General features: G+C 69.4%; 111 protein-coding genes and 1 pseudogene (2 of these 112 cut by a window edge). 52 read left to right on the plus strand and 60 right to left on the minus strand.

Features of this window, described 5'->3' with window-relative positions:
- A protein-coding gene (metC, locus tag ACF8LI_RS23505; RefSeq protein WP_392414363.1) for a cystathionine beta-lyase crosses the window boundary here: on the plus strand, nt 1-62 show its 3' end. 1162 nt of this gene lie to the left of the window's left edge; the window shows 62 of its 1224 coding nt (coding positions 1163-1224); the start codon falls outside the window, past its left edge; it ends in the stop codon at nt 60-62.
- A 779-nt stretch (nt 63-841) separates the two neighbouring features.
- On the opposite strand, the gene ACF8LI_RS23510 is transcribed toward metC, so the two are convergent.
- Entirely contained in the window at nt 842-3052 is a 2211-nt protein-coding gene (locus tag ACF8LI_RS23510; protein WP_392414364.1) for a rhodanese-like domain-containing protein, read from the minus strand.
- A gap of 234 nt (nt 3053-3286) precedes the next feature.
- On the opposite strand from ACF8LI_RS23510, the gene ACF8LI_RS23515 reads away from it, so the two are divergent.
- On the plus strand, nt 3287-4276 hold the full coding sequence (locus ACF8LI_RS23515) for a tripartite tricarboxylate transporter substrate binding protein (RefSeq protein ID WP_013800577.1): 990 nt from the start codon (nt 3287-3289) through the stop codon (nt 4274-4276).
- Nucleotides 4277-4290: 14 nt separating this feature from the next.
- On the opposite strand, the gene ACF8LI_RS23520 is transcribed toward ACF8LI_RS23515, so the two are convergent.
- Together ACF8LI_RS23520 and ACF8LI_RS23525 are read right to left on the minus strand one after the other, a co-directional pair.
- Entirely contained in the window at nt 4291-4707 is a 417-nt protein-coding gene (locus ACF8LI_RS23520) for a tautomerase family protein (protein WP_013800576.1), read from the minus strand.
- A 60-nt stretch (nt 4708-4767) separates the two neighbouring features.
- Complete coding sequence (locus ACF8LI_RS23525; RefSeq protein WP_392414365.1) at nt 4768-5574, minus strand: SDR family NAD(P)-dependent oxidoreductase; 807 nt, start codon at nt 5572-5574, stop codon at nt 4768-4770.
- Nucleotides 5575-5736: 162 nt separating this feature from the next.
- Between ACF8LI_RS23525 and ACF8LI_RS23530 the strand changes: the two genes are divergently transcribed.
- Nucleotides 5737-6303, plus strand: a complete 567-nt coding sequence (locus ACF8LI_RS23530) for a helix-turn-helix domain-containing protein (protein WP_016452655.1) — start codon at nt 5737-5739, stop codon at nt 6301-6303.
- 41 nt (nt 6304-6344) lie between these two features.
- Here the strand turns inward: ACF8LI_RS23530 and ACF8LI_RS23535 are convergent, their stop codons facing one another.
- Nucleotides 6345-6908, minus strand: coding sequence for a fasciclin domain-containing protein (locus ACF8LI_RS23535; RefSeq protein WP_013800571.1), 564 nt, complete (start codon nt 6906-6908; stop codon nt 6345-6347).
- Nucleotides 6909-7219: 311 nt separating this feature from the next.
- Here ACF8LI_RS23535 and ACF8LI_RS23540 point away from each other — a divergent pair, with 311 nt between their 5' ends.
- The 8 genes and pseudogenes from ACF8LI_RS23540 to ACF8LI_RS23575 all read left to right on the plus strand — a co-directional run bounded on the left by ACF8LI_RS23540 (nt 7220) and on the right by ACF8LI_RS23575 (nt 13559).
- Nucleotides 7220-8191 carry a ferritin-like domain-containing protein gene (locus ACF8LI_RS23540; RefSeq protein WP_016450780.1) on the plus strand — a complete coding sequence of 324 codons (972 nt, stop codon included), beginning with the start codon at nt 7220-7222 and terminating at the stop codon, nt 8189-8191.
- 91 nt (nt 8192-8282) lie between these two features.
- Nucleotides 8283-8525 (plus strand): hypothetical protein, encoded by a 243-nt coding sequence (locus tag ACF8LI_RS23545; RefSeq protein ID WP_133073889.1) that lies wholly within the window; start codon nt 8283-8285, stop codon nt 8523-8525.
- A gap of 46 nt (nt 8526-8571) precedes the next feature.
- On the plus strand, nt 8572-9942 hold the full coding sequence (locus ACF8LI_RS23550; RefSeq protein WP_310041812.1) for an Nramp family divalent metal transporter: 1371 nt from the start codon (nt 8572-8574) through the stop codon (nt 9940-9942).
- 149 nt (nt 9943-10091) lie between these two features.
- The gene (locus tag ACF8LI_RS23555) at nt 10092-10571 is read left to right on the plus strand and encodes a rhodanese-like domain-containing protein (RefSeq protein WP_392414366.1); all 480 of its coding nucleotides are present in this window, start codon (nt 10092-10094) and stop codon (nt 10569-10571) included.
- A gap of 12 nt (nt 10572-10583) precedes the next feature.
- Complete coding sequence (gene epsC / locus ACF8LI_RS23560; protein ID WP_012207586.1) at nt 10584-11498, plus strand: serine O-acetyltransferase EpsC; 915 nt, start codon at nt 10584-10586, stop codon at nt 11496-11498.
- Nucleotides 11495-11767, plus strand: a complete 273-nt coding sequence (locus tag ACF8LI_RS23565) for a helix-turn-helix transcriptional regulator (protein WP_012207587.1) — start codon at nt 11495-11497, stop codon at nt 11765-11767. The genes epsC and ACF8LI_RS23565 overlap by 4 nt, the downstream gene beginning before the upstream one ends.
- A gap of 98 nt (nt 11768-11865) precedes the next feature.
- Nucleotides 11866-12252 (plus strand): annotated as a pseudogene (locus tag ACF8LI_RS23570) (hypothetical protein); the annotation flags it as partial.
- Between the two features lie 302 nt (nt 12253-12554).
- Complete coding sequence (locus ACF8LI_RS23575; RefSeq protein WP_392414367.1) at nt 12555-13559, plus strand: fimbrial protein; 1005 nt, start codon at nt 12555-12557, stop codon at nt 13557-13559.
- Between the two features lie 88 nt (nt 13560-13647).
- On the opposite strand, the gene ACF8LI_RS23580 is transcribed toward ACF8LI_RS23575, so the two are convergent.
- The 5 genes from ACF8LI_RS23580 to ACF8LI_RS23600 form a co-directional block, all read right to left on the minus strand.
- Nucleotides 13648-14604 (minus strand): Bug family tripartite tricarboxylate transporter substrate binding protein, encoded by a 957-nt coding sequence (locus tag ACF8LI_RS23580; RefSeq protein WP_392414368.1) that lies wholly within the window; start codon nt 14602-14604, stop codon nt 13648-13650.
- Nucleotides 14605-14648: 44 nt separating this feature from the next.
- Nucleotides 14649-15650 (minus strand): tripartite tricarboxylate transporter substrate binding protein, encoded by a 1002-nt coding sequence (locus ACF8LI_RS23585; protein WP_016450801.1) that lies wholly within the window; start codon nt 15648-15650, stop codon nt 14649-14651.
- Nucleotides 15651-15715: 65 nt separating this feature from the next.
- On the minus strand, nt 15716-16768 hold the full coding sequence (locus ACF8LI_RS23590) for a hydroxyacid dehydrogenase (RefSeq protein ID WP_392414369.1): 1053 nt from the start codon (nt 16766-16768) through the stop codon (nt 15716-15718).
- Nucleotides 16768-17445 (minus strand): RraA family protein, encoded by a 678-nt coding sequence (locus ACF8LI_RS23595; RefSeq protein ID WP_392414370.1) that lies wholly within the window; start codon nt 17443-17445, stop codon nt 16768-16770. Before ACF8LI_RS23595 ends, ACF8LI_RS23590 begins: the two co-directional genes overlap by 1 nt.
- 65 nt (nt 17446-17510) lie before the next feature.
- The gene (locus ACF8LI_RS23600) at nt 17511-18728 is read right to left on the minus strand and encodes an alpha-hydroxy acid oxidase (protein ID WP_392414371.1); all 1218 of its coding nucleotides are present in this window, start codon (nt 18726-18728) and stop codon (nt 17511-17513) included.
- Between the two features lie 83 nt (nt 18729-18811).
- Here ACF8LI_RS23600 and ACF8LI_RS23605 point away from each other — a divergent pair, with 83 nt between their 5' ends.
- The 7 genes from ACF8LI_RS23605 to ACF8LI_RS23635 all read left to right on the plus strand — a co-directional run bounded on the left by ACF8LI_RS23605 (nt 18812) and on the right by ACF8LI_RS23635 (nt 27070).
- Entirely contained in the window at nt 18812-19732 is a 921-nt protein-coding gene (locus ACF8LI_RS23605) for a LysR family transcriptional regulator (RefSeq protein WP_070080863.1), read from the plus strand.
- A gap of 291 nt (nt 19733-20023) precedes the next feature.
- Nucleotides 20024-20866, plus strand: a complete 843-nt coding sequence (locus ACF8LI_RS23610) for an N-acetyltransferase (RefSeq protein WP_047327859.1) — start codon at nt 20024-20026, stop codon at nt 20864-20866.
- Nucleotides 20863-21384, plus strand: coding sequence for a phage tail protein (locus ACF8LI_RS23615; RefSeq protein ID WP_017406229.1), 522 nt, complete (start codon nt 20863-20865; stop codon nt 21382-21384). The genes ACF8LI_RS23610 and ACF8LI_RS23615 overlap by 4 nt, the downstream gene beginning before the upstream one ends.
- 18 nt (nt 21385-21402) lie before the next feature.
- Nucleotides 21403-21903, plus strand: coding sequence for a phage tail protein (locus ACF8LI_RS23620; RefSeq protein WP_017406228.1), 501 nt, complete (start codon nt 21403-21405; stop codon nt 21901-21903).
- Nucleotides 21904-21931: 28 nt separating this feature from the next.
- On the plus strand, nt 21932-22474 hold the full coding sequence (locus ACF8LI_RS23625) for a phage tail protein (RefSeq protein ID WP_017406227.1): 543 nt from the start codon (nt 21932-21934) through the stop codon (nt 22472-22474).
- A 29-nt stretch (nt 22475-22503) separates the two neighbouring features.
- A complete protein-coding gene (locus ACF8LI_RS23630) occupies nt 22504-26763 on the plus strand; it encodes an IPTL-CTERM sorting domain-containing protein (RefSeq protein WP_392414372.1) in 4260 nt (1419 codons plus the stop codon).
- A 97-nt stretch (nt 26764-26860) separates the two neighbouring features.
- Complete coding sequence (locus tag ACF8LI_RS23635) at nt 26861-27070, plus strand: oxidoreductase-like domain-containing protein (protein ID WP_012207602.1); 210 nt, start codon at nt 26861-26863, stop codon at nt 27068-27070.
- Between the two features lie 23 nt (nt 27071-27093).
- Here the strand turns inward: ACF8LI_RS23635 and ACF8LI_RS23640 are convergent, their stop codons facing one another.
- The 4 genes from ACF8LI_RS23640 to ACF8LI_RS23655 all read right to left on the minus strand — a co-directional run bounded on the left by ACF8LI_RS23640 (nt 27094) and on the right by ACF8LI_RS23655 (nt 30281).
- Entirely contained in the window at nt 27094-27564 is a 471-nt protein-coding gene (locus ACF8LI_RS23640; RefSeq protein ID WP_012207603.1) for a RidA family protein, read from the minus strand.
- Between the two features lie 189 nt (nt 27565-27753).
- A complete protein-coding gene (locus ACF8LI_RS23645) occupies nt 27754-28569 on the minus strand; it encodes an ABC transporter permease (protein ID WP_392414373.1) in 816 nt (271 codons plus the stop codon).
- Between the two features lie 5 nt (nt 28570-28574).
- Nucleotides 28575-29414, minus strand: a complete 840-nt coding sequence (locus ACF8LI_RS23650; RefSeq protein ID WP_278536254.1) for an ABC transporter permease — start codon at nt 29412-29414, stop codon at nt 28575-28577.
- Nucleotides 29415-29420: 6 nt separating this feature from the next.
- Nucleotides 29421-30281, minus strand: coding sequence for an ATP-binding cassette domain-containing protein (locus ACF8LI_RS23655; protein WP_392414374.1), 861 nt, complete (start codon nt 30279-30281; stop codon nt 29421-29423).
- Between the two features lie 175 nt (nt 30282-30456).
- Here ACF8LI_RS23655 and ACF8LI_RS23660 point away from each other — a divergent pair, with 175 nt between their 5' ends.
- A complete protein-coding gene (locus ACF8LI_RS23660; RefSeq protein ID WP_277848999.1) occupies nt 30457-32241 on the plus strand; it encodes a monovalent cation:proton antiporter-2 (CPA2) family protein in 1785 nt (594 codons plus the stop codon).
- Nucleotides 32242-32265: 24 nt separating this feature from the next.
- On the opposite strand, the gene ACF8LI_RS23665 is transcribed toward ACF8LI_RS23660, so the two are convergent.
- From ACF8LI_RS23665 to ACF8LI_RS23685, 5 genes are all read right to left on the minus strand, one after another.
- Complete coding sequence (locus ACF8LI_RS23665) at nt 32266-32655, minus strand: VOC family protein (protein WP_012207608.1); 390 nt, start codon at nt 32653-32655, stop codon at nt 32266-32268.
- Between the two features lie 66 nt (nt 32656-32721).
- Complete coding sequence (locus tag ACF8LI_RS23670) at nt 32722-33075, minus strand: energy transducer TonB (RefSeq protein WP_392414375.1); 354 nt, start codon at nt 33073-33075, stop codon at nt 32722-32724.
- A gap of 68 nt (nt 33076-33143) precedes the next feature.
- Nucleotides 33144-35516, minus strand: coding sequence for a helicase C-terminal domain-containing protein (locus ACF8LI_RS23675; protein WP_392414376.1), 2373 nt, complete (start codon nt 35514-35516; stop codon nt 33144-33146).
- Nucleotides 35513-37186, minus strand: coding sequence for a VRR-NUC domain-containing protein (locus ACF8LI_RS23680; RefSeq protein WP_392414377.1), 1674 nt, complete (start codon nt 37184-37186; stop codon nt 35513-35515). Before ACF8LI_RS23680 ends, ACF8LI_RS23675 begins: the two co-directional genes overlap by 4 nt.
- A 109-nt stretch (nt 37187-37295) precedes the next feature.
- On the minus strand, nt 37296-38108 hold the full coding sequence (locus ACF8LI_RS23685; protein WP_392414378.1) for an SDR family NAD(P)-dependent oxidoreductase: 813 nt from the start codon (nt 38106-38108) through the stop codon (nt 37296-37298).
- Nucleotides 38109-38258: 150 nt separating this feature from the next.
- Between ACF8LI_RS23685 and ACF8LI_RS23690 the strand changes: the two genes are divergently transcribed.
- Both ACF8LI_RS23690 and ACF8LI_RS23695 read left to right on the plus strand, forming a co-directional pair.
- Nucleotides 38259-38462 (plus strand): type II toxin-antitoxin system VapB family antitoxin, encoded by a 204-nt coding sequence (locus ACF8LI_RS23690; protein ID WP_016448366.1) that lies wholly within the window; start codon nt 38259-38261, stop codon nt 38460-38462.
- On the plus strand, nt 38459-38839 hold the full coding sequence (locus ACF8LI_RS23695) for a type II toxin-antitoxin system VapC family toxin (RefSeq protein WP_392414379.1): 381 nt from the start codon (nt 38459-38461) through the stop codon (nt 38837-38839). The genes ACF8LI_RS23690 and ACF8LI_RS23695 overlap by 4 nt, the downstream gene beginning before the upstream one ends.
- 80 nt (nt 38840-38919) lie before the next feature.
- On the opposite strand, the gene ACF8LI_RS23700 is transcribed toward ACF8LI_RS23695, so the two are convergent.
- Nucleotides 38920-39672 (minus strand): helix-turn-helix transcriptional regulator, encoded by a 753-nt coding sequence (locus ACF8LI_RS23700; RefSeq protein WP_043790986.1) that lies wholly within the window; start codon nt 39670-39672, stop codon nt 38920-38922.
- A gap of 229 nt (nt 39673-39901) precedes the next feature.
- Here ACF8LI_RS23700 and ACF8LI_RS23705 point away from each other — a divergent pair, with 229 nt between their 5' ends.
- Complete coding sequence (locus ACF8LI_RS23705) at nt 39902-41482, plus strand: Ig-like domain repeat protein (protein ID WP_392414380.1); 1581 nt, start codon at nt 39902-39904, stop codon at nt 41480-41482.
- 34 nt (nt 41483-41516) lie between these two features.
- On the opposite strand, the gene ACF8LI_RS23710 is transcribed toward ACF8LI_RS23705, so the two are convergent.
- The 7 genes from ACF8LI_RS23710 to ACF8LI_RS23740 form a co-directional block, all read right to left on the minus strand.
- Nucleotides 41517-42275: an ABC transporter permease gene (locus ACF8LI_RS23710; protein ID WP_016448370.1), complete on the minus strand. Its 759-nt coding sequence runs from the start codon at nt 42273-42275 to the stop codon at nt 41517-41519.
- Nucleotides 42272-43513, minus strand: a complete 1242-nt coding sequence (locus ACF8LI_RS23715) for an ABC transporter substrate-binding protein (protein WP_016448371.1) — start codon at nt 43511-43513, stop codon at nt 42272-42274. Before ACF8LI_RS23715 ends, ACF8LI_RS23710 begins: the two co-directional genes overlap by 4 nt.
- Nucleotides 43514-43602: 89 nt before the next feature.
- Entirely contained in the window at nt 43603-44418 is an 816-nt protein-coding gene (locus ACF8LI_RS23720) for an ABC transporter ATP-binding protein (protein WP_016452685.1), read from the minus strand.
- Nucleotides 44415-45512 (minus strand): acyl-CoA dehydrogenase family protein, encoded by a 1098-nt coding sequence (locus ACF8LI_RS23725; protein ID WP_392414381.1) that lies wholly within the window; start codon nt 45510-45512, stop codon nt 44415-44417. The genes ACF8LI_RS23720 and ACF8LI_RS23725 overlap by 4 nt, the downstream gene beginning before the upstream one ends.
- Nucleotides 45502-46086 (minus strand): carboxymuconolactone decarboxylase family protein, encoded by a 585-nt coding sequence (locus tag ACF8LI_RS23730; RefSeq protein WP_016448373.1) that lies wholly within the window; start codon nt 46084-46086, stop codon nt 45502-45504. The genes ACF8LI_RS23725 and ACF8LI_RS23730 overlap by 11 nt, the downstream gene beginning before the upstream one ends.
- Before the next feature lie 130 nt (nt 46087-46216).
- Complete coding sequence (locus ACF8LI_RS23735) at nt 46217-47158, minus strand: AraC family transcriptional regulator (protein WP_016448374.1); 942 nt, start codon at nt 47156-47158, stop codon at nt 46217-46219.
- A 154-nt stretch (nt 47159-47312) separates the two neighbouring features.
- On the minus strand, nt 47313-48086 hold the full coding sequence (locus ACF8LI_RS23740) for a helix-turn-helix domain-containing protein (RefSeq protein ID WP_013800531.1): 774 nt from the start codon (nt 48084-48086) through the stop codon (nt 47313-47315).
- Nucleotides 48087-48267: 181 nt separating this feature from the next.
- On the opposite strand from ACF8LI_RS23740, the gene ACF8LI_RS23745 reads away from it, so the two are divergent.
- Nucleotides 48268-49536 (plus strand): MFS transporter, encoded by a 1269-nt coding sequence (locus ACF8LI_RS23745; RefSeq protein WP_392414382.1) that lies wholly within the window; start codon nt 48268-48270, stop codon nt 49534-49536.
- A gap of 9 nt (nt 49537-49545) precedes the next feature.
- On the opposite strand, the gene ACF8LI_RS23750 is transcribed toward ACF8LI_RS23745, so the two are convergent.
- Nucleotides 49546-50574, minus strand: a complete 1029-nt coding sequence (locus tag ACF8LI_RS23750) for a Bug family tripartite tricarboxylate transporter substrate binding protein (protein ID WP_392414384.1) — start codon at nt 50572-50574, stop codon at nt 49546-49548.
- 203 nt (nt 50575-50777) lie between these two features.
- Between ACF8LI_RS23750 and ACF8LI_RS23755 the strand changes: the two genes are divergently transcribed.
- Both ACF8LI_RS23755 and ACF8LI_RS23760 read left to right on the plus strand, forming a co-directional pair.
- On the plus strand, nt 50778-52556 hold the full coding sequence (locus ACF8LI_RS23755) for an IlvD/Edd family dehydratase (RefSeq protein ID WP_392414385.1): 1779 nt from the start codon (nt 50778-50780) through the stop codon (nt 52554-52556).
- 57 nt (nt 52557-52613) lie between these two features.
- Complete coding sequence (locus ACF8LI_RS23760; protein WP_392414386.1) at nt 52614-53306, plus strand: GntR family transcriptional regulator; 693 nt, start codon at nt 52614-52616, stop codon at nt 53304-53306.
- A 31-nt stretch (nt 53307-53337) separates the two neighbouring features.
- Here ACF8LI_RS23760 and ACF8LI_RS23765 read toward each other — a convergent pair whose 3' ends face one another.
- Together ACF8LI_RS23765 and ACF8LI_RS23770 are read right to left on the minus strand one after the other, a co-directional pair.
- Nucleotides 53338-53613, minus strand: a complete 276-nt coding sequence (locus ACF8LI_RS23765; RefSeq protein ID WP_047327871.1) for a type II toxin-antitoxin system ParD family antitoxin — start codon at nt 53611-53613, stop codon at nt 53338-53340.
- 66 nt (nt 53614-53679) lie between these two features.
- On the minus strand, nt 53680-54513 hold the full coding sequence (locus ACF8LI_RS23770; protein WP_392414387.1) for an AraC family transcriptional regulator: 834 nt from the start codon (nt 54511-54513) through the stop codon (nt 53680-53682).
- A 70-nt stretch (nt 54514-54583) separates the two neighbouring features.
- On the opposite strand from ACF8LI_RS23770, the gene ACF8LI_RS23775 reads away from it, so the two are divergent.
- Together ACF8LI_RS23775 and ACF8LI_RS23780 are read left to right on the plus strand one after the other, a co-directional pair.
- Nucleotides 54584-55246 carry an MSMEG_1061 family FMN-dependent PPOX-type flavoprotein gene (locus ACF8LI_RS23775; protein WP_392414388.1) on the plus strand — a complete coding sequence of 221 codons (663 nt, stop codon included), beginning with the start codon at nt 54584-54586 and terminating at the stop codon, nt 55244-55246.
- A 27-nt stretch (nt 55247-55273) separates the two neighbouring features.
- On the plus strand, nt 55274-55669 hold the full coding sequence (locus tag ACF8LI_RS23780) for a hypothetical protein (RefSeq protein WP_392414389.1): 396 nt from the start codon (nt 55274-55276) through the stop codon (nt 55667-55669).
- A gap of 52 nt (nt 55670-55721) precedes the next feature.
- Here ACF8LI_RS23780 and ACF8LI_RS23785 read toward each other — a convergent pair whose 3' ends face one another.
- Nucleotides 55722-56075, minus strand: coding sequence for a hypothetical protein (locus tag ACF8LI_RS23785; protein ID WP_392414390.1), 354 nt, complete (start codon nt 56073-56075; stop codon nt 55722-55724).
- Between the two features lie 408 nt (nt 56076-56483).
- Here ACF8LI_RS23785 and ACF8LI_RS23790 point away from each other — a divergent pair, with 408 nt between their 5' ends.
- The 3 genes from ACF8LI_RS23790 to ACF8LI_RS23800 all read left to right on the plus strand — a co-directional run bounded on the left by ACF8LI_RS23790 (nt 56484) and on the right by ACF8LI_RS23800 (nt 59638).
- The gene (locus ACF8LI_RS23790) at nt 56484-58724 is read left to right on the plus strand and encodes a TonB-dependent receptor (protein ID WP_392414391.1); all 2241 of its coding nucleotides are present in this window, start codon (nt 56484-56486) and stop codon (nt 58722-58724) included.
- 96 nt (nt 58725-58820) lie between these two features.
- On the plus strand, nt 58821-59150 hold the full coding sequence (locus tag ACF8LI_RS23795; protein ID WP_043790977.1) for a type II toxin-antitoxin system PrlF family antitoxin: 330 nt from the start codon (nt 58821-58823) through the stop codon (nt 59148-59150).
- A complete protein-coding gene (locus tag ACF8LI_RS23800) occupies nt 59147-59638 on the plus strand; it encodes a type II toxin-antitoxin system YhaV family toxin (RefSeq protein ID WP_047219182.1) in 492 nt (163 codons plus the stop codon). The genes ACF8LI_RS23795 and ACF8LI_RS23800 overlap by 4 nt, the downstream gene beginning before the upstream one ends.
- A gap of 14 nt (nt 59639-59652) precedes the next feature.
- Here ACF8LI_RS23800 and ACF8LI_RS23805 read toward each other — a convergent pair whose 3' ends face one another.
- From ACF8LI_RS23805 to cbiE, 7 genes are all read right to left on the minus strand, one after another.
- The gene (locus ACF8LI_RS23805; protein ID WP_016448386.1) at nt 59653-60165 is read right to left on the minus strand and encodes an MgtC/SapB family protein; all 513 of its coding nucleotides are present in this window, start codon (nt 60163-60165) and stop codon (nt 59653-59655) included.
- A gap of 114 nt (nt 60166-60279) precedes the next feature.
- Nucleotides 60280-61683, minus strand: a complete 1404-nt coding sequence (locus tag ACF8LI_RS23810) for a chloride channel protein (RefSeq protein WP_047219181.1) — start codon at nt 61681-61683, stop codon at nt 60280-60282.
- A gap of 274 nt (nt 61684-61957) precedes the next feature.
- Nucleotides 61958-62287, minus strand: a complete 330-nt coding sequence (locus ACF8LI_RS23815) for a DHCW motif cupin fold protein (RefSeq protein ID WP_013800515.1) — start codon at nt 62285-62287, stop codon at nt 61958-61960.
- Nucleotides 62288-62350: 63 nt separating this feature from the next.
- Nucleotides 62351-63148 (minus strand): precorrin-6A synthase (deacetylating), encoded by a 798-nt coding sequence (cobF, locus tag ACF8LI_RS23820; RefSeq protein ID WP_392414392.1) that lies wholly within the window; start codon nt 63146-63148, stop codon nt 62351-62353.
- Nucleotides 63145-63999: a precorrin-4 C(11)-methyltransferase gene (gene cobM / locus ACF8LI_RS23825; protein ID WP_392414393.1), complete on the minus strand. Its 855-nt coding sequence runs from the start codon at nt 63997-63999 to the stop codon at nt 63145-63147. Before cobM ends, cobF begins: the two co-directional genes overlap by 4 nt.
- Nucleotides 63996-64481: a cobalamin biosynthesis protein gene (locus tag ACF8LI_RS23830; RefSeq protein ID WP_392414394.1), complete on the minus strand. Its 486-nt coding sequence runs from the start codon at nt 64479-64481 to the stop codon at nt 63996-63998. Before ACF8LI_RS23830 ends, cobM begins: the two co-directional genes overlap by 4 nt.
- Nucleotides 64478-65680, minus strand: coding sequence for a precorrin-6y C5,15-methyltransferase (decarboxylating) subunit CbiE (cbiE, locus tag ACF8LI_RS23835; RefSeq protein WP_392414395.1), 1203 nt, complete (start codon nt 65678-65680; stop codon nt 64478-64480). The genes ACF8LI_RS23830 and cbiE overlap by 4 nt, the downstream gene beginning before the upstream one ends.
- Here cbiE and ACF8LI_RS23840 point away from each other — a divergent pair.
- Nucleotides 65679-66464: a cobalt-precorrin-6A reductase gene (locus ACF8LI_RS23840; protein WP_392414396.1), complete on the plus strand. Its 786-nt coding sequence runs from the start codon at nt 65679-65681 to the stop codon at nt 66462-66464. The genes cbiE and ACF8LI_RS23840 overlap by 2 nt on opposite strands.
- On the opposite strand, the gene cobJ is transcribed toward ACF8LI_RS23840, so the two are convergent.
- Genes cobJ through cobG form a run of 4 tightly spaced genes read right to left on the minus strand, consistent with a single transcriptional unit; the run spans nt 66407 to nt 69858 of the window.
- Entirely contained in the window at nt 66407-67231 is an 825-nt protein-coding gene (cobJ, locus tag ACF8LI_RS23845; protein ID WP_252653018.1) for a precorrin-3B C(17)-methyltransferase, read from the minus strand. The genes ACF8LI_RS23840 and cobJ overlap by 58 nt on opposite strands.
- Nucleotides 67225-67995: a precorrin-2 C(20)-methyltransferase gene (cobI, locus tag ACF8LI_RS23850; protein ID WP_013800508.1), complete on the minus strand. Its 771-nt coding sequence runs from the start codon at nt 67993-67995 to the stop codon at nt 67225-67227. Before cobI ends, cobJ begins: the two co-directional genes overlap by 7 nt.
- Entirely contained in the window at nt 67985-68614 is a 630-nt protein-coding gene (locus ACF8LI_RS23855) for a precorrin-8X methylmutase (protein ID WP_012207647.1), read from the minus strand. The genes cobI and ACF8LI_RS23855 overlap by 11 nt, the downstream gene beginning before the upstream one ends.
- On the minus strand, nt 68614-69858 hold the full coding sequence (cobG, locus tag ACF8LI_RS23860; protein ID WP_392414397.1) for a precorrin-3B synthase: 1245 nt from the start codon (nt 69856-69858) through the stop codon (nt 68614-68616). Before cobG ends, ACF8LI_RS23855 begins: the two co-directional genes overlap by 1 nt.
- A 245-nt stretch (nt 69859-70103) precedes the next feature.
- On the opposite strand from cobG, the gene ACF8LI_RS23865 reads away from it, so the two are divergent.
- Together ACF8LI_RS23865 and ACF8LI_RS23870 are read left to right on the plus strand one after the other, a co-directional pair.
- Nucleotides 70104-71867: a methyl-accepting chemotaxis protein gene (locus ACF8LI_RS23865; protein ID WP_392414398.1), complete on the plus strand. Its 1764-nt coding sequence runs from the start codon at nt 70104-70106 to the stop codon at nt 71865-71867.
- A gap of 18 nt (nt 71868-71885) precedes the next feature.
- The gene (locus tag ACF8LI_RS23870) at nt 71886-72398 is read left to right on the plus strand and encodes a FecR/PupR family sigma factor regulator (protein WP_392414399.1); all 513 of its coding nucleotides are present in this window, start codon (nt 71886-71888) and stop codon (nt 72396-72398) included.
- 39 nt (nt 72399-72437) lie between these two features.
- On the opposite strand, the gene ACF8LI_RS23875 is transcribed toward ACF8LI_RS23870, so the two are convergent.
- Nucleotides 72438-73148 (minus strand): LexA family protein, encoded by a 711-nt coding sequence (locus ACF8LI_RS23875; RefSeq protein WP_392414400.1) that lies wholly within the window; start codon nt 73146-73148, stop codon nt 72438-72440.
- A gap of 70 nt (nt 73149-73218) precedes the next feature.
- Between ACF8LI_RS23875 and ACF8LI_RS23880 the strand changes: the two genes are divergently transcribed.
- The 3 genes from ACF8LI_RS23880 to ACF8LI_RS23890 all read left to right on the plus strand — a co-directional run bounded on the left by ACF8LI_RS23880 (nt 73219) and on the right by ACF8LI_RS23890 (nt 75450).
- Nucleotides 73219-73923 carry a hypothetical protein gene (locus ACF8LI_RS23880; RefSeq protein ID WP_392414401.1) on the plus strand — a complete coding sequence of 235 codons (705 nt, stop codon included), beginning with the start codon at nt 73219-73221 and terminating at the stop codon, nt 73921-73923.
- Between the two features lie 164 nt (nt 73924-74087).
- Nucleotides 74088-74714, plus strand: coding sequence for a thiol:disulfide interchange protein DsbG (gene dsbG, locus ACF8LI_RS23885; protein ID WP_392414402.1), 627 nt, complete (start codon nt 74088-74090; stop codon nt 74712-74714).
- A 58-nt stretch (nt 74715-74772) separates the two neighbouring features.
- Nucleotides 74773-75450 carry a glutathione S-transferase family protein gene (locus ACF8LI_RS23890; RefSeq protein WP_225971012.1) on the plus strand — a complete coding sequence of 226 codons (678 nt, stop codon included), beginning with the start codon at nt 74773-74775 and terminating at the stop codon, nt 75448-75450.
- 24 nt (nt 75451-75474) lie between these two features.
- Here the strand turns inward: ACF8LI_RS23890 and ACF8LI_RS23895 are convergent, their stop codons facing one another.
- Genes ACF8LI_RS23895 through ACF8LI_RS23905 form a run of 3 tightly spaced genes read right to left on the minus strand, consistent with a single transcriptional unit; the run spans nt 75475 to nt 81376 of the window.
- Nucleotides 75475-76965, minus strand: coding sequence for an efflux transporter outer membrane subunit (locus ACF8LI_RS23895; protein WP_392414403.1), 1491 nt, complete (start codon nt 76963-76965; stop codon nt 75475-75477).
- A gap of 5 nt (nt 76966-76970) precedes the next feature.
- Nucleotides 76971-80120 (minus strand): multidrug efflux RND transporter permease subunit, encoded by a 3150-nt coding sequence (locus tag ACF8LI_RS23900; RefSeq protein WP_392414404.1) that lies wholly within the window; start codon nt 80118-80120, stop codon nt 76971-76973.
- 26 nt (nt 80121-80146) lie between these two features.
- Nucleotides 80147-81376, minus strand: coding sequence for an efflux RND transporter periplasmic adaptor subunit (locus ACF8LI_RS23905; protein ID WP_392414405.1), 1230 nt, complete (start codon nt 81374-81376; stop codon nt 80147-80149).
- 137 nt (nt 81377-81513) lie between these two features.
- Here ACF8LI_RS23905 and ACF8LI_RS23910 point away from each other — a divergent pair, with 137 nt between their 5' ends.
- A complete protein-coding gene (locus ACF8LI_RS23910) occupies nt 81514-82080 on the plus strand; it encodes a TetR/AcrR family transcriptional regulator (protein ID WP_154833445.1) in 567 nt (188 codons plus the stop codon).
- Between the two features lie 142 nt (nt 82081-82222).
- Complete coding sequence (locus ACF8LI_RS23915; protein ID WP_016452712.1) at nt 82223-83137, plus strand: LysR family transcriptional regulator; 915 nt, start codon at nt 82223-82225, stop codon at nt 83135-83137.
- Here ACF8LI_RS23915 and acnD read toward each other — a convergent pair.
- From acnD to ACF8LI_RS23930, 3 genes are read right to left on the minus strand one after another with little or no spacing between them, the layout of a single operon-like run.
- Nucleotides 83125-85752, minus strand: a complete 2628-nt coding sequence (gene acnD, locus ACF8LI_RS23920) for a Fe/S-dependent 2-methylisocitrate dehydratase AcnD (RefSeq protein ID WP_392414406.1) — start codon at nt 85750-85752, stop codon at nt 83125-83127. The genes ACF8LI_RS23915 and acnD overlap by 13 nt on opposite strands.
- A 60-nt stretch (nt 85753-85812) precedes the next feature.
- Nucleotides 85813-86982 (minus strand): 2-methylcitrate synthase, encoded by a 1170-nt coding sequence (gene prpC, locus ACF8LI_RS23925; RefSeq protein ID WP_133073241.1) that lies wholly within the window; start codon nt 86980-86982, stop codon nt 85813-85815.
- Nucleotides 86979-87377 (minus strand): acyl-CoA thioesterase, encoded by a 399-nt coding sequence (locus ACF8LI_RS23930; RefSeq protein WP_392414407.1) that lies wholly within the window; start codon nt 87375-87377, stop codon nt 86979-86981. Before ACF8LI_RS23930 ends, prpC begins: the two co-directional genes overlap by 4 nt.
- A 117-nt stretch (nt 87378-87494) precedes the next feature.
- On the opposite strand from ACF8LI_RS23930, the gene ACF8LI_RS23935 reads away from it, so the two are divergent.
- The gene (locus ACF8LI_RS23935; protein WP_016448409.1) at nt 87495-88907 is read left to right on the plus strand and encodes a short-chain fatty acyl-CoA regulator family protein; all 1413 of its coding nucleotides are present in this window, start codon (nt 87495-87497) and stop codon (nt 88905-88907) included.
- A 25-nt stretch (nt 88908-88932) separates the two neighbouring features.
- Here ACF8LI_RS23935 and ACF8LI_RS23940 read toward each other — a convergent pair whose 3' ends face one another.
- Nucleotides 88933-89898, minus strand: coding sequence for a PA2169 family four-helix-bundle protein (locus tag ACF8LI_RS23940; RefSeq protein WP_392414408.1), 966 nt, complete (start codon nt 89896-89898; stop codon nt 88933-88935).
- Between the two features lie 307 nt (nt 89899-90205).
- Between ACF8LI_RS23940 and ACF8LI_RS23945 the strand changes: the two genes are divergently transcribed.
- From ACF8LI_RS23945 to ACF8LI_RS23980, 8 genes are all read left to right on the plus strand, one after another.
- Nucleotides 90206-90529, plus strand: a complete 324-nt coding sequence (locus tag ACF8LI_RS23945; protein WP_392414409.1) for a hypothetical protein — start codon at nt 90206-90208, stop codon at nt 90527-90529.
- A gap of 251 nt (nt 90530-90780) precedes the next feature.
- Entirely contained in the window at nt 90781-91014 is a 234-nt protein-coding gene (locus tag ACF8LI_RS23950) for a hypothetical protein (protein ID WP_016452716.1), read from the plus strand.
- 7 nt (nt 91015-91021) lie between these two features.
- Entirely contained in the window at nt 91022-91840 is an 819-nt protein-coding gene (gene otsB / locus ACF8LI_RS23955; RefSeq protein WP_392414410.1) for a trehalose-phosphatase, read from the plus strand.
- Nucleotides 91837-93363, plus strand: coding sequence for a trehalose-6-phosphate synthase (locus ACF8LI_RS23960; RefSeq protein WP_279494164.1), 1527 nt, complete (start codon nt 91837-91839; stop codon nt 93361-93363). Before otsB ends, ACF8LI_RS23960 begins: the two co-directional genes overlap by 4 nt.
- 111 nt (nt 93364-93474) lie before the next feature.
- Complete coding sequence (locus ACF8LI_RS23965) at nt 93475-94563, plus strand: acyl-CoA dehydrogenase (RefSeq protein WP_392414411.1); 1089 nt, start codon at nt 93475-93477, stop codon at nt 94561-94563.
- Nucleotides 94551-95309 carry a PIG-L deacetylase family protein gene (locus ACF8LI_RS23970; RefSeq protein ID WP_374006657.1) on the plus strand — a complete coding sequence of 253 codons (759 nt, stop codon included), beginning with the start codon at nt 94551-94553 and terminating at the stop codon, nt 95307-95309. The genes ACF8LI_RS23965 and ACF8LI_RS23970 overlap by 13 nt, the downstream gene beginning before the upstream one ends.
- On the plus strand, nt 95306-95914 hold the full coding sequence (locus tag ACF8LI_RS23975) for a class I SAM-dependent methyltransferase (protein WP_071956938.1): 609 nt from the start codon (nt 95306-95308) through the stop codon (nt 95912-95914). The genes ACF8LI_RS23970 and ACF8LI_RS23975 overlap by 4 nt, the downstream gene beginning before the upstream one ends.
- Complete coding sequence (locus ACF8LI_RS23980) at nt 95911-96669, plus strand: glycosyltransferase family 2 protein (protein WP_154833425.1); 759 nt, start codon at nt 95911-95913, stop codon at nt 96667-96669. The genes ACF8LI_RS23975 and ACF8LI_RS23980 overlap by 4 nt, the downstream gene beginning before the upstream one ends.
- Here the strand turns inward: ACF8LI_RS23980 and ACF8LI_RS23985 are convergent.
- The 3 genes from ACF8LI_RS23985 to ACF8LI_RS23995 all read right to left on the minus strand — a co-directional run bounded on the left by ACF8LI_RS23985 (nt 96639) and on the right by ACF8LI_RS23995 (nt 98547).
- On the minus strand, nt 96639-97199 hold the full coding sequence (locus ACF8LI_RS23985; protein WP_392414412.1) for a DinB family protein: 561 nt from the start codon (nt 97197-97199) through the stop codon (nt 96639-96641). The genes ACF8LI_RS23980 and ACF8LI_RS23985 overlap by 31 nt on opposite strands.
- 22 nt (nt 97200-97221) lie before the next feature.
- The gene (locus tag ACF8LI_RS23990) at nt 97222-98079 is read right to left on the minus strand and encodes a PhzF family phenazine biosynthesis protein (RefSeq protein WP_034363277.1); all 858 of its coding nucleotides are present in this window, start codon (nt 98077-98079) and stop codon (nt 97222-97224) included.
- Between the two features lie 63 nt (nt 98080-98142).
- The gene (locus tag ACF8LI_RS23995; protein WP_151020752.1) at nt 98143-98547 is read right to left on the minus strand and encodes a VOC family protein; all 405 of its coding nucleotides are present in this window, start codon (nt 98545-98547) and stop codon (nt 98143-98145) included.
- 69 nt (nt 98548-98616) lie between these two features.
- Between ACF8LI_RS23995 and ACF8LI_RS24000 the strand changes: the two genes are divergently transcribed.
- Nucleotides 98617-99984, plus strand: a complete 1368-nt coding sequence (locus ACF8LI_RS24000) for a PLP-dependent aminotransferase family protein (RefSeq protein ID WP_016452725.1) — start codon at nt 98617-98619, stop codon at nt 99982-99984.
- Here ACF8LI_RS24000 and ACF8LI_RS24005 read toward each other — a convergent pair.
- From ACF8LI_RS24005 to ACF8LI_RS24040, 8 genes are read right to left on the minus strand one after another with little or no spacing between them, the layout of a single operon-like run.
- On the minus strand, nt 99968-100408 hold the full coding sequence (locus tag ACF8LI_RS24005; protein WP_016448423.1) for a nuclear transport factor 2 family protein: 441 nt from the start codon (nt 100406-100408) through the stop codon (nt 99968-99970). The two genes, ACF8LI_RS24000 and ACF8LI_RS24005, sit on opposite strands and share 17 nt — an antisense overlap.
- A 5-nt stretch (nt 100409-100413) precedes the next feature.
- Nucleotides 100414-101205, minus strand: coding sequence for an SDR family oxidoreductase (locus ACF8LI_RS24010; protein WP_016448424.1), 792 nt, complete (start codon nt 101203-101205; stop codon nt 100414-100416).
- A 5-nt stretch (nt 101206-101210) separates the two neighbouring features.
- A complete protein-coding gene (locus tag ACF8LI_RS24015) occupies nt 101211-101771 on the minus strand; it encodes a DUF3833 domain-containing protein (RefSeq protein WP_016448425.1) in 561 nt (186 codons plus the stop codon).
- Complete coding sequence (locus tag ACF8LI_RS24020) at nt 101768-103048, minus strand: MFS transporter (protein ID WP_016448426.1); 1281 nt, start codon at nt 103046-103048, stop codon at nt 101768-101770. Before ACF8LI_RS24020 ends, ACF8LI_RS24015 begins: the two co-directional genes overlap by 4 nt.
- A 17-nt stretch (nt 103049-103065) precedes the next feature.
- Nucleotides 103066-103635 carry a chalcone isomerase family protein gene (locus ACF8LI_RS24025; protein WP_016448427.1) on the minus strand — a complete coding sequence of 190 codons (570 nt, stop codon included), beginning with the start codon at nt 103633-103635 and terminating at the stop codon, nt 103066-103068.
- Between the two features lie 17 nt (nt 103636-103652).
- Complete coding sequence (locus ACF8LI_RS24030) at nt 103653-104921, minus strand: class I SAM-dependent methyltransferase (RefSeq protein WP_392414413.1); 1269 nt, start codon at nt 104919-104921, stop codon at nt 103653-103655.
- On the minus strand, nt 104918-105670 hold the full coding sequence (locus ACF8LI_RS24035) for a DUF1365 domain-containing protein (protein WP_392414414.1): 753 nt from the start codon (nt 105668-105670) through the stop codon (nt 104918-104920). Before ACF8LI_RS24035 ends, ACF8LI_RS24030 begins: the two co-directional genes overlap by 4 nt.
- Nucleotides 105667-107013, minus strand: coding sequence for an NAD(P)/FAD-dependent oxidoreductase (locus ACF8LI_RS24040; protein ID WP_392414415.1), 1347 nt, complete (start codon nt 107011-107013; stop codon nt 105667-105669). Before ACF8LI_RS24040 ends, ACF8LI_RS24035 begins: the two co-directional genes overlap by 4 nt.
- 140 nt (nt 107014-107153) lie before the next feature.
- Between ACF8LI_RS24040 and ACF8LI_RS24045 the strand changes: the two genes are divergently transcribed.
- The 4 genes from ACF8LI_RS24045 to ACF8LI_RS24060 all read left to right on the plus strand — a co-directional run.
- A complete protein-coding gene (locus ACF8LI_RS24045) occupies nt 107154-107792 on the plus strand; it encodes a TetR/AcrR family transcriptional regulator (protein WP_071956946.1) in 639 nt (212 codons plus the stop codon).
- A 147-nt stretch (nt 107793-107939) separates the two neighbouring features.
- Nucleotides 107940-108419 carry a sigma-70 family RNA polymerase sigma factor gene (locus ACF8LI_RS24050; RefSeq protein WP_392414441.1) on the plus strand — a complete coding sequence of 160 codons (480 nt, stop codon included), beginning with the start codon at nt 107940-107942 and terminating at the stop codon, nt 108417-108419.
- Between the two features lie 2 nt (nt 108420-108421).
- Complete coding sequence (locus tag ACF8LI_RS24055) at nt 108422-109375, plus strand: FecR domain-containing protein (protein WP_046986841.1); 954 nt, start codon at nt 108422-108424, stop codon at nt 109373-109375.
- A 96-nt stretch (nt 109376-109471) separates the two neighbouring features.
- On the plus strand, nt 109472-109609 hold the start of the coding sequence (locus ACF8LI_RS24060) for a TonB-dependent siderophore receptor (protein WP_392414416.1). The gene runs 2388 nt beyond the window's last position; 138 of the gene's 2526 nt are visible here — the first part of the coding sequence; its start codon is at nt 109472-109474; the stop codon falls past the right edge of the window.

Consider the following 109609-nt stretch of genomic DNA (forward strand, 5'->3'; position numbering starts at 1 on the left):
TGATTGCGGATCTGGAGAGGGGGTTTGGGGTGGTGGTGGAGCGGTTCAGGTTGGCTGCCTGAGATTTTTGGGCGCTGCTGCGTTTGCTGCGTGCGCTGCGTTTGCTGCGCTTGCTGGTTCTGGCCCTGCCGGGGGGTTTCTTTTCGAGGCCGGGTCTCGGCCCGGCGGCCGACCTACTTTCCTTTGTTTCGCCAAAGGAAAGTAGGCAAAGCAAAGGCGACCCGGATGTCCGCGACCCTCCGCTTCGCTGCGGGCAACCTGCGTCGTGGCGGTTGCGGGGTTCGCCGTGAAACTCTCTTCGCGCTGCGCGCTACGTTCAAACATCACGGCGAGTCAGATGACGAAGCAGTCCTGTCCTTCGGCAGGACTGCAACCCCGCAACCACCACGCCGCAGGCGCTGACATACGGGGAGTTTGCCCGGGCCTTCGCTTCGCTCGGCCCCTGGTTTGAAGCCGAACGCAGTGATGGCGCCGGCTGTTGGCTGTTGGCTGTTGGCTGTTGGCTGTTGGCTGTTGGCTGTTGGCTGTTCCACAGCCTCCCCCCCTTCTGCCCACGCCTGCGTTGGGCGGGATGCGGGGTGGCAAGCCTGCCGAAGGACAGGCTTGCTTCGTTGTCTAGCTCGCCGTGATGTTTGAGTGAAGCGCGCAGCGCGCAACGAGTTTCACGGCGCACCCCGCATCCCGCCCAACGCAGGTCGCCCGCAGCGAAGCGAAGGGTCGTGGGCAGTGCGGGGCGCGCTTCTTTGCTTCCTTTCTTATCGCGCGATAAGAAAGGGAGTCGGCTGCCGGGCCGAGACCCGGCCTCGAAAAACAACCACCCGGCAGGGACAAAAAAAGCAACTCAGACAGGCACCAGCCGAATCTCAGCAGCCCACCCATCCCGCTCCAACTGCCCCACCAACCCCAACTCCCAATCCAGATAAGCCCGAAACCCCGCATCCCTCAACCCCAGATCCCGATGCGCATAAGGGCTGTACCACTGGTCATCATCCCCCGTCAGCACATCCGCATCCCCCTGCCCCAGCGGCAGCCCGGCAGCAGCCCAGGCAGAAGTGCCGCCAACGACGGAGCGCACATCGCGCCCCGTGCGCGCCGCCAGTTCGGCCGCCACGCTGCGCGCCAGCACGCCGTCCGGCGAGGTGAGCACCACGACCTGGGCCGGCGGCAGGGCCTGCACGAAGGAGGGCAGACGGTCAGGCACGGCAAAGCGCGCACCGGCGATGTGCTGCTTCTCGAAGGCGGGCCGGCTGTCCACGTCGAAGACGATGGCACGGCCTTCGCCCAGCAGCTCCTGCGCCTGCTGCACGGACAGCTGGGGCGCAGGCGCGTGGGAGGCGAGCACGCGCACGGGTTCGGCGCCGGTTTCCAGGGTGGCCAGCGTGGGCGGAACGTAGGTGAAGACTTCCCAGCCCAGCTGGGCCAGCCAGGCGCCGGTGGTGAGGGCGCGCACGCCGTCCCAGTCGGCCAGCACGATGCGTGCGCCGCGCGTGGCCGCGTATTCGTCGGTGGCCTGCACGAGCTGGCCGCCCGGCGCCCAGCGCCAGCCGGGCAGGTGGCCGGCCTGGTATTCCTCGCGGGTGCGCACGTCGAAGCGGTAGAGCGTGCGTTCGGTGGCTTCGGACTCGAAGCGGGCCAGTTCGGCCGCATCAATGGATTGCACGCCCGCGCGCTGCGCCACGCTGGCTGCGCGCTCGCGGGCGGTGGCCAGGGCGACGGCGCCGGGCTCGGGCAGCGGGGTGCGGCGGCCATGGGCCAGCCTGCGGCCGGTGAGCAGCCAGTCCATGGTGCCGTTGCGCAGCGAGACGACAGGGTTGGGGATGCCGGCATCGATCAGGGTCTGCGCGCCCACGATGGAGCGCGTGCGGCCCGCGCAGTTGACGACGACCAGGGTTTGCGGGTCCGGGGCGATTTCGCCGATGCGGTAGACCAGTTCGGCCCCCGGCACGCTCAGGGCAAAGGGCAGGCTGAAGGCCGCGAATTCCTCGGGCGTGCGGCTGTCGACGACGACGATGTTGTCGCCGCGCTGCACGCGCGCGCCCAGCTCGTCCGAGGTGATCCAGGGCGTGTGCTTTTCATGCTCGATGACTTCGCCGAAGGCCTTGCTGGGCACGTTGGTGCCGCTGAAGATTTCCAGCCCCTCGGCCGCCCAGCCTTCGGTGCCGCCTTCCAGCACGGAGACATTGGGCCAGCCCAGGCGCACGAGCTTGGCCGCAGCCTCATGGGCCAGCGTGCCGTCGCCATCCACCAGCACGATGCGCGTGCCCCGGCGCGGCACCAGGCGGTCGATGAGCTGCTCCAGCCGCCAGGCCGGGGCCGGCGCCGCGAACAGGATGTGGCGGTGCGCGAAGACACCGGCCTCGCGCACGTCGAGCACGGCGATTTCCTCGCCATCGGCCAGGGCCTGCCGGAGCGCGGCGGGCGTGACCAGCGCATGGCGAATCGACTTGGGCGGGCCGAAGGTGCGGAAGCTGCCGCCCTCCAGGCTCTCGAAGACCACGCGCTCGGGCATGCGCTCCAGGCCGCGCCCGTAGAAGTGCAGGTGCAGGCCGGGTTCCTCGCCGATCAGCTCGATGGTGTGCACGTCGGTGGGCGTGAGCACCACCGAGGTTCCGCTGCCCACATCGACGCTGCGGCCCACCGCCAGGGTGTCGCGCAGCGGGTCGTCGGTCTTGCCGCGCGTGAAGAACACGTTGCGCTCCACGCCTTCGACGCCCGCGATGATGGCCCAGGTGGTGTGGTCATGCGGCGGCTGGGACTTGCCCGGCAGGCCGGTGGACAGGTACAGCGCATAGCGCCCGCCCAGGTCTTCGCTGAGGCGGTAGACCTGGGCCGGGTTGCTGGCCGAGACGGGGAAGTGCGCGTGCGGGAACAGTTCGCGCTGCAGGCCCAGCGCCTCCAGCTCGCGGGCCACGGCCTGCAATTGCTCGGGCGTGGCCCGTTCGGGATCGGGGAGCAGGCGCCGGGCCGTGGCGATGAAGCCGGTGATGGCGGCCGCGCGGCGGCTGGCCACGTCGCTGCCGCTGAAGTCGATGGAGAGATGGGTCTGTGTCATGGGAGTGCCTGGGGGGACGTTCGCGGGAGGACACGAAGTTAGGCCTCTCCCGCCCCGGCGCCAACGACGCATTGCAGATATGGATATGAGCTTTGGGCACTGCGCGCGCATGCGTGGCGCAAGCGTGACGCACGTTGTGCGGCAGCCGCATATGCATAGCCGCAATGCTTAGTTCACGCCGCGCCAGGAGCCTCCCAGACTGCGGGCATCGACTCTCTGCACTCCGGCACTCCCATGATCCGCACCCCGTCTGCGCTGCGCGCACTGCTGCTTCCCCTGTTCTCCGCCCTGGCCCTGCACGCGCCTGCGGCCCTGGCCTCGGCCGACAGCTTTCCGAACAAGCCGGTGCGCATCATCGTGCCCGTGGCGCCCGGGGGCAGCGCCGACAAGCTCACGCGCACGCTGGCCGACAAGCTGGCCGCGCTGTGGGGCCAGTCGGTGGTGGTGGAGAACGTGGCCGGGGCCAGCGGCACCATCGGCGCGGCCAAGGTGGCCAAGGCCGCGCCCGATGGCTACACGCTGCTGCAGCAGGGCGAGGGCCTCACGCTCAACGGCCTGCTGTTTGCCCAGCTGCCCTACGACACGCAAAAGGCCTTCACGCCCATCATCAAGGCCGTGGTCAATCCGCAGGTGCTGGTGGTCAACCCCGGCACGGGCCTGAACACGCTGGGCGACTACCTGGCGCGCGCCAAGGCCAAGCCGCAAAGCATCAGCCTGGGCCTGCCCGGCAATGGCGGCATTGCCCATGTGGCGCATGAAATCCTCACGCAGGAGACGGGCGCCAAGGTCAACTACATCCCCTACCCGGGCGGTGGCCCCGCCTCGCTGGACGTGCTGGGCGGCCACACCGACGCCACGCTGATCACGCTGGCCGCCGTGACCGAGTACGTGCGCGCCGGCAAGCTGCGCGCCCTGGCCGTGACCACGCCCTACCGCTCCGACGCCCTGCCCCAGGTACCCACCATGGCCGAGGCCGGCGTGCCCGGCTTCTCGGTGGAGAGCTGGCAGGGCTACTTCGCGCCGGCCGGCACGCCTGCGCCCATCGTCGCCAAGATCAACCGCGACCTGCAGACCGTGCTGCAGGCCCCCGATGTGCGCGCCCAGCTGGAGCACATGGGCTTCAAGGTGGCGGGCGGCTCCCCTGCCGACCTGGGCCAGAGCCTGCAAAGCGAGCGCCCGCGCTACGCCCGCGCGATCCAGTCGGCGGGGCTGTCGCTGCGCTGAGTGCAGGCAGGTCCTCAGAGGGGAGAGGGCCGATTGTCCAGGCGCCACTTCTCCCCCTCGGGCGTGCCCGGCACGGGCGGGCGCAGGCCCTGGATGCTCCACAGGCTGAAGGGCGTCTCGTCCACATGCATCTCCCAGCGCAGGCCCCGGTCGGCGATGAAGGGGGACAGCTGCCGCCGCACGCCTTCGAGGAACCGTGTCTTGGTCTCCTCGTCGCGTATCTGCCGCGCGATGTGGTCCACGGAGATGCGCACGAAATCATCCGCAGGCTCGCCGCCGATGAAGAACGAGGTGCGCGCCACGGCCTCGAACACCACGCCCACGTAAAAGCGCGGCAGGTCGCCGTAGACGGCCGTGATGCGCTGGGCGATGGCCTGTTTGTCTTCATCGCTGAAGGCGTTTTCGGGGTGGTAGATCTTCCACAGGGGCATGGCTTTCTCCGGGGCAAAAAGAGGAGTACGGGAATCCGGGGTGGCGACGCAGCGCGGCCGTCAGGCCGGCTGGCCTGCATCCGCAGCCTGGTAGCGCGCCGCCGGCACGCCGCTGAGCGTCAACGCCTTGACGAGATCGGCGCGCGATTGGTCAAAGTCCAGCCAGGCGGTCGTGCTGCCCAGCGTGGGAAAGCAGATGGCCTCGCCCTGGTCCAGCGCCGCCAGGGCCGTGTCCACCAGGGTCTCGGGCGACATGAACAGGTGCTCGGGAAAAGGAGAAGGCTTGCCCCCGAAGAACTCCGAGCGCACCAGGCTTGGCATCACGGCCTGCACCATGACGCCGCTGGAAGCGAGCTCGGCCTGCAGCGAGCGCGTGAAGTTCAGCACATAGGCCTTGGAGGCGCCGTAGCTGGAGGCGCCCGGCAAGGGCATCAGGGCCAGGATGGAGCCGATGTTGATCAGCGTGCCCCGGCCGCGCGTGGCGAACAGCCGCGCTGCCGCCAGCGACAGCCGCGTCAGCGCATGGATGTTGACCATGACCAGGCGGTCGACTTCGCGCGCATCCACCTGGGCCGCCGGACCCAGGGCGCCCAGGCCGGCGCAGTTGACCAGCATGGCTATGTCGCGCTGCCCATCGAACAGGGCCTCCACGCGCTGCAGGCCGGCGGCGTCGGCCAGGTCGGCCGCCACCACCTCGACCTGGCGGCCATGGTCGTCGCGCAGGCGCTGTGCCAGCGCCTGCAGCCGGTCCAGGCGGCGCGCGACCAGGATCAGGTCATGGCCGCGTGCGGCCAGGCGATCGGCATAGACGGCGCCGATGCCGGAGGAGGCGCCAGTGACGACGGCGGTGCCTTGATGCGTGCTCATGGGAGAAGTCCTTGCTTGGGTCAAGCGGTGGTTGAAAGTGGCTTCAACTATAAACTTCAATCATTAGAGCTACAAGCACGCAATCCACCTTTGCGGGCCGGGCTTGCGTTTTGCTGAGACACTCCAGGCCTGCGACAACGCGAACAGACAACGAGGAATTCCATGCGATCCAAGAGCTTCGAGGGCATGGCCTGCTCGATCGCCACCACGCTGGAGGCCGTAGGCGACCGCTGGGCCATGCTGGTGCTGCGCGACCTGATGCTGGGCCTGAGCCGCTATGACGACCTGAGAAAGTCCACGGACATCACCAACGCCACGCTGACCGACCGCCTGCGCCAGCTGGAGCAGTCCGGCCTGGTCGAGCGCCGCCTCTACCAAAGCGGCCCGGACCGCTACGAGTACCTGCTCACGCCCAAGGGCCGCGACCTGTCCCTGGTGATCCAGGCGCTGGCCCAGGTCGGCGACCGGTGGCGCCTGCAGCAAGAAGCGCAGCCGCCCATGCGCTTTGTGCGTGCGCAGTCGGGCACGCCCCTGCGGCTGGCGCTGGTGGAGGAGGAATCGGGCCGCAGCGTGCCTTTTTCCGAGCTGCGCGTGGAGGCCGGCCCCGGCGCGGACGACCTGACGCGCTGGCGGCTGTCCAAGCTGGCCGCGCAGGCCGGGACGCCGGCAGCGGCTTGCGGCGTTGCGCCCGCAAGGCGCATGGCGAAGGCACAAGGCTCCGGCCACTGACCACGGCGGTCAGTGGCCGGCCCGCTCGCTGCCTGTGCCGCTCACTTGGGCAGCAGCACCTTGTCGATCACGTGGATCACGCCGTTGGACTGGTAGACGTCGGGAATCGTCACCGTGGCCGTGCCGCCCTTTTCATCGGTCAGCATGATCTTGGAGCCGCTGGACTTGGCCACCAGCGTGCCGCCGCTGACGGTCTTGATGCTGGCCATGCCCTTGCCGTCCTTGATCATCTTGGACAGCGCCGCCGCATCCCACTTGCCGGCCACCACGTGGTAGGTCAGCACGGTGGTCAGCGTGCCCTTGTTCTCGGGCTTGAGCAGGGTGTCCACCGTGCCTGCGGGCAGGGCCTCGAAGGCGGCATTGGTGGGCGCGAACACGGTGAACGGACCCGGGCCCTTGAGCGTATCGACCAGGCCCGCCGCCTTGACGGCTGCGACCAGGGTGGTGTGGTCCTTGGAGTTGACGGCGTTGTCGATGATGTCCTTGGACGGCAGCATGGGTGCGCCGCCCACCATCACATCGGCCATGGCAGCCACGGAGGCAGCCGACATCACGATGGCCAGGCCGAACGAGGCCAGCTTGCGGGTGTTTTGAATCGAGACCATGGAATGCTCCTAGCGGGTTGATGACAAGCCGAACGATTCCGGCTGATCTGGATACGCAGCGCAGCGGGGTCTGGATTCAAAAAAAACGGCAATCGACGTCGAACACAAAAAGTTACAACCACTTTCAATTGCGGCACATCCAGACCTGCGCGGCCTGCGTACTGCCGGATAGCGGGGACGCATCCCATTCCCCTGGAGCAGGTGGCCACCTCTTCAGTGGAACGCGCTTTCGCCACACCCGTGTGCTTTCGGCCGGAGGCGCATTCTTCACGTTGACCGTTCGCGCCTGCCGCGAACCGAGAGGAACCATCATGTCTGACGAATCAGTGTTGATCGGGGTTTTGCAAAAACGTGCCAAGAAGCTGGAGGACAGGCGCCAGTTCTTCCGCAAGACCAGCGGCGTGGCCGTGGGCATGGCGGGCGGGGTGATCCTGTCCGCCTGCGGCGGTGGCGGGGGCGATGCGAATGCGCAGGCCAACGGGCCCACGGATGCGGAGATCCTGAACTTCGCCCTCAACCTGGAGTATCTGGAGTCGCAGTTCTATCACTACGCGGTGTTCGGCACCGGCCTGCCCGCCAACCTGCAGTCGGGCGTGGGCACGCAGGGCGCCATCACGGGCGGCCGTGCCGTGGCCTTCAAGGACCCCGTGGTGGCGCAGTACGCCAAGGAGATCGCCCAGGACGAGATCGCCCACGTGGCCTTCCTGCGCGCGGCGCTGGGCTCGGCCGCGGTGGCGCAGCCGCAGATCGACATCGGCGGAACCGACCCGAACGGCGCCTTCTCGGTGGCCGCGCGAGCGGCCGGCCTGGTGGGCGCGGGCACGGCCTTCGATCCCTATGCGAGTGACGAGAACTTCCTGCTGGGGGCCTTCATCTTCGAGGACGTGGGCGTCACCGCCTACAAGGGCGCATCGCCGCTGATCACCAACAAGACCTATCTGGAGGCAGCCGCCGGCATCCTGGCCGCCGAGGCCTACCACGCAGGCCTGGTGCGCACGGTGCTGTACGCCAAGGGACTGGCCACGCCCGCGCTGCGCACGGCGGCCGGCGCCATCTCGGATGCGCGCGACAGCCTGGACGGCTCCACCGACGTGGACCAGGGCATCACGGGGGATGCCACCACGTCCAACATCGTGCCGCTGGATGCCAACGGCATCGCCTACAGCCGCTCGCCGGGCGACGTGCTGAACATCGTGTACCTGACCAAGGACACGGCGACCAAGGGCGGGTTCTTCCCGTCCGGCGTGAACGGCTCGCTGGTGATGAGCAGCGCCTACGCCTGACGCGGACCGCCCGCCTGCCCCGCACCGGCCGGGGCAGGCGGGCTTCCCCGGGGCTGGCCCGAGACAAGCGTTCCCCTGCCAAGGAGTTGCCATGATGTCCCTTCTGCCTTCCTCATCCGCCCCCCGCACGCCGGCCAGCACGCCGGGCCGCACGCCACGGCGCCTGAAACCTTCCACCGTGGCGCGCCGCTGCGTGGGCAGCCTGATTGTGCTGGCCGGCGCGGTCATCGTGACCGGAGATCTCGTGGCGCTGTGGCGCGGCGCAGGCACCGATGCCGCACCCGCCGCCGCAGCCATGGCACCCGCCAGCGGCCTGGTGCCGACGGCCCGATAGGCATCCCACCCTGCAACCGCGTGCCCCCGCCGGCGGAAAGGCCCCCATGAACGACACCGTGCTTGCGGCTGAACAGGGCCGCTTCGGCGCCATCGAACCGGACCACGGCCACGCGGGCACGCCCAGCCTGCCGCAGGTGCATCGCAGCATTGCCGTGCCGCGCGGCGACAGCCGCTCGGACAACGCGCGCCGCGTGCTGGCGTTTGCCGGGCCCGGCTACATGGTGGCCGTGGGCTACATGGACCCGGGCAACTGGGCCACCTCCATCGCGGGCGGCTCGCAGTTCGGCTACTCGCTGCTGGCGGTGATCTTTGCCTCCAACCTGATGGCCATGCTGTTCCAGGCGGCGGCCGTGCGCCTGGGCCTGGCCAGCGGGCGGGACCTGGCCCAGGCCTGCCGCGCGCAGTTTTCACCGCGCATCAACCTGGTGCTGTGGTTCTTCTGCGAGATCGCCATCGTGGCCTGCAACCTGGCCGAGGTGCTGGGCATGGCCATCGGCCTGAACCTGCTGTTCGGCCTGCCGCTGCTGGCCGGCGTGTGCATCACGGTGGTGGATGTGATGCTGATCCTGGCGCTGCAAAGCCGGGGCTTTCGCTGCCTGGAATCGGTGGTGATCGCCCTGGTGGCATTGATCGGCCTGTGCTTTGCCGCCCAGCTGGTGTGGCTGCAGCCGCCCGTGGCGGCCGTGCTGCGCGGGCTGCTGCCGGGCATGGAGATCGTGGCCGATCCGCAGATGCTGTACCTGGCCGTGGGCATCGTGGGGGCCACGGTGATGCCGCACAACCTCTACCTGCATTCGTCCATCGTGCAGACACGCCGGCATGACACCACGCTCCAGGGCACGCGCCAGGCCATCCGCCTGGCCACGCTGGACTCCACGGTGGCGCTGGGGCTGGCGCTGTTCGTGAACGCCGCCATCCTGGTGGTGGCGGCCGGCGCGTTCAACCGGCCCGGCCAGGCGCCGGTGACCGAGCTGTCGGACGCCTACCACCTGCTGTCGCCGCTGCTGGGCGTGGGCATCGCCAGCGCGGTGTTCGGCGTGGCGCTGCTGGCCTCGGGGCTGAGTTCTTCGGTCACGGGCACGCTGGCCGGGCAGATCGTGATGGAAGGCTTCTTGCAGATCCGCCTGTCGCCCGCGCTGCGCGCCCTGCTGACGCGCTGCATCGCCATCGTGCCCGCCGTGGTGGCCACCGCCTGGTTCGGCAGCACCGGCGCCAGCGCCCTGCTGGTGTTCAGCCAGGTGGTGCTGAGCCTGCAATTGCCGTTTGCCATCGTGCCGCTGCTGCTGTTCACCACGCGGCGCAAGACGCTGGGGGAGCTGGCCTTTGGCCCCAGGATGGCGGCAGTGCTGTGGGGCTGCGCGGCCCTGGTGGTGTCGCTGAACCTGTGGATGCTGCAGCGGGTGCTGACGGCCTGATCGCCCGAACCGGGCATGGCGCCGCGCGGCGCCTTCATAGACGTTTTGCTTCTATCAAACGCCGCTCTTGTTCGTTGGTGGCTTGCCGCGAAGTTCTTAGATTGGTGCCCATAGCCACCAACCCGCGAACTCTCCGCAAGGACGACGACATGACAGCCCTCACTTTGGAAACCGCCTTGCCCCGGGCGCTGCAGGAGGCACAGGACCACGCCCGCGCACAGGGGCTGGGCCACGCAGGCGGCGTGCGCCCGCCCGTGGCCTGGGCGCTGGTGCAGGCCGGCCAGGCCGTGCTGGTCGATGTGCGCACGGCCGAGGAACGCAAGTTCGTCGGCCAGGTGCCCGGCACCCTGCACGTGCCCTGGGCCACGGGCACGGCGCTGACGCGCAACCCGCGCTTTGCCCGCGAGCTGGAAGCGCGCCTGGCCCCGCACGGCGGCAAGGAGGCCGTGGCCCTGCTGCTGTGCCGCAGCGGCAAGCGCTCGGTGCTGGCGGCCCAGGTGGCGGCCCAGGCCGGGTTCGCCCATGTGTTCAACGTGCTCGAAGGCTTCGAGGGCGAGATCGACGCGCGCCAGCAGCGCGGCAAAAGCGACGGCTGGCGCTTCCACGGCCTGCCCTGGATTCAAGACTGAAGGAGCCCGCAGATGGCCAGTTTCGACATTGCCGGACTCACCCAGAACCTGCATGCGGCGCGCCGCGAATGGCGCGAGGCGCACGGCCGCACCCAGGAGCCCGGGGCGCGCGAGTTTCCCTCGCGCGACGCGCTTTCCACCCTCATCGACCAGCTCAAGGCAGCCCTGTTTCCCATGCGCCTGGGCCCGCACGACCTGCGCCAGGAAAGCGAGGACATCTTCGTGGCCCACCAGCTGGACTCGGCCCTGCATGCGCTGCTGGGCCAGATACGGCTGGAGCTGCGGCTGTCCGCGCCCCACACGGCAGCGGGCGCCGACGCCATGGCGCTGGACATCGCACGCGCCTTTGCCGAGTCCCTGCCCCAGATCCGCCGCCTGCTCGACAGCGACGTGCTGGCCGCCTTCCACGGAGATCCCGCCGCGCGCAGCGTGGACGAGGTGCTGCTGTGCTATCCGGGCGTGCTGGCCATGATCCACCACCGCCTGGCCCACCAGCTGTACCTGCTGGAGCAGCCGCTGCTGGCGCGCATCGTGGCCGAGCTGTCGCATGCGCAGACGGGCATCGACATCCACCCGGGCGCGAAGATCGGGCGGGGCTTTTTCATGGACCACGGCACGGGCGTGGTGATCGGCGAGACCGCGGTGATCGGCGAGCGCGTGCGGCTGTACCAGGCCGTCACCCTGGGCGCCAAGCGCTTTCCCACCGATGAGCACGGCCACCTGCGCAAGGGCCTGGCGCGCCATCCGGTGGTGGAGGACGACGTGGTCATCTACGCGGGCGCCACCATCCTGGGCCGCGTCACGCTGGGGCGCGGCGCCGTCATCGGCGGCAATGTCTGGGTGACCGAGGACGTTCCGCCCGGCGCCCACGTCACCCAGGCCCATGCGCGCGAGCACGCGCAGCAGCCCCGGGAGGTGGCCCTATGAGCACCCGGCTTGTCACCAGCTTCGGCATTGCCGTGCGCCAGGCGCGCGAGGCCCATGGCTGGTCGCAGGAGCGGCTGGCCGAGCACTCGGACCTGAACCGCTCCTACGTGGGCGAGATAGAGCGCGGCCGCGTCATCGCCTCGCTGCTGACCGTGGAGAAGCTGGCCGTCTCGCTGGGCGTGCAGCCCTCGGCCCTGGTCATGCGCGGCGAGACCGTGGCCCACGACCAGCTGGTGCGCGGCCTGCGCTTGGCGGCTATAGCATGTTGAAGACATGTGCGCGGGCCGGGACACTGGCCCTGTTTCCCCTCCTTCCCCTTCCCTTTTTCCTGAACTGATCACGGAGTCTGCACATGTCGGCAACAGTGCTGGCCCAGGTCACGGACGAGCAGCGCATCTTCCCGCTGACCGGCGCGCCCACGCCCGACGACCTGGACGAGCTGCTGACCAAGGTCTGGAAGGAGCCCGCCTTCTTCCTGACCCATCCGCTGGCCATTGCCGCCTTCGGCCGCGAGGCCACGCGCCGCGGCACGCCGCCACCCACGGTCAGCCTGTTCGGCTCGCAGTTCATCACCCGGCGCGGCATTCCGCTGGTCCCCTCGGACAAGGTGCCCGTGGCCGATGGCAAGAGCAAGATCCTGCTGCTGCGCGTGGGCGATAAGCGCCAGGGCGTGGTCGGCCTGTACCAGCCCGGCCTGCCGGGCGAGCAGAGCCCGGGCCTGTCGGTGCGCTTCATGGGCATCAACAACCATGCCACGCAGGCGGGGTTGAGCCACCGGCTCAGCCCAGGCGTCTTGCAAAGGCGTCGCCCGTGGCGGCCATGCCCAGGCGACCGTGCCCAGGCGGCCGCCACGTCGTTGGCGCCGCTTGCGCCAGGTGTGCCGCATGCCGGCCCCGGTGGCCATGCCGCGCCACGGCAGCGGACGGAACACGGCATTGGAGTCATGAAAAAGGCATTGCCAAAATCAGAATGATCCTATGGATTTTCATAAATCATAGGAATAGACTTTGGAGCACGCCCATCAAACTCTCCTGCATCGTTTCCGGTTTCATTCATATGAAAAAAATCAGATATTTTCTCATTCCGGCAACGCTTTGCTTTTCTGTAAGCTCCATTCATGGAGGCATGTTTACCCCGGCAGCATCCATCATCCAATTACCGGAAATCATCAACGTTCCCGCAGGAAATATCATGAATGGATCAGTGCTATGGGAATCGCCCATGGTCAAATCCACCCTCGACACCATTTCCTACAGTGTGCTTTCGGGGCCATCTTCAGAAATATGGCCCCAAATCATGAACCCCACTACGCTGGACGGCGATATCTACTCCACATCTTTGCGCGGAATAGGAGTCCGTTGGCGTGCCATATGGAAAGCCAGGAATTTCCCCAATGGCAAAACCATGTCCATCACCACTACGTCCAACAATTCAGGAGCCACGGGATGGCAAAAGGATGATGTACATGAGCAAACCATATGGATGCAACTCATCAAGACAGGCGCCGTTCAATCGGGCACTTTCAGCGTCAGCAGCTATGCAACCGCCCGGTTTGACTGCAATAGCCTTTGCAATATCTGGTCCGTGATGGCGGCCGGCAGCACCGTGGTGCGCACAGGCGCCAGTTGCCGGGTGAAGACGAGCAACATCGCCGTGAACCTGCAGCGAATCAACAGGTCACAGTTCAACGGGATAGGCGCTACCTCCGCGCCCCAGCCATTCGATCTGGAACTGATCTGCACCGGGGGCGATGCCAATTCCACCCTGCGCCCGTTCGTCACGCTCACGGATGCCAACGATGCCGCCAACCGCTCCGATGTGCTGACGGTGACCGGAGGGGCTGCCGGCATCGGCATCCAGATCCGCAGCAGCGACAAGGTCATCAGCTACGGCGAGGACTCCGCCAACTTCGGCAATCCCAACCAGTGGCAGGCGGGCATCATCACCCCAAACACCAGCAACCACGTGATTCCATTGACGGCGCGCTATGTCCAGACCCAGCCCTCCGTCACCACAGGCCTGGCCAACGGACGGGCCACCTTCACGCTCAACTACCAGTGACCTACCAGTGACCTGCCAGTGACACGCTGGCTGCATTGCGGCTATGCAGGCGCCCGCGCCGATCCTGCACTGCCGCACCCGGCTGCGCTCACTCGGCTCTGGCCCCCGACACCCGCACCTGCTCGGCCGCCACGGGCATCTGTTCGCGCACGAAGCGCCAGAACGCGTCCACGCCCATGGGCTTGACGGGCAGCGAGCCCTGTTCGATGAACTGCTTTTGCACCTCGGGATTGCGCAGCGCCGTGGCCAGTGCGCCGTTCAGGCGCTCCAGCGCCGCACGCGGCGTGCCGGCCGGGGCAACCAGCCCGTACCAGGAGTCGGTGTAGAAGCCCTTGACGCCTGCTTCCTCGAAGGTGGGCACATCGGGCAGGGCCGGCAGGCGCTGGCGTGAGGCCACGGCCAGGGCGCGCAGCTTGCCTGAGCGGATGAAGGGGATGGCGCCCGTGGTGAGTACGAAGTCCACGCGGCCCGCCATCAGGTCGGTCATGGCCGGGGCCGTGCCCTTGTAGGGGATGTGGGTGACATCCACGCCCGTGAGCTGCTTGAAGCTGGCGCCTGCCAGGTGCTGGCTGGAGCCCACGCCGCCCGAGCCGTAGTTGAGCTGGCCCGGCCTGGCGCGCGCCGCCTCCAGCAGATCGTTGACCGAGCGCAGCGGCGAGGCCACGGGCACCAGCAGCACGCTGGGCGAGGTGGTGATCATGCCGATGGGCGCGAAGTCCTTGAGCGGGTCGTGGTTGAGCTTGGCGTAGAGCGCGGAGTTCAGGCCGTGCGAGGCCACGGTGGCCAGCATGATGGTGTTGCCATCGGGCCTTGCGCGGGCCGCCGCGTCGCTGCCCAGGTTGCCGCCCGCACCGGCCCGGTTGTCGATGGTGATGGGCTGGCCCAGGGCCTCGCTCATGCGCGTGGCCGCCAGCCGCGCCACGTTGTCGGAGGGGCCGCCCGCAGGCCAGCCCACGATGAGGGTGATGGGGCCTTGCGCCAGGGCCGGCAGGGCCAGGGCGCACAGGGCCAGCGCAGCCAGGCTGCGGCGCGACAGAGGGGTCATGGCAGTCGTCCTTGTCCATTCAAAGGTTTGCATGGCCAGGGCCTTCAGGGCTTGCCGTCCTGCCAGGGCATCTCGGTCCAGAGCTTGCGAAAGCCGGCCTCGGTGCGCTCCAGCTCGGCCGCGTAGGCGGGCGGTGCCAGGTAGCGCAGCGGCGCGTACATGGCCTCGGCCTGCTGCCTGAACTGCGGGTCGGCCGCGATGGCGGCCACGGCATCGACCAGCTTTTTGCGCACGCCTTCGGGCAAGCCCTTGGGCGCTGCCAGGCCGCGCAGGGAGGCCAGCTCGATATCGATGCCCTGCTCCTTGAACGTAGGCACCTGGGGCGCCAGCGAGCTGCGCGCGGCCGACATCTGGCCCAGCAGGCGGATGGGAGTGCCGCCCTTCTGGTAGGCCAGCACCTCGCCCACGTTGATGGCGCCAATGGTGATCTGCTGGCCCGTGGCGGCGGCGCGCACCTCGCCCGCGCCCTTGTAGGGCACATGGGTGAGCTGCGTGCCCGTGGCCTTGGCGAACAGCAGCATGGCCAGGTGGTCGTCCGAGCCCGTGCCCGTGGTGCCCACGGTCACGGCGCCGGGGTTGGCCCGGGCGTAGGCGGCCAGGCCGGCCAGCGTGGTGATGGCGTTGCTGTTGTGGATGGCAAAGCCGCCTGGGTCGTCCACCAGGTTGCCCAGCAGGTCGTACTGGCTCCAGTGGAAGCTGCTCTTGCGCTCGATGGGAATGGTCAGCACGTTGGGCGTGTTGATGAAGCCGATGGTGTAGCCGTCCGGCTTGGCCCGCGCCAGTTCGCCAAAGCCGATGCCGCCGCCCGCGCCGGGGCGGTTGAGCACGACCACGCTGCCGCCCAGCTTCTTTTCCAGATGGCGGGCCAGCAGCCGCGCCACCAGGTCGGTGCCGCCGCCGGGTCCGTAGGCCACGATCATCTCGATGTTGCGCGAGGGATAGGGGGCCTCGCCCTGAGTCTGGGTCTGAGCCTGAGCCAGGGCCGGCAGCGCCATGCAGGCGGCGGCCAGGCCTGCGCACAATGCGCGCCTTGCTTGCTGTGTCATCTTTGTCTCCTGGGTCGCCTCTTGCAGTGGTCTGAGAGGCTTTGTAGTCATGGTGAAGGAAGCGGCTAACGGGACGGGGAACGGGACGGGTCCAAGGCCCGGGCGATGCGCTCGCGCGCATGCGGCCAGACCTCGGGATTGACCAGGCGCGCGGGCCGCTGGCCGTCGGCCAGCAACTGCACGATCTGGGTGGCGGCCAGCTCGGCGTTGTTGCGCCGGGCCTCGTGCGTGACACCGGCGGTGTGGAAGGTGGCCACCACCTGGGGCAGGGCCAGCAGCGGATGGGAGGCGGGCGGCGGCTCCTGGTCCCAGACATCGAGCCCGGCGCCGGCCAGGTGGCCGCTGGCCAGAGCGGCGTGCAGGGCGGCCTCGTCATGGATACCGCCGCGCGCCGTGCTCACGAAGATGGCGCCCGGCTTCATGGCCGCAAAGGCAGCGGCGTTCATGAGCCCCAGCGTGGAGGCATCGCGCGGGCAGTGCAGGGAGACGATGTCCGCGCGCTGCAGCAGCTCGTCGAAGCCGACGGCCTCGGCCCCGCGCGCTGCCAGGCCGGCCGCGTCGTAGGCCGGGTCGCAGCCGATCACCTGCATGCCGAAGGCCCGGCCCAGGGCCGCGACGCGGCTGCCGGCCTCGCCCACGCCCACCAGGCCCAGGGTGCGGCCGCGCAGCTCGTGGCCCATCACGTCCTCGCGGCTGAAGCCCCGGGCAGGGGCGCGCAGCAGGCGGTCGGATTCGTTGATGCGGCGCAGCACGGACAGCATCAGCCCGATGGCCATCTCGGCCACCGAATCCGCGTTGCCGCCCGACTGGTTCATCACGGCCACGCCGGCGCGCGTGCAGGCCTCAATGTCGATGGTGTCGCAGCCCGACCCGCTGGAGGACACGGCCAGCAGATCGGGGCAGCGCGCCAGCAGGTCCGCCGTGGCGAACCAGTGGCGCGGCAGCTCGTCCTTGGCTGCCGTGATCTGGTAGACCTGTGCGCCGGCCAGGGCCTGCCAGGCGGCGGCATCGTCGCCCTCGCGCCGGCAGGTGATCAGCTGCACGCCAGGCGCGGCCGAGACGATGCGGTCGAAGGCCGCATCCAGCCAGTAGTCGAAACGGACAACGCGGCGGTCCATCACAGCACCCCCTTGGCGGCCAGCGTGCGCACCACCCAGGAGCGGTCGGCGCGGCCTGCGGCAATGGCGGCGAGCACGTCGGCCTCATCGCGCTGTATGGCCTCCACGCGGTCGGCAATGGCGGCGGCCTCGGCGGCGGGCACGGCCAGCAGGCCGTCGCCGTCGCCCAGCACCAGGTCGCCCGGGTGGACGACCATGCCGTCGATGCTGACGGGCACATGCAGCTCGCCGGGGCCGTCCTTGTAGGGGCCGCGGTGCGAGACGCCGCGCGCATACACGGGCAGCTCATGCTGGCCGATGGTGTCGCTGTCGCGGATCAGCCCGTCGATGACGATGCCGGCCGCGCCGCGCGCCATCATCAGCGCCAGCATGATCTCGCCAATGATGGCGTTGGGCCCGGCGCCGCCCGCGTCCACCACGATCACGTCGCCGGGGCCGCAGATGTCGATGGCCTGGTGCACCATGAGGTTGTCGCCGGGCCGCGTGCGCACGGTCAGCGCACGGCCCACCAGCGGCCCCTGGCGGCGGTGAAAGGGCTGCAGCGCCGAGGTGCCCGTGGTGCGGCTCATGGCGTCGCTGACATTGGCGACCGGAAAGCCGCGATAGCGCTGCAGCAGCGCATCGCCAAGGGCGGCCTCGGGCCGGGCGTGGATATGGAATCCGGGAATCTTGCTCACTGCTGTGTCTCCGTCTGTGTCCGTGTCTGTGTCTGTTGTCTGTGTCGATACCGCTGTCTTGCCGCTCAGAACGCATCCCAGGCCTGCGCATGGCGCACGCAGGCCGGCGTGACCTGGTCCAGGCGCGTGGCGCCCAGCATGGCCATGTCGCGCAGCACCTCCTCGCGCAGCAGGGCCATGGCATGGGCCACGCCCGCCGGCCCGGCCACCGAGGCCGCGTAGTTGAAGGGCCGGCCCACGAACACGCAGCGCGCGCCCAGGGCCAGGGCCTTGAGCACATCGGTGCCCCGGCGCACGCCGCTGTCCAGCATCACCGGCAGGCCGGGCACGGCGCGCACGATGCCGGGCAGCACGCGCAGCGGTGCCACGGCGCCGTCGAGCTGGCGCCCGCCGTGGTTGGAGACGATGAGGCCGTCGGCCCCGTGGTCGCGCGCCAGCACGGCGTCTGCGGCCGAAAGAATGCCCTTGACCACCAGTTGCCCCTGCCAGCGCTGGCGGATGGCGGCCAGATGCGGCCAGGCCAGATGGGAGCGGTCCGAGAAATCGCGCATCACGCTGGCCGACAGGATGGGCGCGCCCCGGTGCGCATAGTTGTTCTCGAAATGCGGCATGCCGTGGCGCCACAGGGTCTTGAGAAAGCTGCCGAACAGCCAGCGCGGATGGCTGATGCCCTGCCAGGCCAGGCCCGGCCCGGGCCGCAGCGGCGTGGAGAAACCGGCGCGCACATTGTTCTCGCGGTTGGCGGCCACGGGCGTGTCCACGGTGATCACCAGGGTCTGCACGCCGGCGGCGGCCACGCGGTCCAGCAGCGCATCGATCTGGCCCTGGTCGCCCGGCAGGTAGGCCTGGAACCAGGTGTGGGGCGCGGCCGCCATCACCTCCTCCAGCCGGATCAGCGAGGAGCCGCTCATGATGGCCGGCACGCCCGCCTGCTGTGCGGCCTGGGCCAGCACCAGGTCGCCCCGGTAGGCCGACAGCGCGGCAATGCCCATGGGCGCCACGCCGAACGGCGCTCCGTAGCGGCGCCCGAACAGCTCGAAGGAGGGGTCGCGCTGTGCCACGCCCACCAGCGCGCGCGGCACGAAGGCCAGCTCGGCAAAGGCGCGGCGGTTGTCCGCCAGCGAGGCGTTGTCCTCCACCGCCCCGCTGATGTAGGCATGGATGGGGCGCGGCAGGTGGCGCCGCGCCAGCCGCTCGAAATCGTCAAGCGACAGCACGCCGCGCAGGCGGCGCGGTGGCGTGGCGGAAGCGGCAGGGACGGCAGGGACGGCAGGCGTAGGCATTGCCAGCCAATGTAGGAGGGCACAATTCCAAAGAAAAGCGAAATAAATAGGAATCAATGTTTCGCTTTTGTGAAAATATCGCCATGACCCTCAAACAGCTCGAAGCCTTCTACTGGGCCGCCACCTGCCTGAACTTCAGCGTGGCCGCCGACCGCGTGCACCTGTCGGTCTCATCGCTGTCCAAGCGCATTGCGGAGCTGGAGGCCTCACTGGGCGTGCAGTTGTTCGACCGCAGCGGCCGCGCCGCCGAACTCACGCCCCAGGGCGAGCAGCTGCTGCCGCGCATCCGCGAGCTGCTGCACGGCGCCGCCCAGCTGCGCGAGGCGGCGGGCCGCAGCGTGGGCCTGCAGGGCCGCTGCCGCATCGGCTTTGGCGAACTCAGCGGCCTGACCTGGCTGCCCCGGCTGGTGCAGAAGGTGGCCGAGCTGCACCCCGACCTGCAGCTGGAGCCCCACACCGACATCGGCCAGGTGCTGGAGCAGCGCATCGTCGATGGCGAGCTGGACTGCGTGGTCATCGCCGGGCCATCGTCGCGCAGCAGCCTGGCCTTCGAGCAGGTCGCCCAGGTGCGCTTTGTCTGGGCCGCCAGCGACGACTTCATCGCCCGCGCCGGCACCGGCCTGCCCCGGCGCCTGGTGCGCGAGCAACTGCTGATCGCCCTGCCCACCGGCTCGGGCGCCACGCGCACGCTGGACGACTGGCTGGGCCGCCACGGCCTGGCCGTGGAGCGGCGCCTTTCCTGCAACAGCTGGGGCGCCGTGGTGGGCATGGTGGTGGACGGCCTGGGCTTCACCTACATGCCCGAGCAATGGGCCCTGGCCCTGCAGCAACGCGGCCGCCTGCGCGTGCTGGACGGCGGCGCCGAGGCCGCAAAGCACAGCGCGCTGGCCCCGCTGACCTACACCGTGCAATGGCGCCGCGACGATGCCCGGCCGCTGATCACGGAAATGCGCGAGATCATCCGCAGCGTGATCGATTTCCCGGCGCCGCGCTGTTTGAGTTGAATATCACTGATTTCAGGGATATTCAAAATGGCAATCCTGTAGTATTTGAATGAACAATCAATATCAACAATAAAACTCATCAATACATTGATAAGACATTATCAATTTCAAATATCAATCGATTCAGTTCCTTCCCTATGGGAACACTCGTCTTTCGCATGGATTTCTTGGCATACTGAAAATCCTTTCTCAAAGAAATTTGACAATCCTTTGCAAAACCTGCCTATGATTTAACAACTCTTTTCAATTATTCGCGACTGGAACTCCTGCGTTTCCAGTCGATTTCCATTCATGAGCACTGCGCCTGCCCATACCAGTCTCCGCAGCCCTCACGCCGAATCCTGCGGTGCGCTGGCGCTTCAACCCATTGGTTCCGGCGACGAAGCCGCTCTCCTGGCCATCTTCGCCTCCACACGCGAGCAGGAGCGCGAACAATTCGGCTGGCCCGAGGAGCAATGGAATGCCTTCATTCGCCAGCAGTTCATGGCGCAGCACACCCAGTATTCGACGGCCTACGCCAACCCCAGTTTCGATCTGGTGCTGCGCGATGGCGAGATAGCGGGCCGGCTGTATGTGGACCGCAGCCCGCAGGAAATCCGCGTGGTGGATATCGCCCTGCTTCCCAGGCACCGTCGCCAGGGCGTGGGGCGGCAGTTGCTGCAGGCTTTAACGGATGAGTCAGATGCCCTGGGCATTGACCTGGGCCTGCATGTGGAGAAGAACAACCCCATCCTCGGTCACTACCAGCGCCTGGGCTTTGCCACCGAGGCCGATCGCGGCGTGTACTGGTATATGCGCCGCGCGCCGCAGCCTGCGCGCATGCCCGGCCTTGAGGATTTCACCGGCCTGGTCGGCACCGATTTCGCGTTGCATCTCCCCGGTGCCGCGCCCGTGGCGCTGCGCCTGGAAACGGCCACGGTCACGCAGGGATTGCTGGCCTCGCGCTGCTCGCTGCGCTTCAAGGGGCCTGACATCGGCCGCCCGACCCACGACACCTACCTGCTTTCCCACGAACGCCTGGGACGCTTTGCTCTGTTCCTGGGGCCCGTCGTGGATGCGGAGCCGGGGCAAACCAGCTACCAGGCACTCATCACACGCATGAACACGTCGATCAAGGAGGAGGAGACGCCATGAGCGAGGCATACATTGGAGAAATCCGTCTTTTTGCGGGCAACTTTGCCCCCCAGAACTGGGCATTGTGCGACGGCAGGCTGGTTGCCATCAGCGAGAACGAAGCACTCTTCGTGCTGCTGGGTACCACCTATGGCGGCGATGGCGTCACCAACTTCGCACTGCCCAACCTGCAGGGCCGGCTTCCTATTGGCCAAGGCCAGTTGCCGGGCGGGAGCAACCGCATTCTGGGCCAGCAGATGGGTGTGGAAGACGTAACGCTGAACATCAACCAGTTGCCCGGGCACACCCACCAGTTCTCGGCGGCCGGCGCCGCCAGCACCAGCAAGCCACAACAGCAGGTACCGGCAGCCGTCACGGGGTTCAACCTCTACGCCCCCTCACCCGCAACGACTGCCGCCACCCTGGGACCCAGCTCGGTGCAGATCGTCGGCGGCGGGCAGCCGCACAACAACGTCATGCCCAGCCTGGTGCTGAGCTACATCATCTGCCTCTTCGGCATCTTCCCCAGCTTCACATAGCACGGACAGGAGCACTTCATGGAACCCTTTCTCGGAGAGATCCGCGCATTCGCCTTTGGCCAGGTCCCAAGGGGCTGGCTGCTGTGCAACGGAGCGATTCTGCCGATCAGTACGAACCAGGCCTTGTTTGCGCTGCTGGGCACCAAATACGGCGGCAATGGCTCGACGAACTTCGGCCTGCCCGATCTGCGTGGTCGCACGCCCATTGGATACGGTGGCGGCGTTGTGCTCGGCTGGATCGACGGTACGGAAAACGTCACGCTGACCCCCAGCCAGATGCCCCAGCACACCCACCAGCTGCTGTCCAGCGCCGCGGTGGCCACCACCAATGTCCCCGGCGGCAATGTGATGGCAGAGGCCGCCAATGGCCTGTCTGCCTATGGCGCGCCCACCGATTCCTTCATGGCTGCCGCCGCCGTGGACATCAGCGGCGGCAGCCAGCCTCACCAGAACATGCAGCCCTCGCTGGTCATCAACTGGTGCATCGCCAGCTCCGGTATCTTCCCGCCCCGCAACTGAACAAGCCGCCCCCCAAGGAAACATCCATATGGCAGATCCCTTCTACGGCGAGGTCCGCGCATTCGGCTTCTCCTTCGCTCCTGTCAACTGGGCCTTTTGCGCAGGCCAGACCATACAGGTACAGCAGAATACAGCGCTTTTTGCGGTCATCGGAAGCCGGTTCGGCGGTAACGGAACCACCAATTTCATGCTGCCCAATCTGCAGGGCAAGGCCGCCATGGGCGCCGGCACGGGACCTGGACTGAGCTTCCGCGACATCGGTGAAACCATGGGCACAGCCACCGAAACGCTGACCCTTGCGCAGATACCGGCGCACAGCCACGGCATCAGCGCCCAGGGCGCCGGCGCCACGGCGGCCATCCCCAGCGGCAACTTGCTGGCGCAGGGCATGCAAGGCGTACCGCCCCGGGGCAGCGCCAGGCCCACCTATGCAGCGGGAGCTGCCACTTCGGCCATGGCGCCGACAGCGCTGCTGCCCGTCGGCGGCAACCAGGCCCACAGCAATATGCAACCCGTTCTGGCGCTGAATTTCTGCATCTGCCTGTCCGGCGAATTCCCCGTCAGGCCCTGACGTTCTTCCACCTCCAGCCATTGCCCGCCATGCCCACCAACCACACCCCCAGGCCCAAGTCCGCTTCACGCATGCTGTCCATGTGGTTTGCGTGGTTCATCGGGTTGGTGATGGCACTGGCGGCTCCAGCCCATGCCGCAGTGGACCGGGGCATCATCGACTTCGGGAGCAGCGCCACGCCTGGCGCCTTCTCGGATGTTGCCCCGGACTACAACGGGCTTCGCTTCACCGGCCAGTGGTCTTATTTCGCTGCAGCGGACCTGCAGGCAGGCACCCCGGGAATCACCACGTCCGGCGACGCCATCACCTCCGCCACCCTTGACGGCAACGCCATCATCAAGGCGGCCAATGGCACGGACCGCTTCAGCCTCGCACGGGTGCGCATCCATGCCTACGGCTCCATGACCCAGTTCACACTCGCGGGCTATCGCGGCGGCAGCCCCGTGTCCGGTGCCAGCGTGATCGTCACCAAGACGACGGCCATGACCCAGCAATTCGTCCCTATCGATCTGAGCGCGCTGGCGGATGTGGACGAAGTACGGGTATCCAACAATGCCACGGTTGGCGAAGGCGGCAACTTCGCCTTCGACGATCTGGCCGTCGACCCCTTCCCCCCTGCCACACCCACGGCGACGGCGCTGTCGCCCACGAGCGGCCTGGCCGCTGGCGGAGATCTGGTCACCATCATCGGAGCCAACTTCACCAACGTGATCGACAGCCCCATCGTGACCGCCGTGAGCTTCGGCGGCACGCCGGCGACCAGCTTCACGGTCGACAGCGCCACCCAGATCACGGCCACGGCACCGGCAGGATCGGGCACGGTGAACGTGACCGTCACGACGGCAGGCGGCACCAGCGTCACTACCGCAGCCAATCAGTTCACCTATCTGCCCGCGCCCACGGTGACATCCGTCTCGCCCAACTTTGGCCCGCAGGCTGGCGGCACCAGCGTGGTCATCACCGGCGCCAACCTGTCCGGCGCCACCGCCGTGCTATTCGGCGCGACAACCGCCAGCTATGTCGTCAACAGCGCCACCCAGATCACCGCCACCTCGCCTGCGGGTACAGGCACGGTCGATGTGCGCGTCACAACGACGGGCGGCACCAGCGCCATCAGCGGGGCCGATCAATTCAGCTACCTGGCAACGCCCACGATCACCAGCATCACGCCCACGGCAGGCCCGCAGGCGGGTGGAACGATGGTCACCATCACGGGCACGAACTTCATCGGCACCACGGGCGTGAACTTCGGCGCCTCGGCAGCGACCAGCTTCACGGTCAACAGCGCCACCAGCATCACGGCCACGGCGCCGCCCGGAACGGGCACGGTGGACATCCGCGTCAGCAACTCCGTCGGCACCAGTCCCGCCGTTGCCGCTGACCAGTTCACTTATGTGGCGGCACCGTCGGTCACCTCCATCTCGCCCACGGCAGGTCCCACCGGCGGCGGCACCACGGTGACCATCACCGGTACCGGCTTCGCCGCAGCACCTGGCACCGGCGCCGTGCGCTTCGGCGCCGCGACCGCCACCTACACCGTCAACAGCAACACCCAGATCACCGCCACCGCGCCCGCAGGCAGCGCCGGCACGGTCGATGTGACGGTGACCACGGTGGGCGGCACCAGTGCCACCAGCGCAGCCGACCAGTTCACCTATGTGCCCGCGCCCACGGTGACTTCCATCTCGCCCACCAGCGGCCCGACCAGTGGGGGCACCACGGTGACCATCACCGGCACCAACTTCTCCGGCGCCACGGCCGTGACCTTCGGCGCCACGGCCGCCACAGGCTTCACGGTCAACAGCGCCACGCAGATCACGGCCACAGCGCCTGCCGGCACGGGCACGGTAGACGTGCGCATCACCACCGTGGGCGGCACCAGCGCCACCAGTGCGGCCGACCAGTTCACCTACGTGGCCGCACCCACGGTGACTTCCGTCTCGCCCACGGCAGGGCCCACCGCAGGAGGAACCTCGGTGGTCATCACCGGTACCAACCTCTCCGGCGCCACGGCCGTGACCTTCGGCGCCACGGCCGCCACGGGCTTCACGGTCAACAGCGCCACGCAGATCACGGCCACCGCGCCTGCAGGGTCGCCGGGCACGGTCGATGTGCGCGTCACCACGACTGGCGGCACCAGCGCCACCGGCGCGGCAGACCAGTTCACCTACGTGGCCACGCCCACGGTGACCTCCATCTCGCCCTCCAGCGGCCCGCAGGCAGGCGGCACCACGGTGATTCTTACCGGCACCAACCTGGGCGGCGCCACGGCCGTGACCTTCGGCGCCACGGCCGCCACGGGCTTCACGGTCAACAGCGCCACGCAGATCACGGCCACATCGCCTGCCGGCACGGGCACGGTCGATGTGCGCATCACCACCGCGGGCGGTACCAGCGCCACCAGCGCGGCCGACCAGTTCACCTATGTGCCTGCGCCCACGGTGACCTCCATCTCGCCCACCAGCGGCCCACAAGCGGGCGGCACCACGGTGACCCTGACCGGCACCAACCTGTCCGGCGCCACGGCCGTGACCTTCGGCGCCACGGCCGCCACGGGCTTCACGGTCAACAGCGCCACGCAGATCACGGCCACCGCGCCTGCCGGCACGGGCACGGTAGACGTGCGCATCACCACCGCAGGCGGTACCAGCGCCACCAGCGCGGCCGACCAGTTCACCTATGTGCCCGCACCCACGGTGACTTCCGTCTCGCCCGCAAGCGGTTCTTCGATTGGTGGCACCACGGTCACCCTGACCGGCACGAACTTCACCGGCGCCACGGCCGTGACCTTCGGCGGCACGGCCGCCACGGGCTTCACGGTCAACAGCGCCACGCAGATCACGGCCACAGCGCCTGCGGGATCGGCGGGCACGGTCGATGTGCGCGTCACAACGACCGGCGGCACCAGCGCCACCGGCGCGGCAGGCCAGTTCACCTATGTGGCCATCACGGTGACGCCCGCGACGCTGGCCGGCACGCCCAAGGTAGGCGTCTCGTTCAACGAGACCCTGACCGCCAGCGGCGGCGCAACGCCCTACACCTTTGCAATGGCCGGCGGCAGCACGCTGCCCACAGGCCTGTCGCTGTCGCCCGCCGGGGTGATCAGCGGCACGCCCACGGCGGCCGGAGCCTTCAGCTTCACGGTGCAGGCGACCGACAACAGCAGCATCAGCGGCCAGCGCACCTACAGTGGCAGCGTGACGGCAGCCACGGTGGTGCTGACGCCTGCAGCTTCCACGCTGCCGGCTGCCAGGCTGAACACGGCCTATGCAGGGCAGACCTTCACTGCCAGTGGAGGCACGGCGCCCTACACCTACGCCAGCAGCGGCACGCTGCCGACCGGAATGACGTTCAACGCCAGCACCGGTGTTCTGAGCGGCACGCCCACCGCTGCGGGAAGCTTCACCTTCACCATCACGGCCACGGACTCCTCCACGGGCACGGGTGCTCCGTTCACCTCGGGCAGCACCAGCTACACCCTGGTGGTGAACTCCACCAACGCCGACCTCAGCGCCCTGGCACTGAGCAGCGGCACGCTCGCACCGGGCTTTGGTGCAGGCACCCTGGCCTACACGGCCACCGTGCCCAACAGCAGCAGCACCGTCACAGTGACGGCCACCGCAGCCGATGCAGGCGCCACGATCCTGGTCAACGGCGCAGCGGCTTCCACCCCGGTGGCGCTGAATGTGGGCAGCAATACCGTGTCTATCGAAGTCACGGCGCAGGACGGCACGACCAAGAAAACCTATGTGGTGACGGTGACGCGCGAGGCCAGGCAAAGCGCCTCGGGCTCGGGTGTGGATCTGGGCATTGCCAACAGCAGCCCCACCTGCACGCTGACTGCGGCCAACTTCACCTCGCCTTCTGCCGTGGCCGGCTCGCTGGGCCCGCTGCCGGCGGCCTTTGCCTACCCGCAGGCCGCCGTGGACTTCACGGCCAAGCAGTGCGCCCCCAGCAGCACGCTGACCGTGACCCTCACCTTCACGTCCCCCGTGCCCGCCAACGCGCAGCTGATGAAGTACGACGCCACCGCAACGCCCAAGTGGCAGCCCTTCACGCCCACCATCAGTGGCAACCAGGTCAGCTACACCATCGTGGACGGCGGCCTGCGCGATGACGACAAGACGGTCAACGGCGAGTTCGTGGACCCCGTGATCCTGGCCGTGCCGGCTCCCCCATCGGCACAGAGCATTCCCACGCTGGACCGCTGGGGCCTGCTGCTGCTGTCGCTGATGGCGGGAGCAGCCGGCTTCATGGGCATGGCGCGCAGGCAGCGTACCGGACGGTAAGACGCGTCAACAAGCAACCCGCGCTGCTGCATGTCGGCAGCGCGGGTTTGCTTTTGGTGCTCTACAGAAAGCCCCGTGGCGCGAGACAATCGCCCTCATGACCACCGCGCCGATTCCCGTTTCCGCAGATTCCGCCGCCTCCGCCGACCCCATGCCCCAGCCGCCCGAGCAGCCCGACCTGGACGCCTGCTGCGGCAATGGCTGCGACCCCTGCATCTTCGACAGCTATGACCTGGCCATGGACGAGTACCGCCAGGCGCTGCGGGCCTGGAAGGCGCGCAACGAAACGCCAGCGGGCCAGGGATAGGAATAGGGATAGGGGTAGCGCGATCAGTCCACGCGGGCGATCAGGTCCAGCTCCACGGCCGCGCCCTTGGGCAGCTGCAGCACGCCCACCGAAGTGCGCGTGTGGGCACCCACGGGGCCCAGCACCCGGGCGATGAGGTCGGAGGCGCCATCGGCCACCTCGCTTTGCTGGGTGAAATCGGGCGCCGAGCGCACATAGACGGTGATGCGTGCAACGGCGCGCACGGCATCGAGCGAGCCGGCCGCGCGCTGCACGAAGGCCAGGGCCCGCATGGCGCAGATGGCGGCGGCCGTTCTGGCCGATGCCAGGTCGATCCCGGCGCCGACCGTCCCCACGTAGAGCACTTCATCGCCCACGCGGGGAATCTGCCCGCTGACGAACAGCTGCTGGCCGTCGCGCACGACGGGGCTGTAGTTGCCGCCTATCTTGATCTCGCCATCGAAGCGGTGGCCGAGCTCAAGGGCGGCCTGGGCGAAGCGTTCATCTGCTGTCATGGTCTGGTGTCCGGAGTAAGGCAAGCGCGCAGTCTAGAGCGTGTTATGCACTTTTAAGTACCCGCGTTGGTTCTGCGCGCTGGTGATCGCAAGGCGTAGTGCGCCGCCAAGGCTCATGCCTTGGCAAGCGCTGCAACGCCGCGAGCGCCTGCGCGCAGAGCCTGTGGTGCACCGGCGCCTGCGGCGGCTTCAACTGCCCGTGGACGCGTAATGCCTCACCCCCATGCGCCAGGCGCCCGAGGCCAGCCAGAGGAAGGCAAAGCCGACCAGCGGCGAGACCCAGCCCAGCCAGGCCGGCGCGCCCAGCGGGTCGGGCTTGCCCAGCACGGCCAGCGCCGGGTAGTAGGCCACGCAGGCCAGCGGCACGGCGAAGGTCAGCAGGCGGCGGAACCACTGTGCGTACAGGGCCAGCGGGTACTGGGCGGCCTCGACGCTGCCGTAGCTCAGCACATTGGCGGCTTCCAGGCTTTCCACGGTCCAGAACGAGAGCGCACCCTGCAGCACCAGGATGCCCAGGAACAGCGCCACGCCACCCGCCACGGCGAACAGCGCCACGGCGACGGCCTGGGGCGTCCACGCCACGGCGCCCTGGGCCGTGGCAAAGCCCAGCACCATCAGGCCCTGCAGCAGGCGGCCCAGGCGGCTGATGCGCACGTCATGGCCCATGAGCTGCAGCCACACGGGGCGCGGGCGCAGCAGCAGGCGGTCGAAGGCGCCCGTGCGCAGGAACTGCGTGCCCAGCACGTCGAAACCCCGGCCCAGCGCATCGGCCAGGGCGAACATGCAGTTCACCAGGCCATAGAACACGGCCACTTCGCCAATGCGCCAGCCCTGTACCTCGCCAAACCGGTGGAACAGCGCCCAGACGGCGATGACCTCGATGCCCGTGACCAGGAACTGGCCCAGGGTCAGCATCAGCGCCGAGGCCGGGTAGCGCGCCTGCCCGCCCAGCGAGGCCAGCGCCAGGCGCAGGAACATGGACAGCGATCCTTTGTGCTTGGCCATGGCGCTCACCCGCCCTGCACTTCGAGGCCGCGCATGGTACGCGCCATGGCCACGCGGCCCAGGGCCACGATCACGGCAATCCACAGGGCTTGCAGCGCCAGGCAGGCCAGCATCTGCGCACCGGCCATCTGGCCGAAATAGATGCGCGCAGGGATGTCCATCACGCCGGCCAGCGGCTGCAGCAGCAGCGCGGTCTGCCAGGCGTCGGGCATCAGCGCCAGCGGCAGCAGGTTGCCCGACAGCACGATGACCACGGGCGCGGCCAGCGTGTTGATGCCTTTTTCATTGAGCGCGGCGGCGGCGGCAACGTTCAGCAGCATGACCAGTGCCGTGGACAGCAGCAGCGCCAGCAGCATGGAGGCGGCAAAGCCCAGGCCTGCGGCCCAGCCGGCCGGCGGCTGCCAGCCCCAGGCGCCCAGCCCCGTCAGCGGCAGGGCCAGCCCTGCAAACGCCACCATCAGCGCCACGCGCGGCAGCACGCGCGCGGCGATCCAGCCAGCCGAGCGCACGAACCACAGCGCATAGGCATCCACGGGCCGCAGCCGGTCATAGGCAACGGCACCCGTGCGCACGGCCAGGGCCACGTCGGGGTCGCCGCTCCAGGGCAGCAGCGCGAACAGGCCCTGCGCCAGCCAGGTGTAGGTGATGGCGTGCTCCAGCGAGATGGGCGCGCCGGCCGATGCCGAGGCGCTGCCGTAGAACGCCGCCAGCACCATGGTCTTGATGGCGCCCCACCAGCACTGCGTGGCAAAGCCCGCGTAGGCGGCCGTGCGGTACTGCAGCATCACCAGGAACCGCGATGCAAAGGCCGCCACATAGGGCCGCAGGAGTTCACGCAGCGTCATGCCGGCTCAGCCTTCGGCCGCTCCGTGCATGGCGTAGAAGCGGGCGATCACGGCCTCGATGGCCATGTCTTCTCCATTGCCTTCGCCATCACCACCTCCACGATCCTCGCCCTGCGCTGCCACCACCTGGGCGCGCAGCGCATCGACCGCGCAGTCGGCCAGCACGCGGCCATGGCCGATGACGATCACGCGCCGCGCCAGCGCCTCGATGTCGTGCATGTCATGCGTGGTCAGCAGCACCGTGGTGCCGCGCTCGCGGTTGGCGCGCAGCACGAACTCGCGCACGGCCAGCTTGGAGGGTGCGTCCAGGCCGATGGTGGGCTCGTCCAGGAACAGGATCTCGGGCTCGTGCAGCAGGGCCGCGGCGATCTCGGCGCGCATGCGCTGGCCCAGGGACAGCTGGCGCACGGGCTGGTCCAGCACGCGCTCCAGGTTCAGCAGCGCCACCAGCTCGTCGCGCGTGCGCCCGTAGCGTGCGGGATCGACGCGGTACAGGTCGCGCAGCAGGTTGAAGCCATCGCCCACGGGCAGGTCCCACCACAGCTGCGAGCGCTGTCCGAAGACCACGCCGATGCGGCCCACATGGCGCTGGCGGTCGGCGAAGGGGTCGCGCCCGTCCACCTCCACGCGCCCGCCATCGGGCCGCAGGATGCCCGACAGAATCTTGATGGTGGTGGACTTGCCCGCGCCGTTGGGGCCGATGAAGCCCAGCAGCTCACCACGCTCCAGCGCAAACGACACGCCATCCAGCGCCTGCACCGTGCGGTGGCGCGGACGCACCAGCGCGCGCAGCGCGCCCATCACGCCGGGGTCGCGTTCATGGATGCGGTAGGTCTTGCGGAGGTCGTGGACGAGGATCTGGGGCATGGCGCTGGGCGGTGAGGGCGCGCAGAGGGAGGTACAGAGGGGGCAAAGAGGGGGCAAAGAGGGGGCGCGATTCTACACAGGCCCGGGCTTTGCTATCCTGCGCGCAAATTCGCGGATGGAAATCCGCCTTGCCGCACGCACGCACGCACGCACGCACGCACAAAGGAAACACAACATGGCCGCTGAAGGCAATGCAAGCCAGCTCGTAGGAATCGTCACGCTGCTGGGGGCCGCCGTGGTGGCCGTGCCGCTGTTCAAGCGGCTGGGCCTGGGTGCCGTGCTCGGCTACCTGGCCGCTGGCCTGGCCATAGGCCCCTACGGGCTGGGCCTGGTGACGGACGCGCAGACCATATTGCACGTGGCCGAGCTGGGCGTGGTGATGTTTCTCTTCGTCATCGGGCTGGAGATGAAGCCTTCGCACCTGTGGGACCTGCGCGGCCAGATCTTCGGGCTGGGCAGCCTGCAGGTGGTGGTGTGCGCGCTGCTGCTCACGGGCGTGGGCATGGCCTTCGGCTTTCCGTGGCAGGTGGCCTTCGTGAGCGGCGCGGGCTTTGTGCTGACCTCCACGGCCATCGTCATGCAGGTGCTGGCCGAGCGTGGCGACATCCTGGCGCCGCGCGGCCAGCGCATCGTCTCCATCCTGCTGTTCGAGGACCTGCTCATCGTGCCGCTGCTGGCCGCCGTGGCCTTTCTGGCGCCGGCCGATGCGGCGCCCGTGGCCACCTCACCCCTGTGGCAACGCGCGGGCGTGGCCCTGCTGTCGCTGGGCGCGCTGGTGGGCGCGGGCCTGTGGCTGCTGAACCCGCTGTTCCGCATCCTGGCCAAGGCCAAGGCGCGCGAGGTGATGACGGCCGCCGCGCTGCTGGTGGTGCTGGGCGCCGCCCTGCTGATGGAGATGGGCGGCCTGTCCATGGCCATGGGCGCCTTCGTGGCGGGCGTGCTGCTGTCCGAATCCTCGTTCCGCCACCAGCTGGAGGCCGATGTGGAGCCCTTCCGCGGCCTGCTGCTGGGCCTGTTCTTCCTGGGCGTGGGCATGGCGCTGAACCTGGAGGTGGTGGCGCTGAACTGGCGCATCGTGGGCATGGGCGTGGTGGCGCTGATGCTGGGCAAGGCGCTGTGCATCTACGCCGTGGCCCGCGTGGCACGCAGCAGCCATGCCGATGCGCTGGACCGCGCCATCCTCATGGCCCAGGGCGGGGAGTTCGCCTTCGTGCTGTTTGCCGAGGCGCTCAAGCTCAAGGTGCTCAGCCCCGAGGTGCATGCCAACATGACGGCCATCGTCGTGCTGTCCATGGCCATCACGCCGCTGGTGGTGCTGCTGCACAAGCGCCTGGCCGGCGCCCAGGCCGTGTCGCTGGACGGCGTGGAGGCGCCGCAAGACCTGCGCGGCAACGTGCTGGTCATCGGCTTCGGCCGCGTGGGCCAGATCGCCAGCCAGGGGCCGCTGGCGCATGGGGCCAGACTGTCCATCATCGACAACGACCCCGACGTGATCCGCAACGCCGAGCCCTACGGCTTCAAGGTCTACTTCGGCGACGGCGCGCGCGCCGACATCCTGCATGCGGCCGGCGCCAGCCATGCCAGCGCCATCCTGGTCTGCGTGGACAGCAAGGCCGCCGCCACGCGCATCGTGGAGAACGTGCGCCACGAATGCCCGCACGCCCGCCTCATCGTGCGCGCCTATGACCGCGAGCACGCGCTGGAGCTCATCCAGAAGGACGCCGACCATGTCGTGCGCGAGAGCTTCGAGTCCGCCCTGCTCATGGGCCGCCACGCCGTGCTGGCCCTGGGCGCCACCGAGGACGAGGCCCGGACGCTGGAGTCCGAAGTGCGCGGCCGCGACACCGAGCGCTTTGCGCTGGAGACCGCCGGCGGCACCTTTGCGGGGCGCGCCCTGCTGCTGGGCAATATCGAGCGCATCGATCCGCCCCGGCACGACAAGCCCACCCCCAGGGACTGAGCGCGAAAGGGCCGCAGGCCCCGCTCAATGCCGCTGGTTGATCTGTATGAGATTGCCGCAAGTGTCGTCGAACACCGCAATCGTGACCGGCCCCAGATGCGTCGGCGGCCTGGTGAAGCGCACGCCGGCCGCGCTCAGGCGCTCGTACTCGGCCTGCACGTCGTCCACGCCGAAGAAGGTGGCCGGCACGCCGTCGGCATGCAGGGCGGTCTTGAACGGCCTGGCGGCCGGGTGCATGTCGGGTTCGAGCAGCAGCTCCACGCCATCGGCATCACCGGGCGATGTCAGGGTGAGCCAGCGCGCATCGCCGCCCATGGGAATGTCGTGCTTGAGAACGAAGCCGAGCACGTCGCGGTAGAAGGCCAGGGCCTTGTCCTGGTCGTCGACGAGCACGCTGGTGATGACGATCTTCATGGAATGCTCCTTGTGTCGCTGCGCAGGGCACGCACCGGGTACACACCTGCCACCACCGGCATGCCGCTATTTCAGCAGGAAGGTGACGGGCACGCGCGTCCACATGCTGTCCGGCACGCCGTCGCGCGTGCCGGGGACAAAGCGCCACGTCCGCACGGCGTCCAGCGCCTCCTGGTCGAGCAGAGGATAGCCGCTGCTGTCTGCCACATCCACGGCCAGTGCCTTTCCGCTGGCGCCCACCAGAACCCGCAGCACCACCTTGCCTTCCTGCTCCAGCCGCCTGGCTTCCTTGGGATAGGCCGGCATCTTGTTCCCGCTGGCCTGCCTGTCGGGCACAGGCTGCACCACGCCTGCCGCAGCCGGGCCGCCGGCCAGCAGGCCCAGGGTCAATGCAAGGATGGCGCAGCGCATGCGGGGCATTCGGAAGGCTCCTGGATGGGGGACTGGATGGGGATGGGATGTCAGTCGTGGACTGGTGCGGCCCCGGATCATCGCATGCCCTCCACCCGCCACCAGCGCGGCAGCAGCGCCTGCACCTCGCCGCGCCGATAGCGGTCGTCGATGAGAAAGACCACGCCGCGGTCGCGCTCGCTGCGGATGACGCGGCCTGCGGCCTGGACCACCTTGCGCAGCCCCGGGTAGAGGTAGCTGTAGTCATAGCCCTTGTCCGCGCCGAACTGGCGGTCCATGGCGCGCTTCATCTCTTCGTTCACGGGATTGACCTGGGGCAGGCCCAGCGTGGCCACGAAGGCGCCGATGAGGCGCTCGCCGGGCAGATCCACGCCCTCGGAGAACGCCCCGCCCAGCACGGCAAAGCCCACGCCCTGCCCGGCCTCGGTGAAGCGCGCCAGGAAGGCCGCGCGGCCTTCCTCGTCCATGGAAGGGGTCTGCAGCCAGACCGGCAGCCCGGGATGGGCGCGCCGCAGGCATTCGGCCACGCGCTGCAGGTAGTCGAAGCTGCTGAAAAAGCACAGATAGTTGCCGGGCCGGCGCGCGTACTGCGCGGCCACGAGATCGGCGATGGGCCGCAGCGAACGGTCGCGGTCGCGGTAGCGCGTGGAGATGTGGCCGGCCACCTGCACATCGAGCTGGTCGGCCTGGAAGGGCGAGTCGGCCTCCAGCCAGTGCGTGCCTTCGGGCAGGCCCAGGATGTCGCGGTAGAAGTGCGGCGGGCTCAGCGTGCCCGAGAACAGCACCGAGGCATGGGCCGCCGCATGGCGTGCCGCCAGGTGGGGCGCGGGAACCACGCAGCGTATGCACAGCGTGGACGCCGGCGTGCGACGGGGGCCTGGGCGCCCGGGCAGCAGGTGGACATCGAACAGCGCATGGCCGCCGAACTGCTCGGCCAGCGCCATGAACTGCAGCGCCTCCCAGTAGAAATCCAGCACCGGGTCGCCGGGCAGCATGGGGCTGTCGGCATTGGCGTCGGCGATGGCGGCCACGGCGCGCTGCACGGCGCCCAGCAGGCCTGCGGGCACTTCCTCATGGGCCTGGTAGCTGGCGGTCTGTTCCCTGTTCAGCGCGCTCCAGCTGCGGCTGAGCCGGTCCAGCGCCTTGCGCACGGCACCGGTGGCCGACTTGCGGGCGGCCGCCAGGGCGAACTGCGACAGCTCGGCCGTGTACATGCGGCGCGCGCGCTCGAGCAGGTTGTGGGCCTCGTCCACCAGCACGCCCACCTTCCATTGCTGGGCCTGGGTGAGCGCGTACAGCATGGCGGCGCTGTCGTAGAAGTAATGGTAGTCGGCCACGACCACGTCGCTCCAGCGCACCAGTTCCTGGGCCAGGTAGTAGGGGCAGATGTCGTGCGCCAGGGCGACGGCACGCACGGCAGGCGGGTCCCAGGGCGCCTGCTGCAGCGCAGCGGCGCGCGCGGCGGGCAGCCGGTCGAAGAAGCCGCGCGCCAGCGGGCAGGAGTCGCCGTGGCAGGCCTTGTCGGGATGCTCGCAGGCCTTGTCGCGCGCCAGGATGGCGAGCACGCGCAGCCTTGCGGGTGGCGCGGACGGTGTGGGCGGTGCGGGTGGCGAGGGCAGCGGTTGTGGCGCAGCCGGTTCCTGCGGCGGTGGCTGGTGCTGCTCGGCGATCTGCCGGTTCACGCTGGCCAGCGCCTGCAGTGCCAGAGCGTGGCCCGTGCCCTTGGCCGTCAGGAAGAACAGGCGGTCCAGGCCCTGGTCCGGCATGGCCTTGAGCATGGGGAAGATGGTGCCCAGCGTCTTGCCGATGCCCGTGGGCGCCTGCGCCATCAGGCACTGGCCGCCCTGCTGCGCGCGCGCCACGCGGTAGACGGCCACGGCCAGCTCGCGCTGGCCCGCGCGAAAGCCCTGCATGGGAAAGCGCAGCGCGGCCAGCGCCGCCTCGCGCGCCGCGCGGTGGGCGGCCTCGCTGCGCGCCCAGTCCAGGAACAGCGCGCATTGCTGCTCGAAGAAGGCGCGCAGCGTGGCCGCGTCTTCCTCCTGCACCAGCACGGTTTCCTCCGAGTTGCCCACGTTGAAATACACCAGCGCCACGCGCAGCCGCTGCAGGCCGCGCGCCTGGCACAGCAGATGGGCGTAGATGCGCGCCTGGGCCCAGTGCAGGGCGCGGTGATGGGCGCGCACGCCCTCGATCTGGCCCCGGTAGGTCTTGATTTCCTCGAGCTGGCCAGCCCCGGCGTCGAAGCCGTCGGCGCGGCCGCGCACGCGCAGGTCGCCGTATTCACCGGCCAGACTGATCTCGGTCTCGTAGTCCTTGCCCCTGCGCGACTGCACCAGGCTGTGGCCGGCCATGCCCTCCAGCGCGCTGGGCGCGGGTGTGAAGCGCAGGTCCAGGTCGCCCGCGCGTGCCGTGAACTCGCACAGCGCGCGCACGGCCACGGTGTAGCTCACGCGGCCTCTCCCAGCGGCTGGCCGCGCCACTGCACATGGCACACGCGCACGGGAATGCCGTGCTCGGCACAGTACTGCAGCCAGCGGATCTGGTTGTCCTGCAGCTTGTCGCCGGGGGCCTTGGCCTCGACCAGTTCGTAGCGGCGCTCGGCCGGCCAGAAACGCACCAGATCGGGAAAGCCCGTGCGGTTGGCCTGCACGTCGCGCAGCAGCCGCGCAAAGAACAGCTTGAGGTGGGCGGCCGGAATGCAGTCCAGCGCCAGCGCCAGCAGCGGCGCGCTCAGCGTGCCCCAGAACACGAAGGGCGACTGCAGGCCCTGCTTGTCGGCATGGCGCTGCACGATGACCTCGCGCCAGCTGCCATCGTCCAGATGCGCCAGGCATTCCTCGAACAAGGCTGCGCGCCGCTGCACGAAGTCGGGCGCGGACAGGTCGGCCGGGCCGCTCTGGAACGGGTGGAAGAAGGCGCCCGGCAGCGGCGCGAAGATGGCCGGCCAGCACAGCAGGCCGAACAGCGAGTTGATGAGCGCGTTCTCCACGTAGAACACGGGCGCGGCGTCGCTGTGCCAGTGGTCGCGCAGCACGTATTCGACCGATGCGGGCCGCGCCGGCAGGTCCAGCTCCACGTCCATGCGCATCTGCGCCACCACGGGCGCCAGCGCCGCCGCACGCCCGCGTGCGCCCTGCCCCAGGCTGCGGCGCAGGCGCGGCAGCATGCGCGCCACGCGCTGCAGCTCCTCGTCGCTCTCGGGCTGGGCCTGGGCGGCCTGGGCCAGCGCCATGGCATCGGCAAAGCGCTCCATGCGCTCGTACACACGCATGCGCCGGTGGCGGGCGCCGGGGTAGCGGCTTTGCGCATAGGCCTGCTCGGCACGCTCCCAGTCCTGCATGCGCTCGCAGGCCTGGCCTATGCGCAGCAGCACCTTGGCACGGCGCTGCTCCAGCCAGGCATTGCCGCTGGCGCAGCCGGCCACCTGCTGCAGCAGCGCATCGATCTCCACGCCCTCATCCAGCGCCGCGCGGCAGGCCTGCAGGGCCAGGTAGCCATCGACATCGGCACGCGACTGGAAGGCCCGCGACGCCGCATCGAAGGCCACGGCCTCGTAGCGGAACACGCCCAGGTCGGCCAGCACGAATTCCGACCAGTCCTGGTAGAGATTGCCGAAGAACATCAGCCGAAAGCGCTCGCACAGCGCACCCACCATCACGCGCCAGGCGGCTTCGCCGGCTCCGACGCCCTGGTGCCATTGCGCATAGGGCCTGGGCGCCTCATGCAGAGGCTGCAGGGCCTGCAAAAGCTCGGCCTTGCGCAGGCCTGAGTGAACGGGTGCGCCTGCGAACAGCTGCAGCAGCTCGGGCTTGGTGTGCAGCGCAAACAGCTCCTCCAGCGCCATGGGGTGGTCCGCGTCCAGCCAGCCCAGCTCCAGCAGGGGCGCGGCCGCGTCGGCAATGCCGGGAATTTCTTCGTACACCAGCTTGCCGGCCCGAAACCACGGCCCGCGCCGCATCAGCAAACGCACCATCAGCGCCTGCGAGGGCTGGGGCAGCTGCGTGAAACGGGTGAGGAATGCCTGCTCGGGCGCGTCCAGCAGATCGCCGTAACGCTGGCCAATCCAGTCCAGCGCGCGCTGGAAGTTGTGCAGGTAGTAGAAGCGGTGGGGAGGGAGCATGGGCCTGGCAGATCGGGCAGCCAGGCCGCTCGAAAACTGTATCTTTATACAGTCATCATATCAAACCCGGTAGTGCTCACTTCGCGCAACGGACTTGCCCCGGGCAGGCTCATCCGGCCAGGAAACCCCCATCGGTCGCCAGGCAGTGCCCGACCACAAAGGCCGCCTCGTCCGACATCAGCCAGACGACGGCCGTGGCCACCTCCTGCGGATGGCCCATGCGCCGCAGCGGCAGGCCCGCCGCCACGGCATGCATGTCGGCAATGCCCGAGCCCAGCATCATGTCCGTGACCACGCGGCCAGGGGCAACGGCATTGATGCGGATGCCGCGCGGCGCGTACTCCATGGCGGCGGCGCGGGTCAGCGACAGGGCCGCCGCCTTGGAGGCGCCGTACAGCGACAGGCCCGGGTTGGGATTGCGTATGCCGCTGACGCTGGTGTTGTTCACGATGGTGCCACCGCCCGCGGCCAGCATGGCCGCCAGTTCATGGCGCATGGCGTGGAAGACCGCACGCACATTCGTGTCGAAGACCTGGGAGAAGACCGCGTCATCCTGCTCGGCCAGCGCGGCGCGCCGCTCCTGGAAGCCCGCATTGTTGAAGGCCGCGTCCAGCCGCCCGAAGCGCTCCACGGCCTGCTCCACCACCGCCGCCATGTCCTCCTGTCGCGTTGCATCGCAGGCCAGGAAAAGGCCGTCTGCCCCCCGCTGCCGGATTTCCTGCTCCAGCTCTAGGCCCAGCTCACGGCGGCGCCCCGTGACCACCACGGCGGCGGCGCCCTCCTCGGCCATGCGCAGGGCGGTGGCCCGGCCTATCCCGCTGGTGGCACCCACCACCAGGCAGACACGCCCCCGGAGCCGCCCCGATGGTGCAAGGGCCGGCAGGGGGCCGGCCAGTTCCAACTGACGCTGCTGCATGTCCATGGCGATGTTCCTTCGCAATTTGGTTGCATGGTACAACCAATAGACTAAAAACACCATGCAGGCAAAGCCGGTGCCATCCCGCGCGGCTCACTTGCAGGGATGCACTATTGGATGCAAACTTGCTTCAACATTGATGCAATGAGGCCTGCCATGAGAACCACGGTCACCATCGACGACGCCTTGTACGAGGAAGCGCTGGAGCTGGCGGAGCCAGAAATGGACAAGGCCGACCTGTTTCGCGAAGCCATCAAGACTTTCGTGAGAGTGCAGGCGGCCAAGCGTCTGGCCGCGCTGGGAGGCTCCGCACCGGACATGCGGGAGATTCCCCGTCGCCCACAGGGCATCGAGCCATGAATCCCGTTCTGGTCGATACCTCGGTCTGGATCGATCACTTCAGGCAGGGCAATCCTCACCTGGCGCAGTTGCTGCAGCAAGACATGGCGCTCATGCATCCCCTGGTGCTGGGTGAACTGGCTTGCGGCACGCCACCGGCACGCGCACGCACGCTCGCGGACCTTCAGCGGCTCAAGCCTGCCCGGCAGGCCAGCATGCGCGAAGTGCTGGCCTTGATAGAGCGCGAGCAACTCTTTGGTCTGGGCTGCGGTCTGGTGGACATCACGCTCCTGGCCTCGGCACTCATGTCTTCAGGTGCCAGCCTGTGGTCGCGAGACAGGCGCCTGCACGCGCTGGCCCAGCGGTTTGGCATTGCTTACCTGAGCGTCTTGCCATAGGGCCGGTTTCCCTGCTTCTCGAAGGGCTGGGCCCGGCGCACGGCGCCCGCTCGGGTTCGCACAAGCGCGCGCGACACGCGCTAGAAATCCGGCCTGCGCATCCTCGACAAGGCATCTTGCCGATTGGCGGCTCCCAGCTTGCGGTAGATGTTTTCCAGGTGCCGCTTCACCGTGCCTGCACGCAACTCCAGCATGGTGGCGATTTCTGCGTTGGTGTTGCCGTTGGCGACCCATTGCAGCACTTCACGTTCGCGCGGGCTCAGCACGTCGGCAGCCGGCGAGCCCGGTGAGAGCGCCTGCCATGCCGCCTGGCTGATTCGCTGCTGCTGGCTCAGGCGCCGCCACTGCGCCTGCGCATGCGGCCCCAGCAAGGTCAGCGCCATGCGCTCCGCCGCGGTGTAGCCGCGCGAGGCGCGTGTGACATTGAGGGTCAGCATCGCGCCGTGGCCCAGTTCCACGTCCAGCGCGAGTCCGTCCTGCTGGCCCACCTGGGAGTAGGCCTGGGCATAGAGCGCCGTCCTCTGCCATTGCCCGCGAGTCAGCAGGTCGGAAATGCTGGCGGCCTGCGTCTGGCGCTGCCGATACAAGGGGTTGTCGGCCAGATGCCGGTGCACCGCAGCGTTGACTTCGGAGGAAATGGCCCGCACCGGATCGTAGGCCGTGTAGCCACGGACTTCCGCAATGCCGGAGAAATCCACCACCCGAATGTCACCCGGCACCACCAGGCGCAGCGCGTGCAGCAAATGCGTGGCCAGCGCGTGCAGATCGGGCGCGCCGTGCACCGCGAGGATGGCCTGATTGAGTTGCCCCAGTTGCTGCGTTGACAGGGTCATGTCGCGAAATCCAATGGCGTGCTCGAGGTGCTGGCGATAGGTGGGCCGGCTGAGGCCGCATTTTCAGGCCTGCGATGTGCCGTCGGCACATTTTCACGATCTTCGCAGAAAGCTAAGGTCACGCGGTCCGCAACAACAGCGCGCGGGTCTGCCCGGGACACGCAGCGCAACGGGAGGAACCGTGTACGCTTTTCTTCACAGACCCCTTCGACGCCTCCGGCTTCTGGCAGTGCCTGGCGCGCTGTGCAGCCTGCTGGCACTCAATGGCCAGGCCGCGACCATCGTGGTCAATACCACGGACAACACGCCCGGTGCAGCGGACTGCAGTCTGAATGAGGCATTGACCAGTGCCCAGATGGATGACGGCAGTTGGGGCAACGGCGCATGCGTATCGGGCAATGGCGCGGACACCATCGTGTTCGACCCGGCCGTCTTTCCGGCAGGCAGCCTCACCGCCATTGCATTGGCAGGCCATTCCATCGACCTCAACTTCACCACCTCGGACATCACGATCGACGGGGACCAGCGGGTGGCGCTCGATGGGGGCAATGCCTCCCGCCTGGTGTCGGCCCAGGGCAGCGGTGTCCAGCTCACGCTGCGCGGCCTGACACTGCGCGGCGGGCAGACCGCCGCCGGTGAAGACGGCGGCGCCATCTACCTGGACAACGGCGTCACCCTGCGCCTGGAGCGCAGCGTGGTGCAGGACAGCACGGCCGGCATCAACGGCGGGGGACTGTACAGCCGCGACAGCACGGTGACCATCGTGGACAGTGCGTTCAGCGGCAACCAGGCAGGGGGACAGGGCGGGGCCATCTACAGCACGGGCAGCGGCTCGCTGACGGTGGAGCGCAGCCGCCTGTCCGGCAACACGGCCCGCACGCTGGGCGGGGGCCTGCGCAGCGGGGTGCCGACCACCATGACCGACAGCACCGTCACCGGCAACGTGCTGGTGTCTCCGGGCTCGGGTGCCGGCGTCTCGTTCACGCTCACCCGCCCCCGCACACTCCACGGCAACCAGATCACGAACAACGCGCCCGGCAACAACTGTGGCGGCGAAACGTTCACGGGGACGGGCAACCGCTACTGGCCGGCCAGCGATACCAGTTGCCCGGCGGCGGCAGGTGCCATCGCCAAAGCGCCGCAGGCCATCACCTTCACCACGGCACCACCGGCCGGCGCACGGGTGGGGGATACCTATGACGTGGCCGCCGTCGGAGGCGCCTCGGGAAACCCCGTCATGTTCGCCGTGGATGCATTGACCGCGGCGATCTGCAGCGCCTCCGGCAGCACCATCCGCTTCCAGGCCGCAGGGACATGCACGATCAACGCCAGCCAGCTCGGCGATGTGGACCATGACGCGGCTCCGCAGGCGGTGCAGATGGCGGCGGTGGGACAGGGCCCCTCCCGTGTCACGCTGACCTCCAGCGCCAATCCCTCGCGCTCCGGGCAGTCGCTGTCCTTCTCCGTGGTGGTCGCACCCGATGTCTCCCTGGGCACCGCCGCCGTCCCCACGGGAACGGTCGAAATCATGGCTGGCGGCCTATCGCTGGGCACGGCGGGTTTGTCCAATGCCAGGGCCATCATCGCCACCACCCAACTGACGGTGGCCGGCCCGCATGCCATCGTGGCCCGGTACGGCGGCGATGCGAACTATCTCGCCGCGGACAGCGGCGCATGGACCCAGACCGTGGAGCCCGCAGCCCCGGCCACAGCCACCCCCGTGCCCGCGCTGGGCCCCTGGGGAGTGCTGCTGTGCGCCGTGCTGACGGGATGGGCAGGACTGCGGCTGCGCCGCGTGCACGGCACCTGATGCAGCACCTGATGCCGCCGCCTGCCCGCAGGCCTCAGGCCGAATGCATCCAGCGCTGGTGCAACCACCGCGCCGCATGGTCCAGCGCATAGCCCAGGGCGCCGATCAGCACCACGGCGGCCATCAGCTCCGAATACGCCAGGCGGTCGCGCGTGTCGAGGATGAAGTAGCCCAGGCCGGCCGATACGCCCAGCATTTCTGCGGGCACCAGCACGATCCAGATGATGCCGATGGCCAGGCGCACGCCCGTGAGGATCTGGGCCGTGATGCCGGGCAGCACCACGCGCAGCACGGTCTCGGTGCGCGTGGCCGACAGGCTGCGCGCCAGCAGCAGCCAGTTGCGGTCCAGCTGGGCCACGCCGGCCGCCGTGCTCAGCAAGATGGGCCAGACGGCGGCGAAGGCCAGCAGGAAGTACACGGGCGCGTCGCCCACGCCCAGCACCATCACGGCAATGGGCATCCACGACAGCGGCGAGATCATGCGCAGGAACTGGAACACGGGCGAGAACGCCTGCGAGAACCCACGCGACAGACCCACCAGCACGCCCAGCGGCACGCCGACCACGAAGGCCAGCAGCAGGCCCACGGCCACGCGCTGCAGGCTCAGCAGGGTGTGCATCCAGATGTCGGCGCCCGTCAGCAGCTGGCCCAGCGCCTGCAGCGACGGCCAGGGCGCGAAGGCCGCAGCCACGGGCGTGCTGCGCGCCAGCAGCGCGCCGCCCACCCACCACAGGGCCAGGACCAGGGCCGCGCCCAGCAGCGGCAATCCAATACGTCGCAACACCTGGCTCACACCACGATGGTTTCGCGGCGCGAGAAATCGGCCGGAATGCCGAAGACCTGCGGGCCGCCCACGGCCTGGATGGCCTTGCGCACGAAGCGGTCGTCCACCAGGTCGGTGGCCGCAAACCTGGGCTCCAGCTTGTCGAGGAAGCGCGTGTCGCCCTCGACCTTGGTGGCCTTGATGGCGCGCACCAGCTGCTCGGTGTACGAGGGATAGGGATAGGGCTGGAAGTCGATGCGCCGCTGGTGCCAGCCCTTGTTGACGACCACGCCGCTGGCCTCGTAGCTGGCGTAGTCGGTGGCGGCCAGCACCTTGGACAGCGTCTGCTGCGGATGCGGCGTGTAGCGGCGCTCGCCCGTGCTCGACAGCAGGCGCGCGGCGGCCAGGCGGTTGTCGCGTGTCCACAGCTGGGCCTTGACCACGGCATTGGTCACGCGCTGGGCCCATTCGGGCTTGTCGGCGATATCGCGCTCGGCCAGGAAGGTGACGCAGCAGGCGTGGTCCTTCCAGACATCGCCCGAGAAGCGCAGCATCTTGCCCACGCCCGCGATCTCGGCGGCGGCATTGAAGGGCTCGGCCACGATGAAGCCCGCAATCGACTTGCCGGCCAGTGCCGAGACCATTTCGGCCGGTGCCAGCACGACGAGGTTGACCTCGTTGGCCGCGATGGCGCCGCCGCGCGCCCGCGTCACGGCCGTGAGGCCGGCCTTGCGCAGCACGTCCTGCAGCAGGATGTTGTGGATGGAGTACCAGAACGGGATCGCCACGGTCTTGCCGCCCAGGTCCTGCACCTTCTGGATCTCGGGCAGCACGGTCAGGCCCGAGCCGTTGACGTGGTTCCAGGCCACGATCTTGGCGGGGAACTTGGCGCCGTAGCGCACCCACAGCGTGGAGGGCGTGAGCAGATGGATGACGTTGACCTGGCCCGAGACGAAGGCCTCGACGATCTGGGCCCAGGAGCGGAACAGGCGCGGCGCCTCGGCCTTGAGGCCTTCGGCCTCGAACAGGCCGTTGCCGTGGGCCACCAGCAGCGGCGTGGCGTCGGTGATGGGCAGGTAGCCGATCTTCACGGGCTGGTCATCGCCCTTGAAGGCCTGGGCGCGCGCATCGCCTGCGGCCAGCAGCGGCGCGGCCACGGAGGCCGTGGCCAGCGCGCCCAGGCGCAGCATGTCGCGCCGCGTGAGGCCGCAGCCGCAGTCCGACGAGGCGCAGATGTGGGTGTAGGAAGGGTGGTCCTGGAAGCTCATGCGAAAGACCTTTCAGAAGAGCATGGTTGAAGTCGAAGAAATGGCGGATCTGCAGGCGGATCGGCAGGCGGGCAGGCAGGCGAGCCGGATCAGGCCTGGGCCGCATGGCGCACGCCGTGCAGGGCCGAGAGGATGTCCAGCCGCAGCGCGGTCACGGCGGCGGCCTGGTCCTCGCGCGGGCGCGCTATGTCCACGCGCCATTCGCGCACGATGTGGCCGGGCCGCCCGCCCATCAGCAGGATGCGGTCGCCCACGAGGATGGCCTCGTCGATGTCATGCGTGACCAGCAGCGCCGCCGTGTGCCAGCGGTGGACCACGTCCACCATCAGCTCCTGCATCTCGGCGCGCGTGATGGCGTCCAGGGCCGAGAACGGCTCGTCGGCCAGCAGCAGCTGCGGCTCGCGCGCCAGGGCGCGCGCCAGGGCCACGCGCTGGGCCATGCCGCCCGACAGCTGCGAGGGATAGAGCGCGCCGCTGCCGCCCAGGCCCACGGCCTGTAGCGCCTGCTCCACGCGCTGGCGGCGGGCATCGGCCTCCAGCTTCGGCTGGCGCTCGAAGTCCAGGCCGAAGCCCACGTTGCGCCGCGCGTCCAGCCAGGGCAGCAGGCTGGGCTGCTGGAACACGAAGCCCGCGCGCGGGTGCGGCGCGGTCAGCGGCTGTCCGAGGAACTGGAGCTCGCCCCGGCTCCAGGCGCCGCCGTCCGGCGACTCCAGGCCGCCGAGCACGCGCAGCAGCGAGGACTTGCCGCAGCCGCTGCCGCCGAGCAGGCAGACGATCTCGCGCGGGGCAATGCTCAGGGAGATGTCCTCGAACACGGCCTTGCCGGGCGCATAGCCAAAGCCCGCGCCGCGTGCCTGCAGCACGGGCGCGGGAGCGTCAGGGGAGAAAGCTTCCGTCTGGGTCATGAACTGGTGGTTGCCAGGGCCGCGCCAGCCAGCGCGCCCTGTAGCTGCGTGACGCTGGGCGTCACGATGGGGATGAAGGCCGCCTCGCGCCAACGGCGCGCAAATCCCAGCGGCTGGTCGCGATGATAAGCGCGCCCGCCGCTGGCGTGCAGCTCCAGCTGCAGGGACTGCTGCACGATGTCGTTCAATCCCAGGCGCAGGCGGAACAGGGCTTGAGGTCGGTCAAGAAAACGCCCATCGGACAGGCCCGCATGCAGCGTGGCCGTGGCCAGTTCCAGCGCGTGGCGCTGCTGCTGCAGCGGGCCGCCCAGCACATCGCGCCCGGCGCCGGCACGGGCCGAGGCCGCCGCCAGCGAGGCGCGCGCCAGGCCGATGCACAGCCCCAGCTGCAGGCCCATGAAGGCGGGCCGTACGCGCGGCAGGAAATGGTTGGCGTCGGCATGGATCACATCGGCAGGACCGATCTGCAGCCCCTCGATGGACAGCGCCGCCGTATGGCTGCCGCGCAGCGCGATCAGGTCCAGGTCGGCGCTGCGCTGCAGGCCCGCCGCATCGCCGGGCAGCGCGGCCACGAAGGGCTTTGCACCGTCGCTGCGCGAGACGGCAACGGCCACCACGAAGCGACCCGGCGGCACCAGGTTGGTGGCCCATGGCACGCGCCCGCGCAGTGCAAGGCCGTCGGCGCCGACAGCGCCGCCAGTGCCGACGGGCGTGGCCTCGACCTGCAGGGCCTCGATGCCGCCCAGGTACTTCATGGCGTTGGACAGGCCCGTGGCGCCCGCCTGCGTGCCCTGCAGCAGGCCCGGCAGCCAGCGCTGGCGCAGCGCCGCGTTGGGCGACTGCAGCAGGTATTCGACAAAGGCGCGCTGCGCCCAGAACACGAAGCCCGCCGTCAGCGAATGCCCGGCCACGCCGGCAATGGCCTCCAGCGCATCGCCCAGGCTGCCGCCCTGCCCGCCCTCGGCCACGGGCACGCCCAGGCCGAACAGGCCGTGCTGCGCCAGCCGGGGCAGCACTTCGTGCGCATGCGCGGGGCCTTCGTCCAGGGAGTCGGCATGGGCGTCCAGCCACTGCCGCAGCGAATCAGCCAGCATGTGCGTTCTCCTGCGGTTGTCGGAACTGTTCGGGCAGATAGGGCTGCAGCTGTGGGTTGACGGGGCTTTGCGCCAGGCTGTTGGCAAAGTTGCACAGCGTGGCCAGGCTGATGCCCAGCACCACCTCCAGCGCCTGCTGCTCGCTCAGGCCGGCTGCATGGAAGGCGGCCAGGGCCTCGTCGGCGACGGCGCCGCGCGTGGCGATCACGGCTTCGGCAAAGCGGCGCACGGCGTCCAGGCGCGGCTGGCCCGTGTCGCGGCCGTCCTGCAGCGCCACCACCTCGGCCTGGGTCAGGCCGGCCTGCTTGAAGGCCAGCTTGGTGTGGCCGGCCACGCAGAAGTCGCAGCCATGGATGCGCGCCGCCGTGATCTGCACCACCTCGCGCTCGGCCAGCGTGAGCTGGGCGCGCGCGTTGATCTGGCCCACGGTCACATAGGTCTCCAGCGCCTGGGGCGAGTTGGCCAGGATGGCGATCAGGTTGGGCAGGAATCCGTTGCCGGCCAGGGCGCGCTCCACGAAGGGGCGGCTGGCTTCAGGGGCGGTTTGCGGGGTGTGCAGGGTCAGGCGTGCCATGGTGCTTTGCAGGAATGAAGGAATGCCTTCATGATCGGCCGCGCCCCCCTTGCCATCAATGCCGCCGCGTCGCGGATTTATGCCCGAACGTGTCAACCCGCAGGCGGATGCGGCGGGCCCGGATGGCGGCTCAGCAGCAGCGTGCCTGCGCGCGCTGCCAGGCGCCGGGCTGCTCGCCCATCACGCGCTTGAAGGCGCGCGAGAAAGCCGCATAGGACTCGTAGCCCACGGCCTCGGCCACCTGGCCTATCGCCTCGCCCTGGGCCAGGCGGCGCGCGGCCAGCTGCATGCGCAGCAGCAGCAGGAATTGCTGGGGCGGCTGGCCGCAGGCCTCGGCGAACTGCCGAAAGAACGTGGCGCGCGACAGGCACACGCGCGCGGCCATGTCGGCCACGCTCCAGTTGCGGGCCGGCTCGCGCAGCAGCTCGGCCACCAGCGGCGCAAAGCCCGGCCGGCGCAGCAGGCTCCAGATGCCGCGCGCCCGCGCATCGCCATGCGCCAGCTGGCGCAGGCCGTAGAAGAACAGCAGGCCCACCAGCCGGTCCATCACGGCCGAGGGCTCGGTGCCCGTGCGCAGCGCCTCGGCGCGCATCAGGTCGAACAGCATGGAGGCGCCGCTCATCGCATGGTCGTCGCCGCGCAGCACCAGGTGGTCGGGGAAGGCATCGACCAGCAGGCCGCGCATGGGCCCCTCGAAGGTGAAGAAGCCGCAGGCCAGCGCCGTCTCTCCGATGCCGGCATCGCCAGTGGCGGGGCGCATGGCCTGCGGGGCGCAGGCCATGTCCGGGTCGGCATAGGGCGAGATGAAATGCGGCACGTCGCGCGAGAGGAACACGCCGTCGCGCGGCTGCAGCTCCACCGAGGGCTGGCCCGGCAGGTGCAGCCAGCAGCGCCCGTCCAGAATCAGGTGAAAGCTGGCCCGCGCGCGCCCCGCCGTGGAGGCCCGCCAGCGCCCGCAGTACTGCCCCACATGGAACACGCTGGCGCGCCATTGCAGGCCGTTGAGCAGGCCATCGATGACGCGATCGACCTGCGCTTCGGCCGCGCTGTCGGGGACTGGGTCGGGTAGCACGGTGGTACAGGCCAAGCAGTGAAGGGAATGCGGCCGGCCAGTATCGCCACGATGCAGGCGCGGGGGAACGAATCTTTGGGCATATGCTTGTGCCGCAATCGATATCTGGATCTGCATCCAAGTCCGCCCGGCCCGACCTTGGTCCGGTCGTGCCTCAGCGCTGGAAGCCCGAAGGCGGCACCCCGAAATGCCTTTTGAACATGGCCGTGAACGCGCTCTGGCTGGCGTAGCCGCAATCGAGGGCGATGTCGATGATGCGCTCGCCCGCCGCAATGCGGCCCAGCGCGAACATCAGCCGCGCCTGCTCGCGCCACTGGGCGAAGGGCATGCCGGTTTCCTTCACGAACAGGCGCTGCAGCGTCTTGGCGCTCACGCCCAGGCGCTGCGCCCAGTGTTCGGCGGTGGCGGTGTCGGCAGGCTCGCGCATCAGGGCCTCGCAGACCTGGCGCAGCCGCGCATCGGCGGACAGGGGCAGGTGCAGGGGCAGCACCTCGGCGGCGCGCAGTTCATCGACCAGCAGGTGCATCAGGCGCTCGTCGCGGCTGCCTTCGGCATAGTCCAGCGGCACGCCGACGGCGGCCACCACCAGCTCGCGCAGCAGCGGCGACACATTGACCACGCAGGTGCGCGCGGGCAGGTCCGCAAAGGCCGAGGCGTCGATGTAGGCCGTGCGCATCTTCACGTCGCCCGACATGCGCACATCGTGCTCGGCGTCGGCCTCTATCCACAGCCCCCGGTTGGGCGGCACCAGCCAGGAGCCGGAATGCAGCTGCACGGACATCACGCCTTCGATCGCATACAGCAGCTGGCCGCGCGGGTGGGAGTGCCAGCCCGTGCTGGTGCCATGCGCCCAGTTGGCCTCCATGGCGGCCATGGGGCGCCCGGTCTGGTGGTACTTGAGGTATATGCGCGGCAGTTCTGCGGCCATGGGGCTTCCCATCCTGTGCGGTTCTATGCGGCTCTATGCGGCTCTCTGTCCCGATCTCGACAATTGAAGTCAGTATAGAGAGAGACAGACGGGCACCAAACGCCTATCTTCGGTCCCACGGCCCATTGACCTTCGTCAACGCCGGACCCTGACCGTGCCGCCCTGCGGGGCCCTTTCCTCCATGACAAGCAACACCACCACTCTTGGCGCCCCGGGCGAGCTGGGCGCGCCTGCAACGCATGCCCATACGGCGCCCGCCCATCCAGCACCCAGCCATGCCGCGCAGGGCTTTTTGCTGCGCATCGTCGGCGCCGCCGCCTTTGCCCACCTGCTCAACGACCTGATCCAGGCCGTGCTGCCGGCCGTCTATCCCATGCTCAAGACGGAGTTCTCGCTGAGCTTCGCGCAGATCGGCTGGATCTCCCTGGTCTACCAGGTCACGGCCTCGCTGCTGCAGCCCTGGATCGGCCTGTACACCGACAAGCATCCCAAGCCCTACCTGCTGCCGCTGGGCATGGTGGTGACGCTGGTGGGCGTGGGCCTGCTGGCCCTGTCCACCAGCTACCCCATGCTGCTGGCCGCCGCGTCGCTGATCGGCGTGGGCTCGTCCACCTTCCACCCCGAGGCCTCGCGCGTGGCGCGGCTGGCCTCGGGCGGGCGCTTCGGCACGGCGCAATCGACCTTCCAGGTGGGCGGCAACACGGGTTCGGCCATCGGCCCGCTGATGGTGGCGGCCATCGTCATTCCGTTTGGCCAGCATGCGATCGCCTGGTTCATGCTGGTGGCGCTGCTGGCCATCTGGGTGCTGCTGCGCATCACGCATTGGCGCCTGCACCACGCGCCGGCCAAGGTGGTGGCGGCCGGCCAGCATGCGCTGACGGCGCTGAACCGCTCGCAGGTCATCCGCGCGGTGACCGTGATCTGCGTGCTGATGTTCGCCAAGTTCGTCTACATCGCGGCCTTTGCCAACTACTTCACCTTCTATCTGATCGAGCGCTTTGTCCTGCCCGTGCAGCAGTCGCAGCTGTACCTGTTCGCCTTCCTGGCGGCCGTGGCGGCGGGCACCTTCGCGGGCGGCCCGGTGGGCGACCGCATAGGGCGCAAGGCCGTGATCTGGGTGTCGTTCCTGGGCGTGGCGCCGTTTGCGCTGATGCTGCCGCATGCCGACCTGTTCTGGACGGCCGTGCTGTCCATCGTCATCGGCCTGGTCATGTCCTCGGCCTTTGCGGCGCTGGTGGTCTACGCCCAGGAGGCCGTGCCCGGCCGCGTGGGCCTGGTCTCGGGGCTGATGTTCGGACTCATGTTCGGCATCGGCGGCCTGGGGGCTGCCGGCATGGGCAACCTGGCCGACACCCACGGCATCGTCTGGGTGTACAGCCTGGTGGCCTACCTGCCGCTGCTGGGGCTGGCAACGGCCTTTCTGCCGGAAACGCGGGCCCGGCGACGCTGAGGCGCAGCCTCAATCCGGCTGTATGCCCGCCTGCCGGATCACGGCGGACCAGCGCGCCACCTCCTCGGCGATCTGGGCACGCGCCTCGGCAGGCGTGGTGAAGGTGGGCATGGCGCCCTGGGCGACCAGGGCGTCCTTCACTTCCTGCTGCCCCATCACGTCCTTGAGCGCGCCGCTGAGCCGGGCGACGATGGGCGCGGGCGTGCCCGCAGGCGCCAGCAGGCCGAACATCGACGTCACCTCGAAGCCCGACAGCCCGGCCTCGGCCGTGGTGGGAATGTCGGCAATGGAGGGCACGCGCTGCGCCGTGGTCACGGCCAGGCCGCGCAGCCGCCCGCCCTTGATGAAGCCCTGCGTGGCGGGCAGGGTGTCGAACACCACATCCACCTGGCCGCCCATCAAATCGTTGAGCGCGGGCGTGCTGCCCTTGTAGGGCACATGCGTCAGCGGCACGCCGGCCTGCCGCTTGAACAGCTCGGCCGCCAGATGCTGGGGTGAGCCATTGCCCGAGGAGCCGTAGTTCAGCCCGCCCGGCTTCGCTTTGGCCAGCGCGATGAACTCCGCCAGATTGGCCGACGTCACCGACGGCCCCACGGTGATCACCAGCGGCACGCGGCCCACCACGGCTATGGGCGCGAAGCTCTTGTCCATGGTGAAGCCCGCCGTGGCAGGCATGAGCACGCTGTTGATGGAATGGCTGGTCAGCGCGCCCAGCAGCAGCGTATAGCCATCGGGCCTTTCCTTGGCCACGGCCGCGGCGCCCAGGTTGCCGGCCGCGCCGGCCCGGTTCTCCACCACCACGGGCTGGCCCAGCGCCAGCGAGAGCCTTTGCCCCACCACGCGGCCGATCACGTCGGTGGCGCCCCCGGGCGTGTACGGAACGACCAGCTTGATGGGCCGGGCCGGATAGGCGCCGTCGGCCAGCGCGGGCGTGGCCAGGCCTGGGCCCAGCGCCAGCGCGGCCAGCAGCGCCGCAGCCAGGGCGGCGCGCCGGTTGGGCGCATGAATGCGACGGATGCGGGATGCAGCAACAACCATGGGTGTCTCCTCCTTTTGTCTTGTGTCGGAAAAACATGCCCGGCACGCACGCCGGGCACGGCTGCATGGTTGGCCAGATATATTATTAATAATATAGGTGATAACGACGATAATAATCCGCGGCATCCGCCGCTATCCTGCCCCACGACAAAGCAGCGCCTGCATTCCGACCCCGCCAAGACCCTCTGCAAAGCACCCCACCCATGACCGACCCCAAGACTCCCGATGGCGCTCCAGGCCATGACATCGCCCCCGCCGATGCGGCCACGGGCATCTCCAAGGGCCTGACCAACTACGGCGACCGCGGCTTTTCGCTGTTCCTGCGCAAGGCCTTCATCAAGGGCGCGGGCTACACGGACTCGGCGCTGCAGCGGCCCGTCATAGGCATCACCAACACGGGCAGCAGCTACAACCCCTGCCACGGCAATGCGCCCCAGCTCATCGAGGCAGTCAAGCGCGGCATCCTCATGGCGGGCGGCCTGCCCATGGACTTCCCCACCATCTCGGTGCACGAAAGCTTCTCGGCGCCGACCAGCATGTACCTGCGCAACCTCATGTCCATGGACACCGAGGAGATGATCCGCGCCCAGCCCATGGATGCCATCGTGCTCATCGGCGGCTGCGACAAGACGGTGCCGGCCCAGTTGATGGGCGCGGCCTCGGCCGGCATCCCGGCCATCCAGCTGATCACCGGGTCGATGCTCACCGGCTCGCACCGCAGCGAGCGCGTGGGCGCCTGCACGGACTGCCGCCGCTACTGGGGCAAGTTCCGCGCCGAAGAGATCGACGCCGAAGAGATCGCCGACGTGAACAACCAGCTGGTGGCCAGCGTGGGTACCTGCTCGGTCATGGGCACGGCCAGCACCATGGCCTGCATTGCCGAGGCGCTGGGCATGACCGTGCCCGGCGGCGCCTCGCCCCCCGCCGTCACGGCCGACCGCATCCGCATTGCCGAGCAGACCGGCACCGAGGCCGTGCGCATGGCGCGCGAGGGCCTGACCATCGACAAAATCCTCACGCCCGCCGCCTTCGAAAACGCCATGCGCGTGCTGCTGGCCATCGGCGGCTCCACCAACGGGCTGGTGCACCTGGCCGCCATTGCGGGGCGCATGGGCTATGACATCGACCTGCAGGCCCTGGACCGCATGGGCCGCGACACGCCCGTGCTGCTGGACCTCAAGCCCTCGGGCGATCACTACATGGAGGACTTCCACCACGCGGGCGGCATGGCCACGCTGCTGCGCGAGCTCAAGCCCCTGCTGAACCTGGATGCCCTCACCGTCACCGGCCGCACGCTGGGCGAAGAGATCGATCGCGCCGGCCCCGGCTTTGCGCAGGACGTGGTGCGCCCGCGCTCCAACCCCATCTACCCGCAGGGCGGCATCGCCGTGCTGCGCGGCAACCTCGCGCCGGGCGGCGCCATCATCAAGCAGTCGGCCGCCCATCCCCGGCTCATGGAGCACGAAGGCCGCGCCGTGGTCTTCGAGAACGCGGCCGACCTGGCCCACCGCATCGACAGCGACGATCTGGACGTGACGGCCGACGACATCCTCGTGCTCAAGAACATCGGCCCCAAGGGCGCGCCCGGCATGCCCGAGGCCGGCTACATCCCCATCCCGCGCAAGCTGGCGCGGGCCGGCGTCAAGGACATCGTGCGCATCTCCGACGGGCGCATGAGCGGCACGGCCTTCGGCACCATCGTGCTGCACGTCACGCCCGAATCAGCCGTGGGAGGGCCGCTGGCCCATGTGAGGAATGGCGACCGCATCACGCTGTCGGTGGCGCGCCGCGAGCTGACGCTGCAGGTCGGCGACGAGGAACTGGCCCGCCGCGCCCGCGAGCAGCCGGTGGCCGTGCCCACGGCCGAGCGCGGCTACCGCAAGCTCTTCCTCACCACCGTGAACCAGGCCGACCAGGGCGTGGACTTCGACTTCCTGCGCTGCGCCACCGAGCGCGGCACCATTCCCGGCCGGCGTGAATAGTCGGCGCAGGCGGTCAATTCGGACAAAATGGCGTCTTTGTCCCAACCGCCTGTCTTGATGGTCGCTGCCGCCCCATTGCCGATTTCCCTGGATGCAGAACCCGCGCCGGCACCGGACGCCCTGGGCGCCATGGTGGCCGCGCTGGAAGAGGACGTGGTCTTCGGCCGGCTGCACCCGCGCGAACGCCTGGTGGAGGACGACCTCATGGCCCGCTTCGACGTCAAGCGCCATGTGGCCCGCGAGGCCCTGGCCGCGCTGGACCGCATGGGCCTCATCGAGCGCCGCAAGAACGTGGGCGCCCTGGTGCGCTCCTTCTCCACCCAGGAAGTGCAGGAACTGTACGAGCTGCGCGGCATGCTGGAAGTCGAGGCCGCGCGCAAGATCCCCCTGCCCGTTCCCCCCGAAAGCCTGGACCGCCTGACCGCCATCCAGCAGCAGCACGACGCCGCCGTGGCCGAAGGCAACGCGCGCCTGGTGTTCCGCATCAACCTGGCCTTTCACCAGGAACTGTTTGCACTGGCGGGCAACGACACGCTGCACAAGGCCATCACCGAATACGCGCGCCAGACCCACCCCATCCGCTTCGCCTCCCTGGTCTCGGCCGACTACCGCGAGCGCGCACGCCAGGAACACTGGCAGATGATCGAAGCCCTGCGCGCCCAGGACCGCGACGCCCTGGTCCGCCTGTGCGCCGAGCACCTGCTGCCCTCGCGCGATGCGTATCTGAATGCGCAGTTGCAGCGGTTGTAGGCGAAGTCACCCAGGAGCGACGCGGGCAGCGTCACGCGCCGTTGCCGCCGCTGCGCTCGGCAGCCAGACGCTCCCGCAACTGGCCGAGGGTGACGGTGCTGGAGGGATCAGCCCTCAAGGCGTCATAAGCAGGGCCTACCTCCAGGTGCAGCCAGCTATCCAGGCCGCGATCCTTGTCCATCAGCGCTTTCAACCCCGCGCAGATCACCTCGCTTTCGCTGGCGTACTCACCGGCCCTCACTTTGGCCCTGACCGCATCGGCGATGTCATTGGGCAAGGTGATGCTCATTTGCTGAGTGGTCTGCATGGGCGGCTCCCTGTAGGCAAGTGAGTGATCCTACTTTCATGTGGCAATCCAGTCACCGACCCCGCCTCAACTTGCACTCGCCCCCAACCTCCCCCGGTACGCCGCAGGCGTCTCCCCGAACGTGCGCCGGAACAAGCCGATGAAGGCGCTGGCCGTGGCGTAGCCCAGGTCCAGCGCGATGTTCGTCACCGGCGCACCGGCGGCCAGCATCTCCAGCGAGCGCATCAGCCGCGCGCGCTGGCGCCAGGCGGTGAAGCTGAAGCCCGTCTCCGACACAAAGCGCCGGCTCAGCGTGCGCGAGCTGACTGCGGCCCAGCGCGCCCAGGCCTCCAGGTCGCGGGCATCGGCCGGGTCGGCGATCAGTGCGCGGGCGATGCGCTGCAGGCGCGGGTCGGCGGGCAGGGGCAGGCCCAGGGGCTCCACGGGCAGGGTGCGGATCTCGTCCAGGATCACCGCCATCACATGGGCACGGGCCCGGTCCGCCGAAGGGCCTGGTTGCACGGGCTGCGTTGTGGGCACGCCTTGCTGCCATCCCCAGCCGGCGGCGCGCAGCACGGCCTCGCGCAGCAGGCCCGAGGTGCGGATGGCGCAGGGCCGCTTCGGCAAGTCGGCGCAGGCCGGCTCCGCCACATAGACGCTCCAGCCGTGGAAGGGACCATGGGAGCGGCCCGAATGCAGCTGGTGCGGCGGCAGCCAAACGGCATGGATGGCGGGCACCACCCAGACCGCGTCTTCCACGCCCACCGACAGCAGCCCGCGCAGCGAGCCGAACAGCTGGCCGCGCGCGTGGCGGTGCGGCTCGGAGGCCAGCTCCTCGTCCTGGTTGCCCACGGCCGCGATCAGCACGGGGCCATCGGCACGGTTCACATGGCTGACCAGTTCAAGAATGGCATCGGGCATGGCGTCTTTGAGCTATTTGTTGGCCGATCCAGTCTACAGCCGCCAACGCCTTTGTTCTTACGCTTGTGCCATGCACACAGACAACACCGCCCTTGCAGAGCCGCCAGGCCCGGCCATCGACCTGGACTCGCTCTACGCCGCCCCGGCAGAAAGAATCCAGAAGGCCGTGCGCGACCGCCTGTCCGACTTCCACGAGGCCTATCTGCGCCAGGCCAGCTTCTTTTGCCTGGCCACGGCCGGCGAACGCGGCCTGGATGCCTCGCCGCGCGGCGGGCCACCCGGCTTTGTGCAGGTGCTGGACGAGCGCACCGTGGCCTTTGCCGACTGGCCCGGCAACAACCGCATCGAATCCCTGCGCAACCTGCAGGCCGATGACCGCCTGGCCATGCTCTTCCTGTTCCCGGGACTGGACATCTTCCTGCGCATCAACGGGCGCGGCCGCATCTCCACCGACCCCCATCTGCTGCAGGAGCTGAGTGAAGGCAGGGGCACGCCCAAGACCGCCACCGTGGTGCTGGTCGACGAGGTGCTGCTGCACTGCGGCAAGGCCATCCACCGCTCCGGCCTCTGGAACCCGTCAAGCCAGCTGGACCGCACCGCCCTGCCCACCGTGGGCCAGATGATGGCCGCCCTCACGCAGTTGGCCGATGCCACGGCGCCCGCCATGGATGCCGCCCAACAGGAACAGGCCAACGCCCACTACGCCCATGCGGTCAGGAACGACCTGTACTGACGGCCCGCCCCTTTCAGGAGAAATGCCATGCTGCTCGACACCACCCACTTTCCCCTGGTCTACCTGCGCGAGCATGCGGCGCAGAAGGCCCGCACCAACGAAGACGCATCGGCCGAAGGCCAGCTGGAATCCCTGCTCGACCAGGGCCGGCACTTCGTGCTGCTCACCGATCACCTGCCCGGCGACCACCCCGAGGAAAGCCACGAAGAACGCAAGCAGCGCGCCCTGTTCTTCAAGCGCAACCGCGAACGCATGCGCCAGCTGTGCCGGGGCATGGTCGTCATCACGCGCGAGCGCGCCGTGCCCGCCGCCCTGCGCCTGGCCGTGCAAGGCATGGGCAAGGCGCTGGGCATGCGGGTTGCGTTCGTGCAGGGGGAGGATGAGGCGCAGGCGTGTTCGCGGGAGCTGCTGGCCAGCGCCTGAGCAGGCGCCGATGCCCTCGGCGCGCGCACCTGGCCCGGTGCACGCTGCGGCGCTAAGCCGCCGAATCCCGCACGGCCTGCGCCACGCGCGCCTCATCGGCCGCCTTCTCGGCCTCGCGCAGCCGCCGTTGGGCCAGATTGCGGTACGTGCTGCCTGCCGAGATCGCCTTGCTTCTGGAGCAGTCGCCCGTGAACAGGGCGTTGTGGCGAATCATCTTCAAGGCCTCGGCCACCACGTCCAGCCGCTGGCAGCCCTCCGGCGTCTCCAGCCACTTCAAGGCCATCTGCGCCGTGGCCGAGATCTCGGCGCAGCCCTCATCCACCAGCTTGTGGATCTCGGAGATATCTCGCGTCAGCCGCTCAATCCTGGCGGCCGAGGTCTTGGCCTGTTCCTTGGTCTGCTTCATGGCTGCGCCCTCCGTGCGAAGTGGAGCAAAGAGCGCCCCAGTTGCAGGGGTGACAAGGTATGGAAAAGACCGGCCGAAGTGAATGCGGTCATGAAAAAGCCTGCGATACCAGTGAACTGGGCGCAGACCAAGGGGTGAGAAACGGTGATCATCGTTCCGTGCTCCGGTAAGGGACAGAACTCGCTTTCGGGGAGGCTCAACCGCTGTGTATTGGTGTTCTTACGCACCGGCCCCGGGACAGGGGGCCGACCGGATGATAAGCAAGTTTCCACAGCCGGCACAAGCGCAGCTTCGGCAGCGATGCGCTGGCAGGGATGTGGGCACAAACAGACACATCTCCCTACAAGCTCCATACGGGGGAGTCGCATCGATAAAATTATTGGGAATCATTCTCATCCCGTTTTCTCCATGCACTCCCCCCTCCACACGCTGACCCCGATCGCCGGGGCCCTGGCCCTTCTTTTGTCTGCTGGCGCCGCATGGGCCCAGCCTGCCCCTTCCACGACAACGGCCGCACCCGAGCTGGGCACCGTCACCGTGGAGGCCAGTGCCGATGCGTCGGCTGAAGGCCTGTCCAAGCCCTACGCGGGCGGCCAGGTGGCGCGCGGCGGGCGGGCCGGGATTCTGGGCACGCGCGACAACATGGAGACGCCGTTCTCCATCACCAGCTACACCAACGAGCTGATCCAGGACCGCCAGGCCAAGAGCGTGGGCGATGTGCTGCAGAACGATCCTTCCGTGCGCGTGGCGCGCGGCTTCGGCAATTTCCAGGAGTCCTACTTCGTGCGCGGCTTCGTGCTGGGCTCGGACGACGTCGCCTACAACGGCCTGTATGCGTTGCTGCCGCGCCAGTACATCGCCACCGAGCTGTTCGAGCGCGTGGAGCTGCTGCGCGGCGCATCGGCCTTTCTGATGGGCGCCAGCCCCAATGGCGGCGGCCTGGGCGGCAACATCAACCTGCTGCCCAAGCGCGCGGGCAGCGATCCGCTGTCGCGCGTGACGGCGGGCATTGCCAGCGGCGGCCAGGCCTTCATGGCGGCGGACGTGAGCCGGCGCTTCGGCCCCGACCAGGCCACGGGCATCCGCCTCAATGCCGCGCACCGGGGCGGCGATACCGCCATCGACCAGGAAAGCTCCAAGCTCGATCTGTTGTCCGTGGGCATGGACTGGCGCAGCCGCAATGTGCGCCTGTCGGGCGACATCGGCTGGCAGGACAACCGCCTCAAGCGCACGCGCACCAACGTCACGCCGGGCGCAGGGCTGGCCGCCATTCCTGCGGCGCCCGATGCTTCCTCCAACTGGGCCCAGCCCTGGACCTATTCCGACGAGCGCGACCTGTTCGGCACGCTGCGCGGCGAATGGGACATCAACAGCAACGTGACGGCCTGGGCCGCCTACGGCCTGCGCCGCAGTTCAGAGAACAACTCGCTGGCCAACATCACGCTGGCGGCGGCCGGCAATGGCGCGGCCACCACCAGCCGCTTCGACAACGCGCGCAAGGACCGCGTGAGCACAGGCGAGCTGGGCGTGCGCGCACGCCTGAACACGGGCAGCGTGGGCCATGAGATCGTGGCCAGCTACTCGGCCTTCGACCTCAAGGTCTACAACGCCTACGGCATGAGCACCGGCGGGGGCAGCAACACGCTGGCCACCAATCTCTACGACCCGCGCTACTACGCGATCACGCCGCTCAACTACCTGGGCAACGACCTGTCCAACCCCGCCTACAACCGGGGCACGCGCCTGAACAGCTTTGCCTTGGGCGACACGCTGTCGCTGATGGACGGCCGCATGCTGGTGACGGCCGGCGTGCGCCGCCAGACCATAGAGACCGACTCGGTGAGCTATCGCATCGTCAGCAACGGCGCGGTCACCAGCCAGGGCGGCGTGCGCACGGCCTATGACCAGAGCCGCACCAGCCCGGTGCTGGGCGCGGTGTTCAAGCTCACGCCCCAGGTATCGCTTTACGGCAACTACATCGAGGGACTGGCCCAGGGCGACACGGCGCCGGCCAAGTCGGGCGACACCATCATCGCCAACGCGGGCCAGCAAATGTCGCCCTACGTGACCAAGCAAAAGGAAGTGGGCGTCAAGTACGACGGCGGCAAGCTGGGCGGCGGCCTGGCCTTCTTCTCCACCGACAAGCCGCGCTCGCTGATCGACGGCAACCTGTTCACCTCGGCCGGCAAGGACCGTCACCAGGGCGTGGAATTCAACGTCTTCGGCGAACCCATGCGCGGCCTGCGCCTGCTGGGCGGCGCCACCTGGCTGGACGCCAGGCAGCAAAGCACGGGCCGCGCCACCACCGACGGCAAGCGCGTCATCGGCGTGCCGCGCTTCCAGGCCACGGCGGGCGTGGAGTGGGATGTGCCGGGCATCAACGGCCTGGCGCTGGACGGCCGCCTGGTGCACACCGGCGCCAGCTACGCCAACGACGTCAACACCCTGCGCGTGGCCGGATGGAACCGCCTGGACCTGGGCGTGCGCTACATGACCGAAGTGCAGGGCAAGCTGCTCACGCTGCGCCTGCGCGTGGACAACGCGACGGATCGCAACTACTGGGCCTCCGTGGGCGGCTACCCGGGTTCGGGCTACCTGACGGTGGGCGGTCCGCGCATGTTCTCGCTGAGTGCGAGTGTGGATTTCTGAGGCGCGAGGCGCGTGCTTTCCGGGAAGGAACCTTTCGCCCGGGCATGGTAATGCACCTGCATTACCATGCATGGCAGCCTATCAGGAGATGCCATCATGTTTTCGACACTTGAAGCCGAATCCACGCTCACTGACCGCTACCAGACCACCATCCCCGAAGCCGTTCGCCGCGCATTGCACCTGAGCAAGCGCGACAGGATCCACTACACCATCCTGCCCGGCGGGGAGGTCGTGCTCAGTCGCGCCGACTCCACCGAGGATGCCGATCCCGTGCTGGGCCAGTTTCTCGGCTTTCTGGCCCAGGACATGGCAGCCCACCCCGAGCGCCTGCAGACCATGGATGCCCGTCTGGCGCAGCAGATCCAGGCGCTGACCGAAGGCATCGAGGTCGATCTGGATGCACCGCTTTCGGCAGACGACGAATGAGCGCCGTACCGCCCGCCCCCTTGCGCATTCACGGCTGGACGGTATTCATGCACCCGCTTTTCCTGGCCCAGCTACAGGCGTTGAGCCAGGAAGTGGAGGGTCTGAAAACGAAGGACCCTGGCGGGTACACACGCAAGAACGCGACCAAGCGATTGGCGGCGATCCGCAAGCTGGCATTCGATGTCATCCCGCAGGATCCGACGCGGCCAGACTACCGCCAGGGCCATACCCTGGGCGAGGAGCACAAGCACTGGTTTCGGGCCAGGTTCTTCCAGCAGTACCGCCTGTTCTTTCGCTTTCACGCCCCCAGCAAAATCATCGTGTTCGCCTGGGTCAACGATGAGGACACCAGGCGAGCCTATGAGGGCAGCGACGATGCCTACAGGGTGTTCCGAAAAATGCTCGCCAACGGGCACCCTCCTGGCGATTGGGACAGTTTGCTGGCACAGGCGAAGTCCCCGCCACCCGACTCACAGCCGCACGCCTGAGCCGCAGCCCGCCCTCAGGTCTCGCGCGGCTTGGTGTCCGGCTCCGCGTCATCGTGCGGGGGCGGCGCACTGACCACATGCGGCAGCATCACGAGGATGACGATGGCCAGCAGCGTGGCCAGCAGCGCGATGGCTTCGCGCCCCAGGCCGCAGGCCACGCCGATGGCGGCCGTCATCCAGATGCCGGCTGCCGTGGTCAGGCCCTGCACCTGTTCCTCGGAGTGGCGCTTGATGATGGCGCCCGCGCCCAGGAAGCCTACGCCGGCCACCACGCCCTGGATCACGCGGCTCATGTCGGCAATGTCCATGCCGCCGCGCTCGGGCACCAGCACGAACAGCGCCGCGCCCATGGCCACCAGCATGTGGGTGCGCAGGCCTGCGGCCTTGCCCTTGTGCTCGCGCTCGTAGCCGACGATGCCGCCCAGCAGCGCCGCCAGCAGCAGGCGCACCATGACGCGCGTGACCTCGGCCGCATCGGGCAGGCTGGAAAATTCCTCGACCAGGGTGTTGGCCACTTCCTCCCACATGCCGCGTTCCTTTCCTTGGGTTTGCGTCCGGACTCAGGAAGGGAGCATGGCGTGGCGTGCAGCACACCCAGGCCATCGGCATTCGCCATTGGCTGTCAGCCAAGCGCGCCCGCTTCAGGCGCCTGCGGGCTTGTCCTGGTCCTTCGGGGGAGAGGCCTGCTCGGGCACCGGTGCGGGTGCCGACGCAGGAGCAGGAGCAGGAGCAGGTGCGACCACCATGCTCAGCATGTGCTGGGCCAGCGTCTCGTACAGCGGCCGGGCCAGCATGCGCGAGACCAGGCTGGCCAGCATGGCCGCCGCCATGAGGCTGAGCACCATGGAGTGGCCGTCCACCATCTCCATGACGATGATGAAGGCCGTCAGCGGCGCCTGCGTCACGGCGGCCAGGAAGGCGGCCATGCCCATGGCGATGAGGGCGGGCGCGATGTCTGCGCCCATGAGGCCGGCCACGTTGTGGCCCACGCCCGCGCCAATGGACAGCGACGGCGCGAAGATGCCGCCCGGCACGCCCACCCAGGCCGACAGCCAGGTGGCGATGAACTTCAGGGTGACGTAGAACGAAGGCACGTCGGCCTGGCCCGCCAGCATGTGCTTGACGGCTTCCGAGCCCGCGCCGAAGGTGGCGCCGCCCGTGACCATGCCGATGACGGCGATCACCAGCGCGACCGCCGCCGCGAAGCGGATGGGAAAGCGCGCGCGCAGCTGGTTGAGCCGCTCGGGCGCGCGGGTCAGCGAGGCGGCCAGCAGCTTGGCGAACAGGCCTCCCAGCACGCCGCAGGCCAGGGTCACGCACAGGCCCGGCAGCAGCGCGTCCCAGGTCAGGTGGGGCACCTGGATGCGCCCGAAATAGCTGAGGTTGCCGAAGGCCGACACGCCCATCAGGCCGGCCAGCACGATGGCCGCGATGATCAGGCCGCTGGAGCGCGACTCCAGCTTGCGCGACAGCTCCTCGATGGCGAAGACCACGCCGGCCAGCGGCGCGTTGAAGGCCGCCGCAATGCCGGCCGCGCCGCCGGCCACCAGCAGCGCATGGTGGCTGATACCCGAATGAGGGCCGAACCAGCGCCGCGCATGGTGCATGACACCGGCGGCCACCTGCACCGACGGCCCCTCGCGCCCGATGGACAGCCCCGCCGCAAAGCCTGCGCTGGCCAGCGCCATCTTGGCGAAGGACAGCCACAGCGACACGAAGCGCCCGCGCTGCGTGGAGTCCAGCGCCGGGTCCAGCGTGGCGATCACCTGCGGAATGCCCGATCCCGCCGCACCCGGCGCCCAGCGCCGCGTGAGCCACACGGCGCCCGCCGTGACGGCAGGCATCCACAGCAGCACGGCCCAGCCGCCCTGCCAGTGGTAGATGCTCTCGAAGAATTCGAAGCCCGCGTCGGCCATCAGCGTGAAGGCCACCACGCACAGCCCGGCGGCGGCGGCATAGGCCAGCACGATGGTGCGGTCCAGCCAGCGCCTGCCGTCCCGGAATTCCTGGTTCAGGTTGTGGAGGAAGTCGGGTTCTTGCTGCATCGCGTGAAGAGGCTGGGCGAAAGCTCTTCATTGTGCACAAGCCCGGCCACAAGGGCTGTCGCCATCGGCAATGCCTACTTCGCCGCTGAGTTGATGGCCGATGACTGTGTACCTGGAGAGCCGTCCGTCAGGCATTCCACCCCCCGGCATGGGCACCCTGGCAACCCGTGCCGTACGCCACTCAATGACGGCACGTTTGCGCAGCTCTCGCCCGCGCCGGCGCGAACCTGTCGCAGACCTGCAGCGCGCTGCCGTGCCGATCGTGCCTGCAGGTTCAGTCCACCACGAAGAGCCTGGCGCCCTTGGGCGAGCGCGAGCGGTGCGGCTCGGCGTTGTCCGCCACCTGGTAGCTCATGCCGGGCGTCAGCGTGAAGCGGCGGCCGTCCGCCAGTTCGGTCTCCAGCTCCCCTTCCAGGCACAGCAGCACATGGCCCTTGGTGCACCAGTGGTCGGAGACATAGCCGGGCGTGTACTCCACCGTGCGCACGCGGATGTTGCCGAAGTTCTGCGTGCGCCAGAACGCCTGGCCGGCCTCGGCCGAATGCTCGGTGGGCGCCACGGCGGCCCAGTCGGTGGTGTTGAAGGGGATGTTGTCCATCTGCATGGCGGGATTCCTTGATGAAGGGGGTGTACAGCGTGGGGGCCGGCGTCGGCAGCAGCCTCGGCCTCAGTCCCCGCGCCGCAGCAGGTAGATATCCATGATCCAGCCATGCCGCTCGCGCGCTGCGGCGCGGGCCTGCACGATGCGCGGGGCGGCCTCGGCCAGCGGGCCGCTGTCCAGCATCTGGCGGTCCATGCCCAGGTAGGCACCCCACCAGATGTGCAGGCCGTGGGAGGGCAGCTCGGTGAAGCTGCACTGCCCGTCCAGCATCACCACGGCCGTGTCCACGCCGGGCGGCCAGCCCTGCTCGCGCAGCTGGCGGCCCGTGGTCACCACGAAGGGCTGGCCTATGCCGTTGAGCGCAATCGCATGCGCGGCGCACAGCACCTGCATGGAGCTGATGCCCGCCACCACGCGCACGCTGTGCGGCGCCGGCTGCATGCGCGCGGCAATGCGCAGGGTGCTGTCGTACAGCGCCGGGTCCCCCCAGACCAGCAGGGCGACCTGCAAGGGCTGGCCGGGGCTGCGCGGCTGCAGCCCCCCGTCCAGGGAACGGGTGATGGCCGCCTGCCAGCAGCGCGTGATGGCCGCATGCCATTCATCGACCTGGGCCAGGTAGTCGTCGCCCACGCTGCGGCGCACGGGCATGTCGAAGCCTTCGATGCGCGGGCCGGGCGCAGTGAGCACGGCATCGCACAGGTCGCGGCGCAGGGCGGCGAGTTCGGCCTTGTCCTCGCCCTTGTGCGGCAGCAGGATCAGGTCGGCGGCCTGCATGGCGGCCTGGGCTTCGCGCGTGAGGTGGTCGGGGTTGCCCGTGCCGATGCCGATCAAGCTCAGCGCCACGGGCGGCAGGGCCGCGCTCATGGGGCGGGGTTCCCGAGGGGCACGTCGATCACGGTATCCCTCGCGGTATCCAGCGCGGCATTCGCATGCACATCGGTGGCGGGAAAGCGCGGCTCGGTGCCCAGCGGGCGGTAGCGGCGGTCGTAGTCGGCCGCGTAGAGGCGGCTTTCGCCGAAGTCCTCGGCCTGCAGGCTGCGGCCCACCAGGATCAGGGCCGTGCGCTCCATGTGGGTGGCCACGGCCTCGGTCAGGCTGCCCACCGTGGTGCGCACCACGGTTTCGTCAGGCCAGCTGGCGCGCCAGACGATGGCCACGGGGCAGTCGGCGCCGTAGTGCGGCAGCAGCTCGGACTGCACCTTGGCGGCCACATGGATGGACAGATGGATGGCCAGCACGGCGCCCGTGGCCGCGAAGGCGGCCAGGTTCTCACCCTCGGGCATGGCCGTGGCGCGGCCCGAGGTGCGCGTCAGCACCACGGACTGGCACAGGCCGGGCAGGGTCAGCTCCGCGCCCAGCGTGGCGGCGGCGGCCGCGAACGAGGGCACGCCGGGCGTGACGGTGTAGGCAATGCCGGCCTCGCGCAGGCGGCGCAGCTGCTCGCCCATGGCCGACCACACGGACAGGTCGCCCGAGTGCAGGCGCGCCACGTCTTCGCCACGCGCCTCGGCGGCCTGGATCTCGGCCACGATGTCGTCCAGGCTCATGGATGCGGTGTTGACGATGCGCGCGCCCGGCGGGCAGTGCGCCAGCAGTTCCGAGGGAATGAGCGAGCCCGCATACAGGCAGACCGGGCAGGCCGCCATGAGGTCGCGCCCGCGCACGGTGATCAGGTCGGCGGCGCCGGGGCCGGCGCCGATGAAATGCACGGTCATGCCGTTGCTCCTTGTTTCTTGGCCTGGCTGGCGTGGGCCAGGCAACAGTTCAGAGGTCCGCCCTGGCCCACGGCCAGGGCCAGGGTGGCGCTGCCGTCGTCCGCCACCAGGCGGGTCACGCTCAGGGCGGAGTGCGGGCCTGCGGCGGCCAACGCCGCCGCCTCGGCCACGCTGCCGGTGCCGTAGCGCGCCAGCATGCGCGGCGATTGGGTGACCACCGGCTGGCCCGGCAATTGCGCGGACGGCACACGGACCAGGACGGCCGAGGGCACGACCGCCGACATCCAGGCCTCCAGCGCCGGATGGCCGGCCTTGGTGTCCAGCACGGCCACCGCGCAGACGGGCTGCGGCGCGCAGGCTTGCTGCAGCAGGTGCGCCTGGGCCCGCTGCCACAGCGCCTGCAGCGCATCGGGCAGTGCGTCGGTGTGCAGGCCCAGGCCCAGCACGCCGCAGCGGTGGGGGATGGCTTCGTCCGGGTTCACCGCTGCCAGCTCCACTGCACCAGCGGCCGCGCAGCCTTCCAGCTGCGCATGCGGCCCAGCGGCTCGGCGCTGGAGATCTCCAGCCGCAGCAGCTGGCCGCCATGCTGGGCCTGCAGTTGCACCAGCAGGGCCTCGGTCTCCAGCGTCACGGCATTGACCACCAGGCGGCAGCCTGCGGGCATGAGGGCCTGCAGGCGATCGAACAATTCGGCGTCAAAGCCCCCGCCCACGAACACGGCCTGGGGCCGGGCCAGCGCCTGCAGTTCGGCCAGCGCCTCGGGCGCCACGCCCTGCACCACGCGCAGGCGCGCCTGCAGTCCGAAGCGCCGGGCGTTGAGGCGGATGTTGTCCGCACGCGCCGCATGCTGCTCCAGGCTGATGGCCGAGCCACCGGCCAGGCACCACTCCACGGCCACCGAGCCCGAGCCGCCGCCCACATCCCACAGGCATTCGCCGTGGCGCGGCGCAAGAGCCGCCAGGGTCAGCGCGCGGGCCGGGGCCTTGGTGATCTGGCCGTCGTTGGCGTACCAGTGGTTGGGCCGGCCCGGCACCAGGGGCAGGGCCGCGCCGCCCTGGGCGAGCACGGCCACGGCCACGGGCGCGCAGGCAGGGTCGGCGGCCAGGGCCTGGGCGGCTTCGGCGGCGCGCCATGCACGGCGGCGCTCGCGCGGGCCGCCCACGGATTCCATGACCTCCAGGCGGCTGTCGCCCCAGCCTTCCTGCACAAGCCAGTCGGCCAGTGCGGCCACGGCGGCGCCATCGCGCAGCAGCACCAGCGACTGGCGGCCTGGCGACAGGTGCGGCAGCAACTGCTGCACATGGCCGGCATGCAGGCCCAGGCAGACCGTGTCTTCCAGCTTCCAGCCCAGGCGGGACGCCAGCAGCGAAAATGTCGAGGGTTGGGCGTGGCAGCGCCACTCCTGCGGCGCCAGATGCGCCGCCAGGCTGCCGCCCGCCCCGAACCAGAACGGATCGCCCGACGCCAGCACCACCGTGGGCCGGCCACGGCAGGCCAGCACGGGAGCCACGTCAAAGGGCACGGGCCAGGGACGGCCCCGCTCGCCGGCACCGGCCAGCGCCAGGTGGCGCGGCCCGCCAAAAACGGTCTCGGCCGCGTCCAGCGCGCGCAACGCGGCGGGCGCGAGGCCGTCCAGGCCGTCTTCGTTCAGGCCCACCAATGTCAACCAGGGATCAGTCATGCCCCATGTTCTCCTGCTGGGCGGCACCAGCGGCGCCAGCCAGCTGGCCCAGGCCCTGCACCGCGCCGGCATTGCCGCCGTGTTCTCGTATGCGGGCGTCACGCAGTCGCCCGTGGCCCAGCCCCTGCCCACGCGCGTGGGAGGCTTTGGCGGTGCCCAGGGCCTGGCGCAATTCCTGCGCGGGCAGGCCATCAGCCATGTGGTCGATGCCACCCACCCGTTCGCCGCACAGATGAGCCGCAATGCCTGCCAGGCCTGCGCCGCCACCGGCACGCCGCTGCTGGCGCTGGAACGCGAGCCCTGGCAGGCCAGTGCCGGCGATGCCTGGATCGACGTGCCCGACATGCAAGCCGCCGCTGCCGCCCTGCCCCAGGCAGCCGCCCGGGTGTTTCTGGCTGTGGGCCGCAAGCAGCTTGCGGCCTTTGCGGGCCAGCCGCAGCACCACTATCTGCTGCGCCTGGTCGATGCGCCCGGGCCCGGCAGCCTGCCCCTGCCCCACACCACGGTCGTGCTGGGGCGCGGTCCTTTCAGCGCGGACGACGATGAAGCCTTGCTGCGCACGCACGGCATCGAATGGCTGGTGGCCAAGAACGCGGGCGGCGAGGCCACGCGCGGCAAGCTCGATGCCGCGCGTGCCCTGGGCCTGCCCGTGGTGATGGTGCAGCGCCCGGCGCTGCCGCAGCGCCAGCGCACCGGGTCGGTGGCTGCGGTGCTGCACTGGATTGCTCATGGCGTGCTGCCGACGGCGCTGACAGCACCGCCCGCGCCGCCATCCATGCCGTAGTGGCGTGGCGTGTAGACCCAGCGGCCCACGCGGCGCGTGGCGCTGTTGCCCACCAGGACCACGGTGCGCATGTCGGCCATCTCGGGCGTGGCCTCGGCCAGCGTGCATACGTGCAAGTGTTCCTCGGGCGTGGACACGGCCCGCGCGAACACCAGCAGGCGCTGCGGCTCGCAATGGGTGCGCAGCAGCTGCAGCAGGCGCACAAAGCCTTCGGGCCGGCTCTTGGAGCGCGGGTTGTAGAAGGCCATGGCGAAGTCGGCCTCGGCCGCCAGTTCCACGCGCCGCGCGATCACCGGCCAGGGCTTGAGGTTGTCCGAGAGATTGATGCAGCAAAAGTCATGGCCCAGCGGCGCGCCAGCGCGCGCGGCGGCGGCCAGCATGGCGGTGATGCCGGGCAGCACCTGGATATCGAGCGCCTGCCAGGCGGCGGCCTGCACCGCATCGGCCGATTCCATGGCCTCGAACACGGCCGACGCCATGGCGAACACGCCCGGGTCGCCCGAGGACACCACGACCACCTGCCGCCCCTGCGCGGCCAGCGCCAGCGCCTGACGCGCGCGCTCTAGCTCCACGCGGTTGTCCGAGGCATGCCAGGCCACGGCCTGGCCCTGACCCGCCTGCGCCAGCAGGGCCTGCGCGCGGGACACATAGGGCAGGTAGCCGACCACATCGTCGGCCGCGTGCAAGGCGGCTGCGGCTTCGGGCGTGATCTGGTCCAGGGCGCCCGGGCCCAGCCCCACCACCGTCAGGCGGCCGGCGCTCACCATGCGGCCTCCGGCCGGCGGCCCTGGCCGTGCACGAGCACGATGGCGAAATAGGGGCAGGCGTCGTCGGACACATCACCCAGGCGCGCGACCTGCTCGCTGTCCGTGGTGCCGTTCTGCACCAGCCAGGCGGCGTCAAGCCGGCCCGTGCGCTGCAGGGCGCGGCGGATGCGCGGCAGGTTGCGGCCGACCTTCATGACAACCAGGGCCTCGGCCGTCTGCATGCGGCGCACCAGCTCGTCTTCCGACAGGGTGCCGGTCATCACGCTGAGCACGTCGTCGCCCCAGGTGATGGGCTCGCCCGTGGCGTGCCAGCAGCCCACCATGCCGGGGATGCCGGGCACCACGTCCAGCGGCACCTGGCCGCGTTCGCGCAACCGGGTGTACAGATGCATGAAGGAGCCGTAGAGGAAGGGGTCGCCCTCGCACAGCACCACCACCTGCCCGGTCTGCGCCAGCGCTTCCAGGCGCAGGCACCAGTCGTCGTAGAAGCGCGCCAGCAGGTCCACATAGGCGGGGCTGTCCACGGGCAGCTCGGTGGTCACCGGGTATTCCATGGCGTGCTCGGCAGCGCCTTGGGCCAGCAGGCCGTCCACCAGCTGGCGGGCCTTGCCGGGCCGGCCCTTCTTGCGGAAAAAAGCCACCTGGCGGGCGCCGCGCACCAGGCGGTCGGCCTTGACGCTCATGAGTTCGGGGTCGCCCGGGCCCAGGCCCACGCAGACAATGCCGGGCCCGCCCTGGCTGGGACGCGGCTGCCTACTCGACATGGCTGGCCAGTGCGTTGATGGCGGCCACGGTAATGGCCGAGCCGCCCAGGCGGCCATGCACGGCCATGCAGGGAACGGGCAGGTCCTGCATCAGCGCCTGCTTGGATTCCATGGCGCCCACAAAGCCCACGGGGCAGCCGATGATGGCGGCCGGCCGGGGGCAGGCCGGGTCCTGCAGCATGTTGAGCAGGTGGAACAGGGCCGTGGGCGCATTGCCGATGGCCACCACGGCCCCGGCCAGGTGCGGGCGCCACAGCTCCAGCGCGGCGGCGCTGCGCGTATTGCCCATGTCACGGGCCAGCGCGGGCACGCGCTCGTCCTGCAGCGTGCAGATGATGGGGTTGGCGGCGGGCAGGCGCGAGCGCGTGATGCCCTCGCTGACCATGCGCACGTCGCACAGCACGGGCGCACCCTTTTGCAGGGCCTGCGCGGCGGCCTCGGCCATGCCGGGCGAGAAGGCCACGTGCGGGGCCAGCTCCACCAGGCCAGCGGCGTGGATCATGCGCACCACCACGCGTTCCTCGACAGGCGTGAAGCGTTCCAGCGCCGCCTCGCGGCGGATGGTGGCAAAGGACTGCCGGTAGATCTCGGCGCCATCGGTTTCGTAGCGGTGCAGCATTATTCTTTTGAAAACAGCAATCCCGGATTGTCTCGCACCGAGGCCAGGGTCCGCTGCTCCTGCGCCCTATCCCCGGCACGGCCGTGGCGCACTACGGAATAGACAGGGCCTTCGCCCTCGTCTTGACCTTCTGCCCGCAGCACCACCGTGGCCGGCGCCTGCCGCGCGCAGCCCTTGGCGCATCCGGTCACATGCAGGTGCGCGCCGTGGGGCACCTGCGGCGCCAGCTCCAGCGCCAATGTCTGCGTGGGACCCAAGGCCTGGATGCAGCCAGGCGCGCCGGTACAGGCGGATACGCGCAGGCGCGGGTCATGGGCGTGGGTGATCCAGTCAGCGGCGTCGTCCAGCCCTGCAGCCGCCCACCAGCGGGGCAGCGCCGCGCCGGCTCCGGCGTCTTCCACCAGCAGCATGCGCCAGGGTGTCACACGCAAAAAGGCCTGCTCAGGCAAGGCGCGCACCAGCCGCGCCAGCGCCACGGCCGGCAAGCGGCCCAGCGGCGCGCCCAGCAGCCAGCCCAGGCCGGGCACGGCACCGGGCGCCGGTCCTTCGCTGTGGGCCGGGGTTTCTGTCTCCACCCAGTCCAGTCCGGGGAGCGGCTGCAGTTGCGCCGCCACCGCGGCCATGCGTCCGGGCCGCAAGCCCTGGGCGCGGCGAAGGGCGGCCTGACCGGCAAACCAGCGCGCCAGTGCCAGGCCTGCGGCCACGGCCTGGCTGGCATCGGCCACGGCCAGCGCCTGCTGCCGTCCATCGGGCTGCACCAGCCAGCCGGTGGAGGTGCGCTGCAGGCGGATATCGGCGGACACGCCGGCCAGCCGGCCCGGCGCGCCCTCCACCGACCAGCCGAACTTGGCCGGCAGGCTCGCCAGGTCGTCGGCCGCATCCAGCGCCTGCTGCAGGGCCTGGCCCAGCGCATGGACCGACTCCTGCGGCCGGCACAGCGGGTCGATCACCAGGTTGCGGCGGCGCTCGCGGCCCGCGTCGGCGTCCAGCAGGCCCACGGCCGCCAGGGCGCGCAGCACGGCGGCGTGCCGCCCGGGCGCAATGCCGCGCAACTGCACATTGGCGCGGCTGGACAGCTCCAGCGCGCCGTTGCCATGCACCCAGGCCAGGCGCGCCAGCCGCCGCGCCTGGGCCACCGTCAGGCGGCCCAGCGGCGGGCGCACGCGCAGCACCAGCCCATCGCCGGAGGCCATGGGCTGCCAGGCGCCGGGGCACCAGCCTTGGATGTGGGGAGGGGTATGCATGGGTAGGGGCCCCGACTGTAGCGCCGGCGCACCCGGCATCCCAGGTGCAAGACCCGCATGCGTTCATGAAATGCGGGCTTTCTTGATCCAGCCCGCCCGGGAAGCGGGCTGGTGACGCCTGGCCCCACCTAGCCTGAATTTGTCAATTCAAGTTGAAATTTAACAATTCACCCTTAGGGCTTTATCAAATAAATCATTTATTTTTGATAGAAACTGATACTTGCACCACCTACCTGGAAAGCGCCATGAATCTCCGCACCTGGACCGTCAAGACCAAGCTCTACGCCGCCTTTACCGCCCTGGCTTTACTGGTCGCACTGGTTTCCGTATCTGCCCTTCATGCGTTGGACGGTTCCGACCGCAACCTGACCCAGTTCGTCGACGGTGTGAACGCCCGCGCCCATCTGGCCGAACAGGTGCGCGCGGCCGTGGACAGCCGCGCCATCGCGGCGCGCAACCTGGTGCTGGTGAACACGCCAGCCGATCTGGACATGGAAAAAACGGCCGTGTACGCCGCCCATGCCGCGGTCAAGTCCCACCTGGACCAGCTCAAGGCCCTGGTGGCCGCGCCCGGGGTGGGCGAGGAGGCTCGCGCCCTGGTCGCCCGCATCGACCAGATAGAGCAGCGCTACGGCCCGGTGGCGCTGGACATCGTTTCGCTGGCGCTGCGCCAGCAAAGGGACGAGGCCATTGCCAAGATGAACAGCGAGTGCCGGCCGCTGCTGGCCCAGCTGATCGCGGCCACCGACGAGTACAGCCAGCTCACGCGCCAGCACGCCCAGGTCATGGTGGAGCAGGCCACGCAGTCCTATGTGCAGCAACGCAACATGCAGATCGGCGTGAGCGCGGTCGCCTTCGTGCTGGCCCTGCTCATGGGCCGGCTGATCGCACGCGGCCTGACACGCGCGCTGGGGGCCGAGCCTGCCCAGCTCGGTGAAGTCGCCCGCCAGATCGCCGATGGCAACCTCGACCCCGGACTGGTGCGCAGCGAAGCGCCCGCAGGCAGCGTGCAGGCCTCGCTCAACGCCATGCACCAGAGCCTGGCCAGCGTGGTCAGCGATGTGCGCAACAACGCCGACAGCGTGGCCGTGGCCAGCGAGCAGATCGCCAAGGGCAATGCCGACCTGAGCCGGCGCACCGAGCAGCAGGCCAGCGCGCTGCAGGAAACCGCAGCCTCCATGGACGAGCTGTCTTCCACCGTGCAGCAGAACGCGGACAACGCACGCCAGGTCAACCAGCTCGCGCGCGGCGCCAGCCAGATCGCGGCCAAGGGCGGCACCGTGGTGCAGGAAGTCGTGGGCGCCATGCAGGACATCCATGCCAGCTCGCGCCAGATCGGCGACATCGTGGGCGTGATCGACTCCATCGCCTTCCAGACCAACATCCTGGCCCTGAACGCCGCCGTCGAGGCCGCACGTGCCGGCGAACAGGGCAAGGGCTTTGCCGTGGTCGCCGCCGAGGTACGCACTCTGGCCCAGCGCAGCGCGCAGGCGGCCCGCGAGATCAAGCAGCTCATCACTGACAGCGCCACGCGCGTCAGCCAGGGCGCGGAGCTGGCCGACCAGGCCGGCACCACCATGGCCGAGGTGCTGCAATCCATACAGCGCGTGACCGACCTCATGGGCGAGATCAGCAACGCCAGCGACGAGCAAAGCACCGGCGTGGCCCAGGTCGGGCAGGCTCTGAGCCAGATGGACCAGGTCACGCAGCAAAACGCCGCCCTGGTGGAGGAAAGCGCGGCGGCGGCCTCCAGCCTCAAGTCCCAGGCCCAGCGCCTGGTGCAGGCCGTGGCCATCTTCCGCCTGGGCCATCAGGGCAATGTGCCCCAGCAGCCGCGTTTGCAGACGCCGCTGCCGGCGTCCGTGCCCACGCGCGCGGCCACGGCATCTGCGCTGGCGCCGGCCAGGCCGGCACCGGCACGACCCGCAGCTGGCGCGCGCCCTGCAAGCCCTGCACGCCTGGCTGCGGCCAAGCCGTCCGCCGAATCGCAGGACTGGACCAGCTTCTGAAACCGGCAAGCCGCACGCATGCGCCGCCACCGCTCCTGCACCGCGCCCCTGGACAAGGCTGCGCAGGTGCGCGAACTGGAAGAGTTCCTTCGCGGGCGCAACCCCATCGACGTGGCTGCGGCCGACTGGCACATGCGCCGGCAACAAGGCCTGACCGCTGCCGAGGAAGCCGAATTCACGCAATGGCTGCAAGCCAGCACGGCGCACGAGGCAGCCTTGCGCCACCTGGGACACCTGCATCACCTGGACCGGGGCCTTCCTGCAGCACAACGCCCCTGCCCTGAAGGGGACAAGGGCTGCGGCCAGGGCTGGGGATGGCGCTGGCCGCACCTGCTGCCGCGCCCGGCGCTGACGGCCCTGTGCTGCACGGTGGCCCTGGCCATGGGCTGGCCGCAGCTGCCTGCGCCTACCGGCAACCCCTTGACTGCACACGGGCAGGCCAAGACCGTCACGCTGCCCGATGGCAGCCAGGCCAGCCCGGGCCCTGACCGCCGGTCCGAGCGCCAGGGCGAGACTGCCGCCGCGCCCTGATACCCAAAAACTCCGCGCCAGCGGCCTGCCGCCCTGCCGTCAGCGCCCCCGCAGCCGGCGACGGTGTTCAATCACCGTGCCCAGCAGGACCAGCCGGTTCCTGTCGCTGCGCAGCACGGCATGGTCATCATTGAGCGGCACCAGATCGAACACCTCGGTGCCGTCCTCTCCCACACCGCGCACGCGGTACTTTCTGAGCAGCAGCTGCCGCTTGCCATTCCTGGCCAGCACATGGTCGCCGGGCCGGGGGCTGGCCTGGGGATCGATCAGCACCCGGTCGCCTTCGCGCAGCTCGGGCAACATGGCATCGCCTTCCAACACAAGAAAGAACGCACCGGGCGATGCATCGTCCTTGCCGAATTCGATGTCCAGGCTTTCAGGGGGCTCGGTAAATGCGCCGTCATCTGCCAGGGCCGCAGCCTGGGCATGCGAGAGAACGGGGTATTGGCGCAGTTCTTTGGGAATCCTGGGCAGGTTGGTGCCGGGCGTGTCCCCCTCTGGAAGCAGGGGCGGCAGATCGGAAACCATCTTCACCAGCCTGGGGCTGATCTCGAAAAGCGAAACCTTCAAACCCTTGGCATAGGCAATGCCCGCCTCCAGGCTGATGGGCCGGTTGCCGCTCTGGTGCTGGGAGACCATGGAGGAGCCGCCAGGAATGCCGGCCTTCTCTGCGAACTCGGCCTTGCTTTTCACGGTAGAGAGCAGGCGCTTCAGGTTCGCTGCCTCTTGCTCGGTGGTCCAAACTTTCATGTAGCGATGCTAATAATCGAAACCATTAGCAATGCTTTTCATTTTTCGATAGCTATGCTAAATTTTTCCCATGAAAAATGCAGCCAGCAAAACCCTGTTCCACCGTTTCATCCCCGGCCTGCGCTTCCACTCGTTCTGGTACTACCAGGCGCGCGGCTCCACGGGCAGGGTGCGCTGGGCGCGGCTGCCCATGGTCTCCGACGCCTGTGCGCAGGCCGATCCCCATGGCGCATGGTGGTGTGCGCAGCGGTGCGCCGCCGTTTTGGCGCAGCGGCCATGGCGGCTCATGCAACTGCCGCCCGGCCTGCCTGCGCAGCCGGATGCCCGCCAGATGGCGCATGTCCTGCAGCAATGGCTGCCGGGCTGGAGCGCTGCGCCCGCCAGCGTGCAGGTCTGTACCCACGCGCTTGAGAACGGCGGCAGCGCGCTGCTGCAGCTGCATGTCCGGGCCAGGAGCGCGCCCAGCATTCTTTGGGCATGGGTGGTTGGGGTGGAGGTCCAGGCGCGCCAATCCCTTCAGGGGCTGGCGCCTGCGCCAGGCAACCTGCAAGCCGGGCACCTGTCGCCGCGAGCCCTGCTGATCGTTCCCTTCGGCCAGGACATGCCCTGGGCCACCGGCCATACCGCCCGGGTACGCCTGCATGCACGGGGGCCTCAACTGCGCGGGCCGCATGAAGTGGTGGCGCAGGATGGCTGCTGGTTTGAAGACAGTGGCCTGGATGCCGTGTTGCTGAAGCCGGTCTTGCGCGTTCAGGATGAGCGCGTATCCCTGTGAAGGGCCAGATGGGGCCAGATGGCGCAAGCGATTTCCTATAACGATGGAACGCGGCGGATGCACTCCGACTCACACCGTCCGCCGCTGTTGCCACAGCACCAGGCGCTGCACCCTTGTCGCGCAGCGCCGCCCCCTCATTCATTCAACCGTTTCAAGGAGTTCCCATGCATCTTCAACGCACCGTCCTTTTTGCAGGCATGGCTGCCAGCCTCTTTCTGGCGGCGGGATGGGCCACGGCCGCAGAAGGCCCTGCCACGGCCCAGGCGCCACAGGCCAAGGTCCAGGCCCAGGTCCAGGCCCAGGTCCAGGCCGCCAAGCCGGCGGGCGACACCGTGCAGTCGCAACTGGAGGCCTCCACCTGGGTGCCCGACGGCAAGGCCGATGCGCCGCGCGTGATCTATACCTTCACCGACCCCAACTGCAAGTACTGCCACAAGTTCTGGGAGGCCGCGCGTCCCTGGGTGGACGCAGGCAAGGTGCAGCTGCGCCACATCCTGGTGGGCGTGATCCGGGACGACAGCCCGGCCAAGGCCGCCGCCATCCTGCAGGCCCCGGACCGCGCGGCCGCACTGATGGAGCACGAGAAGAAGTCCGCCCAGGGCGGCATAGCGCCCGCCTTCAGCGTCAGCCCCGACGTGCGCAAGACGCTGGAGGCCCACCGCAAGCTGATGATGTCCCTGGGCTTCCGTGGCACGCCGGGCATCGTGGTGATCGACAGCCAGGGCGGCACCAAGAGCTATGGCGGCATGCCGCGCGATGCGGCCTTGCCCGAGGTGTTCGGGGCACTGTGAACGCGCTGCCGTGAACGGGACGCCAGGTGATGCCCACACCTCGGCAGCCACGAGTAGCATGGCCGGCAGGATCACCACTGCGGAGAACGCCACCATGCTCAAGCTCTACGGTTTTTCCAGGGTCAATGCCGGCGCACGCGGCCGCACGCGCGATCTGCGCGTGCTGTGGGCACTCGAAGAGATGCAGCTGCCCTTCGAGATCGCGGGCATGGACCATCCCGCGCACGACCTGAACACCGAGGCCTACCGCCGGCTCAGCCCCTTCGAGCAGATTCCGGCGCTGGACGATGACGGGCAGGTGATTTCGGAGTCGGCCGCCATCGTGCTGCATCTGGCCAGGAAGTGCGGCCGGCTGATGCCCTCCGATGCAACCGGCGAGGCACAGGTGCTGCGCTGGTGCTTTGCAGCCATGAACACGGTGGAGCCGCCGCTGCTCAGCCTGATGGTGCTGGACTGGACGGCCGATGGCAGCTGCGGCAAGCACCGCGAATTCCTGGTGGGCTGGGCGCATCGCATGCTGGGCAACCTGGAGCGCTGGCTGGACGGGCGCCGCTTCATTGCCACCGACGAATTCACGGTGGCCGACATCCTGATGGCGCATGTGCTCGCCTGCATCCCGGACCGCACGCTGACCGCGCCCTGCCCCGCCGTGGTCGCCTACCGCGACAGATGCCTGGCCCGGCCCGCCTGGCAGCGGACCCTGGCGGCCTACAACGCGCGGGTGGAGGCGGCGTAGCCGGGGCTCAGGGCTGCTCGGTGCTCAGGGCTGCTGGAAGGCCGCCACAGGCTGGGACTGCGGTGGTGGCGGCGGCGGCGCAGTCCAGCTGCCGCCGAGCACGCGGAACAGCTGGGCCAGCGCCAACTGCCGCTGGGTCACGGTATCGATGTAGGCGCTTTCATTGGCGAAGGCGTTGCGCTGGGCGTCCAGGTAGCGCAGATGGTCGTCCACCCCCGCCTGGTAACGGGCCTGCGCCAGCCGCAGGCTTTCGCGGCTGCTGTCGCGCAGCGCCAGGTGCGCGGCTTCCTCGCGGCGCAGCGTGTCGGTGGCGGCCAGCGCGTCGGCCACTTCACGGAAGGCGGTCTGGATGGCCTGCTCGTAGGCTGCCACGGCCATGTCCTTGCGCAGCACGGCCAGGTCGAGGTTGGCGCGGTTGCGCCCCCCGTCGAAGAGGGGCAGCGTGACCTGGGGAGTGAACGACCAGGCGCGCTGGCCCGAGCGGAACAGGTCGGACAGATCGGCGCTGGACGATCCCAGGAAGCCGGTGAGCGAGATGCGCGGGAAGAAGGCCGCGCGCGCCGCACCAATGTCCGCGCTGCGCGCGCGCAGCCGGTGCTCGGCCGCCTGGATGTCCGGGCGGTGGATGAGCAGTTCGGAAGGCGTGCCGGCCGACAAATCCTGCAGCAGCATGGGTACGTCGGGCGACTTTGCCGACTGTGCAGACCCTGCGGACCGTGCGGACAGGTACGGCCCCAGATCCTCCACGCCCGTCAGCAGCAGCAGGGCGTTGCCGGCCTGGCGCAGCTCGCGTTCGCTGCGCTCCACGTCGGCGCGGGCCTGGGCGGCCAGGCCCAGGGCATCCTGGTGGTCCAGGGCCGTGGCCGTGCCCGCATTGCGCCGCTGCGCGGTCAGGCGCAGCGAGGATTCACGGCTTTGCAGCGTGCGCTGCGCCAGTTGCAGGCGGCGCAGGGCCCCGTCGCGGGACAGGTAGGCCTGCACCACTTCGGCACCCAGGCTGATGCGGGCGGCGCGCGCGGCCTCTTCGGTGGCCAGGTACTCGCCCAGGGCGGCTTCGGACAGGTTGCGCACGCGGCCGAACAGGTCCAGCTCGAAGGCGGCCAGCCCCAGGCCGGCCTGCCAGCTGCCCTGCACCTGCGGCTGGCCCGTGGCATTCATGTCGCCCGGCAGGCGCTGGCGCGTGCCGCCGCCCTGCAGGCCCACGCCCGGCAGCCGGTCGGCGCGCTGCACCTGGTACAGGGCGCGTGCCGCCTCCACGTTGAGCAGGGTCTGGCGCAGATCGCGGTTGTGGGCCTGGGCCAGGTCCACCAGCTGGCGCAGCTGGCGGTCGGCGATGAAGCTGTTCCAGTCCAGCGTGGCCGCCGACGAGGACAGCACGGGCGCCGCATCCTGCTGCGGCCACTGCGTGGGAATGGGCGCCTGCGGACGCTGGTGGACCGGGGCGAGGGAGCAGCCGGCCAGCACCAGGCTGGCGGCCAGCGCACACAGGGCGCGTGGGAAGAAGTGCATGGACATGGCGCTTACTCCGTGGAGGTTGCCGGGGCCTGCAGGGCAAGCGGGGTGCCGGCCGGCGCCTTGCGCCGGAACAGGGACAGCACCCAGACGAAGAAGACGGGAACGAAGACCACCCCCAGCAGCGTGGCCGACAGCATGCCGCCGATCACGCCGAAGCCGATGGCGGCCTGGCTGGAGGCGCCCGCGCCCGAGGCCAGCGCCAGCGGCACCACGCCCAGGATGAAGGCCAGCGAGGTCATGACGATGGGCCGAAAGCGCAGCCGCGCCGCCTGCAGCGCGGCCTGCGCCAGGCTGTGCCCCTGCGCATGCAGGTCCCTGGCGAACTCCACGATCAGGATGGCGTTCTTGGCCGCCAGGCCGATGATGGTGATCAGGCCCACCTTGAAGTACACGTCGTTGGACAGGCCCACGGCCGAGGTGGCAAGCACCGATCCCAGCGCGCCGATGGGCACGATCAGCATCACGGCGGCGGGAACGCTCCAGCTCTCGTACAGGGCCACCAGCAGCAGGAACACCACCACGATGGCCAGCGCGAACAGCTTGGGCGCCTGGGCACCGGCGGCTTTCTCCTGGAAGGACAGGGCCGTCCACTCGTAGCCTATGCCGCGCGGCATCTCGGCCATGATGCGTTCCAGCTCGGCCATGGCCTCGCCCGTGGTGTGGCCGGGCCTGGCGTCGCCCGAGATGCGGAAGGCCGGATAGCCGTTGTAGCGCGAGATCTGCACCGGCCCGCTTTCCCAGCGCACCGTGGCAAAGGCAGACAGCGGCACCTGCTGCCCGCTGGCGTTGGGCACGTGCAGGCGCAGGATGTCCTCGGGCCGCGCGCGGGCCTGGGCATCGGCCTGCACCACCACGCGCTGCAGGCGGCCCGCGTTGGGGAACTCGTTGATCACGGCCGAGCCGTAGGCGGTGGACAGGGCCGTGTTGATGGCGCTGAAATCCACGCCCTGGGCCTGCGCCTTGCGCCGGTCGATGTCCAGCCGCAGCTGAGGTGCATCCTCCAGGTTTTCCATCATGGCGTAGGCAATGATGGGCGAGGCATTGGCCTTGGCCAGCAGCTGGTCGCGCGCGGCGATCAGCGCCTCGCGGCCCAGGCTGGCGCGGTCCTGCAGGCGCAGCGCAAAGCCGCCGGAGTTGCCCAGGCCGTCGATGGGCGGCGGGTCCACGGCCATGACGGTGCCGTCGGACAGGCTGGCAAAGCGCTGGTTGAAGGCCTGCACCTCGTCCCACGATGCCTGCCCGGCGCCGCGCACCGACCAGTCCTTGAGCGTGACGAAGGCCAGGGCCGCGTTCTGCCCCATGCCCGAGAAGCTGTAGCCCATCAGGAACTCGGCCTGGGCCGTGGCGGGGCGGCTCTGGACATAGTCCTCCATGTCCTTGACCATGGCCTTGGTGCGCTCCGTGGTGGCGCCCGGCGGCAGCTGCACGCCGACGATGTAGTAGCCCATGTCCTCGTAGGGCACGAAGGATTCGGGCATGCGCATGTACGCCACGCCCAGCCCGGCCACGATGGCGGCATACACCAGCATGCAGCGCCCGGCGCGGCGCACCAGCCGCTGGTTGAGCAGGTCGAAGCGCTCGGTCAGGGCCGCGAAGCGGCGGTTGAACCAGCCGAAGAAGCCTTTGCGCTCGGCGTGGTGGCCCTTGGCAACGGGCTTGAGCAGCGTGGCGCACAGCGCCGGCGTGAAGGTCAGCGCCAGCAGGCCCGAGAACAGGATGGACACGGCCAGCGACAGCGAGAACTGCCGGTAGATCACGCCCACCGAGCCGCTCATGAAGGCCAGCGGCAGGAACACGGCCACCAGCACCAGGGTGATGCCGACGATGGCGCCCGAGACCTGCTGCATGGCCTTGACCGTGGCCGCCAGCGGCGACAGCCCCTCCTCGGCCATGAGGCGCTCCACGTTCTCCACCACCACGATGGCGTCGTCCACCAGGATGCCGATGGCCAGCACCATGCCGAACATGGTCATCATGTTCACCGAAAAGCCCAGCGCATACATCACGCCCAGGGTGCCGGCCAGGCACACGGGCACGACGATGGTGGGAATCAGCGTGTAGCGCAGGTTCTGCAGGAACAGCCACATCACCAGGAACACCAGCGCCACGGCCTCCACCAGGGTCTGGATGACCTTGCCGATGGCCACTTCCACGAAGCGCGAGGTGTCATAGGGCACGGCGTACTGGATGCCGGCAGGGAAGTTCTGCGACAGCTCGGCCAGGCGCGCCTTGACGGCCTTGGCGGTCTGCATGGCGTTGGCCCCGGGCGCCAGCTGCACGGCGGCGGCCACGCCCTGGCGGCCGTCCTCGCGCGAGGAAAAGCTGTAGTCCAGCTGGCCGACCTCCAGCCGCGCCACATCGGCCAGGCGCACGGCCGAGCCATCGGCCCTGGCACGCAGCACGATCTGTCCGAACTCCTCGGGCGAGGCCAGCGTGCCCTTGACGGCAATGGTGGCGCTCAGCTCCTGGCCGGGCCCTGCGGGCGAGGCGCCAAAGCTGCCGGCCGGCACCTGCGCGTTCTGGGCGGCGATGGCCGCGTTCACGTCCGCCACCGACAGGCCGTAGCCCAGCAGCTTGTTCGGATCGACCCACACGCGCATGGCCACATCGGCCGCGAAGAACTGCACCTTGCCCACGCCGGGCACGCGCCGGATCTCGTTGTTGATGTTGCGCACGGCGTAGTCGGACAGGGCCACCTCGCTGCCGCTGCCGCTGCCGTCCTTGTAGGTCAGCGAGTAGATCATCAGGAAGTTGGCGCTGGCCTGCTCGACCTGCAGGCCCATCTGCATCACGGACGCGGGCAGGCGCGCCTCGGCCTTCTTGATGCGGTTTTGCACCTCCACCTGGGCCAGCGCGGGCTCGGTGCCCGGGGCGAAGGTGGCCGTGATCTCGGCCAGGCCCGTGGAGCCGCTGGAGGAGTCGAAGTACAGCAGCCCCTTGGTGCCGTTGAGCTCCTCCTCGATGACGCTGGTCACCGACTCCATCACCGTGGTGGCGGAGGCGCCCGGGTAGTTGGCGGTGATCGAGATCTGCGGCGGCGCCACGTTGGGAAACTGGGAGACGGGCAGCGCCGGTATGGCCAGCAGCCCGGCGAGCATGATGAAGATGGCCACCACCCAGGCGAAGTTGGGGCGGTTGATGAAGAACTTGGACATGGTCTATTCCTTGGGCACGCGCCGGCTCAGTCGCTGGACGTGGCGGAGCTGCCGGAGGCGCTGAAGGTGCCGGACAGCCCCGCCGTAGGGGAGGCCGCGGCATCGGAAAGGGCCGTGGCCTGAACCCGCGCCCCGGGCTGCAGGCCCGCCATGCGGCCCACCACCACGCGCTCGCCGCCCTTGAGGCCTGCGCTGATCTGCCACTGCGCGCCATGCATGGCCGCGGTCTGCACGGGGCGCATCTGCAGCGTGTCCTGGCCATCCACCACCAGCACGTGGGCCTGCCCGTCGGTGCTGCGCTGCACGGCCCGCTGCGGCACCAGGATGGCGGCAGGGTCCACGCCCTGGCCCACGGTCACGCGCACATACATGCCGGGCAGCAGCATGCCGTCGCGGTTGTCGAAGCGCCCGCGCAGCGCCATCTGGCCGGTGCCACGGTCCACCGTCACATCCGAGAACAGCAGCTGCCCCGTGCGCTGCAGGCCCGTGCCGTCCACCTTCAGGGAAACCGGCGTGCCGTCCTTGCCCGCCGTCTGTGCCAGGCGGCCCTCGGCCAGTGCCGCGCGCAGGCGCTGGGCCTCGGCCACGGGCTGCTGGAAGTCGGCATAGACCGGGTCGAGCTGCTGGACCAGCGCCATGGGCGTGGCCTCGCCCTGGCCCACCAGGGCGCCCTCGGTGACCAGCGCACGGCCGATGCGGCCCGCGATCGGCGCCCTGACCGTGGCGTATTCCAGGTTCAGGGCGGCCGCCTGCACCTCGGCCTGGGCGGACTGCCGCGCGGCCTGGGCCGCCTGCAGGCGGGCCTGCATGGCCTCGAAGTCCTGGCGGCTGACCGCCTCCTGGGCCACCAGCGGCGCGTTGCGGCCGACCACGGCACGCGCTTCGATCAGGGCCGCCTCGGCGCTGGCCAGCTGGCCCTGGGCGCGGGACAGGGCGGCGCGCAGGGGCGCCGGGTCGATCTGGAACAGCACCTGGCCGGCCCGGACATCGGCGCCTTCCTCGAAATGGCGGCGCAGCACGATGCCGGCCACCCGCGCACGCACCTCGGCCACGCGCACGGGCTCGATACGGCCCGGCAGCTCGCTGGACAGTGCCAGCGGCGCGGGCTGCACGGTGACGGCCTGCACCACGGGCAGCGCGTCACCCGCTGCGGCCGGAGCCTCGTTGCGGCCGCAGCCCGTTGCAAGGGTGGCCAGGGCGGCCAGCACCAGGGCCGCCAGCGGCAGGCCACGTCGCTTGTTCAGACGCATGCTCATGTTCACAACCTGATTGAGTTCGATACGAAGGCCGCGATGGTACATATCAGAATCAAATGAGTCAACATCGATTCATTTGATTCTTTAAAACATCAACAGATAAAATCCATGCACTTTCCAAGGAGGCATGACAAGCGATGACGAGCACCAAGCAAGAGGACGAAGGCAAGCTGCTGGGCGCACTGGCACTGGCGCTGCTGGACGATCCCAAGGCCAATCTGCAGGAGCTGGCACGCGCCATCGGCATCAGCAAGGCCACGCTCTACCGCTTCTGCCCCACGCGCGACCAGCTCATCGACCGGCTCATAGGGCATGCGGCCGACACCCTGTCGCGCGCCATGCGCGCGGCCGAGCTGGAGCGCCACGCGCCGCTGGAGGCGCTGCGCCGCCTCACCGCCCACTGCCAGGACCACCAGACGCTGCTGCTGTTCCTGATGTATTTCTGGCGCTCCGACATCTCGGTGGTCGGCCAGATAGAGAGCGAATGGGTGGCAGCCATGGATGCCTTTTTCCTGCGCGGCCAGCAGGCCGGCGTGTTCCGCATCGACATCACGGCCGCGGCGATGACCGAGCTGTGGCTTTCCATGGCCGTGGGCCTGCTGGATGCGGAGCGGCGCGGCCGTGTTGCGCGGGCCAGCGTGGCGGCCGTGATGGAGCAGTCCTTCCTGCACGGCGCCCTGCAGCCCGGCGCACCGGCTGCGTAGCACGCCGGGCGCCGATGGGAAACCGAGGTGATGAATGATGGTCATGCACTGCTTTCAATCGATGAAGGCAGCCATGGAATGGATCCACATCAATGAACTAGAATTTTTCTAGTTCAAAAATCCATGAATTTTTCTCACCAAAATGCTCGAACGCACCCACCTCGCCATCGTCCGTGAAGTCGAAAAACAGGGCTCGCTGACGGCGGCGGCCGGCGTGCTGTGCGTGACGCAGTCGGCGCTGAGCCACAGCATGAAGAAGCTGGAGCAGCAGCTGGGCACGGACATCTGGCTGCGCGAAGGCCGCAGCCTGCGCCTGACGCAGGCCGGCCAGTACCTGCTGGCCGTGGCCCAGCGCGTGCTGCCCCAGCTGGACCTGGCCGAGGAGCGGCTGCGCCAGTTCGCCCAGGGCGAGCGCGGCGCGCTGCGCATCGGCATGGAGTGCCATCCCTGCTACCAGTGGCTGCTCAAGATCGTCGCGCCCTATCTGGCGAGCTGGCCCGATGTGGATGTGGATGTGAAGCAGAAATTCCAGTTCGGCGGCATCGGCGCGCTGTTCGGCTACGAGATCGACCTGCTGGTCACGCCCGATCCGCTGTTCAAGGCGGGCCTGGAGTTCGTGCCTGTGTTCGACTACGAGCAGGTGCTGGTGGTCTCCAGCGCGCATGCGCTGGCAGGGGCCGATTTCGTGGAGGCCGCCCAGCTCGCGCCCGAGGTGCTGATCACCTATCCCGTGCCCATGGACCGGCTGGACATCTACAACCAGTTCCTCATGCCGGCCGGCATCACGCCGCGCCGCCAGAAGGCCATAGAGACCACGGACATCATGATGCAGATGGTGGCCAGCGGCCGGGGCGTGGCGGCCCTGCCGCGCTGGCTGGTGCAGGAGTACGCGGGCAAGCTGGACGTGGTGCCCGTGCGCCTGGGCGCCAAGGGCATTGCCAAGCAGATCTTCCTGGGCGCGCGCGTGGCGGACCTGCAGACCGACTATCTGCAGGCCTTCATCGAGCTGGCGCGCCAGCCGCTGGCCGCTGGCACGCTCCCTGCTCAGGCTGCCTGAGCCTGCGCCAGGAAGTCCTGCGCAAACCGCTGCAGCACGCCGCCCGCTTCGTACACCGATACCTCCTCGGCCGTGTCCAGCCGGCAGGTCACGGGCACGCGCAGCGTCTGGCCGTTTCTGCGCTCGACCACCAGCGTGAGTTGGGTGCCCGGCGTGCGCTCGCCTTCCACGCCATAGACCTCCGTGCCGTCCAGGGCCAGGGTCTTGCGGTCGGTGCCAGGCAGGAACTGCAGCGGCAGCACGCCCATGCCGATGAGGTTGGTGCGGTGGATGCGCTCGAAGCCCTCGGCCACCACCGCCTCCACGCCCGCCAGGCGCACGCCCTTGGCGGCCCAGTCGCGGCTGGAGCCCTGGCCGTAGTCGGCGCCCGCGATGATGATCAGCGGCTGGCGGCGGTTCAGGTAGGTTTCCATGGCCTCCCACATGCGCACCACGCGGCCTTCGGGCTCGATGCGCGCCAGCGAGCCCTTGTGCTGCACGCCGTCGATGACGGCCATTTCGTTGACCAGCTGCGGGTTGGCGAAGGTGGCGCGCATGGCCGTCAGGTGATCGCCGCGGTGGGTGGCGTAGGAGTTGAAGTCTTCCTCGGGCAGGCCCATGCGCGCCAGGTATTCGCCCGCCGCGCTGTCGGCCAGGATGGCGTTGGAGGGCGACAGGTGGTCGGTGGTGATGTTGTCGGGCAGCAGGGCCAGCGGCCGCATGTTGCGCAGCGTGCGCGGGAAGGCCGCCAGCGCGCCCACGCCTTCGGTGTCCCAGTAGGGCGGGCGGCGGATGTAGGTGGACTGGGGGCGCCAGTCGTACTGGGGCCGGGCCCGGTCTCCATCGTCCTTGCGGATGGCGAACATGGGTTCGTAGACGGCGCGGAATTGCTCGGGGCGCACGGCCTGGGCAACGATGGCGTCGATCTCCTCGTCGGCGGGCCACAGGTCCTTGAGGCGGATCTCGCGGCCGTCCACCACGCCCAGCACGTCCTGCTCGATGTCAAAGCGCACCGTGCCCGCCAGCGCATAGGCCACGACCAGCGGCGGCGAGGCCAGGAAGGCCTGTTTGGCCTGGGGATGGATGCGCCCGTCGAAGTTGCGGTTGCCTGAGAGCACGGCCGTGGCGTAGAGATCGCGCTCGACGATTTCCTGCTGGATCCTGGGGTCCAGCGCGCCGCTCATGCCGTTGCAGGTGGTGCAGGCAAAGGCGACGATGCCAAAGCCCAGCTGCTCCAGCTCGGTGAGCAGCCCGGCCTCCTTCAGATACAGCTCCACGGCCTTGGAGCCCGGCGCCAGCGAGGATTTGACCCAGGGCTTGCGCACCAATCCAAGACGATTGGCGTTGCGCGCCAGCAAGGCGGCGGCGATGACATTGCGCGGGTTGCTGGTGTTGGTGCAGCTGGTGATGGCCGCGATGATGACGGCCCCATCGGGCATCAGGCCTTGCGCCTCCTGGGCGCGGGCGGCCTGCAGCTTGGCCGCATCGGCAATGCCGCGCTCGGCCAGGGCCGAGGTGGGCAGGCGCCGGTGCGGATTCGAGGGGCCGGCCATGTTGCGCACCACGGTGGACAGGTCGAACTGCAGCAGGCGCTCGTACTGGGCATCGGCCAGGCTGTCGCTCCAGAAACCTGCGGTGCGCGCATAGGCTTCGACCAGGCGCACCTGGGCCTCGTCGCGGCCGGTCAGGCGCAGGTAGGCCAGGGTCTGGTCATCAATGGAGAACATGGCCGCCGTGGCGCCGTATTCGGGGCACATGTTGGAGATGGTGGCGCGGTCGCCAATGCTCAGGCTGTCGGCGCCCTCGCCAAAGAATTCCACATAGGCGCCGACGACTTTTTGCTGGCGCAGGAATTCGGTCAGGGCCAGCACGATGTCGGTGGCGGTGATGCCCGCCTGGCGCCGGCCCGTGAGGCGCACGCCCACGATCTCGGGCATGCGCATCCAGGAGGCGCGGCCCAGCATGACGTTCTCGGCCTCCAGCCCGCCCACGCCCACGGCGATCACGCCCAGGGCATCGACATGGGGCGTGTGCGAGTCGGTGCCGACACAGGTGTCCGGGAAGGCCAGGCCATCCTGCACTGTCACCACGGGGGACATCTTCTCCAGATTGATCTGGTGCATGATCCCGTTCCCTGCAGGGATCACATCCACGTTGGCAAAGGCTTTTTTTGTCCACTCGATGAAGTGGAAGCGGTCCTCGTTGCGGCGGTCCTCGATGGCGCGGTTCTTCGCAAAGGCGTCGGGATCGAAGCCGCCGCACTCCACGGCCAGCGAGTGGTCCACGATGAGCTGCACGGGCACGACGGGGTTGACCTGGGCCGGGTCGCCGCCTTCGGCCGCGATGGCGTCGCGCAGGCCGGCCAGGTCCACCAGGGCGGTCTGGCCCAGGATGTCGTGGCAGACCACGCGCACGGGGTACCAGGGAAAGTCGATGTCACGCCGGCGCTCGATGAGCTGCAGCAGGTAGCCGTCCAGCTGCGCGGGATCGGCGCGGCGCACGAGGTTCTCGGCGTGGACGCGGGCGGTGTAGGGCAGGCGTGCCCAGGCGCCGGGCGAGAGCGCATCGACGGCGGCGCGGGCATCGATGTAGTGCACCGTGGTGCCGGGCAGGGGTTTCTTGTGGTCGTTGTTCATGGGGCGGATGCAATGCGGGCAGGCCTGCAGCCCGCCCGCCAGGTTCAGGACAGCGGCGGCTCAGGCGCGCGCATCGAGGGGCACGAACTTCTGGTCATCCGGCCCCGTGTAGTTGGCGCTGGGGCGGATGATCTTGTTGTCCTGGCGCTGCTCGATCACGTGCGCGGCCCAGCCGCTGGTGCGCGCGATCACGAACAGCGGCGTGAACATGGCCGTGGGCACGCCCATCATGTGGTAGCTGACGGCACTGAACCAGTCCAGGTTGGGGAACATCTTCTTGACCTCCCACATCACCGATTCCAGCCGGTCGGCAATGTCGTACATGCGGGTGGTTCCGGCCTCGTCGGACAGGCGCTTGGCCACGCCCTTGATGACCACGTTGCGCGGGTCGCTGACGGTGTAGACCGGGTGGCCGAAGCCGATCACCACTTCCTTGGCATCGACGCGGCGGCGGATGTCGGCCTCGGCCTCGTCGGGCGTGTCGTAGCGCTTCTGGATCTCGAAGGCCACCTCGTTGGCGCCGCCATGCTTGGGCCCGCGCAGCGCGCCGATGGCGCCCGCGATGGAGGAATACATATCGCTGCCCGTGCCCGCGATCACGCGCGCCGTGAAGGTGGAGGCGTTGAACTCATGCTCTGCATAGAGGTTGAGCGAGGTGTGCATGGCGCGCACCCAGCCTTCGGACGGACGGTGGCCGTGCAGCAGGTGCAGGAAGTGGCCGCCGATGGAGTCGTCGTCGGTCTCCACCTCGATGCGCCGGCCCGAATTGCTCCAGTGGTACCAGTACAGCAGCATGGAGCCCAGGCTGGCCATGAGCCGGTCGGCAATGTCGCGGGCACCCGCCAGGTTGTGGTCGTCCTTTTCCGGCAGCACGCAGCCCAGGGCCGAGACGCCGGTGCGCATCACGTCCATCGGATGGGCGCCGGCAGGCAGCTGCTCCAGCGCCTGCCTGACGCTGGCCGGCAGGCCGCGCAGCGCCTGCAATTTGGTCTTGTAGGCCTGCAGCTCGGGGCGCGTGGGCAGCTTGCCGTGCACCAGCAGATGGGCGATTTCCTCGAACTCGCAGACCTCGGCAATGTCCAGGATGTCGTAGCCGCGATAGTGCAGGTCGTTGCCCGAGCGGCCCACGGTGCACAGCGCGGTGTTGCCGGCGGTCACGCCCGACAGCGCGACGGATTTCTTGGGCTTGAATGCGGACGCAGATGGCGCGTCGATGGTCGTGGTACTCATGGAAGGGTCTCCTGGTTCAGATAGGAATGGGCAATGGCCGCAGGAAGGCCGTTGTGGTCGACAGCCACCATCTCGAACAGGCCCTTGAGCACGTCCTCGCAGGCAATGCCCGGAGCCTGGGCCGACGCGGTGACGCAGACCGTCATGGAGCTGTGCCCCACGCGGCTGACCCAGCCGCGCAGGACGATCTCATGGCCCACGGGCACGGGTGCCAGGAAGTCCACGCCGGTGACGGCGGCCATCACGACCTCGCGCTGTGCCAGGCTGCGCGCAGCGAGAAAGGCCGCCTTGGCCATGAGCTGCAGGCCCTGGCCCGCGAACAGCGTGCCGTGGTGGTTGGCCAGCGCGGGCAATACCAGTTCATGCAGCTCGGCGGTTCCGGTGGGTGTTGTCATGTTTCGCAATTTACGCAAAATAGCGCCCCTGCCATAGTGCTGAAAAGGCGAATTCTTGCGAAACGAAGTCCGCGAATTTGCAAATTCTGCGAATAACAGCCACCCGAGGAAACAGCCATGAAGAAGACGTTCATGGGCGTCAAGCTGCGCAAACTGCGCGCGGAGCACGGCCTGTCCCAGATCGCCCTGGCCCACGCGCTGGGCCTGTCGCCCAGCTACCTGAACCAGCTGGAGCAGAACCAGCGGCCGCTGACGGTGTCGGTGCTGCTCAAGCTCAACCGCGCGCTGGGCGTCGATATCCAGCAGTTCTCGGAGGACGAGGAAGCGCGCCTGGTCGCCGGCCTGCGCGAGGCCCTTGCCGAGGCGCCCGAATCCATTGCCCTGCCCGAGCTGCAGGAAGTCGCCGCGCAGATGCCCGCCCTGGGACGTGCGGTGATGGCGCTGCACCGCCGCCATCTGGAAGCCCTGGAGCGCATCGAGAGCATGTCGCTCAGGCTGGGCGATGACCGCTCGGACATGCCGGTGGCGCGCACCATGCCGTTCGAGGCCGTGCGCGATTTCTTCTTTGCGCACCAGAACTACTTCGATGAAGTGGACCGCGCGGCCCAGGCCCTGGCCGGCGAGGCGCGTGCGGACCCGGGCCATCTGGCGGACTGGCTGGTCCGGCGGCTGCAGCAGCGCCACGGCGTGCAGGTGCATCGCCTGGAAGACTCCCGGCAAAGCCAGCGCCGGTTCGACCCGGCCACGCGCTCGCTGTGGCTGTCCTCGGCGCTGGAGCCTGCGCAACAGGCCTTCCAGCTGGGCACGCAGCTGGCCTTGCTGGAGATGGGCGACACGCTGGACCGGCTGATCGCCACCGCCGCCTTCCAGGGCGACCCGGCCTCAAGCAAGCTCGCCCGCGTGGGCCTTGCCAACTACTTTGCGGGCGCGCTGCTGCTGCCCTACGACCTGTTCCTGGAATCGGCCGAGCAGCTGCGCTATGACATCGACCTGCTGGGCCAGCGCTTTGGCGTGGGCTTTGAAACCGTCTGCCACCGGCTGAGCACGCTGCAGCGGCCCGGCGCGCCCGGCGTGCCCTTCTTCTTTGTGCGCGTGGACCGCGCGGGCAATATCTCCAAGCGCCAGTCGGCCACGCATTTCCACTTCAGCCGCACCGGCGGCACCTGCCCGCTGTGGACGGTGTACGAGGCCTTCGGCCAGCCCGACCAGGTGCTGCGCCAGCTCGCCAGCATGCCCGACGGGCGGCGCTACCTGTGGATTGCACGCTCGGTCTCGCATGGCCAGCGCGGCTATGGTTCGCCGCGCAAGACCTTCTCCATCGGCCTGGGCTGCGACATACGCCATGCCGCGCGCCTGGTCTATGCCAAGGGGCTGGACCTGGGCGATCCGGAATCGGCCACGCCCATCGGCATGGGCTGCAAGGTCTGCGAGCGCGACCAGTGCACGCAGCGCGCCTTTCCCTATGTGGGAAAGGCGCTGCATGTGGATGAGAACGCCAGCCGCTTTGCGCCGTACGGCGTAGGCGGCTAGCAACCCCCAGGCATGCTGTGCCGGGTCAGGAGGCCGCGCGCATGCGGTCGCGCAGATCGCGCACTTCGTCGTGGTTGCGCTGCGCGCCCTGGGCCTGGCGCTCCACCATCACGCGGATGGCCGGAGGCAGCGGCTGCTTGAGCGCCTTGCGGTACTGGGCCACGGCGGAATCCTCGCCGCGCTCGCACTCCTCCAGCACGGCCTTGTCGTCCTGCGAGGTCAGCGCCGTCTTCACCGACACCCAGCCCCGGTGCAGCGCGCCGGCCACCGTGCCGCCCGATGCGGGCTCGCGGCCCAGCTTGCGGATCTCGGCCTCCAGCTCCAGCGCGGCGGCGCCGCACTCGGCGCTATGGCGCAGGAACAGGGTCTTGAGGTCCGGCGAGTCGGCGTTCTCGGCCGAGGTGCGAAAGCCGTACTCGCCATCGCGGCAGGATTCGAGCAGGTCGTTGAGCACGTCGGCCACATCGTCGTTGTCGATGTCGCCGGTGTAGGCCGGTGCCACGATGGTCCCCGTGTCATCACGGACATCGCGAACGCCTGCGCGCTCCCAGGCTGCGCGCGCTGCGGGCCGGGCCTGGTCCCAGTCCAGATGGCTGGCGCCACGGCGCGTGGTCCATTCGCGCTCCCATTCGGCGTCGAAGGCATCGAAATCGGCATCGCGGCGCGCGGCGGCCGCGTTCCAGCCCAGCTCGTAGGCGGGGCGGTACTCCTCGTAGCTGCGGCCGGCCACGTAGTAGGGCTCGTTCTGGTAGGCGTCGCGCCAGTAGGCGTCCTCGACCGTGGGATTGACGGCTTCGGCCGCGCCCGTGCCGGCCAGCCCGCCGACCACGGCACCGGCCACACCGCCCACGGCAGCACCGATGGGGCCGCCCATTGCGCCGAATGCAGCGCCGGTCACGGCACCGCCTGCAGCGCCTATGCCGGTGCCCACGGGATGTGCGCCGGGCGCGTCGGACAGCGGGTCACGGTTTGCGGGATTCGATTGCGTCATGGAATGTGCTCCTTGGCAGTTGAAAGTGATGTCTATCGTGATCGCCGTGGCGCGCCGCCGGCGTGCGCGCTTGCGGCCATGTGCCGTAGGAACGCGGCGACCGGGCCTTGCGGACATCGCGCCAGTGGCCTGTGGCCATTTTTCGCACCCCGGCACAGGGCAATCGGCGTGCCTGAGAACGGCGTTCATGCGCGAGGCATCTTTTCGTTCCTGCGCTTTCGGCGTGGTCCCACGGCGGCTGCGAAAGGGCCAAGAGACCATGGCCCAAGCGCCGCCTGCGCAGGCCCGCGAATGAAAGGAAGACGCCATGAAAGACAAGACCGCATCCGCATCCAAGTCCTCTGCACCCACACAGGCGAAGCCGTCGGGCGATGGCCAGACCAAGCTGCCCGGACAGGTCGGCAAGGCGCCCCATGCGCCCGGTGAATCCGATGCATCCGACGCATCCGAACAGGGCCTGCGCCTTCCGCACGAGCGCGACCAGAGCCTGGACGCTACCAGCGATGCGCCCGATCCGGTGATGCGCCAGGCCCATGACGACCTCGCCTCCGGCCAGGTCGATACCGACATGCGCCAGACGCCGGGCCTGGATGCCGAACGGCGCAAGAAGATGGTGCGCAAGCAGCCTTGATTGCACCTGAAGCTTGCACCTGAAGCGCAACGAGCTGCTGGCAGCCAACAACATTGCCAGCAACCGCATGACCGGCATCGAAGGGCTCTGGACGGGGAGCAGCTGCAGCAAGGGGCGGCCTTCCACGTCAATCTGGCCGCCCGCGCGCACGAAAGCGGAGCCTGCAAGGAATGCCACTCCATCGACAAAGACGACCCGGCACGGCCCTGCAACTGAGGTGCCCGCGCTTTACTCCATACAGGAGCAACCCCATGCCCGACATTCCCGACTGGCTCCAGTGGCCTGCCTTTCTGGCCTCCATCGCCGGCGCCTGGTGTGTGGGCTCGCGTTCTGCGCAAAGGCGCAACCTGGGCTTCTGGATCCTGATGCTCAGCAATGCGCTGTGGGCGCTGTGGGGCTGGTCCACGGCGGCCTGGGCGCTGGTGAGTCTGCAGTTCTGCCTGGCCATCACCAACATCCGCGGCTCCATCAAGGCCGAGCGGTGAGCAGGCCATGGCAGCAGACGCTTTCCTGATGTCGATCCACGAAACCGGCAACCCATACCCTGGCGCCCCCATGGAAACACCCCCATTCCCCACCTGCAGATCCGCCCTGTTCCTCGACTTCGACGGCACGCTCGTGCCGCTGGCCGAGACCCCGGACGCCATTGCGCCAGACCCCGTCCTGATCCCCATGCTGGCCAGGCTGCAGGGTCTGTTGGGCGGTGCGCTGGCCATCGTCACGGGTCGGCAGGTCGAGATGCTGGACCACTTTCTGGCGCCGCTGCATCTGCCCGCCGCCTGCGAGCACGGCCTGCAGCGGCGGGATGCCGCAGGCCGCCTGCACATGCAGGCGTCGGCCATGCCAGAGACCGTGCTGCAGATGTGCAATGCCTTGGCGGCCGACCATCCCCGCCTGCTGGTGGAGCGCAAGCGCTCCTCGGTCGCACTGCACTACCGGCGTGCGCCAGAGCTGGCGACGCTGTGCCTGGACATGTTGGGCCGCGCACTGCGGCACCAGCCCGGGCTGGAGCTGCTGCACGGCAAATGCGTGCTGGAGGTCAGGCCCGCAGGCGTGGACAAGGGCCACGCCATTGCGGCCTTCCTGCGCGAAGCGCCGTTCGCCGGCCGCACCCCGGTGTTTGCCGGTGACGATGTCACGGACGAGAGCGGCTTTGCCGTGGTGCAGGCGCACGGCGGCATGGCGATCAAGGTGGGCGAAGGCGCAAGCAGGGCCCGCCACCGGCTGGGCAGCCCGCAGGCCGCGCATGCCTGGCTGCGGTCCGCATGCATGCACCTGGCTGCGCAGACCTGCGCGGAGGTGCTGCCATGAGCCGGCTGGTGGTGATCTCCAACCGCGTGGCCGATCCGCGCAGGGCCGCGGCCGGGGGCCTTGCCGTGGCCATGGGCGATGCGCTGCGGCAGACGGGCGGCCTGTGGTTCGGCTGGAGCGGGACCGTCACCGACGACGGTGCCCAGGCCGCGCCGGCCGGCCATGTGCACCGCACCCAGGCAGGCAACGTCACGCTGGCCACGGTGGACCTGGACCGCGCGGATCATGACAGCTACTACGCGGGCTACAGCAACGGCGTGCTGTGGCCCGTCTTTCACGGACGGCTGGACCTGGCGAGCTTCGACACGGGCCATGCGGCCGGCTACCGCCGCGTGAACCAGCTGCTTGCGCGCAGGCTGCTGCCCCTGCTGGCGCAGGACGACATCCTCTGGGTGCATGACTACCACCTGATCCCGCTGGCGGCCGAGCTGCGCGCCCTGGGCTGCCGCCAGCGCATCGGCTTTTTCCTGCACATCCCATTGCCCCCGCCGACCCTGCTGGCGGCCATTCCCGAGCATGCATGGCTGATGCGCTGCCTGTTTGCCTACGACCTTGTGGGCCTGCAGACCCGCCAGGACGTGCAGCATTTCGAGCGCTATGTCTGCGACGAGGCCGGGGGCCAGTCGCTGGGCGATGGCGCCTTGCGTGCCCATGGGCAGCGCCTGGTGTGCCGCGCCTTCCCCATCGGCATCGATGTGGAGGGCTTCGCGGCGCTGGCCCTGTCCGGCGCATCGCAGGACATGCATGCGCGCATGAAGCACGAGTACGCACAGCGTCGCCTGCTGCTGGGCATAGACCGGCTGGACTACTCCAAGGGCCTGCCGCAGCGCCTGCGTGCCTTCCGGGAGCTGCTGGCCCGCCATCCCGAGCAGCGCCGGCGCGCCACGCTGATCCAGATCGGCTCGCCCACGCGCGAGGGCCTGGACGCGTATGCCGACATACGGCGGGAGCTTGAATCGCTGTGCGGCGCCGTCAACGGCGACTACGGCGAGCTGGACTGGATGCCCGTGCGCTACATCCACCAGACCCTGCCGCGCGATGGCATTCCGGGCCTGTGCCGCGCGGCGGCCGTGGGCCTGGTCACGCCGCTGCGCGACGGCATGAACCTCGTGGCCAAGGAATATGTGGCGGCCCAGGACCCGGCCGACCCGGGCGTACTGGTGCTGTCGCGGTTTGCCGGCGCGGCCGAGCAGCTGCAGGAGGCGCTGCTGGTCAATCCCTACGACGTGCACGGCACGGCCGCCGTGGTGCAGCAGGCCCTGCAGATGCCGCTGCAGGAAAGGCGCCAGCGGCACCAGCGGCTGCTGCAGCGCATCGCCGAGCAGGACGTGCACTGGTGGCGCAAGGCCTTTCTGTCTGCCTTGAAAGAGGCCAGGCCGCTGGAGCACAGGGAAAGGGAAGCCTTCGGCATCCCCGTTCCCTCGATCAGGCAGGAGCAGGCACCGCTGCGCCTGGAGCTGGCCGCCTGCCCTGCCGACGGCGTGGAACGGGACGCCTGCCGGTCGGTGGTCTCCGACAGGTAATGCCTTCCTGCTCCTGCGGCGCCGCGTTCATCCTCCCGGCACCATGGCATCGCCCGGCCCCACCCCCATTTCCAGGGCTGCGCACGACACACAAAAGGAAGGCAAGCGGCGATGGCCCAGCACGACAACGAGCACGCCCATGCGTGGACATGCAGCGACACGCTGGCGCAGGCCTTGCGCGGCCACACGGACCTGTCGCCAGCGGACCAGTTGGCCCTGCTGGTGGCGCAGGGCGCCGACCGCCTGCCGCTGCCGGGCCATGGCCACACGCTGCAGCGCTGGCGCGCACTGGCCGAGGTGGCCGCCCACAGCCTGAGCCTGGCCAAGCTCTATGAAGGCCATACCGATGCCCTGGCCATCCTCTCCGAGCTGCAGGCAGACCTGGCCACCGAAGGCCTGCGCTGGGCCGTCTGGTGCGCCGAGCCGCCGGGCGAGCGCGTGCAGGCCACGGCGGCATCTCCCGACGCCACGCAACGCACGACCCTGCAGGCAGGCTCGGCGGTTCGCCTGTCCGGCCACAAGCCCTGGTGCTCCGGCGCCCGCGCCGTGGACCGCGCCCTGGTCAGCGGCTGGCTGGCAGACGGCCAGCGCTGCCTGATCGCCGTCACCATGGACCAGCCCGGAATCCGCAGGGACGACAGCCACTGGCAGGCCGTGGGCATGGCCGCCAGCGCCAGCGCCGACGTGCATTTCGACGGCGCCACCGGCGTGCTGGTCGGCGAACCGGGCCAGTACCTGAGCCGCCCCGGCTTTCACCATGGCGGCGCGGGCGTTGCGGCCTGCTGGCATGGCGCGGCAGCGCGCATCGCCAGCCATCTGCAGCAGGCCGTCGGTCAAGGCGAGGACCCGCACCGCCAGGCCCACCTGGGCGCGCTGGATGTGGCCCTGGCCGGCGCGGCCGGCCTGCTGCGCGACGCTGCGGCCCGCATCGATGCCACGCCCTCGGACCCCTGCCTGCTGGCCGTGAGCCGCGCCCGCCTGGCCGTGGAAGCCGCCGCCGAAGAGGTGCTGCGGCGCGTGCCGCGCGCCATCGGTCCCGGCCCGCTGTGCAAGAACAGGGGCCTGGCGCAGCTGATGGCCGACCTGCCCGTCTTCATCCGCCAAAGCCATGCCGAGCGCGACCAGGCCGCGCTGGGCCGCCTGCTGGCCGACAAGGCACAGGCCTCGCAGGCACCGGGAGGCGCGGCATGGATGCTGTGAAGCCGCGCCTCATCGAGGGCCGGGGCACGCCGGAATCGCGCTGGCAGGCCTGGTTTGCGCAGCGCCGGCCAGCGCAGGTATCCATGGACGACCTGCTGGACGGCCGGCGCCGCGCCGTCATCGTCGCGCCGCACCCCGATGACGAGATCCTGGGCTGCGCCGGCCTGCTGCGCCGCTGTGCCGAGCGGGGCATGCCCTGCCTCATCGTCTCCGTGACCGATGGCGGAGCCAGCCACCCCGACTCGGCGCTGTGGCCACCGCAACGTCTGGTGCGCGAGCGCGTGCAGGAGAGCACCCAGGCCCTGGCCCTGCTTGCGCCGCAGGCGCAGGTGCTGCGGCTGGGCCTGCCCGACGGCCATATCGCCGAGCATGCAGCGCAGTTGCTGCAGCGGCTGGAGCCGTTGCTGCAGCCCTCGGATGCGCTGCTGTGCACCTGGCGCGAGGACGGGCACCCGGACCACGAGGCCACGGGCCAGGCCTGCGCCACGGCAGCCCGGCACGCGGGCTGCCGGCTCTTCGAGCTGCCGATCTGGGCCTGGCACTGGGCCGAGCCCGGCGACGCGCGCGTGCCCTGGCACCGCGCCGCCGCCATTGCGCTGGCGCCGCAGGAGCTGGCGCTCAAGCGCCAGGCCCTGTCGTGCTTTCGCAGCCAGCTGCTGCCCGACCCGTCCACGGGCCGCGACGCCATCCTGCCGTCCTGGGCCACGCAGCGCCTGCTGCGTCCGTTTGAAGTGGTGTTTCTATGAACGGCGCCCGGCAGCACTTCGAGCAGATGTACCAGGCCGACCCCGACCCCTGGCAGGTCGCATCACGCTGGTACGAGCGGCGCAAGCGCGACCTGCTGCTGGCCGCCCTGCCGCGCGAGCGCTATGCCCACGGCTTCGAGCCCGGCTGCGGCAATGGCGAGGCCACGCAGCGCCTGCTGCAGCGCTGCGACCGGCTGTGCGCCGTCGACTTCTCGGACAGGGCCGTGGATCTGTGCCGCCAGCGGATTGCGCCGCAGGACCGCGCCCGCCTGGACCTGCAGGCCCTGCCCCTGCCCTGGCAATGGCCACAGGTGCCCCAGGTGCCGCAGCAAGGCTTCGATCTCATCGTGGTCTCGGAGCTTGCCTACTACTTCGACGACGCGGCACTGGCGCATTTCAACCGCCAGTGCCTGGCCTCGCTGCAGGGCGGCGGCCACTGGCTCATGTGCCACTGGCGGCATGGGGCGCACGATCACCTGCAGACCACTCGCACCCTGCATGACAGCGTGTCGGCCCATGCGCAGCTGCACTTGCTGCTGAGCCACAGCGAACCGGATTTCCAGCTGGACATCTGGCAGAAAACCCCTGAAAGGACGGACAGATGATCGGCGTGTGCATCCCAGCCCATGACGAGGAAGACCTCATAGGCCGCTGCCTGGACAGCGTGTTTTGCGCGGCCGCCCATGCCGACCTGCAAGGCGAGACCGTGGCCGTCGTGGTGGTGCTGGACAGCTGCCAGGACGCCACCGAATCGGCCGTGCGCCGCTGGCCCGCCATCCCATTGTCCATTGCCGCGCGCAACGTGGGCAAGGCGCGGGCCCTGGGGTCGGAGTACCTGCTGCTGCTGGGCGCCCGCTGGCTGGCCTTCACGGACGCCGACACCACCGTCTCGCCGAGCTGGCTGGCCGACCAGCTGGCGCTTCAGTCCGACGTGGTCTGCGGCACGGTGCAGGTGGCCGACTGGTCGGCCCACGGCGTCCAGGCGGACACTGCGCGGCGGCACTTCGAGACCACCTACACGGACCGCGACGGCCACCGCCACGTGCATGGCGCCAACCTGGGCATCTCGGCCTGGCACTACCGCCAGGCCGGCGGGTTCGACGCACGCACCTGCGGCGAGGACCAGGACCTGGTGGACCGCCTGGCGGCCGGCGGCGCCCGCATCGCCTGGTCGGCCCGGCCCCGGGTGATGACCAGCGGCCGCGCCTACTCGCGCGTGGCCGACGGCTTTGCCGGTGCGCTGCGCCAGGGATGGGCCCTGCCCGGCGACGCGCCGCCTGAGCTGCCCGTGCTCCAGGGCGCCCTGGCGCAGCAGGCCCTGGCCCTGCCTCAACCGCAGGCCGGCTCGTCCACGCGGTAGCAGTCCCTGAGGAACACCGGCAGGTCGTTGGCCGGCGGCACGAAGGGCACCTGGTACATCATGTCGCTGACAAAGCCACGGTGGTAGCTGCCATGGTTCACCACGTGCAGCACGATCTGCTCGCGCGTCATGGCGCCCTGCCCGCCGCCCACGAACTCGAAGTGCACGACCTTCGCCAGTTCCTCGTCCGGGCATGCGTCGACGAACTCCACATACCAGCGGTCCATTGCCTGCACGGATTCCCACAGCGCCTGCAGCGTGGGCGTGTGGTCGGTGTTGCGCATGGTGTAGCCATGCTTGCGGCCCTGCAGGTGGTGCCTGAAGATGTCCTCCACCACAAGGACGTGGTTCAGCGTGCGCACCATGTTGCCGAAGCTCGTGGGCCGCTGCTTCAAGGCCTCGCCTTCGGGCAGCTCCATCACGCTCTTGAAGGTCAGGCTGTTGGCCCAGGCCTTGTAGCGCACCAGCATTTTCAGGTTGGCCCTGGCCGATGAGACGGGAGCGCGCAGGCTCTCTTGGATCGCTGTCATTCGTGGGTTCTTTCGGTGTGGATCAAAGGCCGCTCAGTGCGCCTTCGACATGGGTGCGCGCCGTGCCGCCCACCCAGACCTGGCCCGTGCCGTCACGGGTCAGGAAGATGCGGCCGTCACGGCCCAGACAGCGGCCCTGGGCGGCAACGTAGTCGCTGTCCATCACTCCCGTCGCAAACAGCCACTGCGCCAGCGAGGCGTTGAGGCTGCCGGTGACGGGGTCTTCGACGATGGCGCCCTGGTGATCGGAGAAGAAGGCGCGCACCTCGCAGGCGGCAGGGCTGGCACCGCCGACACCCCTGGCATAGGGCCCCACCACGCCCACGTCCATGCGCGTGGGCCACTGCCGGGCCGGGTTCAGCGCCAGCACCTGCTCGGCCGAGGCCAGGCGGATGCCCAGCCAGCCGGGGCCGTTGTCTATCCACGAGGCGGCCTGCACCTCTTCGGCGGTGATGCCCAGCATGCGCAGCGCGGCATCCAGCTCGTCGGCGGTGGGCGCGCCAAAGCGCAGCATGGGCGGCGCGGCGAATGCCAGCCGCCCATGCTCCTGCCGTATCTGCACCAGGCCCGCCCCGCACTCCTGGACGATGTGGCCTGCGTTCCTGGGCGCACCGCGCTGGGACAGCCAGGCATGGCAGCTGCCCAGGGTGGGATGGCCGGCAAAAGGCATCTCCCGGTCCAGCGTGAAAATCCTCACGCGGTAGTCGGCCTGCGCCTGCGTGGGCGGCAGCAGGAACGCGGTTTCGGAGAGATTGAACCAGCGCGTCAGCTGCTGCATCTGTGCGGTGGTCAGCGCCTGCCCACCGGTGATCACGGCCAGCGGATTGCCGGACAGCGGGCCGCTGGCGAAAACGTCGACCATATGAACGGCAATGCTCATGAAGACAGTCCTTGTTGCATGGGAAGGAAAAGAAGGGGAAACGGGCGGCGGGCCCGATCTGCGCTAGGGCCGCACATCGGCGCGATGCACCACATGGACCTTGTTGCCGTCGGGATCGCGCAGGTAGGCACCGTAGTAGCCATCACCGTAATGCGGTCGCGGGCCGGGCGGGCCTTCGTCGCTTCCGCCACGCGCCAGGCCGGCGGCATGGGCCGCATCCACCGCCTCGGGCGATGGTGCCAGAAAGGCCGCCATGCTGCCGTTGCCCGCCGTGGCCGGCTCGCCGTTGAAGGGGCTGTAGACATAAAAGCGCGGCAAGGAAGCCTGCGGCGTCACCCAGCACAGCGCGGCCGGCCCGCCATCGGGCTGGACGGCGCGGCGCTGCAGTCCCAGCGGGGAAAGCACCGCGTCATAGAAGCGGCCGGCCCGCTCGAGATCACGGGCGCCGACGGTGATGTGGCTGAACATGGGGTGAACGTTACACTATCGAGAAATGAAATAGTGTCACGGCACACTCTTTTTTTCCTTGCCCCGACCATGCTCCTGCCCTCCCCCTGGACACCCCGTCTTGCGCGCATTGAAGCCAGTGCCGCCGAGCGGCTGGCGCGCGCCCTGGCCGACGACATCGTCGAAGGCCGGCTGGCCGGCGGCGACCGCCTTCCCGCCCACAGAGACCTGGCCGACAGGCTGCAGATCGGCCTGGGCTCGGTGACCAGGGCCTATGCGCTGCTGGAGCGCCGGGGGCTGACGCGCAGCGTCAAGGGCAGGGGCACCTTCGTGGCCGCCCGGCGGACGCAGGGCGGCGAGGCCATCGACCTGTCCTCCAACGCGCCGCCGGCCGCCATCAGCGAACGCCTGCTGGCGCGCACGCTGACCGCGATTGCGCGCCGCATCGATGCCGATCACTTCAATTCCTACGCGCCGCCGGGCGGACATGCGGAGCATCGCCGCGTGCTCGCGCGCTGGCTGCAGACGCTGGGCCTGAACGTGGAACCCGGCCACATGGTGCTGACCAGCAGCGCGCGCCAGGCGCTGTCCCTGGCCCTGGACCTGGTCTGCCAGCCCCGGGGCCGGCTGCTGACCGAGCGCATCACCTACCCCGGTGCCATTGCCCTGGCCCGGCGCAAGGGCTGCGCCCTGCAGGGCCTGGCCATGGACGCGCAGGGCCTGCTGCCGCAGGCGCTGGCCGAGGCGCTGCACGGCATTCCCGCCGCCGAAGGCAAGGTGCTCTACCTCACCCCCACGCTGCACAACCCGACCACGGCCACCATGGGCGCGGAGCGCAGGCGGGCGATCGTGGATATCTGCCGGAACGCAGGCGCCTGGATCATCGAGGACGGCGTGTATGCCGCCTGCTCGCCCGATCACGCGCGCCTTGCGCACTTGGCGACCCTGGCGCCCGAGATCACCCTGCATGTGAACGGGCTGTCCAAGTCGCTGGGCCCGGGGCTGCAGGTGGGCACGCTGGTACTGCCGCCAGCGCTGTGCGGCGCCGCGCTGGCGACGCTGCAGGAGCTGTCCATGGCGCCTTCGGCCCTGTCATGCGCCGTGGTCGATGAATGGCTGTCCCAGGGCGTGGTCGCCTCCCTGCAGGCCGACCTGCGCCATGAGGCACAGCGGCGCGTGCGGCTGGCCGCATCGCACCTTGCCCCACACCTGGGCGACAGCCGCCTGGTGCTGCACCCCGAGGCCTACAACGCCTGGCTGCCCATGGAGCGCGAGGCCGCCGACCGCCTGGTGTCGGCCGCAGCGGCGCTGGGCGTGACGCTGACCGATCCGGGCTCGCTGATGGTGGAGCCGCACGACCGTGCCAGCGGGCTGCGCATCTGCCTGGGCGCCCCAGGCCTGGACGACCTGGACGGCGCCCTGGCGCAATTGGCCAGGCTGCTTACTGCGGAGCCCTGAGCTTGTTCTGCAGCGCCCTGGCCACGGCACCCAGCACGGGCACCTTGGCAAAGATTTCCTCCACCGGGTCCCAGAAATCGCGGTGCACTGCCACCAGTCCCTGCGCATCGAACTCCAGGTAGCTGGTGCCGCAGATGTGCATGGGCTGGCCCGATGCCCTGACAAAGCCCAGCTCCCACAGCAAAAAGCCGCTGTCCCCCTGCACCGCGCCCTGGCTGACGGCGAAGCGGGGCCGGTCCAGTTGCTCGAACATGTGGGCGAACACGCGCTGTATCGCTGCGTGGCCGCGCACATCGTTGAACGGGTCCTTGAACCGGGCCTGTTCCGCATAGAGGGCCAGCAGCGCCGGCAGGTTGTCGCGGCGCAGCGCCTCATAGGCCTGGGCCAGCCGGTCCAGTCGGGGATCGCCGAGGGCAGTGCTCATCGGTTTCAGGCTCCTGTGATGCGGCGAACCGCCGAGAAATACCAGGCATCGGGCAGGCAGCGCAGCAGCCGCACCCAGCGCGTGAAGCGGCGCGGAAAATTCATCTCGAAGCGCCCCTGTGCCCAGCCCTGCAGCATGTGCCGGGCGGCCTCGTCGGCACCGATCAGGGCCGGCATGCTGAAGCTGTTTTGCGCCGTCAGCGGCGTATCGACAAAGCCGGGGTTGATGATGGACACGCCCAGGCCCGGGCCGTGCAGGTCCAGGTAGAGGTTTTCTGCCAGGTTGTTGAGCGCCGCCTTGGTAGGACCGTAGGCCAGGGACATGGGCAGCCCGCGATAGCCTGCTACCGAGCCGACCAGGGCCAGATGCCCCTGGCCGGCCTCCAGCAGCATGGGCAGCACCGCATCGAGCAGGTGCAGCGCGCCGCCATAGTTCACGGCCAGGTGGCGCTGCATCTCGGCCAGGTCGAACTCGGTGGCGCGCTGGGGCCGGTAGTGGCCGGCGCAGTACACCACCAGGTCGGGCGCCCTGCCCACATGGGCCCGCACGGCACGGGCTGCCTGTGCCACGGCCTGGGCATCGGTCACGTCCAGCGGCAGGGCCAGGCAGCCTTCGCGGCCGCGCACGAAATCCTGCAGCGCACCGCCATGCCGCGCAGAGACAATCACGCGCGCGCCCTGGCCGTGCAGCGCTTCGGCCGTGGCGCGCCCTATGCCCGAGGAGGCGCCCAGAAGCCATGCCGAGCGGCCCTTCCAGTCGCGCAGCGGCGGGTTCAGCCGGCGGGATAACAGTGGCATGGCCATCACTCCTTGATGATGGCCAGCGTCACGTCGCCCAGGTGCAGGCCGAGCTTGCTCATGGCCGTGCGGTTGAGCAGGGTGCGCCCGTCCATCAGGTACATCCAGTCGTCCATGCTGACGTTCCAGACCCTTCCGTCCACGGGCAGGGCCAGCACGTAGCTCCAGCGGATGGCATTGCCCGCGCTCTGGCCCTGGGCCTCGCCCACCACGTCGTCGGCCCGGCCGCTGTAGCGGCCCTCGCCCAGGTGGCGGATATGCCAGATGCGCTGCTGCGTGCTGCCGTCGCTGTAGACGAAGTGCTCATCGAGCGTGCCCTCGTCGCCATTCCAGCGGCCCGTCATGCGCACGGTGAATCGCTTGACCACCTTGCCCGAGCGGTCCGTGAACATGCCGTGGGCCGTCAGCGGCCCGTTGAAGTACTGGCGCAGGTCCAGCGTCGGCTGCTCCTTGGCGTAGTCCTGCACGGAAGGACCGGCGCAGCCCGCCAGAGACAGCGCCAATGCCGCCCCCAGGCAGGCGCGCCGCAGTGGTGAAAACGAAGCGCAGTGGGTGATGTGGCTCATGTGTGCCTCCAGGAAGAATGCAGTCGCTCGGCGCGCCAGAGCAGCCCGGCCGCCGCCAGTTTGAGCAGGCAGGGCAGCCCGCCATAGGCCCAGGCCAGGGCCTGCAGGCCGGCCGGATCGGTGCTGCCGCTGCGGTAGCCCGCAACGGACAGCAGGGGCAGGGCCAGGCCCGCAGCCAGGGCCAGGTTGAGCTTGGTGGCGCAGGTCCACCACCCCAGGTAGCGGCCCTCGCCCTGGCCGCCCTGGCCGGACTCGTGGATCACGCCCGTGAGCAGTGCGCCCGGCAGGGCCAGGTCCGCGCCCAGGGCCAGCCCGCTGGCCAGGCAGATCACGGCGAAGGCCAGGCCGTCGCCCGTGCCCAGCCAGGGCGTGAAGCCGAAGGCCAGCACGCTGGCCAGCATGCCCGCGCGCCAGCTGGGCGCCAGGCCCCAGCGCGAGACGGCCTTCACCCACAGCGGCAGGCCCAGGGCCGCCGCGCCAAAAAAGCACAGCAGCAGCAGGGGCTGCATCCCGGGCACCTGCAATCTGTCGGCCACGAAGAAGGGCAGCAAGGTGGCCGGAATGGCCGCGGCCACGCCGTTGACCATGAAGACGGCCAGCAGCCGGCGAAAGCCGGCATCCGCCCATGGTGAGATCCGAGAGGTGTCCGCCGTGGCCTGCTGCGGCAGCGTCACCGGAGCCTTGAGCCGGTACAGCCCCACCAGCCCCAGCGCCAGGCCCAGCGCCAGCACGGCGCTGGTGGCGTCCAAGCCCAGCCAGGCCGGCAACACGCTGGCCAGCAGCACACCGCCCAGCGTAGCGCCCTCGCGCCAGGCCGTGACGCGGGCCCGCCAGGCGGGCTGCCCGCCCCAGCGCGTGCCCCAGGCCTGGTGGACGATGGTGACGAAGCTGTAGGCCAGCGTGCACACCAGCAGGCTGCAGGCCAGCCAGCCCAGCATGGCGGCCTGGGCACCGCGCGGCGGATGCCACAGCGCCCAGAAGCCCAGGACCATCAGCAGGCTGGCCAGTGCAGCCGCCCACCACGCTGGCCGCATGCCCCGGCGCAGCAGCCGGTCGGCCTGGCGGCCGATGGCGGGGTCCACCAGGGCATCGAAGGCACGCGTGGCCAGCAGCACCGCGCCCAGCCCCGCCAGCGGCGCACCGGCCACGCTGGCGTAGTGGTAGGGCAGGTTCACATACAGCGGCAGGGACACGAACGCCAGCGGCGCGGCCAGGCCGCCATAGGCCAGCCCTGTGCGCCAGGGCAGCAAGGGGGCGGCGGCAGGGTGCGAGGCCATGGCGTGGTCCCGGGCGCTCAGGATTGGCCCAGCAGCGAGCTGCGCATGGCAGGTGCCGAGGTCTGGGGCGCGAGCCAGATGCCGAAGAACAGGCGCGCATAGTCGGCATCGCGCAGCTGTGCAGTCTGGCGGCCGTTGTGGAAGAAGCGCACCTCGCCCTGGCCGTCGTTCAGGCCCAGCAGCCGGTCCTGGGCCGCCACATCGGGAAACGCCTGCTTCATCAGCGCCAGCCATTGGCGGGACTGCTCCTCGGTGAAGCCGTCGACCCTGCGCATTTCGGCGATGGAGCGCTCGGCGATGGCCGCGCCTTCGAGCTTGCGGTCATAGACCAGCTCCAGCGCGAACGGGTGGCGGGCGTAGTCTTCGGGCACAAAGCCCGGTGCGGCCCACAGCCGTGCCTCGTACACGCGCAGGCCGAAAAAGCGCAGCACGCCCGTGCCCACCAGGCGCGCGGCCGGCAGGGCGCTGCGCAGTTCGGCCGGAAGGTCGGCAGTCGGAGTCTTGGCGTGGAGTTCGTTGGGCATGGCGATCAGTGAAGGGACAAGGGCGCAGGCGGCGCCCCAGGCCAGCGCCTGGCGGCGCGGCATGTGACGTGGTGGCGATTTCATGGCAGGGGCCTGCGCAGCGTGAACTGGACGACATCGGTGTTGCCGGTGTCGAAGGCCGCCTCGCAGTAGGCGAGGTAGAAGGTCCAGATGCGCACGAAGCGTTCGTCAAAGCCCTGGGCCCGCACGGCGTCGAGGTGGTGATCGAAGGCCTGGCGCCAGCGCCGCAGCGTCTCCGCATAGTCGCGGCCGAAGGCCATGCGGCGCTCCACCACCAGGCCGGCGCGCCGTGCCTCCTGCTCGAAGGCAGGAATGCTGGGCAGCAGCCCGCCCGGGAAGATGTACTGCTGGATGAAGTCGGTGGAGCGCAGATAGCGCGCGAACAGGTCCTCGCGCAGCGTGATGGTCTGTATGCAGGCCAGGCCCCCGGGCTTGAGGCAGTCGCGCAGCGTCTGGAAGTAGCCGCGCCAGTATTCTCGGCCCACGGCCTCGAACATCTCGATGGAGACGATGGCGTCGAAGGGCTCGCCAGCATGGCGCGCGGGCAGGTCGCGGTAGTCCTGGTAGCGCAGCTCCACGGCGTCGGCCAGGCCGGCCTGCCGCATGCGCTGCTGTCCCCAGGCCAGTTGCTCGCGCGACAGCGTCACGCCCGTGACCCGGGCGCCGAACTCCTGCGCCGCCGCCTCGGCCAGCCCGCCCCAGCCGCAGCCGATCTCCAGCAGGCGCTGGCCGGGCTGCAGCCGCACCTCGTCCAGCGTGCGCCTGAGCTTGGCCTGCTGGGCGTCCTGCAGGTCGGCGTGGCGCAGCGATTCACCCGTGCGCCCCTGGAACCAGGCGGCGCTGTAGCTCATGCCGGGGTCCAGCCACAGGCGGTAGAAATCGTTGCCCAGGTCGTAGTGGGCATGGATGTTCCTGGCGCTGCCGGCCCGCGTATTGCGCTGCAGCAGGTGGCGCAGGCGGTAGCCCAGCCGGCCCCACCAGCTGCCGTAGACCAGGCTTTGCACATGGTCGCGGTTGGCCATGCACAGGCGCAGCAGGGCGGCCAGGTCGGGGCTGTCCCATTCGCCGGCGATATAGCCCTCGGCCAGGCCGATGTCGCCCGATTTCAGGGTGCGCTCCAGCGCCCGCCAGTCGTGCAGCACGCAATGCGCGTCGGCAGCCCCCGACGGCGGACGGGGCAGGTGCAGCAGGCGGCCATCGGGCTGCTCCAGGTCCAGCTGCCCGTAGGGCAGGCGTTCGAGCAGGTTCAGCACACGGCGTGCCCGCGCAGGCGTGCGGCGCGGCGCTGCGGCGGTGGGGCTCAGCAGGGGGGCGGCGGTAGTGTTCATCTTGTGACGAAGCGCTTGGGCGCGGAGGGTTTGCCATGGAAAGGCACGCGCTTGGCCCAAAGGCGCAGCGCGTGCCAGTGGATGCGGGCGACCACGCCCAGCGTCATCAAAGGGGTGCCGAAGAAGGCGCGGCGCACGGCGGCGGCATCCAGCACCTGCAGCACGCCGCCCACGCTGGTCTGCAGCAGCGGGCCGTCCTCGTCATGCAGGTCCACGCGCGCCAGGGTGCGGTCTTCGCCGCGCTCGAAGCGGAAGCGGTACTCGCCGCGCACCTCGCAGAACGGCGAGACATGGAATTGCTTGCGCGCCACCTGCTCGCGGCCCCAGGCCAGGTCCGGCCCCGCCAGCAGATAGGCATGGCGCTCGCCAAAGGTGTTGTTGACCTCGGCCAGCACGGCGGCCAGCGACCCGTCGGCGCGGTGCGCATACCAAAAGCTCACGGGCTTGAACACGTAGCCCAGCACGCGCGGAAAGGTGTGCAGCCAGACTTCGCCATCGGCGTCGCCAATGCCTTCGCTGTGCAGCAGCTGCTCGAACCAGGCCAGCGCGTCGCAGCCGCCCTCGCCGTGGTCGCTGTCATGGAAGCTCAGCCAGCCACGGCGGTTGCGCCTGAGCGCGGCGTCCGGCTGCGTGCGCAGGCTGCGCATGGGCAGCATGAGGAAATAGCCCGGGTAGCGGAAGGCATGCTCCACCGGCCGCAGGCGGCGGTGCCAGACATGGCCGAAGCCGATGAGCGGCCGGGCCGTCATGCGACCCCCTCGAAGGCCGCGCTGGCGGGCAGGACGGGCAAGGTCGGCAGGGCATGCAGCAGGCCGTCGGCCGCGACCAGGCCCGAGCGCAGGCCGTCCTCATGGAAGCCGTAGCCGCACCATGCGCCGCAGAACCAGGTCCTGCGCTGGCCTTGCAGGGCATCCACCCGGCCCTGGGCCTCGATGGCGGCCAGGTCGAACACCGGGTGGCTGTACTCGATGCGCGCGTGGACCTGGCTGTCATCGATGGGGCGCACCGGGTTCAGCGACACCATCACGGGCTGCTGCCACGGCAGGGGCTGCAGGCGGTTGAGCAGGTAGTGCAGGCAGACGCCGGCCTGGTCTTTTCCGGGATCGGCGGCGCGTTCGTAGTTCCAGGCGGCCCAGGCCGCCGGGCGGCGCGGCAGCACGCCGGCATCGGTGTGCAGCACGGCCTGGTTGGGCTGGTAGCGGATGGCGCCCAGCACGCTGCGCTCGAGCGGCGTGGCATCGGAGCCCAGCAGGCGCAGGGCCTGGTCGCTGTGGCAGGCCAGCACCACGGCGTCGAACCGCTCCGTGCCGTGCGCCATCTGCAGCAGCACGCCGTGCGCGGCGCGGCGCAGGCCCAGCACGGGCGCGTTCAGCCGGACCTCGTGGCGGCCGTCCTTTTGCAGCGCGGCCACCATGCGCCGCACATACTGGCGCGAACCACCGCGCACGGTGCGCCACTGCGGCCGGTCCGTGACCTGGATCAGGCCGTGGTTGTGGCAAAAGCGGATCAGCGTGGCCACGGGAAAGCGCAGCATCTGGTCGGTGGGGCAGGACCAGATGCAGCCCATCATGGGCAGCAGATAGTCCTGGCGAAAGGCCGGCCCGAAGCCGTGGTCGTCCAGGAAATCTTCGATGCAGCTGCGCAGCCGCGCTTCATCGCCTTCCTCGGCGATGCGCGTGGTCAGGCGGTTGAAGCGCAGGATCTCGGCCAGCATCTTCAGGAAACGGGGCCGCAGCAGATTGCTGCGCTGGGCGAACACACCGCCCAGCGAACTGCCGCTCCACTCCAGGCCCGCCCGGCCGCCGGCCTGCGGCACCTGCACGGAAAACGACATCTCGGCCTCCGCCGTGGGCACCTGCAGCTCTTCGAACAGACGGGTCAGCAGCGGATAGGTGCGGTGGTTGAACACCAGAAAGCCCGTGTCCACCCCCTGACTCACGCCGCCCAGCGCCAGATCGACCGTGTTGGCATGGCCGCCGAAATGGCTGCCTGCCTCCAGCAGGGTCACGCCATGCCCGCCCGGCGCGCCGGCCAGCCGCCGTGCTGCGGCCAGCCCCGCAATCCCCGACCCGATGACTGCAATGCGATGCATGGGAGCGTCCTTCCTGGTTGAATCGATCAGTCAGACCATGAAGATCAAACTGTGAACTGATGAGTTCAAACTATATACCAAACGTATCCGCTTTGCACTATTTGGTATCGGATATGACCTGTCGGGTCTAAAATATGGCTATGACAAGCCGCTCCTCCATCAAAGAACAGATACAGCGCGTGCGCGAGCAGGCCATCGTGGCGGCCGTCAACCGGCTGCTGGCCACCAAGGGCTACGACGCCATGACGGTGGACGAGGTCGCGGCCGAGGCCGGCATGGCCAAGGCCAGCCTGTACAAGCTGTTCACCTCCAAGGAAGAACTGGCGGGCGCCGCCATGGTGGGCGTGCTGGACCGCGCCCTGGCCTTTGTGGACGGCCTGCGCGACACGGCGGCCCAGGCCGCCGAGGCCGGCACGCCGGTGCGCCCCCTGGACCAGCTCAAGGCCGTGACGTGCTGGGCCATGCAGACCCAGCTGGAAGGCGAAATGCCCTCCCTGCCGGCGCAGAACTCCAACCTCAGCGCCTCCCTGCAATCCAACGATGCCTACATGGACCGGCTGATCGCCCTGAGCAACCGCCTGAGCATCTGGATCACCGAGGCCCAGACCAGCGGCCAGCTGCAGCCCGCGCTGCCGGCCGAGCTGGTGCTCTACACGCTGTTCGCGCGGGCCTGCGATCCGGTGGTGGCCCTGCTCAAGGAATCGGGCCAGTACACGCACGCGCAAATCATCGACTGGGTCACGAGCACCACGTTCGACGGGCTGGCCGCAGCCCGTTGAACGGCCGGCCCGGGCCGCTGCGGCCTCAATGCAAATGAGAATTCATATCAACTGGATAAAATGCCGGGAGTTCTTTGACGCACAAGAGGAAAGGCCCGGCACGTGCATCCATCCACCGACAGTGGCGCCAGCCAGGCTCTGGGCAGCATGTACGCGCAGCACAACCATTGGCTGGTCGCGTGGCTGCAGCGCAGGCTGGGCAACCGCTGCGATGCGGCCGACCTGGCCCAGGACACGTTCACGCGCATCTGGGTCAGCGCCCGGACACAGGCCATCGAGGACATCAAGGAGCCCCGCGCCTACCTGACGACGGTGGCCCGGCGGCTGCTGGTCAACCACCTGGAGCGCCGCTCGCTGGAGCAGGCCTACCTGGCCTCCCTGCACCTTCTGCCCCAGGCCACCGTGCTGTCCGTGGAGGCGCGGGCCATCCTGCTGGAGACGCTGCAGGAGCTCGATGCGCTGCTGGACGCCCTGCCCGCCAGGGTGCGCACGGCCTTTCTCATGTCCCAGCTCGAAGGCCTGTCCTACGAGGACATTGCCGACCGGATGCAGCTGAGCGTGCGCACCGTGACGCGCTACATGGCCCAGGGCTTTCGGCAATGCCTGCTGGTGATGCTGGAGCGCTGAGCATGCAGGCCGCAGACGCACGCATCCTGGACGAGGCCGCCCGCTGGCTGGCCCGCAGGCACGCCTCGGACTTCAGCGCGGCCGAGCAGGCCGAGCTGGCGCGCTGGCGCAGCCAGAGCAGCCGGCATGAACAGATCTGGCAATGCGCCGAGCAGCTCAAGGGCCGCTTCAACACCGTGCCCGCCGCCGTCGGCATGGCCACGCTCAACCGCGCGCGTCCCTCGGCGGCACGGCGCCAGTTGCTGCGCTCGGCCGTGCTGGCCCTGGCCACGCCTGCGCTGGGCTGGCTGGCCTGGCGCCATCTGCCCTGGCAGGACTGGACGGCCGACTACCGCACGGCCAGGGGCGAGCGCCGCGCGGTCACGCTGGCCGACGGCAGCCGCGTGCAGCTGAACACGGCCTCGGCCATCAGCGTGCGCATGGATGGCACGGCGCGGCGCATCCGCCAGCATGCCGGGGAAATCCTGGTCGAGACCGCGCATGCGCCGCCCTACGCCTCCCAGCCTTTCATGGTGCAGACAGACGACGGCCAGATGCAGGCCCTGGGCACGCGCTTCATCGTGCGCAAGCTGGAGCGGGGCACGGCGCTGGCCGTGCTGGAGGGCGCGGTGCGCGTCACGCCGGCAGCATCGGCCACGGCCGTGGTGGTGCATGCGGGCGAGCAACTGCAATTCGATGGACAAGGCGCCAGCGCCACCCGCCCGGTGGCGCCGCGGGACTCGGCCTGGACGCTGGGCGTGCTCTATGCCGAGAACCTGCGCCTGCAGGACTTCCTGGCCGAGCTGTCGCGCTACCGCGAGGGCCTTGTGCGGTGCGACGACGATGTCGCCGACCTGCGCGTTTCCGGCACCTACCAGCTGCATGACACCGACCGCATCCTGGCCCTGCTGGCCCAGACCCTGCCGGTGCGCGTGCACGAGCGCAGCCGGTACTGGGTGACGGTGGCGCGGCGCTGATTCGATTTTTTTCTGCCGTGGCTGTCCGGTTTTTCGCTCTCGCCTGTCAAGGCTTGCGAAGACCACTTTCATCGACAGCCCAGAGGACAGAACACCATGCACTCCCCTTCTTCCACCGCCGGACCAAGCGCCAGCCTGCGCGCCACCGCCTTGGCGGCCCTGGCCGTCAGCACCTCGCTGCTGCTGCACGCGCTGCCAGTCCAGGCGGCCGAGCCGGCCGCCAGCGCCGCTGCC

This window comes from Delftia sp. WSY_12, from assembly GCF_043104645.1.
Classification (GTDB): domain Bacteria; phylum Pseudomonadota; class Gammaproteobacteria; order Burkholderiales; family Burkholderiaceae_C; genus Comamonas; species Comamonas tsuruhatensis.

Coding starts and splice junctions, on each gene's coding strand:
- ACF8LI_RS23510 (WP_392414364.1), bottom strand. CDS start 3,052: ATGACACAGACCCATCTCTCCATCGACTTCAGCGGCAGCGACGTGGCC.
- ACF8LI_RS23515 (WP_013800577.1), top strand. CDS start 3,287: ATGATCCGCACCCCGTCTGCGCTGCGCGCACTGCTGCTTCCCCTGTTC.
- ACF8LI_RS23520 (WP_013800576.1), bottom strand. CDS start 4,707: ATGCCCCTGTGGAAGATCTACCACCCCGAAAACGCCTTCAGCGATGAA.
- ACF8LI_RS23525 (WP_392414365.1), bottom strand. CDS start 5,574: ATGAGCACGCATCAAGGCACCGCCGTCGTCACTGGCGCCTCCTCCGGC.
- ACF8LI_RS23530 (WP_016452655.1), top strand. CDS start 5,737: ATGCGATCCAAGAGCTTCGAGGGCATGGCCTGCTCGATCGCCACCACG.
- ACF8LI_RS23535 (WP_013800571.1), bottom strand. CDS start 6,908: ATGGTCTCGATTCAAAACACCCGCAAGCTGGCCTCGTTCGGCCTGGCC.
- ACF8LI_RS23540 (WP_016450780.1), top strand. CDS start 7,220: ATGTCTGACGAATCAGTGTTGATCGGGGTTTTGCAAAAACGTGCCAAG.
- ACF8LI_RS23545 (WP_133073889.1), top strand. CDS start 8,283: ATGATGTCCCTTCTGCCTTCCTCATCCGCCCCCCGCACGCCGGCCAGC.
- ACF8LI_RS23550 (WP_310041812.1), top strand. CDS start 8,572: ATGAACGACACCGTGCTTGCGGCTGAACAGGGCCGCTTCGGCGCCATC.
- ACF8LI_RS23555 (WP_392414366.1), top strand. CDS start 10,092: ATGACAGCCCTCACTTTGGAAACCGCCTTGCCCCGGGCGCTGCAGGAG.
- epsC (WP_012207586.1), top strand. CDS start 10,584: ATGGCCAGTTTCGACATTGCCGGACTCACCCAGAACCTGCATGCGGCG.
- ACF8LI_RS23565 (WP_012207587.1), top strand. CDS start 11,495: ATGAGCACCCGGCTTGTCACCAGCTTCGGCATTGCCGTGCGCCAGGCG.
- ACF8LI_RS23575 (WP_392414367.1), top strand. CDS start 12,555: ATGAAAAAAATCAGATATTTTCTCATTCCGGCAACGCTTTGCTTTTCT.
- ACF8LI_RS23580 (WP_392414368.1), bottom strand. CDS start 14,604: ATGACCCCTCTGTCGCGCCGCAGCCTGGCTGCGCTGGCCCTGTGCGCC.
- ACF8LI_RS23585 (WP_016450801.1), bottom strand. CDS start 15,650: ATGACACAGCAAGCAAGGCGCGCATTGTGCGCAGGCCTGGCCGCCGCC.
- ACF8LI_RS23590 (WP_392414369.1), bottom strand. CDS start 16,768: ATGGACCGCCGCGTTGTCCGTTTCGACTACTGGCTGGATGCGGCCTTC.
- ACF8LI_RS23600 (WP_392414371.1), bottom strand. CDS start 18,728: ATGCCTACGCCTGCCGTCCCTGCCGTCCCTGCCGCTTCCGCCACGCCA.
- ACF8LI_RS23605 (WP_070080863.1), top strand. CDS start 18,812: ATGACCCTCAAACAGCTCGAAGCCTTCTACTGGGCCGCCACCTGCCTG.
- ACF8LI_RS23610 (WP_047327859.1), top strand. CDS start 20,024: ATGAGCACTGCGCCTGCCCATACCAGTCTCCGCAGCCCTCACGCCGAA.
- ACF8LI_RS23615 (WP_017406229.1), top strand. CDS start 20,863: ATGAGCGAGGCATACATTGGAGAAATCCGTCTTTTTGCGGGCAACTTT.
- ACF8LI_RS23620 (WP_017406228.1), top strand. CDS start 21,403: ATGGAACCCTTTCTCGGAGAGATCCGCGCATTCGCCTTTGGCCAGGTC.
- ACF8LI_RS23625 (WP_017406227.1), top strand. CDS start 21,932: ATGGCAGATCCCTTCTACGGCGAGGTCCGCGCATTCGGCTTCTCCTTC.
- ACF8LI_RS23630 (WP_392414372.1), top strand. CDS start 22,504: ATGCCCACCAACCACACCCCCAGGCCCAAGTCCGCTTCACGCATGCTG.
- ACF8LI_RS23635 (WP_012207602.1), top strand. CDS start 26,861: ATGACCACCGCGCCGATTCCCGTTTCCGCAGATTCCGCCGCCTCCGCC.
- ACF8LI_RS23640 (WP_012207603.1), bottom strand. CDS start 27,564: ATGACAGCAGATGAACGCTTCGCCCAGGCCGCCCTTGAGCTCGGCCAC.
- ACF8LI_RS23645 (WP_392414373.1), bottom strand. CDS start 28,569: ATGGCCAAGCACAAAGGATCGCTGTCCATGTTCCTGCGCCTGGCGCTG.
- ACF8LI_RS23650 (WP_278536254.1), bottom strand. CDS start 29,414: ATGACGCTGCGTGAACTCCTGCGGCCCTATGTGGCGGCCTTTGCATCG.
- ACF8LI_RS23655 (WP_392414374.1), bottom strand. CDS start 30,281: ATGCCCCAGATCCTCGTCCACGACCTCCGCAAGACCTACCGCATCCAT.
- ACF8LI_RS23660 (WP_277848999.1), top strand. CDS start 30,457: ATGGCCGCTGAAGGCAATGCAAGCCAGCTCGTAGGAATCGTCACGCTG.
- ACF8LI_RS23665 (WP_012207608.1), bottom strand. CDS start 32,655: ATGAAGATCGTCATCACCAGCGTGCTCGTCGACGACCAGGACAAGGCC.
- ACF8LI_RS23670 (WP_392414375.1), bottom strand. CDS start 33,075: ATGCCCCGCATGCGCTGCGCCATCCTTGCATTGACCCTGGGCCTGCTG.
- ACF8LI_RS23680 (WP_392414377.1), bottom strand. CDS start 37,186: ATGCTCCCTCCCCACCGCTTCTACTACCTGCACAACTTCCAGCGCGCG.
- ACF8LI_RS23685 (WP_392414378.1), bottom strand. CDS start 38,108: ATGGACATGCAGCAGCGTCAGTTGGAACTGGCCGGCCCCCTGCCGGCC.
- ACF8LI_RS23690 (WP_016448366.1), top strand. CDS start 38,259: ATGAGAACCACGGTCACCATCGACGACGCCTTGTACGAGGAAGCGCTG.
- ACF8LI_RS23695 (WP_392414379.1), top strand. CDS start 38,459: ATGAATCCCGTTCTGGTCGATACCTCGGTCTGGATCGATCACTTCAGG.
- ACF8LI_RS23700 (WP_043790986.1), bottom strand. CDS start 39,672: ATGACCCTGTCAACGCAGCAACTGGGGCAACTCAATCAGGCCATCCTC.
- ACF8LI_RS23715 (WP_016448371.1), bottom strand. CDS start 43,513: ATGAGCTTCCAGGACCACCCTTCCTACACCCACATCTGCGCCTCGTCG.
- ACF8LI_RS23720 (WP_016452685.1), bottom strand. CDS start 44,418: ATGACCCAGACGGAAGCTTTCTCCCCTGACGCTCCCGCGCCCGTGCTG.
- ACF8LI_RS23725 (WP_392414381.1), bottom strand. CDS start 45,512: ATGCTGGCTGATTCGCTGCGGCAGTGGCTGGACGCCCATGCCGACTCC.
- ACF8LI_RS23730 (WP_016448373.1), bottom strand. CDS start 46,086: ATGGCACGCCTGACCCTGCACACCCCGCAAACCGCCCCTGAAGCCAGC.
- ACF8LI_RS23740 (WP_013800531.1), bottom strand. CDS start 48,086: ATGGCCGCAGAACTGCCGCGCATATACCTCAAGTACCACCAGACCGGG.
- ACF8LI_RS23745 (WP_392414382.1), top strand. CDS start 48,268: ATGACAAGCAACACCACCACTCTTGGCGCCCCGGGCGAGCTGGGCGCG.
- ACF8LI_RS23750 (WP_392414384.1), bottom strand. CDS start 50,574: ATGGTTGTTGCTGCATCCCGCATCCGTCGCATTCATGCGCCCAACCGG.
- ACF8LI_RS23755 (WP_392414385.1), top strand. CDS start 50,778: ATGACCGACCCCAAGACTCCCGATGGCGCTCCAGGCCATGACATCGCC.
- ACF8LI_RS23760 (WP_392414386.1), top strand. CDS start 52,614: ATGGTCGCTGCCGCCCCATTGCCGATTTCCCTGGATGCAGAACCCGCG.
- ACF8LI_RS23765 (WP_047327871.1), bottom strand. CDS start 53,613: ATGCAGACCACTCAGCAAATGAGCATCACCTTGCCCAATGACATCGCC.
- ACF8LI_RS23770 (WP_392414387.1), bottom strand. CDS start 54,513: ATGCCCGATGCCATTCTTGAACTGGTCAGCCATGTGAACCGTGCCGAT.
- ACF8LI_RS23775 (WP_392414388.1), top strand. CDS start 54,584: ATGCACACAGACAACACCGCCCTTGCAGAGCCGCCAGGCCCGGCCATC.
- ACF8LI_RS23780 (WP_392414389.1), top strand. CDS start 55,274: ATGCTGCTCGACACCACCCACTTTCCCCTGGTCTACCTGCGCGAGCAT.
- ACF8LI_RS23785 (WP_392414390.1), bottom strand. CDS start 56,075: ATGAAGCAGACCAAGGAACAGGCCAAGACCTCGGCCGCCAGGATTGAG.
- ACF8LI_RS23790 (WP_392414391.1), top strand. CDS start 56,484: ATGCACTCCCCCCTCCACACGCTGACCCCGATCGCCGGGGCCCTGGCC.
- ACF8LI_RS23795 (WP_043790977.1), top strand. CDS start 58,821: ATGTTTTCGACACTTGAAGCCGAATCCACGCTCACTGACCGCTACCAG.
- ACF8LI_RS23800 (WP_047219182.1), top strand. CDS start 59,147: ATGAGCGCCGTACCGCCCGCCCCCTTGCGCATTCACGGCTGGACGGTA.
- ACF8LI_RS23805 (WP_016448386.1), bottom strand. CDS start 60,165: ATGTGGGAGGAAGTGGCCAACACCCTGGTCGAGGAATTTTCCAGCCTG.
- ACF8LI_RS23810 (WP_047219181.1), bottom strand. CDS start 61,683: ATGCAGCAAGAACCCGACTTCCTCCACAACCTGAACCAGGAATTCCGG.
- ACF8LI_RS23815 (WP_013800515.1), bottom strand. CDS start 62,287: ATGCAGATGGACAACATCCCCTTCAACACCACCGACTGGGCCGCCGTG.
- cobF (WP_392414392.1), bottom strand. CDS start 63,148: ATGAGCGCGGCCCTGCCGCCCGTGGCGCTGAGCTTGATCGGCATCGGC.
- cobM (WP_392414393.1), bottom strand. CDS start 63,999: ATGACCGTGCATTTCATCGGCGCCGGCCCCGGCGCCGCCGACCTGATC.
- ACF8LI_RS23840 (WP_392414396.1), top strand. CDS start 65,679: ATGCCCCATGTTCTCCTGCTGGGCGGCACCAGCGGCGCCAGCCAGCTG.
- cbiE (WP_392414395.1), bottom strand. CDS start 65,680: ATGACTGATCCCTGGTTGACATTGGTGGGCCTGAACGAAGACGGCCTG.
- cobJ (WP_252653018.1), bottom strand. CDS start 67,231: ATGGTGAGCGCCGGCCGCCTGACGGTGGTGGGGCTGGGCCCGGGCGCC.
- cobI (WP_013800508.1), bottom strand. CDS start 67,995: ATGTCGAGTAGGCAGCCGCGTCCCAGCCAGGGCGGGCCCGGCATTGTC.
- ACF8LI_RS23855 (WP_012207647.1), bottom strand. CDS start 68,614: ATGCTGCACCGCTACGAAACCGATGGCGCCGAGATCTACCGGCAGTCC.
- cobG (WP_392414397.1), bottom strand. CDS start 69,858: ATGCATACCCCTCCCCACATCCAAGGCTGGTGCCCCGGCGCCTGGCAG.
- ACF8LI_RS23865 (WP_392414398.1), top strand. CDS start 70,104: ATGAATCTCCGCACCTGGACCGTCAAGACCAAGCTCTACGCCGCCTTT.
- ACF8LI_RS23870 (WP_392414399.1), top strand. CDS start 71,886: ATGCGCCGCCACCGCTCCTGCACCGCGCCCCTGGACAAGGCTGCGCAG.
- ACF8LI_RS23875 (WP_392414400.1), bottom strand. CDS start 73,148: ATGAAAGTTTGGACCACCGAGCAAGAGGCAGCGAACCTGAAGCGCCTG.
- ACF8LI_RS23880 (WP_392414401.1), top strand. CDS start 73,219: ATGAAAAATGCAGCCAGCAAAACCCTGTTCCACCGTTTCATCCCCGGC.
- dsbG (WP_392414402.1), top strand. CDS start 74,088: ATGCATCTTCAACGCACCGTCCTTTTTGCAGGCATGGCTGCCAGCCTC.
- ACF8LI_RS23890 (WP_225971012.1), top strand. CDS start 74,773: ATGGCCGGCAGGATCACCACTGCGGAGAACGCCACCATGCTCAAGCTC.
- ACF8LI_RS23895 (WP_392414403.1), bottom strand. CDS start 76,965: ATGTCCATGCACTTCTTCCCACGCGCCCTGTGTGCGCTGGCCGCCAGC.
- ACF8LI_RS23900 (WP_392414404.1), bottom strand. CDS start 80,120: ATGTCCAAGTTCTTCATCAACCGCCCCAACTTCGCCTGGGTGGTGGCC.
- ACF8LI_RS23905 (WP_392414405.1), bottom strand. CDS start 81,376: ATGAGCATGCGTCTGAACAAGCGACGTGGCCTGCCGCTGGCGGCCCTG.
- ACF8LI_RS23910 (WP_154833445.1), top strand. CDS start 81,514: ATGACGAGCACCAAGCAAGAGGACGAAGGCAAGCTGCTGGGCGCACTG.
- ACF8LI_RS23915 (WP_016452712.1), top strand. CDS start 82,223: ATGCTCGAACGCACCCACCTCGCCATCGTCCGTGAAGTCGAAAAACAG.
- acnD (WP_392414406.1), bottom strand. CDS start 85,752: ATGAACAACGACCACAAGAAACCCCTGCCCGGCACCACGGTGCACTAC.
- prpC (WP_133073241.1), bottom strand. CDS start 86,982: ATGAGTACCACGACCATCGACGCGCCATCTGCGTCCGCATTCAAGCCC.
- ACF8LI_RS23930 (WP_392414407.1), bottom strand. CDS start 87,377: ATGACAACACCCACCGGAACCGCCGAGCTGCATGAACTGGTATTGCCC.
- ACF8LI_RS23935 (WP_016448409.1), top strand. CDS start 87,495: ATGAAGAAGACGTTCATGGGCGTCAAGCTGCGCAAACTGCGCGCGGAG.
- ACF8LI_RS23940 (WP_392414408.1), bottom strand. CDS start 89,898: ATGACGCAATCGAATCCCGCAAACCGTGACCCGCTGTCCGACGCGCCC.
- ACF8LI_RS23945 (WP_392414409.1), top strand. CDS start 90,206: ATGAAAGACAAGACCGCATCCGCATCCAAGTCCTCTGCACCCACACAG.
- ACF8LI_RS23950 (WP_016452716.1), top strand. CDS start 90,781: ATGCCCGACATTCCCGACTGGCTCCAGTGGCCTGCCTTTCTGGCCTCC.
- otsB (WP_392414410.1), top strand. CDS start 91,022: ATGGCAGCAGACGCTTTCCTGATGTCGATCCACGAAACCGGCAACCCA.
- ACF8LI_RS23960 (WP_279494164.1), top strand. CDS start 91,837: ATGAGCCGGCTGGTGGTGATCTCCAACCGCGTGGCCGATCCGCGCAGG.
- ACF8LI_RS23965 (WP_392414411.1), top strand. CDS start 93,475: ATGGCCCAGCACGACAACGAGCACGCCCATGCGTGGACATGCAGCGAC.
- ACF8LI_RS23970 (WP_374006657.1), top strand. CDS start 94,551: ATGGATGCTGTGAAGCCGCGCCTCATCGAGGGCCGGGGCACGCCGGAA.
- ACF8LI_RS23975 (WP_071956938.1), top strand. CDS start 95,306: ATGAACGGCGCCCGGCAGCACTTCGAGCAGATGTACCAGGCCGACCCC.
- ACF8LI_RS23980 (WP_154833425.1), top strand. CDS start 95,911: ATGATCGGCGTGTGCATCCCAGCCCATGACGAGGAAGACCTCATAGGC.
- ACF8LI_RS23985 (WP_392414412.1), bottom strand. CDS start 97,199: ATGACAGCGATCCAAGAGAGCCTGCGCGCTCCCGTCTCATCGGCCAGG.
- ACF8LI_RS23990 (WP_034363277.1), bottom strand. CDS start 98,079: ATGAGCATTGCCGTTCATATGGTCGACGTTTTCGCCAGCGGCCCGCTG.
- ACF8LI_RS23995 (WP_151020752.1), bottom strand. CDS start 98,547: ATGTTCAGCCACATCACCGTCGGCGCCCGTGATCTCGAGCGGGCCGGC.
- ACF8LI_RS24000 (WP_016452725.1), top strand. CDS start 98,617: ATGCTCCTGCCCTCCCCCTGGACACCCCGTCTTGCGCGCATTGAAGCC.
- ACF8LI_RS24005 (WP_016448423.1), bottom strand. CDS start 100,408: ATGAGCACTGCCCTCGGCGATCCCCGACTGGACCGGCTGGCCCAGGCC.
- ACF8LI_RS24010 (WP_016448424.1), bottom strand. CDS start 101,205: ATGCCACTGTTATCCCGCCGGCTGAACCCGCCGCTGCGCGACTGGAAG.
- ACF8LI_RS24015 (WP_016448425.1), bottom strand. CDS start 101,771: ATGAGCCACATCACCCACTGCGCTTCGTTTTCACCACTGCGGCGCGCC.
- ACF8LI_RS24020 (WP_016448426.1), bottom strand. CDS start 103,048: ATGGCCTCGCACCCTGCCGCCGCCCCCTTGCTGCCCTGGCGCACAGGG.
- ACF8LI_RS24025 (WP_016448427.1), bottom strand. CDS start 103,635: ATGCCGCGCCGCCAGGCGCTGGCCTGGGGCGCCGCCTGCGCCCTTGTC.
- ACF8LI_RS24030 (WP_392414413.1), bottom strand. CDS start 104,921: ATGAACACTACCGCCGCCCCCCTGCTGAGCCCCACCGCCGCAGCGCCG.
- ACF8LI_RS24035 (WP_392414414.1), bottom strand. CDS start 105,670: ATGACGGCCCGGCCGCTCATCGGCTTCGGCCATGTCTGGCACCGCCGC.
- ACF8LI_RS24040 (WP_392414415.1), bottom strand. CDS start 107,013: ATGCATCGCATTGCAGTCATCGGGTCGGGGATTGCGGGGCTGGCCGCA.
- ACF8LI_RS24045 (WP_071956946.1), top strand. CDS start 107,154: ATGACAAGCCGCTCCTCCATCAAAGAACAGATACAGCGCGTGCGCGAG.
- ACF8LI_RS24050 (WP_392414441.1), top strand. CDS start 107,940: ATGTACGCGCAGCACAACCATTGGCTGGTCGCGTGGCTGCAGCGCAGG.
- ACF8LI_RS24055 (WP_046986841.1), top strand. CDS start 108,422: ATGCAGGCCGCAGACGCACGCATCCTGGACGAGGCCGCCCGCTGGCTG.